Here is a 115,343-nt window from a genome sequence, read left to right on the forward strand (position 1 = left end):
CCTGCTTAAAGTTAATCTGAGCAGGGTTAGCCGGCCCCTAAGACGAGGCGGACACGCGTAGTCGATGGGAACCACGTTAATATTCGTGGGCCTGGTGGTAGTGACGGATTGCTCAACTTGTAAGGTCTTATTGGATTGATCTTGCAGGGACGCGGTTCCAGGAAACAGCTCCACCGTATAGACCGTACCCGAAACCGACACAGGTGGTCAGGTAGAGTATACCAAGGCGCTTGAGAGAACTATGTTGAAGGAACTCGGCAAATTGCACGCGTAACTTCGGAAGAAGCGTGACCCCATTTTGGGCAACCAGGATGGGGTGGCACAGACCAGGGGTAGCGACTGTTTATCAAAAACACAGGGCTCTGCGAAGTAGCAATACGACGTATAGGGTCTGACGCCTGCCCGGTGCTGGAAGGTTAAAGGGAGAGGTGCAAGCTTTGAACTGAAGCCCCAGTAAACGGCGGCCGTAACTATAACGGTCCTAAGGTAGCGAAATTCCTTGTCGGGTAAGTTCCGACCTGCACGAATGGCGTAACGACTTCCCCGCTGTCTCCAACATAGACTCAGTGAAATTGAATTCCCCGTGAAGATGCGGGGTTCCTGCGGTCAGACGGAAAGACCCCGTGCACCTTTACTATAGCTTTACACTGGCATTCGTGTCGGCATGTGTAGGATAGGTGGTAGGCTTTGAAGCGGGGACGCCAGTTTCCGTGGAGCCATCCTTGAAATACCACCCTTATCGTCATGGATGTCTAACCGCGGTCCGTTATCCGGATCCGGGACAGTGTATGGTGGGTAGTTTGACTGGGGCGGTCGCCTCCGAAAGAGTAACGGAGGCGCGCGATGGTGGGCTCAGACCGGTCGGAAATCGGTCGTCGAGTGCAATGGCATAAGCCCGCCTGACTGCGAGACTGACAAGTCGAGCAGAGACGAAAGTCGGTCATAGTGATCCGGTGGTCCCGCGTGGAAGGGCCATCGCTCAACGGATAAAAGGTACGCCGGGGATAACAGGCTGATGACCCCCAAGAGTCCATATCGACGGGGTTGTTTGGCACCTCGATGTCGGCTCATCGCATCCTGGGGCTGGAGCAGGTCCCAAGGGTTTGGCTGTTCGCCAATTAAAGCGGTACGTGAGCTGGGTTCAGAACGTCGTGAGACAGTTCGGTCCCTATCTGCCGTGGGTGTAGGAATATTGACAGGATCTGTCCCTAGTACGAGAGGACCGGGATGGACATATCTCTGGTGGACCTGTTGTCCTGCCAAGGGCATAGCAGGGTAGCTACATATGGAAGGGATAACCGCTGAAGGCATCTAAGCGGGAAACCCACCTGAAAACGAGTGTTCCCTATCAGAGCCGTGGAAGACGACCACGTTGATAGGCCGGGTGTGGAAGTGCAGCAATGCATGAAGCTTACCGGTACTAATAGCTCGATCGGCTTGATCGTTCTCATTGACAATGCTCATCAAAATGAGCCAGGCGATAAGAAGCAGCATACAAGCGCTTCCCCGCCAATGACGTGTTCAACAAAACGAAGTGAAAACTTCACCAGCTTCTCAAATCGTTGCGCTTCGCTGACCTGGTGGTTATGGCGGGGTGGCTGCACCCGTTCCCTTTCCGAACACGGCCGTGAAACGCCCCAGCGCCCATGGTACTTCGTCTCAAGACGCGGGAGAGTCGGTCGCCGCCAGGTCTGCAAAACGCAACAACAAAATCACAATCTTCTCAAAACAAAACAACGGCAATAAGCCGATATAAACCGGCCGCAACAACAGCGGTCCGTTCCGCTCAAAAAAACAATAACGCGGGGTGGAGCAGCCCGGTAGCTCGTCAGGCTCATAACCTGAAGGCCGCAGGTTCAAATCCTGCCCCCGCAACCAAATTCCAAACCAATTCAATGGGCTCCGAGCTAACTCGGAGCCCTTCTTGCGTTCAAATGCCCGAAAATCGGGTTGGCCAACCCTCGAAAGACCAGAACCACCTCAGCCGCCAAGACGGACATTTTGCCGGTAGTGTGCTGAAGGTTCTGCAAATTCTCTGAAGGAGGCGGTCATGGCAGGCTGGTGATGTTCAACGTCACCTGATTCCCTGGAAGGAACGCCACCATGACCAAGATTGAAGGTAAGACAGCCAGCGCCGCCGTCAAAGAGATTTTGCTTTCGAACCCTGATGGGCATCCGCACGGTGATGCAGGAGGTGCTGGAAGCGGAGATGGACGAGACACTGGGGGCTGCAAAAGGCGAGCGCACGCCGGAGCGGCTCGGCTACCGCTCGGGCCACTATGGCCGCACGCTGATCACGCGGGTGGGCAAGCTTGAACTGCGGGTTCCGCAGGATCGCTCGGGGCACTTCTCCACCGAACTATTCGAGCGCTATCAGCGCTCCGAGCGGGCCCTGGTGGCGACCTTGGCGGAGATGTATGTGCAAGGGGGTATCGACCCGGAAGGTCAAGGCGATTACCGAGGAGCTCTGTGGCCATGCCTTCTCGGCATCATCGATCTCGGCGATCAACAAGCGGCTGGACGAGAGCCTGAAGGCCTTTGCCGAGCGGCCGCTTCAAGAGCCCTTTCCCTACCTGATCCTCGATGCGCGTTACGAGAAGGTGCGCGAGGCCGGCGTCGTGATGAGCCAGGCGGTGCTGATCGCCGTTGGCATCGACTGGGATGGACGGCGGCAGATTCTGTCTGTCGAGATGGCCGGCCGCGAGAGCCGCTCTGCCTGGAAGGACTTCCTCGTGAACGGCGCGGCTTTTGACGGATGCCCAGCGCATCGAAGTCCTCGATGTCGGCCGTCGGCGAACCAGCGCTGTCCAGATATCGCTTGCTGGCGTAGGTCATCCTGCGCGAAGGAGAGAAACTCAGGGTGTTGATGGGCAGGGCGTCGATCATTTGCTCCAGTTGCTGCTTGCTGCGTTGCAGGGCCTAAGCGTCCTCACCGGAGGGCTTTCCTGCGTCGTCGCAACTAGGCCTGTCTCTCTCTTCTCAAGTAAAGCCGCGTGCGGGAGAGACACGTCATGCGTGAACGCTGGACGTGGGTAATACCTCGGCAAGCTGGATAAGCCTCTTCTGTAACTCGGAGTAAGCGATTAAGAAATATATCGTTCAAGCGCGGGTATACATTCGGAGTTGAATTTAAGCCTGTTTTTGCGCATACTTCGATCATGGATATTATATTTCAAATATTGAAGTATATTTGTTCCGTAATTGCTGATGGATCGCCGCATGCTCGTATTTTCAGATGAAAATTTGGAGGTGATACATCGTTCAGGATCATCTCCCTATCTTCTCGTCACCTTTAACGAGATGGAAATGAAGGCGAACGGCAGCCGCTTCTGGGGGCAGCGGTTCTGCGAGAAAGCTGACGTTTCGGCACTTGGCTTCATCAGTCGACGGCCGAACTGGTTTCCGGCGGCGAGCGTCGTCAAGGCGGTCGAGGCGACCGCGCCCATCCTCCGCGCAGCACCGGAGCGGATCCTTTACGGGCACTCGCAGGGCGGCTACGCGGCGTTGCGGTACCGAAGGCGCTTCAACGCTGCCGTTGCCATCGCTTTTTGCCCTCAGATCTCGATCGATCCGAAGGCCGTTCCTTTCGATGGCAGGTTTGCAAGCCATTTCTCGCCCGACCTCCACGCCAATATGGGGATCGCGCCTGATCACGCAACTGGCCGGGCCTATCTCTTCTTCGATCCGTTCCACGCCGTCGATCACCAGCACGCGGTTCGAATCGCGACGCTGCAGGCGAGGACGCACCTCGTGCCGGTCCACATGACAGGCCATGGCACCGTTCGGGCGTTCACCGGAACGGCACGCGCCCTGTCGCTGATCGAAGCCTGCCGCGAAGACGATCTTCCGGGTCTACGCGCTCTGGCTCGCGCAGCCCGAGTCATGGCGCCGATGCGGCCCTATCAGATCGCTGTGACGGCGATCGCCCGGCATCGGGCCTGGGCCGACCGGTTTCATGCACGCTTCGGCTCGGCTTTCTCTCCGGTCGAGCGAGCAAACTTCCTCTATCATCGGGCCAACCGCCACATTCGCGACGGTGAGCTTGCGACGGCGCGGACCATGCTTGTGGACGCCATGACATATCAGCCGGAAAATCCTGGTTTCGCCCGCCGGATAGCGGAACTGGACGGCCGTATCGCGCGCCGCCTTGGGGCGGATGACGCCGCGCATTCGTGATCCGAATGTTGCCGAGCCTACTCGACAAGATGGCCTTGCTGAAGAGTGACAGCCTATCTCAGGTCCAACGCTTTTGGTTGCCGGAGCATCCTTGTTCCAAACCGGCGGCGCGGATGATGGTCTTGCGGACTTTCGTGTGCATGTAGGGAGCCCTCCATGCGACCTTGCGAACGGTTTCTCAAGGGTTTGGTTGATCGATCCTCTCTTGGTCGAAGCCCTTTCAGCGCTTCACAACGCGAGCGTCGCTAAAGCGAGTGGGCGAGAAGCGCGGGGCTCTCGGTCATCGCGGCATCTAGCTTCCGCCGCAGCAGCGCGCGATAGAGTTTGACGTGTTCTTGCGCGCAGGCGAGGCGGTCGGCGGGCTGTCGCATGGAAACGCGCAGCCGCTCCCAGATTTGGCTATCACCCAAGACTTCGACGATGCGGTCCGCGAGATCCTGGCTGCTGCCAGCGCGAAAGTGCAGGCCATCTTTTCCGTCACGCACCTTCTCGGCCATCCCGCCGATGTCGGAGCACATCATCGGCCTACGATGGAGCAGGGCCTCCTGGATCACGATGGGCGAGTTTTCCCACCAGACGGACGGCAGAACCACCCAGTCGACCGAACGCATGAGACGCGGCACGTCCGCGTTCTGGTAAGCGCCGTAGAAACGGACGCGGTGGCCGGCGTCTGCGATGAGCTTCTTCATCCGCTCCTGGAATTCGATCGGCTGTCGCTCGAGGTTGCCGCCGAAGATCATCAGGCAGGAGTCTTCGCCCCATATCTCCTTCGGGATGCGCAAAACAGCGTCGATCAGGAGGTCGGCCCCCTTGAACGGCGTCATTTGTCCGAAATAGGCAAAGCGGTTGCGGCGCGGGTTGGGACCTTGCGCTTCTCGCGCGGGCGCAGCTGTTTCCACGGCGATGCCGTTCTCGATCACGCTGAGCTTGTCCTTTTCGATGCCCCATGCGACGTAGCGCTCCGCCAGAAACCGGCTGGGGGAGACGAAAGCGTCGGCAAGGCCAAGCATCCCGCGCGCAAACAACTCCCGCTTCAGGAAGCGTGAGACGGGGATGTCGGGAAAGCAGCCGTGGCAAGCGACGGGGGATGCTGTTTCGCAGAGCTGACCGGAAGGCCGTTTCACCATCTGCCCATGATTGTGGCAGATCGACAGATACTCGTGGAACGTGACGAGTATGGCCGCGTGCGGAAATGCTTCTCTAAGGGCGTAGAGGGCTTCAAGGCCAATGCCTAGAACATGATGGAAATGCACGACATGGGGCCTGAGATCGCGCGCGAAACGCAACAGGTCTCGGCTGATTGCCTGGGTATCGCCATTGGACAAAAAGAAATGGTCGTAGTCGTCCGCGTGGAACAGCAACTCATCATCGGCAAGGCGAAGGCTCATCAGCGCGGACGAGGCATGCCGCGGGACCGGATGGCCGACCCGGGCCAGGTAAACCGATTGCACGTTCGGCAATGCGTTCAGGCCGCGATGCAGGTTGTGAGAGGCGATTTCCGCCCCGCCGAGCGAAACCGTTGGGTGCGCATGCGAGACGACAAGGACGCGAAGCTGCTCGTTCATGCGGGCCTCTTTTCCGGGTGCTTTTCAACGGTGAGGATAGGCAACCATTGGCTCTTGAAGATCTTTCGATCGATCTCCTCCATCAGAGCCGCCATCGCCGGACTATCACCGTTGCCTGCGTCGTCGCAGCCCCACATCTGCACCGATGGCAGCAAATAGGAGTCAAACCCGGAGCGGCTGAGACGGAGGCCGAGATCCAGACCCTTTTCCTGCGCGCCCAGATAGCCGCCGGAAAAGCCGCCGGCGCGCAACAGGGCATCGCGGGGCATGACGCAGCACTCGAGCGAGGCCGCCGCGATACGGGTCAGCTTCATGTCGGCAACCGCTTTGAGAGGATATCCCGTATAGCGGCCCACGACCGGTTCGTCGCAGTTGCCGTCATCGATCCAGCTTCCCGCCCAGCGAATGGAATGGTCCTCGTAAACCAGGACGGGCGAGACGACGCTTCCTTTGAGCATCGCGGCCGTGGCCAAGAGCTTGCCATACCAGCCTGTCCCGCGCGGGATCAGTGAAGCGGAGAGCGACACGACCGTTTCACAGGAGAGTGCTTGCGTGCCGGCTTCCAGCATGTCGTGGACGTCGCCTGTTCCCTTCACCGATACCAGCCTGGCCGAAAGGCTATAGAACCGTGCGAGTTCCCTGAGGCGAGCAGCCTGCCTGCGAAAGCGCTCCGCGGGCATGGCGATCATGATCGGCGTGTGCCGCGTCTCCGGATCGAGCGCAAGCAAGGCCAGCAGCGGGGAAATGTCCTCCTCGCCCTCCCCGGCGCCAATGACGATTGGCGGGCTGTTTTCCTCATCGAAGGAGCCGGCATCGAGGATTGTCTCGATAACCGGCGTTAACCTTTCGGATTGTCCGAGGAACGGGACAATTTGTGAATCGACTATCGCCGGCAGCGCACAGTTTGCGGGATCGATGGAGCCGATCTGGCGCAATGCCGCCAAGCGCGCAGAAACCCGCGTTGGTTTCACTGGCAGAAACGCACGGCGCGAATCGTGCAGCGTTAGTTCGAAGTAGAGGGGCGCACCAGGATCTTCGTTCGGCAATTGGGCGTGGGCGATGAAGCCATGCGCGCGCTGTTCGCTCCAAAGGCTCGGTGTGAAGTGCTGCTGGTCGTCGAAACTGTCCGTGACATCGGGGCGATCAAAACGCGTCCAGCGTTCGTCGAGGCGAGCCGCGGCATCGCATCGACGCAGTCTTACCGTTGCGACGTGGCCGTCGGGGTCATAAAGCCAGCCGGAGACGAGGAGGTTTCCTCCATCGGCCTCAAATGTGCTGTCTATTCCCATCCGGACGGGATACGGCAGGCTGGAGACGGTTTCTTTGCCCTCAAAGCTGTTGGCGGCTGCTCGCAGGGACAGGAGCACGTCCGGCGCGCCATGGGTCCGCAGCAGAATCGACCGGATATGTTCGGGCGTTTCCAGCGGGCCGGCGATGCGCTTTCGGGGGTGGACCGCAACATACCTCCAACCGGCGCGCCCCCGAAAAACCAGACCTTCGATGTCGAGAGCGAGGGCAGCCTGGCTGGCCTCGAGAAGGCCGACAAAACCAGAGGCGCCATCGGGAGCGTCCGGGCGAGGAAAGATGGCGATACCGCACTCCGCGACCACCGGTGTCACATTGCCCACCACGGACACCCGGCAAGGCCCCGGCGCCATGCCGCGGCTCCAGCCCTGCAGGAACGTCGCGCCATCATGGCTCTCACCAATCAACTCGATAAACCCATCGCTGGCGTGGGCTGACTGCAAAAGCGCGGTTATGGTCAGAAGTCTGCGGCGGCTGACATTGCCGACCATCAGAGCGTCCACGAGCCGGTCGAGGACCGCGGCTGACTGAGATCCCGCAGACTCAACCACAAGCGCGGCTGCTTCCTCCGCGGAGGCAAGCCGGGGCGCAAAGATGTAGCGTGCGCCCGTCTCCTCCTCTCCGAACCGGATCGTGGTCATGGTCAGGTCCGTGCCCACAGCCGGAAGGAGCGCCGCGAAGCCGTGCTTGGCCCGCGGTGAGGATGCGGCCAATCGCCATTCCGAGACAAACAAGCTTGGCGTGACTGCTTGATCCTCACCGAGGCCGACCACCACGTCGCCGGCCGTGACACGGCCGAGGCCGATGATCAGCAAGGTTGTCTCGTCGACGCGGCAGCCGATAACCCTTCCAGAGCGCATCGCCCTGCTCGCCCCATGCCCGCCTGCCGAGGGACTAATGACAGCGGGGGATTGTTCTCTAACCAGCACGCTTTACCCTCCCTGGATCAGATTCTGGCTACCAGCGTAAGGCTGGCGCCCGCGGCAAATCCCACGAGAATGAACAGCAGCAGCAGCAGGGGCTTGACTTCGCCGTTCGCACGCTTCCGCAACGTATTCAGGTTCTTCTCCATTCCTGCCACAACCCCATCCAGCCGCATCAGATGGACATCGAGATCATTCAGCCGTTGGCTGATATCCACCTTGAGGCTTTCGACGGCGTTACTGACATCGGTGAGGCCGGCGGTCTCGGTCTTGTCGGCATCGATTTCCGGTGTGCGCTGCAGCGAGCGCTGTGAGACCTGCAACTGCCGCTGCGCCGCCATCAGCAAATCGAGCTTATCGAGCACTTTCGCCAGGGGTGCGGCGATAAGAGCCTCGGCCGCCTGCTCGTTTGGCTGGGGAACGCGCAGGGCCTGCTCGGAACCGCTTCCATTTCGCGCCATGACGACAATATCGTTCACCCGAGACTGGACGGGATCGGGCAGCGCGATTTCAAATGCGTGTTTGCCGTCGCCGATACCGTTGCGCCGCAGGTCGGGACGATTGCGGTCGGCAACAGCCTCGGCAATCACCTTGCCATCGAGGAGGACACGAATGGTCAGCCGTTGATCCGGCGCCATCGGGTCGAATGCCCAGCCGAAGATCCGGCCCATGTCAACGGCATCCACCCGGCCGTTCATCGGCTTAGCGTTGTCCTGTTCGGATGCGGCATCCGGTCGTTCAGCGGGACTAATCATAAGCTCTCCTGTGCCTGAACCTGTGCCGTGTCCATCCACTTGAGGTAGCGGCGGGCGGTCGTGTCGATGTCGTCGGGCTTGCGGGCGTTTTCGGAGAGCTGGCGCAGCAGGTTCGGCTCTTCCGCTATGTTCCGCATCGCCACGGCGAGCGCTCGGGCATCGTTGGGTGGAACAGTCAGGCCGTTGACGCCATGCTCGATCATTTCAGCCATTCCCCCGATGTTGCTGGCGATGACCGGACGGCCTTGAGCCTGGGCTTCCTGAATGACAAGCGGCGCGTTCTCCCACCAGACGGAAGGAACTATGGTGCAATCGACCGCGGCCACCAGATCGCCAATATCTTCGCGTCGATAGGGGCCTCGGGACTGCACCGATTCTGACGTTTCGGTAAAGCGCCGATTGATCTCATCGACGAAGGCCTCGCTCTGGAAGGGCGCTCCGCCATGGACGCGGAGTTCGAAATCAAGGCCATCGGCCAGAAGCTGGCGCGCAGCGTCGAGCAATACGGTCACCCCCTTCCAGGGGTTGAGATTTCCGAAATATCCGAAGACCGGCTTCCCGCCCTGGAGCAGCTCCCTTCGCGCGCCGGCATTTCGGGTGGGGATACCATTGGGAATGACGCTAATCGCATCTTCGTCCAGTCCCCACCGCACGAAGCGCTCCCGTAAAAAAGCGCTTGGCGAGAAGAAGTGGTCAACCGTGCTCAGCAGGGCCTTCAGGTGGCGTTCGCGCAAGGCAAAGCGATCGAGCGGAATGTCCTTGAAACAGCCATGGCAGCGGTCCGGGCTGGATTGGTGACAAAGCTCCTTGCTGCCGGTGCGTACCATCAGGCCTTCATGGTGGCAAATGGGGTAGTAGTCATGGAGCGTCATGACGATCTGGCAGTGGGGTAAGGTGCGGCGGACGATGTGAGGGAACTCGGCGCCAAGCAGCAGCAGGTGATGGAGGTGAACCACATCTGGCCGGAAATCGCGCAGCAACTCCGCTATGTCCGGCACAACACCATAAAGGTCGATCTGACTCATGAAGAAGCGATCGAAGTGTCCGGACCAAAGCAGGACCTCATCTCCCGCCGAGCCGATGCTCTGAAAGCTCGTGCCCGGTCTGGCTTCGCGGTGGATTTGGTTCGTGGCACCGAGAAACAGGGCTTCGTGCCCCTCGCGCTGGTAGGCGCGAAACAAGTCGTGAGCAAATATCTCCGTTCCACCCGGGTGAAGGGACGGATGGTTGTGGGCTGCCACCAGAATGCGCTTGCTCATCGACCATTTCCCCGGCGCTTCGCCACGATGAAGTCCTGATGGTGGCCTGCGTTGGTGCCGCGCCAATGGCCAAGCGATTTCAGGGCGACGGAAAGGCCGGCCCGTTCGAGCGCCTTGTCCAGAAAGCCGTCTTCGAAACCGACTGCGGCAAGCGGTGGCTGGTTGGGTACGAACCAGCATGGGCTTTCGCCATAGCGGCGGAAGGGGAGACGCGGATCGCGTCGCCCGTGTTCGTTTGCCGCCGCGATCCGGTCGACCACGAAGGCGGTCATGAACAGGCGCCCGCCGGGTGACAGGATCCTGCGGACCTCGGCGAGGTAGACAAGGACCTCCGCGGGCGGCAGATGAGTGACCACGGACGTCATGATGACGAAGTCGAAATGCCGATCCGGAAACGGAAGCGTCAAGGCCATCCCGCTGATCTTGCCGTTCGGATTGTACAGCTCGTGAGCGATGTCCAGTTGCCGGAAGGCGAAATTGGGGTAGGCAGGCGCAATCGTTCGCTGGCACCAGCCAATACCGCTCTCGACTGGATCGACACCATCGTAGCGGCTCGTTTGCGGATCGAGATATTGGGTAAGCGGCACGGCCATCCGGCCGATGCCGCACCCGATGTCGAGAACGCGGCTGTCTTCGCGCAGGCCGCCGATGCGAATGAAGTAACCGAGAAACTCCGCTCCTATCGCGCGAAAATCCCCGTCTCCCACGAAGACGTTGGTGGATTCCGGTTGCGGCAGAAAACGATTGCCCCGAACAGATTCGATTAGCCAGCGAACACGGTCTTCATCTATTAGCCGGGCCGGCTTGGTGGGGTGCAGGAGTGCCGCATGAGTCACGCTGCGTTCCTCTTCCGGATTCTCACACCCGCCGCGGTGGGTCGCTCGTCCCTATCGAACAGGTTCGCCATCAGTTCGGCGATATCCTCCTCCCAGCGCTGCGTATGCAGCCATGAATTGTATTGGCTTGCAACGCCGCGCATGTAGTCCTGGCTGCGGCGAATCGAGCGACGCTCGAAATGATACAGGCACGCTGCCGGCTCATAGGCAATCTGGAGCCCGAGGCGACGGATCTTGAGGCACAGGTCGCTGTCCTCGTAGTCGCCGATCACGTAGTCCTCGGTGTACCCGCCAACGCGCTCGTAAGTGTCTCTGCGGGTCACGAGGCAAGCGCCGGTAACGCCGGGAACGTCGCGGGCATGTTGCGCAGGCATGTAGTCGCCAGGCATGCCCTTGTGGAAATGGTGGTTCAGCCAGATCCCGCGCTGGTCGCGGCCGAAGTACAGTCCAGCGTGCTGCAGCGATCCGTCTTCGTAGATCAGTTTCGGGCCGACGGCACCCAGCTCGTTGCTTTTCAATAGCGCTCGCGACAACACCTGAAGCCAGCCTGGCGCGAAAGGCACGACATCTGAATTGAGCATGACCAGTATGGCGCCGCGTGCAAAACGTGCGCCGGCATTGCAAGCACGCGCATAGCCGGCGTTGCGATTCATAACGACCAACTTCATCGGCAGCCCGTGCAGAAGGTGCAGGCCGCCGAGCAGGTGCTCCGTCTGATCCCGGATTTCCGGTGAATCGAGGACATAGATGACCTCCGTGTTGGCTGCTAGCCATGGATCCGTGGCCATCCCCGACAGTTGGAAGCGCAGGAAATCGAGAACCCGGTAGAGGGGCACGACAATGGAAACGAGGGGTGCGCTTTTGGGCAAGCTGTAGTCCTTTGTGCTGTCGACCTCTATGGTCTTGCCCAATCGTCGTTCTATGTCCTGCAGGGCAGGGGCAAGAATCGTGCGGAAGGCACCGTCGACCGCATGCTGAGGCGGCACGGCGCGCAGGACATGGTTTCGTTGTGTCGCGGGCTCGAAAGGCTGTGGCGTCGGTATCAGCGGCCTGACCGTTCCCGAGGCAAGGCGCATCTGAAATCGCGGTTGCAGGAGCGGCCCGGGGGATTCCGACAGAGGGACCCAGGCAACGAAACCGGTCACATCGGTCTTACTCTTCTCATCCTTCCCTTGCGCCCATGCCGGAAATTCGTAGCTGTTGCCGTCGAGCGGCACGGCCGTGCCGTCCTCTTTGACGTAGTCGATGCCGGCGGACGCGGATGACGGCGCGTGGAACCAGCCGCCGGCCAGCAGACCGTCGTCAAGCGCCAGAGCGAGATCGACCTCACCGGACGGATGCATCGATGACTTGGCAATCCGACTTGTTGCCAGTGGTGCGCGAACCTGAAGGTCGATCGCCGTGGCGGCGCCGCTTTCCGGCAACGTGGCGAGTCGACGAACAATCATTTCGCGCAGTTCCACCGCCTCGGGGTTTTTGCCCCACCAACTCTGAAGGTTGGGATGGCGAGGCTTGCCGTCAGCAAGCTGGCGAATGGCGACGCCGTTCTTGCTCAGGAGGACGATGAGAAACGGAGGGGAAGGCGCCTCTGCGATGAAATGGCACGATTGCAGGCCGTTTGTCGCGTTGCGTCCGCGAACAAGTCTTACGGCCATGCGTGTAATCGAAGCTGCGCCGATCGCATAGATCGCTGTGATGTCGCCAAGATCCGGATTGATAGCCGTCTCAATCAGATGGCGTCCCTGCGCAATTTGGCAGACGATGCTGGCGGCCTGCGGTTCGGGCACGAGCGCGTGAAGGGCGTCTTCGACCACCATGTTGAAAAGATGGTCGCTGGCGATGCGGAAGGCGCTTCGCCACACGGTCAGCAGGTTGTTGACGAACTTGATGCGGGCATCCGGCGCGAGATCCGCGAACAGTGCCTCCACATCGAGGGGCACGAGCGTGCGCGCCGGATGCATCACGATGGTTTCGGCGGTGCTGCCGTGTTCCGTGCAAATGCCGACACTCACCGGCTGCTTTTCCGGTCTCATCGCCCAGAACATTCGTTGTCTTCCGTTGCCAAGAGGCAGCATCATGCTGACGAGCGGTATCGGCGACTGGTCCATGGACAACAGGCACTTTGTGGTGGCGGGAAGGGACGGGGGGAGATCCCAGATAAGGACGGCCAGCTCCGCGCCGAGCCGAAAGATCTTTGCGTTTCTGAAAACGCCAGTGGCGTCTATCGATTCGTCGAACGTCACACGCTATCCTCTGGATCGGAGTTGCGCGCCCCACGGGAGGAGGCAGGGCGCACAGAAGTCATATTCAGTGAACGGTGAAGTAGTTCTCGGGATTGGCATGGACGTCGTCGGCATCGACATTTACCAATGTGAGCGTATCGCCATGGCCGAGATCCACGACGACATTGCCCCCTACCTGCGTGACACGCGAGGCCAGGTCTTCGGGCGAAGACACGTCGAGGCCATTGATGCCCTTCGAGATCTGCAGCAGATCCTCGCCAGCGTTAAAGTCGAGGATGACGTCATTCCCGCCGCCGCCGTCGAAGACGAAGATGTCGTGGCCAGCAGCGCCTGCCAGGACGTCGTTGCCAGCACCGCCATCAATGATGTCGGCACCATCGCCGCCATAAAGTATATCGGCGCCCTTGCCGCCGGACAGGAGGTCGCTTCCCTGGCCGCCGAGCAGGGTGTCGTTGCCCTTGTCACCGTACAGAAGATCATCACCCCAGCCGCCGACGAGGTTGTCATTCCCGTTTTCACCGTTCAACAAGTCGCTGTCCTCGCCGCCGAACAGGGAATCGTTTCCCTTTCCGCCGAACAGCAGGTCGTCACCGTCATCACCGAACACGAGGTCGTGCCCGTTGCCGCCGCTCACGAAATCAGCGCCCCCATGGGCGCGAATGAAGTCGTTAAAGCGGGAGCCGAACAGCGCATCGTCGTATGCTCCGCCTTCCAATGTGGCCATCTGCCTCTCCTCTTCGGATTGATATTCATGCGTCTCGGCGCAGGGTGCGACGATTTCGCGCTTGAAATGTGCACTGCAAAAAACCGAAGTGCAACATATCTTGAATCTAAAATGTCTTGTCTTGAGAAATATATTTCCCAAATTGAATATTATTGGCACATTGTTTCGATAATATCCGGGATCATAAAGTAGTATGAAAATATTTTACTTTGAAATAACTTCAAAATTTGAAACAATTTCTGCTGTGCAGCATTTCAATTTCCTGGAAATCTAGTCTTCCCTGAACGCGCGATTGAAGCTCTCGAGGACGGGAGAAGTGAGGTAGTCGATCGCACGGCGTGACTCGTGGATGATCAGAACCTCCGCGGGCATGCCGGGATAAAGGTGGACATCCGGGTTTGCTTTGAGCGATGCCGGATCGAGTTTGGCGCGCGCGACGAAAAACGCACTGTTTGACTTTTCATCTACCGACTGGTCCGCGGCGACATATGTAATGGTGCCTTCCATCGGCAGGCGGGAGCGTTGATTATAGGCTGTCAGCCGGACTTGCGTATGCGAGCCCACGGAAATGCTGTCGATGTCGCGAGGATTGACGCGCATTTCGACCAGCAGTGGCTCATTTTCCGGAACGATCTCGAGCAACGGCTGGCCGGGCGTGACCGCGCTGCCAGGGGTGCGCAGCAAGATGTTGCTGATGATGCCATCCTGCGGAGAGCGAATCTCAAGGCGCCGCAGCACGTCCTTCGAAGCGATGATCTGCTCTTCGACGTCCGCCAGATCGATGCGTGCCGTGGTGATTTCGCCGGCAATCGTCGACTGAAAGTCACTTTCGATCCCGGTCAGCGCAAGCTGTGCGCCTGCTGCGGCTTTTTCTGCCTGGGCCTTGTTGCCGACGAGTTCGCCCCGTTCCCTCGCAAGCTCACTTAGCTTGGAGTCGATCTCGATGAGTTGCGTGCGCGGTGCCGCGCCTTTTTTCGCCAACGTTTCCGTCGCCGTCCGGTGCTCTTTCATGAGATCGATTTGCTGGTCGGTCGCCTGGATCTGGATGCCGAGCGACGTTGCTTGTTCGATATGCTCCTCGATGGTCTTTTGCTGGACCTCGACGCGTCCGACCTTGGTCTCGCGCCGCTTTTCGAAAAATATCGTCTCCGCCCTGACGGCGTCATCGACCGTATCGTCCCGGCTGTCACCCAAATCGCGTGGAAAGCTGATTTGCGGCATGTCAGTTTGCTCGGCTTTCAATCGCGCCAGTTTCGCGATTAGGCCAATGCGTCGGATTTGGAGCGACTGCAGGCTGGAACGGGCGCGCGTATCCTCCAACGCGATTAGGGGCTGCCCGGCGGAAACTTTGTCGCCCTCCTGAACGAGCAGTAGACTCATCACGCCGCCTTCGAAATGGCTGATAGTCTTTCGCTTCGAATCGACGATGACCGTGCCGTTGGCGACCGTCGCGCTGCTGAGCTCGACCGAAAAGGCCCAGGCAAAAAATCCCCCGAAGGACACAAGGATCGTGGCGAGCCCCGCAACGACAAGACGACGAAGCGGCGAACGGCTATCAAACCGGTCGAATTCCAAGTTCGAGTAGCCAACATCCCGCGATGCCGGCTGATGCCGCTGGAGGCGACGTTCGGAGAGATCGGAGCGGACCGCAAGGGGGCTCTTTTCAGTCATATTGCGGCTACCTCGCGGTGTGGTTCGCCCGGCATCGTGGTTGTAACCACGGCCGTTCGCGGTCCGAACTGTGTGATGCGGCCGTTTTCGAGCACGAGCAGCTTGTCGGCGACCTGCATGATGGCTGGCCTGTGAGCGATTATGATAACGATGGCGCCGTCGTCGCGCGCACGCTGGATCGCGCGGATAAGGGCCCGCTCGCCGATCGAGTCCAGGTTTGCGTTCGGCTCGTCGAGCACGATGAGGCGAGGCTGGTTGTAGAGGCAGCGCGCCAACGCTATGCGCTGCCGCTGCCCTCCCGAAAGGGTCAGATGTCCGTCGCCGACGGGTGTGTCGTAACCGAGTGGCAGGCGTCCGATCATTTCGTGGATGTCGGCCAATCGCGCCGCCTCCAGCACCTTGTAGGGATCGCTGTCGGCCATTCGCCCAATGTTTTCTCGAATGGTGCCTTCCAAAAGCGAGACGGATTGCGGCAGATATCCGACCACCTGACCGAACGAGCCACGCTCCCAGAGATAGGTGTTGTTGCCGTCGAGGAAGACGCCGCCGGACGTGGGGCGCAAGATGCCGACCAGCAGCCGCGCGAGTGTCGATTTGCCGGCAGCGGAGGGACCGATCACGCCAAGAACCTCGCCCGGAGAGAGGGAGAAAGAAATGCCCTTGATGATGGGCACATCCAGCCCCGGAGCTGCGTAGACGAGCTTATCGACCACGATGTCGCCCGACGAATGTGGCGTGGGCATCGTTTGGCGGATTGCAAGATCCGCCTTGAGAAGGGCCTCGAGGCGACGCCAGCCAGCGATCGCCAGCACCCATTGCCGCCAATTCTCGATGATCGAATCGAAGGGGATCAGTAGGCGCCCGACAAGAATGCTCGATGCCATCATGGCGCCGGGCGTGATTTCCTGCTCCAGCACCAGATAGGCTCCGGCTGCCAGCGTCATGATCTGGATGGAATAGCGCAGGCTGCGGGTGATGGACGACATCGCCTTGCTCCTGCACCCACTCGTTTCAAAGGCGCTGAGAGCCTGCAGTTGAAGGGAGCGCCAACGATTCGCCAGAGCTGGCAGCATGCCCATCGCCTCGATGGCCTCGGCATGTCGCAGCGAAGCGCCAATCCTGGACACGGCCTCGATATTTGTTTGATTCGCTTCCTTGGTGAGTTGGTGCGTCAACATGTCCGTGACCAGTCCGCCGCAAATGAGCAGTGCGGCGGAGACTGCTCCGATAAGACCAAAAAGCGGATGCAAAAGGAAAAGGGCGCCGAGGAAAATCGGTGACCAGGCAGCGTCTAGGGGCGCACTGACCGCTGACGAGGTCAGGAAGCTTCGCAATTCTGCGATGTCCCGAAGCGACTGGGTCGCGCGCGTCAGGCCCTGATCGATAGAAGCCTGAACGGCGGCCGCCAGGACGGGCATGTTCAGCCGACGCACGAGCGCGCCTCCGATGGCTTGGAACGAGAGGGCACGGATGAATTCCAGAACACCGAGCACCACAAGGGCGCCGACGGCCAAGATGGTGAGCATTGCAAGTGTGTCCATGCTCTGACTGTTGAGTACCCGGTCATGGACTTGTAGCATGAACAGAGGCATCGTCAGTTGTAATATGTTCAGACACACGCTCAGTGCAGCTGCATAAAGCAACCCAAACAAAAATACACGCTTTGCTTGAATAACCAGCAACCTTGGGCTGTCTTGTTTTTGGCCTTCCCCGGTTTGCCCCTTGCTTCGTGTCTCATTTTGAACTTCATGCATGAAAATTTGCCTCGAGTTAACGTTAGATCCATCTGTTGGAGGACAGATTTGGTTGTAACTGAGCCTAAGGATAGTATTGCGTCGACCAATCTGGCACATAACAGCGAGCTTGTGCAAGCTCATGGTGATCGTCGGTGATGAGCATATTTGAATATTACTTCAAATTTTGAAGTATTATCTTGAAACGGAGAGTCGAATGAAAGAAAATGATGTGTTCAGTTTGCTGGCAGAACTGAATGACGATCCGAGTCTTCGAATAAGCCAGACAGCACAAACAGACCCCCGGCTTCCTCAGGGTGCCGAGCTTGGGGACCTCCAGCAGGTTACGTATTTCGAGCTCGCTCGCCTCATGGAGCGGGCAAGCCGGCGCTTCTCGGGCCTGATCCGTGCGGAGCTGACCAAGCTTCGTGTAGACGATATCGGGCCGGCGCAGGCGATGATTCTGCTGGCAATCGGCGATTCGGAACTGTCGGTCGCCGAGCTTCTGGATCGTGGGCATTATGTCGGCTCCAACGTTTCCTATTATCTGAAGCAGCTTGGCGATGGCGACTACATCGATCGCGTTGCCTCCCAGCGCGACAAGCGGTCGGCGCGCATCAAATTGACAGAGAAGGGACGCCAGCTCAGGGCAAATCTCCGCGACGCGGCGATGGCTTATGAGCGCGCGGTGAATCGTGGCGACCAGGACCAGCGGATGCTTGAGACGGCTTTCCAGACGCTGCACCAGCTCGAACTGGCCTGGGGCAGCGCTTCACGGTACGGCGTCTAAGCGGTGAGTGATGCCGTGCACCTGGCAGGGGCGGGCTAAAGGCGATGCACGTGGCGTTTGTTCATCGTCGGGGTTTCGGTCAGTTCGCTGCCTTGGCCGCTCAGCTCGCGCAGGCGGGAAATGAGGTTAGCCTCATCACCGAGACCATAGACCAGAAGATCCCATCCGTTCGCGTCGTTCGACATCGAGCGGAATCGGGCCCGCGCGCAGATCCGCATATGGCCCGACACATGGGCACTCCCGATCACCATGCGCGAATCGGCCATCGCGTTGCCGAAACGCTCGACGCCATGGCGCGGCAAGGGCTGGTACCCGACGTTGTCGTTGGCCATATCGGTTGGGGAAGCATGATGTTCTTCAAGGACGTGCTGCCGCGGGTGCCCGCATTGGGGTATTGCGAGTTCTTTTACCGATCGGAAGGGGCGGACATCGGGTTTTCCCCCGACGATCAGCCCGATCTGGAGACGCGCAAGAGGCTGCGGCTGCGCAACATCGCGCAGCTCCTATCCCTTGAGGCCATCGAGGCCGGCATAAGCCCCACCCATTGGCAGAGAAGTCTGTACCCCGCCGACGCCCGCGGGCGCATTTCGGTATGCCACGAGGGGATCGATACGGCGCGGTTTCGACCGGACCCATCAACTTCGGTCACGCTTTCGGACGGGCGTGTGCTCAGCGCCGGTCGTTCTCCCATTGTCACCTTTGTCGCGCGCGACCTTGAGCCGTATCGCGGATTTCCACAGGTCTTGGAGGCTGCCGCCAAGGTTGTGCGCCAACGCCCCGATGCTTTGTTCGTTTTCGTCGGAGGGGATGGCGTAAGCTATGGTGTGCCGCCGCCCGGCGGCGGGGCGTGGAAGGATCATCTCCTCAAATCCCTTGATATACCGCGGGAGAATATCCTCTTTCCCGGCGCGGTGCCGCATTCGGTTTTGCGGCAGCTTTTCCAGATCTCGGCCGCGCACCTCTACCTGACCTATCCGTTCGTTTTGTCGTGGTCGATGTTGGAGGCGATGGCGTGCGGCGCCCTGGTCATCGGATCGGACACCGCGCCCGTCCAGGAGGTTATACGCTCCGGCCGGAACGGCCTGTTGGTGCCGTTCTTTGATACGGACGCACTCGCTGAGGCCATTCTCGGCGCCCTGAAGAGTCCCGAACGGCATTTTGGGATGCGTGCCGCGGCGCGCCGGACGGTGGAGAGGCGTTTTCGACTCACGGACTGCCTCGATCGCCAACAGTATCTTCTTGAGAAACTGACTGGAAAGTTACTTCGCCGCAATGCAGAGATGAATTCATGATTATTACTTTGATTTTTAAAGTATATATGAAATATTTTTCTTTACGATGGCTAATTTTTATTATTGTGCACTGCAATCTTAGTTGTTAGGCTCCCTATATATGGCGCGGGATGATTTGATTAAATATCTGATTATTCGGCGTCTTTGCTTTTTGTTCCGAGATAATTCTTCAGAGGCCGCGCGTGCAAGAATTGACGTCTTCCGGCATTGGGAAACGACTGGTGACGAGAAAGCTAATAGCGGCATCGGACCGGGATCGATCATGCTTCGAAGGGAGCGATATCGAGCATCTGGTTGTTTACCTCGATGTTGATGGCCATCCTCCAGCGACATTGGAGAATGCTTTTCCATTGATCGCCGTCGCCTTTTCCGAAGAGGGCGAGGCGGATTTGCGGGAGCGTCTGGCGCTGCTTGGACCACTGGGAACTGTCCCCGCGGTTCCCATGCAGCGGCTTGATCCCGTAAATAAGTCGGACAGTTTTCCGCTTCTGCGGGCGCTGACCGAGGGCGGCGTCGGCCGGCTTGCCCGGTATAGCGCCTCAATCACCTCGGAACTTGCGATCCTGCGCCGGGAACGCGAGACGTTGCTGGAAAACTACCGGGCGCTCGAAGATGCGTTTCAGGCGCGAAACTGGGAGCCGGTTTCTGAAGTTTTCTCCCATGATCCCTACGCCGATCCAAAGGACGAGGGGATCGGGCAATTGCTTGCCGCCGCCTTCGTCGAGCAACTGCTGCCAATATCCAGCCTTGGCGTGGCAGGGTTTGCCCTTCACCTGCACTCGGTGCCCAGGATCACCGGAGAGCTTGTCGTCGTATTGAGCTACCTCGAGAGCGGCGAAGGAGTCGCCGAGTGGACCGTACCCTATGCGCAACTCGTGCCGAACTGGAATTTCTTCTCGCTGCCCCGGGCCTGCGGAGGGGCTGCGCGCACGCTTCGGCTACGGATCTCCGCGACTGGACCGGAGACCGTCGGCCTTTCTCTCGGCTATCCGATCGCCGGCGAGCGCTATTCGGCGCGGTCGGAACTCCCGCATCCGGATCTCGACCTGCGCCCGCTGGCGTTCAAAGTGTTTACGGGACTGCCGGGAGTAAAGCCCGCCAGAACACCCAACATGATTGCGCCCAGCAGCCTGCTCGAAGGCCAGTACACTGTCGATTATCGCCTGGCGGTCGGTACGTTGAGCCAGATCGCGGACGTTTCGGTCACGCCGATCGTCCCGGAATTCCAGACGGTGCGCTTCCTCGAGCATGAGCATGCTGTTGTCTGCCACCCGTTGCCGAGTGGCATATCGGCAGGCGCGGTCAGTCGCGCCGTCGAGCCCGGAACGATATCCTTCTCGGCGAGCGCCTTTATCGATCATCCGGAAGGTCAGCCCGCGGCGGTCAGCTTCCTGATCGCACCGGCGAATTCAAATGCGCGTTCCGAAGTGGCCGAGCTTGCGCGAAAGGGCGCGGCCAAGCCGTCGGCATTCTTCAGCGGATGGCGTGAAGTCAGCTCCAGTGAGGTCGTCAACATCAACATCCAGCTGGACGAGCCGGCACGCGGCCCGATGGACCTGATGATTCTCAGCCGCGCAGTCACGGATTCGGTCGATTTCTCCTGGCTCAAGGTGTCCGGCTTCAGGTTGGTCAAACAATTTAAGGAGGCCGCCGATGTCCAGTAACAGGGAGCCAACGGACCTGATCGCCGTGGCCATGCCCCTTTACGGTCACGCGGCACTTGCTCTGGAGGCGATCGAGTCGGTATTTGCCTCGAATGTTAGCAGCTGCCGGATCGTCATTGTCGTCTCGGTCGACGGCGATCCACGGCACGAGACGTTCGATCAACTGTTGCTCTACGCCGCGGCCCATCCTTCCGTCCATGTCGTGTTCGGCCAAAACGCCGGTCCGGGTGGCGCGCGCAATCGCGCCATCAACTTCGTCCTCGAGCGCTTTCCAGAGACGAAGGCTGTCTATTTCCTCGACGCCGACAATCGCGTCCTTCCCGGCACCATCGAGACGCTTTACCGGCACCTCCTCTCCAGTGGCTGCGGGTGGGTCTACACGAATATCGACACATTTTCGGTAAGCTGGCGCGCTCACTACGGCAACCGCTATTCACGACTGGTCCACTGCATCACCGACAACATCTGCGATACGGGATCGATGATCTCGATCGATGTTTTTCAGCAAGGCGTCCGCTTCAACGACGACAGGCAGAACGGCTTCGAGGATTGGGAGTTCTGGCTGTCCTGCATCGAGCATGGTTTCGTCGGCACGCCCTGCCATGACACGGTCTTCGAATACAGGCTGAGGGCGGAGAGCCGCTTCAAGGAGGCCAATCGAGACCGCGCCACGTCGGTAAGCTTCCTGCGCAAGCGCCACAGGCCGCTGTTCCAGCGGCCGATGCTGGTGGATTTCGAGCATGAGGAGTGCCCGCGCTACCTGTTTGCGCGAACGGAAGATACGGCGATCTCCTTCTTCACTGATCCTACCAAGCCACCGATGATGCTTCGCCTCGACGACATCATACCGGCGTTCTGGGGCAATATCGGCGAGCCCGACAATGAACATTTCCCGCCTTTCCTGGTCGCCGGAAGCGGCGCGGCGCTCGACCTTCTGCGGCGTTCGCGCATGCTGCCGAACGTGCTTGCCCATCTTGAGCGCCTGAGCGAGAACAGCAACGTCGTCTTCGTCCAACTCGCCAACGATGCCGCCCAGCGCAAGATCGAGCCGATCGTTCATGGGGCGGGCGGGCAAAAAATCGGCCCCGCCGATCTCGTTTTCCTTTCGATCCGGCTCGTCCAGGAGGTGGTCCAGAACAATGCTGTGGACTGGTTCGCCTCGATCGGAGGCCAGCAGGTATGGCCGACATCGACCGTTCTGAAAGTGCACTTCCCGTTTCCAAGAAGCCTCCCGCGCCGCTCTCTCATCACGCCTCAGCAGGTGATGATCAATTGCGTCAACGCAATTGCCATGAGCCCCCTGCGCGAGACGGCGGGCAGGCGGTGGACCTGGCGTCCCGCCCGGCTCGTGCCTTACACTGATCTCTACAAGGCGCTGCGCAAGGAAGTCGGAGGATCACCAGTCCTGCCGCTCGGCCATAGCGAGGGCAAGCGGACCGTGGCGCTGCTCGTGCCGAATGCCTCGTTCGGCGGAGCCGAAAAGGTCGTCTATGCAGCCGCCCGGGAATTGAAGGCGGCGGATTACGAAACTCATCTATTCGTGCTCGGCACGTCCCGGATGGATGTGATCGATGAATTCGATTCCAGCTTCGACTACATTCACTTCTGGGACGCGGGAATTCCGGCCTGGGGAGGGTCGGGCTCCTTCCTGGGACAGGATTTCATCGATGAGGGGCATTCGGTCGACTGGGAGGCGCTGAAGGGACAGCTTTCCGGCTTCGACCTGGTCATCAACAACCACGTGATGGCCGTCCATCCCCTCATCGCGCGACTGCGCTCCGAAGGCACGCGCACGGCCTGCTATCTTCACGTCGTGGACAACACGGCCTTCAAGAGGCCTGCCGGTCAGCCCTTCGCAGCGATTGCCCATGAGCATTGCTACGACGCCTTCCTAACCTGCTCCGAACAGCTCAAGATCTATCTGCACAGCTACGGCGTCCCCCACGAGAAAGTCTTCGCCGTCGCGAACGGAGCGAGCTTCTCGGTACCGCCCAAGGCCCTGGCGGAGGTTCTGGCCGTCAGGCGGATCGAGCGCAGGGATGACCGCTTGCGGCTTCTTTACATGGGCCGGTTCGATCAGCAGAAGGGTATCGACCGGCTGGCGGCAGCGCTCGCGGAACTGCGGGCCTCCAACGTCAATTTCGAAGCCCGGGCCATCGGAGGGGAAATCCTCGCCGATTCCAGGGTCTCCTGGAGCGAACGGCTGAAGGACCTGGGCGTCGACGTGCGCTCGCCCGTCTTTGCGAGCAAGGATCTGATCAAGGCGCTGGGCTGGGCCGACGTTCTCGTCATGCCCTCACGATGGGAGGGCGCGCCGCTGATGATCGCCGAGGCGCAGCAACTCGGCTGCGTGCCCGTCGCGACCGCGGTCGGCGCGGTGGACGAACTCATTTCCGACGGCGAGGACGGCATACTCATCAACGCGCCTTCCGATCCTCAGGTGGTGAGGGAGATGGCGCGGATCATCGAAGAGGTCGCGCGCAATCGCGAGAGGCTCGCGCCGCTCATGGAGGGCTGCATCAGGACCGCCGCACGCCGGTCGTGGGCTTCGTCTTTCTCGGATTTTATCTCTTGGAGCGATCGGTCCGTGAAGAATTCGTCACTGTCCCGCGCTGCGGTCTTTCGCGAGCAGGCGGCGGCAAATCCCGTGGTCGCGGCAATTGGCTGATTGCCGCGCCGCTTCTTTGAAACAGAAAGGTCTAGTCGAATGCGTCCGCGAATTCTAGTGACGGGTATTCCCGGTCACTACACGCGCCTTGCCAACGGCGCCCACGGCCTGTCCGTCTCCTATGCGGAGCGGCAGAAGCAGCCGGAAACGAAGGAGGAGTTTCTGCAGGAGCTGCGCAACATCAGCAATACAGGGAACTACCTCATCGGTGAGGGCGCCCTGCATGCGCTCGCGCCACATGCGAAGCAAGTTCCGTTCTGGCATCTCTACAATTTGAGCAAGAACGGCAATGGATTCGACGAGTTTAACGCCAACTTCGACATCTGCGTCTTCACCTGCGCAAACCTCTTGCGCAAGGGACTATCCGCGGACGCAGAGGCGGATGTCCTAAGCCGACTCAATATGCCGATCGTCATGCTGGGCATCGGCCTGCAGAACCGCAAGGACCTTGAGAACAATCTTCCGGAGGGAACGAAGCGGCTTCTGGCCGTCCTAAAGGAGCGTGAGCACTACTTCCTGACACGCGGCTACGAGTCCGCCGGCTTCCTGAAGGACCAGGGCTTCTCCTTCGTGCGCCCGACCGGTTGCCCTTCCGTCTATTTCATGCCGGACAACATGCGCCGGTCCATGAGGAAGCTGTCGAGCGTAAACGTCGGCAAGGCGCGGACAATCTTTTCAGGCTATCTCGGTGGCGATCAGGATGCGATCCTTGATGCGAACGCGCTGGCCCCGCGGGACGCCGTGCCTCAATACGTGGTGCAGGACGAGTTTCTCCACTTCGATATGAACGTGGAGCCTAATGACGAGGGACGCGTCTATGATTCCGCATCGGGCCGGATGATCGGCGATCTAGCCTATCCCGGCAAAGAGCGGGAGAATCAGCGGTTCGAGGTTCGCACCTTTTTCGACACCAACCAGTGGCGCGCCTGGGCCTCGTCGATGGACTTCAATTTCGGTCGTCGTTTCCACGGCTCGATCATCGCCATGCAGGCGGCCGTGCCGAGCCTGATGGTGGCGGTGGACGACCGCATGCGCGAGATGCTGGGCTTCACCGGCCTGCCGGCCGTTGACGTCACGGAGATCGACAAGGCGGAGAACCGCGCCGAGTTCGTGGCCAATCATCTGGCAAAGCTCAACACGAACGAACTTGTCGACCGGTATTCCGACCGCGAGCGCGCCTTCCGCACCACGCTTCGTGAAATCGGCATCGGTCTATAGCGGCCTGAGGGCCATCACCTTTCGGTTCAGAGGACAGTTATGCGTATCTTGCTTACGGGCATTCCATCCTATTTGCAGCGGACGATTGCGGACGTTTCAGGCACGACCGTCATCCATCGGCCCTATTTCGACGAAACCAGGACCAGGAAGGACCTGATCTCGCAGGTCAGGAGGATCGCCAACACCGGCAACTATCTGATCGGCGAAGGAGCGGCTGAGAGCCTGCGCGGTCATGACGTCACCTATCTGCCGTTCTGGCATCTCGCCAACAATCGGGACTCGAACGAGCTCTACGAGCGTGTGAACCGCGAATTCGATTTGTGCGTCTTCGCCTCCGCTAATCTGCTGCGTCCTGGCTATTCCGCCGATCTCGAAGCGGAAATCTTCGCGAAGCTGAAGATGCCGATTGTGGTGATGGGCATCGGCATCCAGCGCAAGGAAGGCCTCAAGGATCAGCTGCCGGCCGGCACGATCAAGTTCCTGGAGGTGCTGAGGAACAAGGAAAGTTTCTTCCTCACGCGTGGCTACTTCACCGCCGAATTCCTCAGGGAGCAGGGGATGAAGTTCGTCAAGCCGACGGGCTGCCCGTCGCTCTACTTCTCGCCGAACGACATGAAGCGTTCGCTTTCGGCACTTGCCAATCCGGGACTGGCGGAGGCCCAGAGGATCGTCTTCGGCGGCTATCTCGGTAGCGTTGCCGATACGATCGTCGATGCTCATGCGCTGCTCAAGCCCGACAGCGTGGCAAGCTATGTCGTCCAGGACGAAGTGGTTGCCTACAGCCTCTCCCTGACAGGTGACGATAATGACATCGTCTATGATCGCGCGAGCGGGCGCATCACGGGAGGGACGGAGTACAAGCATTCAGAGAAATGGCAGCGGAAATACGAGCTGCTGGTCTATTTCGATACCAACCAGTGGCGCGGGGCGATGTCCGCGCGCGATCTCTGCTTCGGCCGCCGCTTCCACGGCTGCATCATCGGCATGCAGGCCGGCACGCCTGCCCTCATGATCGCGGTCGATGACCGCATGCGGGAGATGCTGGAATTCATCGGCTTCCCCTATATCGAGGCAGCCACCTGGAACAGGGAGGCGGACAAGCGCGCCTATCTCGCCAACTTCCTCGGCAAGATCGACACGCAGGCCGTGATCGACCGGTATTCCGCTTGCGAGGCGAATTTCCGCAATGCTCTGGGGCAGATCGGACTTTGAGCGGATGAGGGTGGTGGCGCAAACGCGAGCGCGCCTTGCTTGCGCGCTGGCAGTGCTCTGGGCCTTTGCCCCGGCGCTGCCGGCGGGCGCTGACGAAGTGCTCTCCGATCGTATCGGAATCAACCGCGTAAACCTAGCCTGGCTTTCCCGCGGCGATCAGGAGCGCGTACTGAATGAAATCGCGGCAAGCGGTATCACCCATGTCCGGCTTTCGCTGTCGAGACCGGTGGACAAGAGCATCGAAGCGCTCGAAATGGCGGATCGGCGGGGGTTGAAAATCCTCCTCGAGATCCAACTCGGCAACAAGGATTATTATCCCGCGGAGGCGCGTTCTCGCACCGGTTTCGGCCGCATCTGGGATGTTCAGCGGCTTTCGGATCTCGATCTCGATCTCTACCGAGCGCAGTTGCGCTCGGCGCTTCGCCGCATTGACGAAATGGGCATTCGCATCGACGCCGTCGAGCCCGGAAATGAAATAAACTACAGCGCTTACAACGGCGACCTCGTCGTCTATGAAAAACCAGGGCGGCAGACGCCGCGCAACGTTTCGGAAGTCGCAAATCGCTCGGCCTTCGAACGCGGGCTCGACGCATATGTCGGCGCCCTCCGCATCACCCGGGAAGAATTGGGGGCGACGGTCTATGGCCGCGACGCGCTTCTGATTTCGGCTGGACTTTCCGACGTCGGCACTGGCGAGGCCGACCGCCGCGGCATGGAACGGCTCGAACCCGGCGAGTTCATTTCACTCCTGCGGAAGCGGGGGATCGATGCGCTGGTCGATGGCTACGGCATTCATGTCTACCCGGGACGCAAACATGACGCGGCGCTTGCACGCTATGTGACGACGCTTCTCGACTTTTGCCGGCCTGAAGGGGAAGGCAAGCCGTGCTGGGTGAGTGAATGGGGCATTGCCAACACCGCGCTTTCCTGCCCGGTCGATGATCGCGAGCGGGAAGTGGCGGTCCGTGCCGTGCGCCGCAGCTTCGCGGAGCTGATGGAGAAGGGAAGGCTGAAAGCGGCCTTCTACTATGACTGGGACACCCAACCGGTCTACAGCGTCTGGCGTTGCGGCGCCTTGAGCCCGGCCGGCGTTGCGGCCACCGAAGCGAATAGCGGCGGGGTAGCGAGATGACGGGTCAAATCTGTCGGTTCCCGTAGCCGAGGTCCGCGCGGCCGCGATGGGAAACGGTGACGGACGGTCGGCGGATTCACAACTTGTTGCATTCCCCGTCCCTGTTAAGGACAAGACGACGTCCGCCGGAGGCAGCTCTGGTCTAAAGACCGTAAAGCCCGATTATTCGCGGCAGACCCTAAAGCCTCTCGTTCACGAGAACAGCTCCCGGAATAGGGGTGGGCCAGCTTCTTCCTCCGTGAGGGCGGCGCGGTTAGCAGCCTCGCGGAGTGCCTGAAAGTCGGCCTGGTCCTCGACCCTGGTACCGCCAAGCCGCACCGTCACCGATATCTGGCGCTCTTGTCCGGCTGTGAACGTGGTTTCCTGCACCCGCGCGCGGATGCGCTCGCAGATGTCGCTGGCATTTTCCGTTGTTGTGCCGGGCAAATAGATGCCGAGTTCGTCGGAGGCAAGGCGGGCGACGAGATCACCATAGCGCAGGGAAGAATGTACGATCCGAACAATCGATTGAAGCAGCGTATCGGCCCATTGCGGACCATAGCGACGACCGATCTCATCGAAATTACCGACATTGAGAACGAGCATAACGCCATCCGGGTTTTCCGCGCTGCTCACGCGCCTGCGGTCTATCGCTTGCTCGACTGAGTTCGCAAATTCGCTGGCGCGCAATGTACCCGTGACGGGATCATGACGGAGCGCGTACTGAAGTCCTTTTTGGGTATCACGAAGCGCTTCGTTGCGCAGACAGATTGCCAATTGAAACCGAAATGTGACAGCAGCCGATATTAACGCCACGGCTGTCAATTCCACCCAAAATGGAGGTTCGGGAACAAGCAGGCTCAGTGCCCAAACGACCACGGTCGCTCCAGTCGCAGAGGCGAGGGCGCGGAGCGTTGCCTTCTTGATATGCGGGGCGATTACGGCCTGGCGACAACGAAATTGCAGAGTCATCGGTTAACGGAGCTATTGCAGTGGTCGCTATCTTTAAGGGCTTCGGTAAAATACCAGGTGAATAAATCTGATGGCATTTTAGCAATGGGCCACGAAGAATTTGATCGTCACGCCAACCAGATCACGGCCTGCGAGGCCCAGGCCAATGAGCTTGTTTAAAAAACATTCGCACCGTCTGCGTTAACGCCGGGAGTATTTGCTTCAAACACAGAAAACCGTGGAGGCCTGCGGCTAGATTGCCATAGGGTGAAAATTTACAAGTCTCCGGGCCATCAGGCCCCCGCAACCAAACAAACTTGCAAACTTTGCCAGGCAAGTTGTTTCTGATCGAACTCCTCCAGATAGCTTTGGAGGAGTTCTTCTTGTTTGGCCTCCGTGTCGAGCTTACCGGCAGCCAGCTTCTCCAGATAGTCGTTGTGCTTTTCGGCTTGAAAGCGCTTCTCCATCGCGGTTGCCGCGTCCATGGCGGCTATGACACTGGCGATATGTCCGTGCATTTCCAGCGTTGCCGGCTGGTGATCCGGCGTCTTGGCGACCACCTTCTGAAACAGGTCGCCACGAACACCCATCATTGAGTACTGCAGTCTCTACAAGTTTGACGACGTGTGAGTTTCTCAAAATCATGTCGACGGTGCTGCCTGCCATCCGTGTCGTTAGCAACGTGGCGATAGCGCTCGCCTTTCAGGGCAGGACGGCTCTCGGCGCGGGGACGCAAGGATTTCGAGCGGCCTCGAAGTTCGGAAGCGGTCTAAAGTCGGAAAACCTCCTGAACTTCCATGATTGCCAGGACGAATTCCATAAAATGCTAATATAACCTCTCTAACCGATGTGGTAATATTGGCCTTGGCTTGAGGAGGAGATGCCTGACGGCGTTTCGGCTTGTTGCAGAGTGGTTCGCATGGCTGTCGAGGCAGCGTCGCCGCTATGCCGGAAAGGGGTGGGGCCTCTACGATGGAAGCCTCTGGATAACAGCTCGGAATGGGAGGTGTACAATGCTTCGCAAATTGTTTTTCACCTTGGCTATTGCGACGTCCGTACTCGCGATCAACGGAGCCGCATGGGCTGACATCACGATCCTCGTGCCATCGGGCAGTGAGGGCGACGGTCTAAGGGCCGCTGCCCAGGACTACGCGAAGATGAAGGGCACGAAGGTTGAGGCTGTCCAGGCGCCCTATGCCAACGAGTTCGAGCAAGGCGCCAATGCCGGTGCCACGAAGTCGGGCGTCTTCGATATTATCCTCATGGACGACCCGTGGATTCCCTTTTTCGCCGAGAACGGGCATCTTGAGGATCTGACGGCATTTTTCAAGACGGCCGGAATGGAGGGGCCGGACAGCGATTTTCTTTCGAAGTCGCTAGCCGTCTGCCGCAATCCCTACAACACGGGACCCTATGTGTGCCTGCCTTATGTTGGAAATGCGCAGATGTTTTTCTATGACGCTGCCAAGTACAAGGAAGCCGGCGTCGATGCCCCGAAGACCTGGGATGACGTGCTGAAGGCGAGCAAGAAGCTGACTGAAAGCGGAGGTGGCCGTTATTTCGGCTATGTTTTCCGAGGCGGTCAGGGAAATGCGGTGGTTGCCGATTTCATGCCGATCTTCTGGTCTTATGGCGCAGATATGTTCAATGCCGACCGGACTAAGGTAACGATCGATACCCCGGAAGGGGCCGCCGCCATGAAGACATTCATGGCGTTGCGCGATGTCTCGCCGAAAGGGGTAGAGAGCTACAACGCCAACGAGGTCGGCACGGCGCTCGCTGCCGGCGCTGCCGCTTCATCGATCAACTGGCCGAACTGGGTTGCGACCTTTGAAGATCCAACCCAATCAAAGATGGTCGGCAAGATCTCTTACAGCCCCATTCCTGCCGGAACGAAACCGGGCAGTTCGGAAATTGGCCACTGGACTATGGGCATCATGTCGGCTTCCAAAAACAAGCAGGAAGCTTTCGATTTCATGATCTGGGCGACTTCGTCCGAACAGATGAAGGTTTCTGCCCAACGCGGCAATCCGCCTGTCCGGACCTCGGTCTTCACCGACCCGGAACTGACCTCGCAAGAGAAGTTCCGGCACTATCCCGTGTTGATGGAGGCGATCCAGGCTTCGACTCCCCGCCCGCGTCACCCGAAGTGGCCAGAGATCGAGAATGCCTTCGGCATCGAGCTTTCCAAGGCGGTGGCGGGCACGATCACGCCGGAAGAGGCTTTGAAGAACGCCCAGGAGGCGGTCTCACGGATTACGAACATTTACTAGGCAACGGCCATTCGGAGCGGGGTTCTCGGACGCCGCTCCCTTGCAGCGCCGGCAATCGCGCCCAGTGAGCTTGAAATCCGACAATTCAGGCGCCCCGAGGCAGGGTTTTGCGGGAGAGGTCAATGTTCAAGTCGGAAAGCGGGGCATTGGCCGAGCCGCTTCGATCTGGTGGCGGACTGGAGCGGTGGGCAGAGCGGCATTTGCGCATCCTCATGCTCGCACCGACGGTGCTTATACTGCTGGGGCTGACGATCTTTCCCAGCGTCTACATGTTCTACGCGGCGGTTCACAAAATAAGCCCGAATCCCGATATACCCTGGAAGTTTGTCGCTGCCGGCAATTTCGTGCGGCTGTTTTCCGACACGCAATTTCACGTCGCGCTCCGGAACACCGCCGTATTTACAGTCGCGGCGGTGACGGCCGAGTTCCTCCTTGGTCTCGGCCTGGCGCTTCTCCTCGATAAATTTATCCGCAAGCTGACCTTTCTGAAGACCGTCCTGATGATCCCCATGATGCTGCCGCCAATCGCGGTCGCGATCACGTGGAAGCTCATCTACGAGCCTCAGTTCGGCGTCCTGAACGAAATCATGTTCCGCCTTGGTCTCCCCTTGCAGGCATGGGCGGGCGACGCGAACCTCGCGATGTTCTCGATCATTGTCGCCGATGTCTGGCAATGGACACCGTTCATATTTCTTCTGATGTTGGCGGGGTTGGCCAGCTTGCCAGTCGAGCCTTACGAGGCCGCCGCACTCGACGGCGCCTCGTCTTGGCAGCAATTCCGGGACCTGACCCTGCCATTTCTCAAGCCGGTTATCGCCATTGCCTTACTCCTGCGCGTCATGGATGCACTGCGTCTTTTCGATCTGGTCTTCATTCTGACGGGAGGAGGCCCGGCTGACCGGACCAAGGTCTTGAGCCTTTATATCTATCAGGTCGCCTACCGCTTCGCCGATCCCGGCTACGCGGCGGCGATCTCACTTTTCGTGCTGTTTATGACGATCGTTCTGAGCACTTGGTTTATGAAACGCATGCGATTGGCGGACTGACCATGACGAGGGCAAAGACCATACACGCACGCAGCCGCACCAGAGAGGTGCTCATCCGCCTGTGCGCCTATCTGACGATTCTTGTCGCACTGATCGTCACACTTTTTCCCATCTATTGGATCGCGACGAACTCTTTCAAGTTTGATATCGACATTTTCGCAGTGCCGCCGGAGTGGCTGCCTCGAAACCCGACGCTGAAACACTACGACGAAGCGTTTATCCAGCGTCCGTTCCTGCGCTATGCCCTGAACAGCTTTCTCGTCGCCGTAGGAACGACCGTCATTTCAGTGACCTTCGGGACGATGTCAGGCTATGCCTTGGCACGGTTCAGCTATCCCTGGCAGTGGCGGAAGCAGATTTCGTTCTGGATCCTGTCGACGCGCATGATGCCGCCCATTGTGAGCATCATTCCCCTTTACCTGTTCTTCAACTATTTCGACATGCTCAACACGAAGTCGGCTCTTATTATCGCCTACACCGCCTTCAATCTGCCCTTCGCGACATGGATGATGAAGAGCTATTTCCAGGATCTTCCGGTTGAGCTGGAGGAGGCGGCAATCGTTGACGGCGACACGCGGTGGGGCGCATTCCTGCACGTGGCGTTACCTCTTGCCCGGCCCGGGCTTGCGGCCACCGCGATCTTCTGCCTGATCATCTCGTGGAACGAGTTTCTGCTTTCCCTCATTATTACGCTCACCGAGCAGTCGCAGACACTGCCGATCGGCATTGCCGGGCGCGTAACGCAGTACAACACCTATTGGGGCGAAATCAGCGCGGCTGGTTTCATGGCATGCGTGCCAATCGTTATCTTCGCCTTCATCGTCCAGAAGCATCTTGTCCGGGGGTTGTCCCTGGGCGCCGTCAAAGGTTGAGGCCTATGGCGTCCGTCACATTCAAAAATGTCTGCAAGAAGTTCGGCGAATTCGTCGCCGTGACGAATTTCAACCTCGAAATCAAGGACAAAGAGTTTCTCGTTCTGCTCGGACCTTCGGGTTGCGGCAAGACAACGACCATGCGAATGGTCGCAGGTCTCGAGGAAGCGACGTTCGGCGACATCTACATCGATGCGGACCGCATCAACGGCGTCCTGCCCAAGTATCGCGATGTCGCAATGGTCTTTCAGTCATATGCTTTGTATCCGCACCTCACCGTCGAGGACAATATCGGCTACCCCCTGAAGATCCGTAAAGTGCCACCCGCTGAATGCAAGCGACGGATAGCCGAGGTCGCACGGCGTGTGGAACTCGACACGATGTTGTCGCGCCTGCCCAGGGAACTTTCCGGCGGCCAGCGCCAGCGCGTAGCTCTCGCCCGCGCCATCGTTCGCACGCCGCGCGTCTTTCTCATGGACGAGCCACTGTCCAATCTTGATGCCAAGCTTCGCACGCAGATGCGCGCCGAGTTGAAGCATCTTCAACATGAGCTGCAGGTCACGACGATCTACGTCACTCACGACCAGATAGAAGCGATGACCCTTGCCCACCGCGTGGCCGTGATGAACAAGGGCGTGATCGAGCAGCTTGGGACGCCGCGGGAGATCTACAATGATCCGCGCACCCTCTTCGTTGCCGGATTTATAGGCTCGCCGCCGATGAACCTCATTCGGGGAGAAGTGAGGAATGGTGTGTTCGTTAGTGCCGGTCTCAGGGTGTCGGGTATCGGCCGGGCAGATGTCCCCCGCGCCGTCCTCGGTGTCCGCCCGGAGGACATCCACGCGACCGAAGTCGGGGATACGGACGTCAATCTGGTTGCGCCGATCTATTCGGTGGAACTCACCGGTGAAAACACGCTTGTCAGTTTGCGCTTGGGTGGCCAGCCCATGACCTTGCGTGCCGACAAGAATTTTAGTGGTCAGATCGACCAGCAGATCGGCGTCAAGGTTGCGACGGATCGCGTGTTTCTGTTCAATGGCGAGACTGAAGATCGTGTTGACTTCTAGCGTTTGGACGGCAGCTATGGTCATTGCCCTTGCATTCCGTGCGGAGGCCACCGATGTCGCCCCTATCGCAGGAAATCCGCTGATCGAAATTCCTGCCGGCGCGTTTGTCTTTGGCCGTGACGACGGCCCCGAGAACGAACGCCCGCGCCGCGTGCTGCACGGGCGGGCGTTTGCAATCAATCGTACCGAGATCACGAATCGGCAATATGAACGCTTCGTCAATGCTACCGATCACCGCCCGGCCTTCTACGCAGGTCACCCGGTCCTGGGGCTAGACGACAGGCCGGTTGTCGGGGTGAGTTGGGGAGACGCCGATGCCTTTTGCCGTCATTACGGGTTGGCTCTGCCGTCGGAGCAGCAATACGAGAGGGGCGCGCGAGGCGCGAAGGGCGACGCGTTTCCTTGGGGCGGGGCCCTGCCGGACGATGCACGCGCAAATTCCGGAGCGGATGCCTGCTGCTCTGGCGACGCGCGCGACGGGTATCCGATGACCGCGCCGGCGGACGCCTTCGCTGACGGCGCAAGCAGCGAAGGCGTCCTCAATCTTATCGGCAATGTCTGGGAGTGGACCCGCGATCTTTACGCGCCGTATGAAGGTGGGACCGCGGAAAGGAGCGCCGGGCTGTACCGAGTGCTTCGCGGCGGCTCCTGGAATAGCGATCCAAACCACCTTACGACGACCTATCGCCTCGCCTATGATCCGGAATTCCGGTTCTCAGCCAATGGTGGCTTCCGATGCGTTCGTTCCACGCCTTGATTATCGTCTCTAGTCTTCTGTTCCTGGTAGCCGGTGCCGGCGCCGAGCCGACAGTTGCGCCTGGCTACACGCTCGAGACCTTTAACACGCCGGGCGCCGCCTTCGCAGGTGTGTCCCGCGATGGCGGTGGCTTGCTTGTCAGCGATCTCGCGAGCGGCCGGCTCTACCGGCGCGGGACGGACGGCAAGCTTGTCGCATTCGGTCCCGTATTTCCTCATGGGCTCGACGTGATCGGCGACCCGACCGGTCCCTATCGTGTGGTCCGCGTCGGCGATGTTCTTGTCGTTGCCCAGGGATGGACGCCGGTCAATTCTGACGAGGGTCCGCTCGACCACGCTCTCGTGGCGATCGACGCCGCCGGTCAGGCCCGCGTCATCAGCAGCGATTTCTGGAATCCGTTCGATTTCATCGTGGCGGGCGGAATCTACTACGTGATCGACTCTGCTCGAAATAGTGTCGAACGCGTGCAGGCGGACGGCCGGAAAAGCACGCTGATGGCATTCCGCCGCATGGGGGAGGCGGCCGCGGCGCTGCGCAGCCTTTCGCCAACGGAATTCGCGGAAGGCAACAGCTACGAAGTCGACGCGGTGCCGACTGGCATCGCCCTTCGCAACGGTCGCCTCTATATCGCGCTGTTCGGCGGCTTTCCCTTCCTTGCCGGTGCTGGAAAGATCGTTTCGATTCCCGCGGCCGGCGATGCCCCAAAGCCGCAGCTTGACGTGAAAGGACTCAATGCACCCGTGGGTATAGCCTTCGACAATTATGGCGAGATGCTTGTCCTCGAACACGGTACTTACAACCAGAAAGAAGGTTTCCGGAAGGGTAGCGGGCGATTGCTCAAACTCAATAAACTCACACCCGACCGCAAGATCATTCTCGACGGCCTGACCCGACCCGTGTCCGTGCTCGTCTGGGACGAGCGGCGGCTTGTCGTTTCCGACCTAGGTGGCAACCTCCATTTGCTGACACGCGAATCTGCTCGCTGACATACCGGTCTACGTGGCTTCGGGCCCCGCAACCAAAGCTTACGACTAATATCAAAGGGCTCCGAGGAAACTCGGAGCCCTTTTTGCGTTCAAATCCACTGACACACGGCTAGCACAAATCCCCACCACCCTCGTCTGGTTGATGTTTGGATTGGGTTTCGTCTTGTCGCAACTGTCTGATGGTTAGCCTTTTCTTTGCCGGCATCAAAATCTCCACATTTGTCGTGGTGCATTTGATGACAAAGTTGCTGACCCAGGGGGAATGTTCAGTGCCGAAAACCGGCCGGTCTTTGATTGGAACGATGGCCGGCCTCAAATCGGAATTGTGGCCGGCTTCACGTCGGAATCCGTAACGCGGCGCATATCAAGACCACATTGGACGCTTCCGTCATCAACGCGCGCAAGCCCCGCCGGACAAACCGCGAGTGGATGGGGGATAGGGCGGCGGCACCGCCCCGTAGAGACACCCAAAGGGGTGTCCAGACGAACCGCTTGCCGGTTCGAAGCGCCCGATTGGCGGCCGCTCATGAGGGTTTAACCCTCCTATCGGGCCACGAGAGTCCAGGCTCAGGCCGGTTTTTCGTTAGAGACGCCGGAGTGAGCGCCAATTGGCCCAGACGTCACTTCACCGCGACGACGACCTTCCCTTTCGCACGACCCGTTTCGACATAGTTGAGCGCCTCATTGGCCCTCTCGAACGGGAAGACCCGGTCCATCACGGGGCGTATGTCACCCGCCTCGATCAGGGATGTGATCTTTCCGAGCTGCCCACCGTTCGCTGTCATAAAGAGAAACGAATAAGTGATGCCTTGGCGTTTCGATTTTTTCCTGATGCTGAAACTCAGCAGGCGCATGACCTGTTGAAGCAGCCAACCAGAGCCGTTCTGCCTCGCGAAGTCCGGATCGGGAGGACCGGAAATCGAGATCAGCTTTCCACCCGGCTTCAGGACAGCAAGGGATTTCTCCAGCGTGCCCTTCTCGAGACTGTTCAGCACGACGTCATAGCCCTGCACCACTTTCTCGAAGTTATCCTTCTTATAGTCGATGACGACATCCGCTCCGAGGCTTCTAACGAGATCGACATTAGCTGTGCTCGTCGTCGTTGCCACGGTCGCACCGAGATACTTGGCAAGCTGGATGGCAATCGTTCCCACGCCACCCGAGCCGGCATGGATCAGAACCTTCTGTCCCTTCTTGAGGTTCGCCCGTTCGACAAGCCACCTGCCAGGCGGTCAGGGCGACGAGCGGCAGCGATGCTGCCTCTTCCATCGTGAGGTTCTTCGGCTTCAGTGCTAGATCGGCCTCGTCGATGGCGACATATTCTGCAAATGTCCCGATGCGATCTTGGGCCGGACGTGCATAGACCTCGTCACCGGGCTTAAACTGCCGGACTTTGGCCCCGACCCGGACCACGACGCCCGCTAACTCGTTGCCGAGCACCAGTGGAAGGCGGTAGGGCAGGATGAGCTTAAACTCGCCGTCCCTGATCTTGTTATCCAAGGGGTTCACCCCGGCGGCATGAATTTCCACCATGACATCGTTGTCGCGCAGTTCCGGCTCCGGACTATCACCGAGCCGTAGAGCCCCACCTTTTGTATAGCGGTCAACTAAGAATGCCTTCATGAGTACTAACTTTCTTTCTTTTCCTAAGGTGGCGGCAATTGGGGGTTAGGCGGGGAGCCTGTTGAATTTCCGAAGATTTTTGTCGACGAAAGACTCGGGCATGAAGCGGCGTAGGAAACGGACCAGCCCCGCAGCCTTTCCTGCGGTGTAACGCCTCTTCGGCGACGCTGCGTTGGCCGACTTGACCACCATGTCGGCGACGATCTCGGGTGCGTCTCCCGTCTCGACAATCTCTCGCATCAGCTTCTCAGCGTCAGCACGAACGCTATCGTACACGGCAAGCGGTTGATCCGCGCGCGTGAGATTTTCCTCGAACGATGTGCGGGTGACGCCAGGTTCCACCAGTACGACGCGAATGCCTTGCGATCGCACTTCGTGGTCGAGCGATTCCGAATAACCCTCAATCGCGTGCTTGGTCGATGCATAGAGGGCGTTGAAGGGGGCAGGAATGAGCCCGAGAATGGAGCTCATGTTGATGATCCTGCCTTTCCGTTGGCGTCTCATGATCGGTAGTATTGCATTTGTTAAACGCATGACGCCGAAGACATTCACGTCGAACAGAGTTTTTGCTTGCGCGGCAGAGGACTCCTCAGCACCTCCGAGCAGTCCAATTCCGGCATTGTTGACGAGAAGATCAATCCGTCCCGCACGGCTCACGACATCATCGACGACCTTCTGCACAGACCCGTCGTCGGTGACGTCGCAAACCAGCATTGTCACACCATCGTCGGTGTTGGCCATCGGCTTCCGGCTGGTTCCGAACACCCGGTAGCCATTGCGCCGCAACGCTCGTGCGGCCGCCATTCCAATGCCCGATGATGCGCCCGTGAGGCGACGCCGCGTTCTGTCTTACTCATCTGTCTCAGCTTTCATTTTTGTCGTGGAACATCGATGCAAACGATGTTACTATCAATTTGATAGTAAATCACTATCAAATTGATATTAACATGCAGAATCTTTCGGACCAGCCATGCCTGATCGCCCGTAGCCTCGCGTTAGTAGGGGACGCATGGAGTATGCTGATACTGCGGGACGCCCATGCTAGGCTCACCCGCTGTGATGAGTTTCGGAAAAGCCTTGGCATCGCTCCGACAATTTTAACCCGTCGGCTTTCCGCGCTTACCGACGAGGGGCTGCTGGAGAAACGGCGCTACTCGGAGCGGCCGCCACGGGACGAATATGTGCTGACGGAAGCCGGTCGGGACTTCCTGCCGGTTCTGTTTTCGATCGGCGCGTGGGGGCGAAAGCACTGCAACAAAAACGGTGTAACCCGGTTCTTTGACGTCGAGACTGGAACGGAGATTGATCCTGTCACGATCGACCGCACGACCGGTGCTCCGATCGGAACACGTCCGATACGCATCGCCGCACCCGAATAACCCGCCGTACCGGCAGGGCCACGCGTCCGGAACGGTCGGGGGGACTGCCAGCTTGCGGGTTCATGCTGCGCGCTCCCGGGGTGATGAATATTGACAATATATGCTACGCTCCCCACAATAGAAGAAGAACGAAAGGATATGCCGATGGCATCGGGAAGCATTCATGTGAAGGTGGGCGGGCAATTGCAGGCCCATATTCAGCAGCAGATTGGCGAGGATGGTCTCTATGAAAATGCCAGCGAGTATATTCGCGCCTTGATCCGGCAGGATTTGAGGAACCGCGATGAGGCATGGGAAGCCTTGCAAAAGGAACTAGCCCCCGCCATGCGCGCGGACGATAGCCAATTCGTCACCGTTAAGGCCGAGGATGTAATCCGCCGAAACCAGCGCCGCTAGTATGGTCGCGTATCGCTTTTTCCTCCGAGCGGATGCCGCTCAGGACAAGATTTGGCGGGATACCGTTGAGAACTGGGGCGAGAAGCAGGCGGTGACTTATATCACCGGCTTACATACTCACTTGCAGCGGTTGTGTGACAACAGGGCGATATGGCGAAAGCTCCCGCAGAAGCTTGCGGTTCCCGCTGACATCAACCGCGAAGCCTATTTTAGCCGCTACGAGCGCCATCTTGTATTCTTCCGGGAGTTGAACAATGGCGACCTTGGTGTGATGAGCATTCTGCATGAGCGAATGGACCTGCCGGTACGCCTCATGGAGGACTTGGCTGCACTGGATGAAAAAGCGGCCAGCGCAGAGAAATAGAATTTCGGCTCATAGGGCCGCAGGTTTAAATCCTGCCCAGGATCAGCACCTGGGAGGATAGAAAGACGGCGTTGAATCGGAAATAATTTCCGCTTTTGGCGCAAACCTTCCTCTAACGACCCACCTAACCTTTCGATCCCTCATTCGGTTCGTGCACGGCATTCGGCCTTCCGCTTCTCGCTCCGAGCTCGTAAGCAGATATTTGCTCGTCGAAACCTTTGAGCTGCCGCGCACCGAGAGCGACCATTGAAATTTTGCCACGCACGGATTGCGCCACGGCGTTGTCGACGAGGATTTGCCGATCGTCGGCGGATGAACACAATCGCGACGCTAGGTTCACGACATGGCCGATCGCAGTGTAGTCAGCGCTCTTCATAACCAATTCGGCCGACCGTCGCCCATCCCATCGCCAGTCCTATGCCGAAGCCGATCGCATGGCCGCGCAGTCGCCACCGGAGTTGGCCCCGTCCGGTCACTTCAATTTGTAGTTGGAACGGCCGCTTCGGGTGGTAAGCGGTCAGACGCCAAGAAGCCTCAAGGGGCTTTATGAGCGGCGGCCAAGCCGACCTCGGCCTTAGTTCGAAACGTGGCGACCATCCTCACTTCGCTAAATCTACGTCAGTCTCTTTAGATCGAAGGGAAGTAGTCATGGCTGGAAAGGACTTTCCATTCGCTGGGAGCAATCAGATTGTTCCGGGCGACCCATTCGATCGGTACGCGGGAAGGGGCCGCCGATGGCTTTTCACGTTGTTTAGTCCCTATGAATATTTTCCCTTTCTGAAGCGATCGATGGTGTCTGAGTCGCTTCAGAAGCCCTAATCGAGCGGCATTTGAACAGAGTTGTCGAAGGGGGCAGGATGGTCGAGACCGGGATATCCGTCCGACTTTGGCGAAGGATTTACTGCTGAGCGTCGTCACAGCGACCCTGCGGGTGCAAATCAGGAAGACAGCGGTCTTCGGACCTGACTTTTCATTACCGCGACCTGCGCTCATTTTTGATCTTTTCACTTCGCAGCCCTTCGCGTTATAATTAGAGTTTGCTAATATAGAAAATGGAATGGCCGTCAAAACAGAAAACCTTCGGTCTTTGGGCCGGGGATCAACTATGGGGGTCGAACATGCTTAGCGGCTTTAGCAGGGCCTGCGCGCTAATCCTTTTGTCAGGGAACTTCGCTTTCGCCCAATCGGATCAGATAGAGCCAAACGCTGGAACGTGGAAGACGTGGGTAATCACGTCGGGCAAAGACTTCCGAGTCCCGCCCCCACCGGATACTTCCGCAACCGAGTTGGAGCAGGTCCGCGAACTTGTCGTAAAGAACGATGCGCAGGTCGCCGCCAAGATCACGTTCTGGGACGCCGGCTCGCCGGGCTATCGATGGATCGAACTGGTCAACCACCGTCTTCTCGCAAACCAGACGATCCCCAATGCGCATCGCGTCTACACCTATTTGACGATGGCGGTCTACGACGCCACCGTCGCGGCTTGGGAGTCGAAATACTTCTACAATCGCCCCCGCCCGAGCGAGGTGGATACGACACTGCCGACTGCGCTGCCTACGCCTCGGAGTCCCGCTTATCCATCTGAACACGCGGCCGCCGCCGCCGCCGCCGCGACCGTTCTTGCCTATTTCTTTCCGGACGAGGCGTCGTCGTTCCAGGCGATGGCCGAAGAAGCCGCACAGTCGCGTGTCCTTGCCGGTGTCCAGTTCCCAAGCGACTCTTCCGCCGGCCTGGCACTGGGGCGACGCGTGGCAGAGCAAGTGATTGCGCTGGCAAAGGCCGACGGCTCCGATGCCGTCTGGACCGGCACGGTGCCGACCGGGCCGTGCATGTGGGTCGGAGCCAAACCCGCCAATGCAAACATGCCAAACTGGAAGCCGATTCTGCTCGAGGCAGCCGATGAATTCAGGCCACCGACTCCGCCCGACTGCAAGTCTGCGGCCGTGAAGGCCGAGACGGAGGCAGTCCGGCGGTTTGAGCGAAAATTCCCCAACAACTACAAGGCGTTCTACTGGCAAAGCCCATCCGGCCTGTTCGTCGACTGGTATGACTATGCCAGCAAGTGGATGTTCGAGGACAAGACGGATTCGAACCCGCCGCGCGCCGCACGGGCTTACGCGATGCTCGCAACGGTCTACTACGACGCCTACATTGCAAGCAACGACGGGAAATACGCTTATTGGTACCTGCGACCCAACATGCTTGATCCGAGCATCACTCCCCTGTTCGCAGTGCCCGCCCATCCCAGTTATCCGTCGAACCACTCCGCGTTGTCGACTGCCCGATGCGAGGTGCTGGCCTACCTGTTCCCCGACCGGGCGGAGTTCATCCGCACGGTCGGCAAGGAGGCGGGCGATTCCCGCATCTGGGCCGGCATCCACTATGAAATGGACAACCGGGCCGGTGCCGCACTTGGCAAAGCGGTCGCCGGGAAATTCATCGAGCGGGCAAAAAAAGACGGCGCAGACTAGCGGAAGGGAGGAGGCCTGTTTGATCCGCCGCCAGCGGATGACCGCCGGCGCCTTCTCCTGAAATGTCGCAATCGCAAGTGAGGGGTTCTCGATGGAACGCTGCGTTCACTCAGCAGCCGACGTGCAGCAACGTTTCTCAAACGATGCGGATGCGGGGCGCGTCACATGACCATTGCTTTCCCCGTGAGCGACCTCTTTGCAAAGCCAGAAGACGCAACGCCGCTTGAGCCTGGGGAACGCGAAAGACTTCTGCAAAGCTGGATCCCGTATCGCGGTTCTCAATGAGGCCGAGCAGGAGAATATCGTGGGGCAGGAGCGGCGTGGGCGGCGCGGGCGAAGCCACAGGACGTCCTCAGCATCGACTTCGCCCTGACGCTGCACAAGCGCATGTTCGGCGATGTGTGGAAATGGGCGGGGACTTGCCGCACGATGGCGCGGAATATCGGGGTCGACGCTTATCGCATCCAGCCCGACATCGCGACGCTTTTCGACGATGTGCGCTATTGGGTCGAGCACGAAACCTATCCGCCGGATGAAATTGCCGTGAGGCTGCATCACCGGTTGGTCGCCATTCATCCCTTTCCGAACGGCAATGGGCGTCACGCGCCCGATGGCCGACCTACTGATCGAGCGGCTCGGCGGCGCGCCGTTCGGTTGGGGCGGCGGCGTACTCGCGGATACCGGCGAACTGCGCGCCCGTTAAGTCGAGGCCCTGCGGTGGACCGTTGCTGGCGTTCTGTCGGATCGGGCAAACATCCACCGATCTGAGACGCCTCGGACGCGCCTTACACATTTCGAAACCCCGACGAACCCCTCGGTGATATTCTCGACATCGCTGCAATCGCAATGCGCTCGCCTGTACCGGAGTCGCGTCAGCGCATCTTTGAAATCGAAGTGCGCGGCAAGCGCGGCATCGGCTGGTGCAAGTCCATGCCGGATTTGAGCAGAACCTTGACGAACCACGTTGGTTCACCAATAATCAAAGTGAACCAAGGAAAGTTGGGTGCCATGACTGCGGCGTTTACCGTGCGTGTGAAAGATGAAACCGCAAGCAAGCTGGATCAGCTTGCCGAAAAGCTGGATCGCTCCCGCTCCTACATGGCTGCTGAAGCCATTGAGGCTTTCGTTGAACAGCAGGAGTGGCAGCTTGCCGAGATCGAAGCCGGGTTGGCTGAGGCCGATCGGGTTGAATTCGCCAGCGATGAAGATGTAGCGAGAGTCATCGGAAAGTACGTCAAGTCCGCCCGTCAATCATGAGTGGCAAGCGCATTCGTTGGACGCTGAGGGCGTTGCGTCGGCTTGATAAAATCGGCGCTCATATCGAGCAGGACAATCCCGATGCGGCGGCGCGCGTCGTCGCGAGGATTGTGACGGCCGTGGATATGCTCGCGGAATTACCGGCAAGTGGGCGACCGGGTCGCATCAAGGGGACCCGTGAAGTGGTGTTGGCCGATATTCCTTATATTATTCCCTACCGCGTGGGCCGGGATATTGAGATTATTACCGTCATGCACGCGCAGCAGCGATGGCCGCAGGCATTCTGATAAAACCGCCGTACATCCTGAAGCCGGTTCAGATCATCAGCATGTCGGGCGAACTAATCTTTATCGATGTGGACGCTACTGCGCCAACGCGTTCTGCTTCCGCAGGCTTTTGTCGAATGCGGATTCGGGGACGAACCGCAGGAAACTGGCGCGCCATCTTCCCCGCCGCATAACGCCTCTTCGGAGCCTGGTCAGTCGAGGACTCCTCCGCGCCGCCGAGCGGGCAAATGCCGGCATTGTTGACAAGCAGGTCGATTCGCCCGGTCTCGGCCAAAACTTCTTCGACCAGTTTCGCCACGGACACGTCATCAGTCACGTCACAAGTCAGCATGGTAACGCCGTCGGTCCTTTCGGCGACAGCGCGACGGCTGGTTCCGAACACACGAAAGCCCGCGTTGCCGACCCTTATTGCCGCGACGTCGCAGCACGGCTCTGGAAGGTGTCCGAGAAGCTTACCGGCGCGAGATTCCCTCCGCATAATGAACTTCAACCAACGAAAGAAAACGTACGGACTTCACGCTGCAATCGTCTTCGAGACGTGGACCTCAGCGGCGACAACCGCCAAGAGCTGGATATTCAACGACCGTGCATTTATGGGATAAGACGCAGCAGCAGCCCTGAGTTGGCGCTTAGTTCTGGGCGAATGAAGCGGTCAAGCCATTAGACCATGCAAAATGAGATCGACATGCGCTTCCAGGTACGTCGTCTTATCCAGCGCTCTTCGATCATTGAAGATGAGCTTGAAAATCAGCATGGCGATGGCAGGAGCCACTACCGCGTCGGCGAATGCCGCTGGCGCCGGCCGGAACTCCCCGTGTTTTACACCCTCATCGATGAGGGATTGCAAATAAGCGTTGAGTGGGTCGATGAACTCTTCGTGGTGCCGATCGACGACTTGGGGAAACCGTGATCCTTCCGCGATGACGAACCTCATCAGTTCCCTCAATCTGCGGTTCTCGACAATGCGATCGTAGAGCATCGCTATAACGCCCTCGAGCCGCTCCGAACATGTTCCGCTTAGCTCATGGGCACTAGCCAGCAGATCTTCAAACGGCACGGAGATGTGCCTGATCATTGCTTCAAAAAGCTGCTCCTTGGAGTCGAAGTAAACGTAAATCGTCCCCTTCGTTACTCCGACCCTGTCAGCGATGTCTTCAACGCGTGTCGCCACGTAGCCGCGTTCCACGAACTCCTCAAAGGCCGCATCGAGAATCTGTGCAGGACGGCGCGCTTTCTGCTCCGCACGCGTCAGTTTCTTCGTATCAGGCATGTCTCACCTTTGAGCGGTCCTTGTCATTCCGTGGCTCGGCATCAGGCAATTTTCCCGCAACTTCTATTGACTAATGAGTCAGTCAATTATATCGATCGCGCGAACGGATGCAAGAGGTCAATTCATGAGAACTATCCTTGTCGCCGCCTTGCTGGCCATAGGCGCAGTCGCGCTTTCGTCATGCGAAAAGCAGGCCACGAATGAGGTGAAGCCCAAGAGGGTGGAGACTGTCGTCGTGAAGACTGCACCTGTCGGCGAAATCAACTTCATCACCGGCGAGGTAAGCGCCCGTGTGCAGAGCGACCTGTCCTTCAGGGTCAGCGGACGGATCGTCGAGCGCCTTGTCGATGTCGGCGCGTTCGTAGAGGCAGGGCAGGTGCTTGCGCGCATCGACGCTGAGGAACAGAAGGCCGATCTGGATGTCGCCACAGCGAACCTGCAGTCAGCTCAAGCCCAGCAGACGCAAGCCCAGCTGGCCTTCGGTCGGCAGCAGAATCTCTTTAAGGCTCAGGTCACGACCCGTGCCGCGCTTGACCAAGCCCAGGAGGCGCTGCTGACGGCCCAAGGAAGCCTGAAATCGGCGCAAGCCCAGCTCGACACGGCGCGAGACGCTTTCTCTTATACGGAGCTGCGCGCCGATGCCGACGGCGTGATCACGGCGCGAAACGCCGAGATCGGCCAGGTCGCGCAGGCTGCGCAACGGATATTCACGCTTGCCCATGAAGGACCGCGTGACGCGGTCTTCAACGTCTTTGAATCCCTCTATCTCGGACGAAAGCTTGAGGACAAAGTTACGGTTGGCCTGCTTTCGACTCCATCCCGGAAAGTAGATGCGGCTGTACGCGAGATCTCGCCAACCATCGACCCATCGACCGGAACGATCAGGGTGAAAGTGGGTCTCGAAGGGGCGCCGGACATGTCGCTTGGCGCTCCAGTCGTCGGCTCCTTCCGTTCCATCACACAGGACACAATCGAACTGCCATGGTCGGCAATGGCCTCGAAGGGTGGCCAGCCTGCCGTTTGGGTCGTGGACCCGTCGTCCTCCAGCGTGTCCATCCGGCCGGTTGATGTTTCCAGCTATGGGACCGGCCGGTTCGCCGTGCGCACGGGCGTGTCTCCAGGTGAAATCGTCGTATCCGATGGTACCAAATTCCTACGGCCCAACGAGGTCGTCTCATATGACAAGGAAGCCGCGAAATGAGTATCCGTGTAACACCCGGGCTGCTGCTCCTTGGGCCATTGCTGCTGTCGTCTTGCCAGAGGCAGGATGAAGCGCGTGAGGAACCGCCCCGCCCCGTTCTTTCCGTTGTCGCCAGATCAACAGCGGCGTCGTCCCTGAGCCTGCCAGGCACAGTCGAGGCCAAGATCGAGACCGAACTTGGATTTCGCGTCCTCGGACGGGTGATAGCCCGCAAGGTCAGCGTCGGCGACATCGTCAAGAAGGGTGACGTCGTTGCCGCCATTGATCCGCTGGCGCTAGAGCTTGCGCTCAGAAGCGCGCAGTCCGAGCTCTCAAATGCGCAGGCACAGCTGACAAATGCTGTCTCCACGGAAGAGCGGCAACGGAGTCTGACCGAAACAAGGTCTGGAAGCGAGGCCGCTTTCGAGGAGGCTCAACTGGGGCGGCGGAGTGCCGTTGCTGCCGTTGCAAAAGGGCAGGCCAATCTGGACAAGGCCGAAGAACAATTGAGCTATGCGCAGCTTCGCGCAGAGTTCGATGGCGTTGTGACGGCCACCTCTGCGGAAGTGGGCCAGGTTGTCGCCGCAGGCCAGAGCATGGCCACCATTGCCCGTCCCGATCAGCGGGATGCGGTCATTGATATACCGGATGCGAGCTTCGACGGCCTCAAGGTGGGATCACCCTTCGAGGTCTCCCTCCAGCTAGATCCAACCATTCGCGCGAGCGGTGTCGTTAGAGAAATTGCACCCGAAGCCGAGACGACGACCCGTACACGCCGCACGAAGATAACGCTCGTCAACCCGCCGGCGGCGTTTCGCCTGGGCGCGGTCGTGACGGCAACTGCGACCATTGCCGCCCAGCCACTGATCCTGCTCCCATCGTCCTCGGTGCTGATGAAGGATGGGAAACCGAACGTCTGGGTCGTCGATACGACGGCCGGCAAGGTCTCCATTCGGGCGATCAAGATGGACGGAGACGTTGCGGAAGGAGGCAACATTCGCATCGCTGAAGGCGTCAATCCGGGCGAACGCGTCGTCGTTGCTGGTGTTCACAAGCTTACTGACGGCCAGGCTGTCAGGGTGGATCAAGGGGAAAACCCGTGAAAAAATTCAATCTTTCCGACTGGGCGCTCGAGCACCGTTCGCTCGTCTGGTATTTCATGATCGTCTTCATTCTTGCCGGCGCGTTTTCCTACATCGGTCTGGGCCGTGAAGAAGACCCGGACTTCACCATCAAGACCATGATCATCCAGGCGCAATGGCCTGGTGCATCCGCCGAGGAAGTAACCAAGCAGGTTACCGACCGTATCGAGAAGAAGCTCGAAGAGCTGGAGTCGCTTGACTACACGCGCAGCGAGACGGTTGCCGGACGGACAACGATTTTCGTGGAGCTATTGCCGACCACCAAGGCCCGGGATGTCAACCCAACCTGGGTGCGCGTCCGCAACATGATCGACGATATCAAGGGAGATTTTCCGAGCGGCGTCGTGGGGCCGTTTTTCAACGACCGCTTCGGCGACGTCTTCGGCAATATCTACGCCTTCACCAGCGACGGGCTCACGCAGCGCCAGCTTCGCGACCTTGTCGAGGACGCCCGCGCAAAAGTCTTGACCGTTCCCAATGTCGGCAAGGTGGACATTATCGGTGCGCAAGACGAAGCGATCTACCTTGAATTTTCGACCCGAAAGATTGCGGCCCTTGGTATCGACCAGCAATCGGTTATCGAGACGCTGCAGGCGCAGAACGCCGTCACTCAGTCGGGTTTCGTTGACGCCGGCCCCGAGCGTATCGCCTTGCGCGTCGGCGGTCAGTTTACATCGGAGGAAAGCCTCAAGTCGATCAATCTGCGTGTCAATGACCGGTTCTTTCCGCTGACCGATGTTGCCACGATCAAACGCGGCTATGTCGATCCTCCGTCGTCGCTGTTCAGATATAACGGTCAGCCCGCGATCGGTCTCGCCATCGGCATGAAGACCGGGGCAAATCTGCTGGAATTCGGCAAGGCGCTCGACCAGCAGATGGATCGCATCGTGACCGATCTGCCGATCGGCGTGGATGTCCAGCGCGTTTCCGATCAGCCTCACGTCGTCGACGAAGCTGTCTCGGGCTTCACGCGCGCTCTGTTCGAAGCGGTCGTCATCGTCCTTGCGATCAGTTTCATCAGCTTAGGCGTTCGCGCGGGCCTGGTTGTCGCAATCTCGATCCCGCTCGTTCTGGCGATCACGTTCCTCGTCATGGCCTATTCGGGCATTTCGCTGCAGCGTATTTCGCTCGGCGCGCTGATCATTGCGCTTGGCCTTCTCGTCGACGATGCGATGATTGCCGTCGAGATGATGGTCGCCCGGCTCGAGGCAGGAGACGATCTGAAAAAAGCAGCAACACATGTCTACACGTCTACGGCCTTCCCGATGCTCACGGGCACGCTTGTAACGGTCGCCGGCTTCATTCCCATCGGCTTGAATAACAGTGCCGCGGGCGAATTCACCTTCACGCTTTTCGTGGTGATTGCTGTCTCGCTCCTGGTCTCATGGATCGTCGCAGTGTTGTTCACGCCACTTTTGGGCGTGAGCATCCTTCCGAAGACGATGAAGTCGCATCATGATCAGAAAGGCCGGCTGGCGAGAGCTTTTTCGTGGCTTTTGAACCTTTCCATGCGGTGGCGCTGGATCACCATCGGCGCGACAGTCGTTGCCTTCGCGCTCTCCGTCGGTGGAATGAGCCTTGTGCAACAGCAGTTCTTCCCTTCCTCGGACAGGGCCGAACTGATCGTCGATTGGAACTTGCCGCACAACAGTTCGATCTTCGAGACGAACAGGCAGATGGCCAAGTTCGAGCAGGAGATGCTCGCGAACAATAAGGATATAGAGCACTGGACGAGTTATGTCGGACAAGGTGCTCCCCGCTTCATCCTGTCCTTCGATGTTCAGACGCCCGACGTGTCGTTCGGGCAGACCGTCATCGTGACCAAGGGGCTTGATGTTCGCGACAAGGTCAAGAGCGAACTGCAGGACTATCTGACGAAAACCTTCCCGGGGACCGATGCGTTCGTAAAGCTTCTGGACATCGGGCCTCCGGTCGGCAAGCCTGTCCAATATCGCATCAGCGGGCCGGATATCCAGAAGGTTCGCGATATCGCCCAGCAATTTGCGGGCATCGTCGGCCAGCATCCGCTGCTCTCCAACATGACCTTTGACTGGAATGAACCGTCGCGCGTCGTGAAGGTCGATGTTCTGCAGGACAAGGCGCGGCAACTGGGCGTCTCGTCGCAAGACATTGCAACAACCCTTAACGGGATCGTGGAGGGATCGTCGGCCACGCAGATCAGGGACAACATCTATCTCATAGATGTGATCGGCAGGGCCCAAACCTCGGAGCGCGGCTCCATCGAGACGCTGCAGAACCTTCAGCTGCCTGGCTCAAACGGCAAATCGGTACCGCTCTCTGCAGTTGCCAATTTCCGCTACGAGCTGGAGCAGCCGACGATCTGGCGTCGCACCCGCACGCCGACAATCACCATCAAGGCTGCCGTCGTCGGGCCGACACAGCCGGCGACTATCGTCACCGAACTGCAGCCCAAAGTCGATGCGTTCCGCAAAGGTCTTCCAGCCGGCTACAGCATCGCCAACGGCGGTTCCGTCGAGGAAAGCGCGAAGGCGCAAGGACCGATCGCTGCGGTCGCGCCGCTGATGTTGTTTGCCATGGCGACGATCCTCATGATCCAGTTGCAAAGCTTCAGCAGGTTGTTCCTGGTGTTCGCAGTGGCTCCGACGGCACTCATCGGTGTGGTTATAGCACTGCTCTTCAGTAACGCGCCCATGGGATTCGTCGCAATTCTTGGCGTGCTTGCGCTGATAGGGATCCTGATCCGGAACTCTGTCATCCTGGTCGTGCAGATCGAACAGCTTCGGAGCGAAGGCGTGCCCCCATGGCGCGCCGTCGTCGAGGCGACGGAGCACCGGATGCGTCCGATCATGCTGACTGCGGCGGCCGCGACCCTGGCGCTCATTCCAATCTCCCGGGAAGTCTTCTGGGGTCCCATGGCCTACGCCATGATGGGGGGCATTGTCGTCGGTACCGCACTGACGCTTCTTTTCCTTCCGGCGCTCTATGTGGCGTGGTTCCGGGTAGGGAGAGAGAATCTGGGGGAGCGGAAACCCGCACATTCCTAGCGTTCGGGGAACCCGTTTGCGGTCGCCCTCCGCCTCGGCGCGCGCCGCCTATCGGCGGGGCCGGAGGTTATAAGTCTCTTGGCTTCACGCCCCGCAACCAACGCTCATTCAAGAGGCCCGCCACGCTGAACTGACCCCTGAAAGTTGGACATCAACGGTCAGGGGTCAGTTCACGACGGCGGGCCTTGCGGGAGGAGAAACCTGGATTCAGCTTCTGATCGTTGCCTTGCCTTGTTCCACCAGGCGAGCGGCGGCATCGGCGGGCGTCGTGCGTTCGAACGCGAGCTCGTCAGCGAGGGGCCGAAGGACGCGCTGGTCGAATTCCGTCGCGCCAAGCGGGGCAGGTGCCGGGTAATCGCCGACCTGATCCTTAAGAAGGTTGACGTACTTGACGGTATCCTGCTCCGTCGGGTTAAGGTTCGGCAGGATCGCCTCGCGGACGGTCGCCGACATTGGTACGCCCCGTTCCACTCCGAGGATCTTGCCGGCGTCGATGTCGTTGACGAAGAAGTCGATGAACTTGGCCGCCGCTTCGCCGTTCTTCGTCGTCGCTCCGATGCTCCAGATAAGCGCGGGACGGTAGTAATGGCCGGAGGGACCACCCTTCCTTTCGCGCGGCAGCATGGTGATCGCCAGTTTATTCTTCGAGATCAGCTGATAGCCGACGAGCTGGTTTGAATAAGCCATGCCGATCGCCGATTTGCCAAGCGCCAGGCAGTTGGTGTCGATGGTGTTCTGGTCGAGCGTCTGTACATCCGCCGCGACCGTGCCACCCTTTTTGCGCAGGTCCTCCCAGAAGCTGTACCACTCCTTGGCATCCTCGACGTCGAAGCCCAGGCTGCCATTGGCGTAAAGGCTCTTGCCGCGCTGGCGCAGCCAGGCATCGAAGACATAGGCATAGCGCGCGCCGTAAGGGCCGCCCCAGTAATTGTCCTTGCCGCCAGCTTTTGTAAGCTCGACGGCCAGTTTGGCATATTCGTCCCAAGTGAGGTCCGGCGTCGGCAAGGGAAGTCCAGCTTTTTCAAAGATGGTCTGATCGAAAAAGAGCGCAAAGGAGTTAAGGCCGAGGCCGATGCCATAGAGCTTGCTGTCGACGGTCGTCAGCTTCAGCATATCCTTGCCGAAGGTGTCGACCTTGAGAGCCGAGGGAACGAACTCGTCGAGCGGCATGCAGGCGCCGCGCTTTGAGTAATCGGAGATCGTGCTGGGCTCGAGCTGGAACACATCGGCGATCGCGCGGCCAGCCATCTGCGTCGCGAGCTTCGTCCAATAGCCGTCGCCGCTGAGCGACTCGCCGACGATCGTGACGCCCGGCGTCTTGGTCTGATAGAGCTTTGCAACCTCCAGCGTACGCTTGGCGCGGTCGTTAGAACCCCACCACATCGCACGCAGTTGCGCGTCTTCGGCAAATGCCGGGATGGCACTACCCGCGCCGAATGCGAGGCCCGTAGCCACACCGGCCGAGCCCATCAGAAATGAACGTCGATTGATCTGCATGATGATCCTCCTTTGTCGCCTGCCCGTGCCGTCCTCCAACGGTTCTCGAGCATGTCACGGGTAGAGTACGCAAATAATTTCGGTTTGCAACAGATTATATTCTCGTTGCAAATTTGCATGATTTGCATATGTTTGAGTTATGAACGAAATCAAACCCAGACGGCCGCGTCAGGCCGACATCGCAGCCTTGGCAGGCGTCTCCGTTTCGACGGTTTCACGCGTGCTTGCCAATGAGCCAGGCATAAGCGAGAGCGTGCGCGAGCATATTCTGAGGGTGGCGGCAGAGCATGGATACCAGGTGAGGTCTGCTCCGGAAGCGGTTCCGGGCGGACTTGCGCTGATTGCCAGCGATGGGGTCACGGGCGGACTGAGCGTTTTCTACGAGTCAATCGTCGAGGGTCTGCGTACGGCGGCAGCCGAGCACGGCATGTCGTTTGAGGTTCGCCTCATCCGGGAAGACCGCGCGACGCCCGAGGTCATTCGAGACTATTTGAAGTCGGCGCGTGCCGAGGGTCTCTTTCTCGTCGGCATCGATCCGAGTGGGGCTTTGCGCGGCTGGATCGACGACGAGAAGGTTCCGGTTGTCCTCGTCAACGGGACGGATCCTCAGCTCCGCCTCGACGGTGTTTCGCCTTCCAATTTTTTCGGCGCCTTTCAGGCTGCCCAGCGGCTGCTGAAGGCCGGTCACCGCCGCATCCTCCATCTGACCGGTTCCCACCGCAATACGATCCGCGAGCGTGTTCGCGGTTTCGAGGCGGCGATAACCTCGATCCCGGATGCCGAAGGCCGGCTTGTGCCGATGACGTTTCATGGCAGTGCCAGCCGCGAGGCGCATGAGCTGACGGCGGCGATTCTTGCGGAGAACGCCGGGTTCACTGCCGCCTTCTGCATGAACGATTTTATCGCAGTCGGTGTCTTGGAAGCCGTCACGGAAGCTGGCCTTCGGGTGCCGGAAGACTTCGCGATCGTCGGTTTCGACGATCTGCCCTGCGCATTGATGACCAATCCGCCGCTTTCCACCATGCGCGTCGATCGTGCGGCGCTTGGGCGGGAGGCGATCGGTCTGATGATGTCGCGTTTCCGCGACCGGGCGGCCCCCGCCCGTCATGTATGCCACGGGGTCATCCCCGTTGCCGGGGGCACCGTATCTGATGTTGCAACCTCATGAGTGATTCCGATGACCTATGATCCGGCCAGCGCCAATCCGCTTGCAGGCAACCCGCTCGAAACCCGCGAGGACATGGGCCGCGCGCTTCTCGATCTCTTCGATCCACTGCTGCCCTATTTTTCGAAGGGCAATGCCCGCGTGCGGCTGGATGGCGCCGGCGCGCATTTCGATCGTGCCGCGGCCGATCTGGAAGGCTTCGCCCGGCCTCTGTGGGGTCTTGCTCCTTTGGGTGCGGGAAACGGCCGGTTCGAGCATTGGGAACGTTTCGCCGAAGGTCTCGCTAATGGCGCCGATCCGCAGCATCCGGAATATTGGGGCACGGTCAACGGCCGCGACCAGCGCATGGTGGAGCTTGCCGCGCTCGGTTTTGCGCTGGCGCTTGTCCCGGAAAAGATCTGGGAGCCACTCGATGGGCATTCCCGGAACAACGTCATCGCTTATCTCAAACACGCACGCCAGTTTGACTACGCCGACAACAACTGGAAGTTCTTCCGCATTTTCGTCGATATCGCGCTTGACCGATTGGGCGCGGATTTCGATCGCAGCCTCACTAGGCAATATCTGGAAGAGCTGGAGGGCTTCTATATCGGCGATGGCTGGTATCGCGACGGCAATGTCCGCCGTATCGATCACTACATTCCCTTCGCGATGCACTTTTACGGCCTGATTTATTCGAAGCTTGTCGATGATGACTATGCCAAGCGATACCGCGAACGGGCAGTGCTCTTTGCGAAGGATTTCAAGAACTGGTTTGCAGCCGATGGTGCGACGATCCCCTTCGGCCGCAGCCTGACATACCGTTTCGCCTGCGCAGGTTTCTGGTCGGCGCTTGCCTTCGCCGACCTCGAAGCTTTGCCCTGGGGTGAAGTCAAGCATCTTTGCCTCCAGCATCTGCGCTGGTGGAGGGACAAGCCGATGACGAACCGAGACGGCATCCTTACAATCGGTTTCGGCTATCCCAATCTGCTGATGTCGGAGAGTTATAATTCTGCAGGCTCGCCCTATTGGGCTTTCAAGGCCTTCTTGCCGCTCGCAATTCCAGCAGATCATCCGTTCTGGACGTCAAAGGAGACGGCGCCGGAAGCGGTCGCCGTCTCCCCGCAGCGCCATCCGGGCATGGTCATGATACGGGCGGGCGGCGATGTCGTGGCGCTTTCTTCCGGCCAGGAAAATTTGCAGATGCGGTTTGGAACGGAAAAATACGCAAAATTCGCATATTCAGCGCGCTACGGATTCAGTGTTGAGGCCGACGAGCGAAATTTCGCCGGCGGCGCTTTTGATTCGGCGCTGGCTTTCAGCGACGATGGATTGCATTACCGAGTTCGCGAGACGAATGCGGAAGCCAAGATTGCCGGCAACGTGCTTTATTCGAAGTGGTCGCCGTTCAAGGATGTCTCGGTCGAAACATGGCTCGTACCGGCAGCGCCCTGGCATATTCGCGTTCACAGGATCAATACGCCACGTGCGCTGCAGACGTCCGAAGGCGGCTTCGCGATCGCCAAACGGGATTTCGATCTTGATACGCTTTCGGCAGAAGCAGGTACCGCGCATGTCATCGGCGAGAGTGACTTTTCCGGCATCGCCGATCTTGGCTCGACCGTGACGCGCACCGGCCTTGCGCAGAAGGCCTTGCCGAATACGAACCTCATTGTTGCAAAGACATTGGTGCCGCAGTTGCGCGGCGAGATCCCCGCAGGTGAGACCGTGCTGATCACGGCAGTGCTCGCAGTCAATGATCCGCAAGCTGTTTCCGGGGTTTGGGTGAAGCGCCCTGTTGTTCCGGACATCGGAGCTTTGGAACAGCAGGTGAAGGAACGCGGCGTGACGGTCAGCGCCATTGTCGCGCCGGGACAGATGCCATGAGCCGTCCCGGCATCGCGCTTGCCATGCATCCGGAGCGCACGGAACATGTCGTGTCGGATGAGTTGCTTCAACGCCTTGAAGTCATCGGCCGCTTGCTCGACCGCGAGCCGCTGCAGAATTTCTCTGATGAGCGCGCCCGGCGCGTGCTCCCGGAGACGGAAATCCTCATTACAGGCTGGGGGGCGCCGCAGGTGGGCGGTGAGGTGCTTGCCGCAGCGAGGCGTTTGAAGATTGTCGCTCATGCGGCGGGCACCGTCAAAGGCATTATCGGTGAAGAGATTTTCAGGGCCGGGATTGCGGTCAGCCATGCCGCGGAAGCCAATGCCACACCGGTCGCGGAGTTTACGCTCGCAGCCATTCTCTTTGCCGGCAAACAGGTTTTCCGCTTCCGCGACCGTTACGTGGCAGACCGCAACCGTGACCGCACCCATCCGATGCAGCGTTTGGCGATCGGCAACTACCGGCGCACAGTCGGCATCATTGGTGCATCGCGGATCGGCCGTCGCGTCATCGAGTTGCTGGAGCCGTTTGACTACCAGCTTGTCCTTTTCGATCCGACGATTAGCATGGCTGAAGCCCAGGGGGTTGGAGCAGAGAAGGTCGATCTGGATACGCTCATGAGGGTTTCCGACATCATTTCGCTTCACGCGCCGTCCCTGCCTTCCACGCAACATATGATCGATGCGGACAGGCTGGCTTTGATGAAGGACGGCGCAACGCTCATCAACACGGCTAGGGGCGCAATCATCGATGAAGCTGCGCTGCTGGCGACGCTTGCAACCGGCCGCATCGATGCCATCATCGATGTCACCGACCCGGAAATCCCCGAGCCTTCATCGGCCTTTTACGATCTGCCGAATCTGTTCCTGACGCCCCATATTGCAGGCGCCGTCGGACTGGAGCGCATGCGCCTCGGCGAAATGGCGGTGGACGAGATCGAACGTTTCTTAAAGGGCGAGCCGCTTCGTTACGGCGTCACCCTCGCGGATCTCGAAAAGATGGCCTGAGCCTATTCAACCCTGCGGGAATTCGGTGAGTCGTCATTGGCAAGCTCGGGCATCAGATCGGCGAGATTGACGACCTTGCCGGTGCGGGAGCTCTGAAGCGCTGCAATGCCGCAAAGCACCGACATGGCCCCGGCACGCGTTCCCGCACGCTGATGAAGCCTGTCCTGCATGTCCGGCTTGAAGATCATATTGCGCATCCGGTCGTCCCCGCCGTAGTGGCCGCCGGAGGAATGCGGCACGATGATACGCTCGACCGCCTCCTTCCCATTGGGGAAATTCCGGATCAGCAGGATCTCATCCTCTTTCTTCACCTCCCAGGGTTGGGCTTCATGCTGGCGGATTTCGATTCGGCCTTTGGTGCCGTTGAATGCCAGATGGTGGCCTTCGATCGGCTGGAAGGTGTTCAGCGAATAGGAGACATGCACGTTGTTTCGATAGCGGATGCTGACGACCATCGTGTCCGGAATGTCGATATCCTCGCGGAAGACGCAGCCGTCGCGAAAATATCCGTCGATCTTCGACGGTTCCTCGTAGAGTGTATCCAGGAAGGGATCTGCCTCCAGATCGAGATAGTAGTCGCATTCATGCGTGTGCGGACAGAGCTTGCAGCGTGGGCCGCGGAAGGGACCCTTGCGGCCGTAATTCTGTAGGTCGGCGAAGGACGTCACGGCTTCGGGATCGCTGTCGAGATACCAGTTCAGCAGATCGAAATGGTGCGTTGCCTTGTGGACGAAGAGGCTGCCGGAATTTTCGGTATAGGCGTGCCAGCGGCGGAAATAGTCGGCGCCGTGTTTCGTGTTCAGATACCAGTGGAAATCGACCGAACTGACGCGGCCGATCTCGCCGGAATTGAGCAGTTCCTTGATTTTGGCTGCGGTCGGCGCATAGCGGTAGTTGAAGGACACGTCGACGCGCCTGCCGGTACGCTTCTCGGCGTCGATGATCCGGCGAATCTTGTCGACTGCGGTCGTCATCGGTTTCTCGGTGATGACGTCGATCCCGGCCTCCAGCGCCCGCACGACGATCGCATCATGCGTGTGATCCGGCGTGCAGACGATGACAAGGTCCGGTTTGACCTCGGCCAGCATCGCATCGATATCCTCGTAGATCGGCGCATTGCTGCCGATCATCGTGCGGGCGCGCTCGCCGCGAAGAGAGTTCTTTTCGACGATCGCGACGAGATCGACATGTTCGCGCCAACCGGCGAGCAGTTCTTTGCCCCACATGGTGGTTCCGCGATTTCCTGTCCCGATCAGTGCAAAACGGCGTTTCTCCATCGAATGATCCTCCTCATGCGTGCTGAAATGTATCGAACTATGCTTGGCAGCAGCTATGGTATCGCTCGACGCAGGTCGCGATGACCTCGTCCGCTGGCCGTTTCCACCAATTCTCTGCCGAAAAGATTTCGACCTCCTGCGCGCCGAAGAAGCCTGCCTTCTCGATCATGCGCCGGATGCCTTTGAGATCGATCACGCCATCGCCCATCATGCCGCGGTCGGTTAGCATGTCTTTTGTCGGTACCAGCCAGTCGCAGATATGATGTGCGAAGATACGCTTCATCTGGCCGGCGCGCGCGATCTGGTTGGCGAGATCCGGATCCCACCAGACATGGTAGGCGTCGATTGCGACGCCGACGTTTTCGCCCAGCTGCTCACACATATCGAGCGCGTGGGCGAGCGTGTTCACGCAGGCTCGGTCCGCCGCATACATCGGATGCAGGGGTTCGATTGCCAACGGCATGCCGGCGGCTTCTGCATGCGGCGATACCGCAGCGATACCGTCGAACACCATCTGGCGCGCTGCGTCGATGTCCTTGGAACTGCCCGGCAGCCCGCCGACGACGAGCACGAGGCAATCGGCGCCGAGCGCGGCAGCCTCATCGATTGCGCGCCTGTTGTCGTCGAGGTTCCTCTGCCATTCCGCCTCGTTTTCCGCCGGAAAGAAACCGCCGCGACAAAGGCCGGTCAGCTTCAATCCGTTCGATTTGACGATGCGAACGGCCTCGGCGAGCCCAACTTTCGCGACCTGCTCCCGCCAGGGTGCGATCCTGGTGATGCCGTGCTTCAGGCAGATATCGACGGCTTCGCCAAATCCGCATTGTTCACGGATCGTCGCAAGATTGATCGAAAGTCCTTCGATCTGCATATGAATTCCTCCCGCTCCCGATCGGCGTCAGTAAACGCCATGAACGGCGAGCACCCGCTTCATGTGGTTGACCGCCATATCGGGATCGGCAAGAACGCGCGCCTTGTCCGCCAGCCGGAAAAGCTCCGCGAGATGCGTCAGTGAACGCGTGCTCTGCTGCCCGCCGATCATCGTGAAGTGGTCCTGCAGGCCGTTGAGATAGGCAAGGAAGACGACGCCGGTCTTGTAGAAGCGCGTCGGTGCCTTGAAGATGTGACGTGAAAGCGGAACGGTCGGATCGAGCAAGTCGAAGAACTCGCGGTTGCTCTTGCGGCCCAGTGCTTCCATAGCGGCGGAGGCGGCCGGAGCAATCGCATCGAATATGCCGAGCAAGGCGTCGGAGTGCCCCTCTTCGTCGCCGGCTATCAGTTCCGCATAGTTGAAGTCGTCGCCGGTATACATGCGCACGCCCTTCGGCAGTTGCCGACGCATTGCGATTTCCTTCTCCTTGGAAAGCAGGGAAACCTTAATGCCGTCGATCTTTGCGGCATTGGCTTCGATCACTTGCAGGCAGGTGGACATGGCCTTGATGTGATCCGGATTACCCCAATAGCCTTCCAGCGCCGGGTCGAACATCTCGCCCAGCCAGTGGATGACGACCGGTTCTTTCACCTGACGCAGGATGCGGTCATAGACGCGGATGTAATCGTCCGGCCCTCTCGCAGCGGCCGCAAGCGCGCGGCTTGCCATTAGGATGATGCGCCCGCCCTCTGCCTCGACGGCTTCGATCTGTTCTTCGTAGGCCCTGATGATCGTGTCGATCGTCACGTCGGGACCGGGAGCCAGATGATCGGTACCGGCGCCGCAGGCGATCAGCGCATCCTTGCGAGTGCGTGCTTCGGCAAGCGCTCGGCGAATGAGATCGCGCGCTTCCGGCCAGCCAAGTCCCATACCGCGCTGCGCCGTGTCCATCGCTTCGGCAACGCCGAGGCCGAGGTCCCAAAGGCGGTGGCGGAAGGCGAGGGTCCGTTCCCAATCGATGGCAGGCGTCAGCCATGGATTGTTGTCCGCCAGCGGGTCGGCGACGACATGGGCAGCGGCAAAGACCACGCGCGGAAAGTCTTTCGCGTCACGCTTCTTGAGCTCGATTGGCGTTCCGGTCAGCGTATAGGGGGCGATCCTGCCGTCGAGGGGAAGATTGATCGTCTGCATATCAGAACTCCAATGCCGGAACGTCGAGCCAGCGGCGCTCGGCCCAAGATTTGAGGCCCAACTCCGCAAGCTGGACGCCCTTGGCGCCCGCCTCTAGGCCGTAGGGCCATGGGGCGTCTTCGGCGACATGGCGCAGGAACATTTCCCACTGCACCTTAAAACCGTTGTCAAATGCCTGCGTATCCGGCACCTCGTCCCAGGTCTGGTAGAAGTCGATCGTTTGCGGCTGGTCCGGATTCCACACCGGCTTCGGCGTATTGACGCGATGCTGCGTCCAGCATTTCGTAAGACCGGCGACGGCAGAACCGTGCGTGCCGTCCACCTGGAAGGTCACGAGATCGTCGCGGCGCACGCGCACGGCCCAGGACGAATTGATCTGCGCAATCACGCCGCCTTCAAGCTCGAAGGTAGCATAAGCGGCATCATCCGTATCGCAGTCGTAGGCCTTGCCCTGCTCGTCGACGCGGCTGCCGATATGCGTTGCGCCGAGGCAGGAAACCGCTTTCACCTCGCCGAAAAGATTGTCGAGCACGTAGCGCCAGTGGCAGAGCATGTCGAGGATAATGCCGCCGCCATCGCCCTTGCGGTAGTTCCAGGACGGCCGCTGCGCCGGAACGCCCCAATCGCCCTCGAAAACCCAATAGCCGAACTCGCCGCGCACCGAGAGAATCTTGCCGAAGAAACCGGAATCGCGCAGCAGCGCCAACTTGCGAAGACCCGGCAGGAAGAGCTTGTCCTGCACGACGCCGTGCTTGAGGCCGGAGGCTCGCGCTTTCCTTGCAAGGTCGACGGCCACTTGCAGGTCGTCGGAGATCGGCTTTTCGCAATAGACGTGCTTGCCGGCATCGAGTGCCTTGGAAAGCAGCTCGGCGCGCATCAAGGTCGTTCCGGCATCGAAGAAAATCTGATCGTCCGGGTTGGCGAGCGCTCCGTCCAGATCTGTCGACCAGCGCTTGATGCTGTGCTTCTTCGCCAGCTCTTCCATCTTGTCGCGGTTGCGGCCGACGATGATGGGGTCGATCTCCAGCCGCTCGCCGGATTTCAAAAACAAACCGCCCTGGTCGCGGATGGCCAGGATCGATCGCACTAGGTGCTGATTGTAGCCCATGCGGCCTGTAACGCCGTGCAAAATGATCCCCAGACGAGCCATCTCATTTCTCCCTGCCAAATTATCGAACGGCGGGAGCGGGCGTTGCCCGGCCCTCCCAAGCCAGTAACTAAACGGTTACTTGATGGCAGATCGGAAGCGGGGCTGTCAATAGTCAATTCAAATTTTGAATTTTCAGCGCTTGATCGAGGCGAGGGTCACGTGGACGATATGCTGTTCCCAACTGTCGAGATTTGAGGGCTCAATCAGTTCGCGCCCGAAGATCGTCGAAAGCGTATGTTGGTTCGAAAGGTAGAAGTATCCGAGCGACGCGATCGTCAGATAGACGTGAAGGGGATCGGCGTTCTCGATGAAGACGCCTTCCTTCTTGCCACGCTCGAGCACCCGCGCAAGCTCACCGATCAGGTGAGAATGCAATTCCTTGAGCCGGACGGATTGGCGAAGCCAGCGGGCGCGGTGCAGGTTTTCCGTACCGAGAAGGCTTAAAAACTCCGGATGCTTGAGGAAATAGCGCCAGGTGAAGAGAGCAAGTTCGCCAATTCCTTCTTCCGGGCTGCGGTCGCCGATATGCAGGGCACGCTCCGCTGTACGGATGCCGACATAAGCCTCCTCCAGCACACGTAGGTAGAGCTGCTCCTTGTCGCCAAAATAGTGATAGAGCATGCGCTTATTGGTGCCGGCCCGCTCGGCAATTGCGTCGACGCGCGCCCCGCCCATGCCGTTTTCGGCAAATTCGCGGGTAGCTGCTTCCAGGATCGCGGCCTTGGTTCTTTCGGGGTCGCGTTGCAATACGCGTTCGCCGGCCACCCGCTTGGCTTTTTTCTTTTCCCCGGTCTCGCCGCTATTATCCATCCGCTCATCTCCCCAGACGCTCTGTTGCGCTCATAAGGCTTCGGTGCGAGATTGTAAAAGCGACAATCCGGGAGGAGAACCTCGCGAAATTATCACCGCTTGACAGGCCCGATGCTTGCCCATAGCTTGTAACCAATTAGTTATTTGTTGCAAGAGAAACCAGCAAGGAGCGTGTGGAGGCGCTCCCCAAGGGAGGAGGAAAAACAGATGACACTACGCGTAAGCAGACGTAACTTCATGGCGGGCGGGGCAACGCTTCTCTCGCTTTCGGCACTGGGTTCCAGTGCCTTTGCGCAGGATACACGCCTGCGCCTGCTGTGGTGGGGATCCCAGCCACGTGCAGACCGCACCAACAAGGTATCGGAACTCTACAAAGCGAAGAATCCGGGTACGTCGATAACCGGCGAGTATCTCGGTTGGGGTGATTACTGGCCTCGCCTCGCGACGCAGGTCGCTGGCAAGAATGCCCCCGATGTTATCCAGATGGATTACCGTTATATCGTCGAGTATGCACGCCGCGGCGCACTTGCGCCTCTCGATTCCTACATGCCGTCGAAGCTCAATCTAGGTGACTTTGACAAGGCGCAGATCGAGGGCGGCAGCGTCGATGGACATCTTTATGGCGTGAGTCTGGGTGCGAATTCGGCGGCAACCATGCTGAGCAAGACCGCGTTCGAGGAAGCGGGCATCGATCTTCCGACAAAGGCAACGACCTGGGAAGAGTTTGGCAAGATGGCAGCCGAACTGACCAAGGCCGGCAAGCGTAAAGGCATGTTCGGAATGGCCGATGGCAGTGGTGGGGAGCCGCTTTTCGAAAACTACCTCCGCCAACGCGGAAAGGCGCTTTATACTGCTGATGCGAAGATTGGCTTTGGCGTCGAAGAGGCATCCGAATGGTTTGATATGTGGAACAAGTTCCGTGAAAGCGGTGCATGCGTTCCGCCTGACATTCAGGCTTTGGACAAGAACGACATCGAGACCAATACGCTGACCCTTGGCAAGTCTGCCGCTGGTTTCGCGCACTCGAACCAATTCGTGGCATATCAGCAGATGAACAAGGACAAGCTCACTCTGGCAAACCACATGCGAGTGACAAAGGACTCGAAGGGCGGCCACTACCGCAAGCCTTCGATGTTCTTCTCGGTTTCAGCTCAGTCGAAAGTGGTCGATCAGGCAGTCGATTACGTGAACTTCTTCGTCACGAACCCGGATGCCGCGCTGGCGCTGGGTGTTGAACGCGGCATTCCGGAATCGGCAGCGATGCGTGAGGTCGTGGCAGCCAAGCTCGACGCTGTCGGCAAAGTGCCGCTGGAATACGTCTCCGGCCTCGGCGATCTCGCCGGCAAGTTGCCGCCACCGCCGCCTGCGGGTGCCGGTGAGGGCGAGCTCACGCTTCGAAACATCTCTGAGCAGGTCGGCTTCGGGCAGTTGACAGCGGCAGACGGCGCCAAGCAGCTCGTGGACGAACTTACGCGCATTCTCGCGCGGGGCTGATCCATATGAATAATGCGATGCGCACGATGCCTGCAGAGGCGGCGACGGTAGAACGGTATCGGGGGGCGGTGGCCGACAGCCGGTTCAGGCGGCTGTGGAATGCCAATGCTCCAGGCTATCTCTTCCTGCTGCCCTGGCTTCTGGGTTTCTTCGGGCTGACGTTCGGACCTGCCCTGATGTCGCTCTACCTATCCTTCACCGACTTCGACATGTTGAGGTCGCCGGGCTGGGTGGGCGCGGCAAACTACGTGCGCATCGCCACTGCCGATCCGAAATTCGCCTCGGCGATGTCGGTCACACTGACCTACGTGATGTTGGCCGTGCCCTTCAAGCTTGCTTTTGCGCTGATGGTTGCGCTGGCGTTGAACCGGGGCATCAAAGGCTTACCAATCTATCGTGCTATCTTCTATCTGCCCTCGCTGCTCGGCGCGAGCGTGGCGATCGCCGTCCTCTGGCGCCAGCTTTTTGCCGGTGACGGCTTGGTCAATGCGGCACTTGCACAATTTGGTATTCAGGGACCGAGCTGGATTTCGCATCCGAACTATTCAATCTATACGCTGGTTGCGCTCAGCGTCTGGCAGTTCGGCTCGCCGATGATCATCTTCCTTGCCGGTCTGCGTCAGATCCCGCAGGACATGTACGAAGCCGCCAGTCTCGACGGCGCCTCGAAGTTCCGGCAGTTCTACAAGATCACGCTGCCGCTTCTGACGCCGGTCATCTTCTTCAACGCCGTCGTGCAGACGATCGACGCCTTCAAGGCCTTCACGCCCGCCTTCATCATCTCCGGCGGCACCGGCGGCCCGATCAATTCGACGCTGTTCTATACGCTTTATCTCTACCAGGAAGCCTTCGGGAACTTCCGCATGGGCTATGCCTCGGCGCTTGCCTGGATCCTAGTGATCATTATCGCGATCTTCACCGCCTTCTCGTTCCTGTCCTCGCGTTACTGGGTGCACTACGATGACTGAGATGACTGCCATTGTCACCGCCCCTCAGCCGCCCTCGGACGTCAACAAGCGTAGCCTGCCGGGCTCGATCCTGGTCCATGCCCTGCTGATCGGCGGCTCGCTCCTGATGCTCTATCCGTTGCTGTGGATGGTTTCGGCTTCGGTGCGGCCGGAAAACGAAATCTTCACGTCAACGTCGATTTTTCCATCGTCCATTGATTTCTCATCCTATCTTCGTGGATGGGTCGGCCTCGATGTCAGCTTCGGTCGGTTCTTCTGGAACTCGCTGGTGATCTCGGTGCTGACGGTGGTCGGCAATGTCATTGCCTGTTCCCTCGCTGCCTTCGCCTTTGCGCGCCTGCGCTTTGCTGGCCGGAACTTCTGGTTCGCGATCATGCTCGGCACGCTGATGATCCCCTATCACGTGACGCTGATCCCGCAATATGTGCTCTTCCTGAACCTCGGCTGGGTGAATACCATCCTGCCGCTGGTGGTGCCGAAGTTCCTGGCAAGCGACGCCTTCTTCATCTTCCTCATGGTGCAGTTTTTCCGCGGCATTCCGCGCGAACTGGATGAGGCCGCGATGATGGACGGCTGCAGCGCTTGGCGCATCTATTGGAAGATCATGCTGCCGCTATCGCTGCCGGTGTTGGCGACAGCCGCAATCTTCTCCTTCATCTGGACCTGGGACGATTTCTTCGGTCCGCTGATCTACCTGAATGACATGAACACGTACACGATCCAGCTCGGTCTGCGAACCTTCGTCGACTCGACCAGTGCATCGGATTGGGGCGGCCTATTCGCCATGTCGACGCTCTCGCTCGTGCCCGTCTTCTTCTTCTTCCTCTTCTTCCAGCGCCTGCTGATCGAAGGCATCGCCACGACCGGCATGAAGCGCTGATGCGGATGGGAAAGTGACATGAGCATCAAGACTGTTGCCATCGTCGGCTGCGGTATCGGGCGTTCTCACATCGTCGAGGGCTACCTGCCGCATCCGGATAAGTTCAGGGTCGCAGCCATCTGCGATCTCAATGAGGAGCGCCTGAAAGCCGTCGGCGACGAGTTTGGAATTGAGAAGCGTACGACCTCCTTTACGGAGCTTCTGGGCGACGACGGCATCGACATCATCGACATCTGCACGCCACCCGGCATTCATCGTGAACAGGTCGTGGCAGCTCTTGCGGCGGGCAAGCATGTCGTCTGCGAAAAACCGCTCACCGGCTCCCTCGCCGCTGTTGATGAGATCGTGGAGGCTGAAAAAAGTGCCAAGGGCGCTTTGATGCCGATCTTTCAGTATCGCTATGGCGATGGCATCCAGAAGGCGAAATACATCATCGACGCAGGCATAGCCGGCAAGTTCTACATGGGCGCTGTCGAGACCTTTTGGCTGCGCAAGCCCGAATATTACGCGGTTCCCTGGCGCGGCAAATGGGCGACTGAACTCGGCGGCGTACTCGTAACGCATGCGCTGCACCTGCACGATATGCTCTTCCACCTCGCAGGTCCGGCCGCCCGCGTTTTTGGCAGGGTTGCCACTCGCGTCAATAACATCGAGGTGGAAGATTGCGCCTCCGTCAGCCTTCAGATGCAGAACGGCGCCTTCGTTTCGCTTTCCTGCACGCTGGGTTCGCAGCAGCAGATCAGCCGGCTGCGGCTGCATTTCGAGAACGTTACTTTCGAAAGCAACCACGATCCCTACGCGCCGGGCAAGGGGCCGTGGCAGATCATCGCCGCAAATGACGAAGTGCAGGCAAGGATCGACGCTGCGGTTGGTGACTGGCGACCGGTTGCGCCGCGGTTCAACACGCAAATGGCCCGCTTTCATGATTACCTCAGCGGTCATGGTCCGCTGCCGGTCACCAGCGCCGATGCGCGGCGTGCGCTGGAACTGGTAACAGCAATCTATCAATCGTCCGATAGCGGCGCAGACATAGAGCTGCCCATCGGTCGCGACAGCCCTAAATACGCCGACTGGCGTGCAAAAACGAGATAACGGACCAGGAGAGGGTTTAGAAGATGGCAACAAGTGTCGTTCTTCAGAAGGTCGAGAAGCGCTACGGGTCGCTGGATGTCATCCATGGCATCGACCTCACGATCGATCCCGGCGAGTTCGTGGTCTTCGTCGGTCCGTCCGGCTGCGGCAAGTCCACGCTGTTGCGCATGATCGCCGGCCTCGAGGAGATTTCAGGCGGCGGCCTGCTGCTCGACAACGAGCGCATGAACGAAGTGGCGCCTGCCAAGCGCGGCATCGCCATGGTCTTCCAGTCCTATGCGCTCTATCCGCATATGTCGGTCTACAAGAACCTCGCCTTTGGTCTTGAGACGGCTGGATACAAGAAGGCCCAGATCGAACCGAAGGTGCGCCGCGCCGCTGAAATCCTGCAGATCGAGAAGCTTCTGGAGCGCAAGCCGAAGGCCCTGTCCGGCGGTCAGCGCCAGCGTGTCGCGATCGGCCGCGCCATCGTGCGCGAGCCACGCATCTTTCTCTTCGACGAGCCGTTGTCGAACCTTGATGCGGAACTGCGTGTTCAGATGCGCGTCGAAATTTCCCGCCTGCACCGTAATCTCGGCAACACGATGATCTATGTCACCCACGATCAGGTCGAAGCCATGACCATGGCGGACAAGATCGTGGTGCTGAATTCGGGCCGCATCGAGCAGGTCGGCGCTCCGCTCGACCTTTACAACCATCCGGCAAATCGCTTCGTCGCAGGCTTCATCGGCAGTCCGAAGATGAACTTCCTGAAGGCGAAGATCGAGCGCGTCAATGACGGCGACACGACGATCAATGTCTGCGGCAATTCAATCCGCCTGCCGCGCCGCTTGAAAGGTTCGGCCGATCAGGAGGTTACCTTCGGCATCCGTCCGGAACACTTGTCCGTGGCCGATGGCGGCATTGCACTTGCGACCGTCGACATCGACCTGGTCGAAAACCTTGGCGGCGCCACCATGCTCTATACGAAGACGCCGGACGGCCAGCACCTGACGGTGGCTCTGGACGGTCAGCAGAAGGTTGAGCGCGGCACGAATGTGACGGCGTCCTTCGACCCCGCCCGCTGTCATGTTTTCGATGCTTCGGGCGCCACGATATAAAGCCTGCTCTGCTTGACAGCCAAGCCTGCTCTGGCCCATCCTTTGCAGGTGGGTTGCGAGGGGGAAAGCGTGACGCCTGAAGATAGGATTCATGCACTCGGCATCTGGCAAGGCCCGATCGAAATCGCACCGATTGCCGGCGGCATTACCAACCGGAACTATCTCGTAACCGATCGCATATCGCGCCGCGTCGTGCGCCTCGGCGCCGATATCCCGGTTCATCATATCAGTCGCCAGAACGAGCTTGCAGCGAGCCAGGCAGCCCACGCTGCCGGGCTTTCGCCTGCTGTCATCCATCATGAGCCCGGCGTGCTCGTCCTCGATTTCATCGAGGCGCGGGCTCTGACGGCGGAAGACATCCAGGATGCGCAAATGCTCGCACGCATCGTGCCACTGGTTCGCGCCTGCCATCATGACATCGCCCTTCATTTCCGTGGCCAGGCGATGATCTTCTGGGTCTTCCATGTCATCCGCGACTATGCGGCCACTCTGATTGCCGCGGAAAGCGACTATGCGCCGATGCTTCCCGCGCTGCTCGAAAAGGCCGAACGCCTCGAGCAGACCGCCGGGCCTTTCGATATCGCCTTCGGCCATAACGACCTTCTCGCCGCGAACTTCCTTGATGACGGCAAGCGTCTCTGGTTGATCGATTGGGACTACGCAGGTTTCAACACGCCGCTCTTTGATCTCGGCGGCCTCGCCTCGAACAACGAGTTTTCGGAAGGTGCCGAGCGGCAAATGCTGGAAACCTATTTCGGCCGGCCGCTGACGCGGGATCTCTGGCAGCGCTATAGCGCCATGAAATGTTCATCTCTGCTCCGCGAAACGCTTTGGAGCATGGTCTCCGAGATCCATTCGACCATCGATTTTAATTATGCGGCCTACACAGTCGAAAACCTCGCGCGCTTCGAGCGTGCCTACAAGGCATTTGAACAGGACCAGTAATATGGCGAAGGAATTACCGAAGACGGCGAAAGCTGTGGTCATCGGCGGCGGCATCATCGGTTGCTCGACGGCCTATCATTTGGGCAAGCTCGGCTGGACGGATACGGTGCTGCTCGAGCGCAAGAAGCTCACCTCCGGCACCACCTTCCATGCGGCGGGCCTCGTCGGTCAGCTGCGTACCAGCGCCAACATCACCCAGCTGCTTGGCTATTCCGTTGATCTTTACAAAAAACTTGAAGCCGAAACCGGTCTCGGCACCGGCTGGAAAATGAACGGTGGATTGCGGCTTGCCTGCAATGAAGAGCGCTGGACGGAGGTGAAGCGCCAGGCAACGACAGCGCAATCTTTCGGCCTCGACATGCGATTGCTCACTCCCCAGGAAGCCTTCGAACTCTGGCCGCTGATGACGATCGACGACCTTGTGGGCGCAGCCTATCTGCCGACCGACGGCCAGGCGAATCCTTCCGACATCACGCAGGCGCTGGCGAAAGGCGCCCGGATGTCCGGCATCTCGATCTTCGAGGATACGGAAGTTCTCGACCTGGAAATCGACAAAGGAAAGATCCGCGCCGTCATCACCGAAAAAGGCCGCATCGAATGCGAACGCGTCATCGTCTGCGCCGGTCAGTGGACCCGGGCTTTCGCTGCTCGTTTCGGCGTCAACGTGCCGCTCGTCTCCGTCGAGCATCAGTACATCATCACCGAATCCTTCGGCGTGCCTTCCAATCTGCCGACGCTGCGCGATCCGGATCGCCTCACCTACTACAAGGAAGAAGTTGGCGGGCTCGTCATGGGCGGCTATGAGCCAAATCCAATCCCCTGGGCGGTGAACGGCATTCCGGAAGGTTTCCATTACACGCTGCTCGACAGCAATTTCGATCACTTCGAGCAGATCATGGAGCAGGCGCTGGAGCGGGTTTCAGGCTTGCAGAAGGCGGGGGTCAAACAGCTCCTGAATGGACCGGAGAGTTTCACGCCGGATGGCAATTTCATTCTCGGCGAAGCGCCGGAGCTGAGGAATTTCTTCGTCGGCGCCGGGTTCAACGCTTTCGGCATAGCCTCGGGCGGCGGTGCCGGCATGGCGCTCGCCGAGTGGGTCGCCAAAGGTGAGCCGCCTTATGATCTCTGGCCGGTCGACATCCGCCGCTTCGGCCGCCCCCACTTCGATACCGACTGGGTGCGTACTCGCACGCTGGAGGCCTATGGCAAGCATTATACGATGGCTTGGCCTTTTGAAGAGCATTCGAGTGGTCGCCCCTGCCGCAAGTCGCCGCTTTACGATCGCCTCAAGGCTCAGGGCGCCTGCTTCGGCGAAAAGCTCGGCTGGGAGCGGCCGAACTGGTTCGCCGATCTCTTTGCCGACGAGGAGCCGAAGGACGTCTATACCTACGGCCGTCAGAACTGGTTCGATGCCGTCGGCCGCGAGCACAAGGCCGTGCGCGAAGCGGCTGTCATCTTCGATCAAACATCTTTTGCAAAGTTTGTTCTGAAGGGGAGGGATGCAGAGGCCGCGCTTTCGTGGATCGCCTCGAATGATGTCGCCAAGCCCGCCGGATCGCTCACCTACACGCAGATGCTGAACGACAAGGGCGGCATCGAATGCGACGTCACCGTCGCCCGCATCGCCGAGAACGAATTCTACATCGTTACCGGCACCGGCTTTGCCACTCACGATTTCGATTGGATCGCCCGCAATATTCCGGCAGATATGCGGGCCGAGCTTGTCGATGTGACATCGGCCCATTCGGTTCTTTCCCTGATGGGGCCGAATTCCCGCGCTGTCCTTGAGAAAGTCACTACCAGTGACGTGTCCAACGCCGCCTTTCCGTTCAGCCGGGTAAAGACCATCGGCATCGTCGGCTGCCCCGTCAGAGCTTTGCGGATCACCTATGTCGGCGAATTGGGCTATGAACTCCATGTCCCTGTCGAATATGCAACGACGGTCTATGATGCCTTGATGGCTGCCGGTAGTGGTTTCGGTCTCGTCAATGCCGGCTACCGTGCCATCGAAAGCTGCCGTCTGGAGAAGGGCTATCGCGCCTGGGGTTCGGATATTGGCCCAGATCATACACCGATCGAGGCGGGGCTCGCCTGGGCAGTCAAAACGAAGAAGAACATCGACTTCCGTGGTCGCAAGGCGATCGAGCGCCAGCTTTCAGGCGGTGTGAAAAAGATGCTCGCTTGCGTCGTGCCGGACGATCCGGAGACCGTCCTTCTCGGCCGCGAAACCATTTATCGGAATGGCAAACGTGTCGGCTGGCTTTCCAGCGGCGGCTTCGGCTACACGATCGGCAAACCGATCGGCTACGGCTATATCCGCAATCCCGACGGCGTGACCGAGGATTTCATGTTGTCGGGAACTTATGAACTGGACGTTGCGAGGGAGCGTATTCCCTGCACGGTGTCGCTGAAGCCGCTCTATGACCCGGAGATGAAGCGCATCAAGGCTTAATAGGTGTTTGCAATGCGGCTGTACTGCCAGATTTTGGCAAGCGCCCAACTTTCCGCTCATTCCTGTCCTTGTGACAGGAGCCCAGCCAGGGCGCGTCTCGCCGTGAATCACCCGCTTAAGGAGCCTTCAGCGCCCAATGACCTGGGCGCAGTGGCGGCGGAGTAACGCGGCGCGCCCCCACTCAAATCAACGGCAGCCTGCTATCCTGGATCAGAATCTCCAGCTTGTTCGCCACGTCCTCGGTCCAGGCGGCGTTTTTCGCCAGTGCCGCTGGGAATAGCCCAGGCAGGCCGAAAAGCGCCGCTGCTACCGCAGCGCCGTTTCGCGGAACATCTGTAAGGAGATCTGCGATTTCACCAGCTCTCGGATCACGCAATTCGTAACTTTTGCCGTTCCGGTCGGCGCCCAGCGCATAGCGCATCCAGGCGGCGACTGCGATTGCATAAGTCTCCGCCTTGCTGCCATGAGCAAGCGCTTCCGTTGCCGGCTCCAGGAGACGTTGCGGCAGTTTCTGCGTCCCGTCCATGGCGATCTGATAGGTCCGGTGCGCGATCGCCTTATTTGCAAAGCGCGCTATGAGTTCTTCCGCATAATGCTCGAGATTGATCCCTGGAACGGGATCGAGGGTCGCAGCTGCCGCGCTCATATGCCGCCGCGCAAGCGCTGCCAACCCGGCATCTTCCATGACATCGCGGATGTATTCATAACCACCTATATATCCAAGATAGGCGAGCAGGGAATGCGCCCCGTTCAGCATGCGAAGCTTCATCTTCTCGTAGGCCGAGACCTCCTCGACCATCAGCACGCCAGCCTTGTCCCAGCCCGGGCGGCCATTGGCGAAATGGTCTTCGATCACCCATTGCGTGAAGGGTTCGGTCTCGATCGCCGCGAGATCCTGCCGCCCCGTCAGGCGCTCGGCATCGGCATAGGTAACGTCGGTACTGGCCGGGGTGATGCGATCCACCATCGTGGAGGGAAAGGGGACGGTCCGTTCGATCCAGTCGTGCAACGAAGGATCGACGCGGCTCGCGAATTCGAGAACCAGGCGCTTGAGGACTGCGCCGTTGCTCGGCAGGTTATCGCAACTTAGCGGCGTGAAGGGCGCAATACCCTTTTTACGCCGACGCGCTAGCCCTTCGACAAGATAGCCGACAACGCCGCGCGGCGTTTGCGGATGGATAAGATCGGCGGCGATGTCGGGATGGTTGAGATCGAGGCCGCCGGTAAGGGTATCCAGACCATAGGCCTTCTCGGTCACCGTCAGGCTGACGATGCGGATTGCCGGATCTTCCAGGCGGGCAAGCAGCCCTGCCGGGTCTCGCGTTGCGACATGCGCCTTCAGGATCGGGCCGATCACCTGCCCTGTCGTTCCCGACGTATCGCGGATCAGCATCGTATAGAGGCCGTTCTGCTCGTTCAGGTGATCCGCGACATCGGCGGTGCGCAGGCTTGCGACTTCAATGCCCCACTCGCCGCCGGCGGCCGCAAGTGCCGCATCGGTAAAGGGTGCAAAATGCGCGCGGAAAAAGGCGCCCGGGCCGAGATGCAGGATGCCGCTTTTCAGCTTGCTTCGGTCATAGGCCGGAAGTTTTGCCGTCGGCGCGAGGCCCGTCAGGTTTTGCAGTCGATCCGTCACAACTTGTATGCCTTCTTCGCATTGTCATAGGAAAGTTCGCGCGCGACGATCTCGGCATCCTTCTTTGAAATCCGGTGCTCGGCTGCGAGCTGCGCCAGGAAGCGGCAGACCTCGCGGCGCCAGACGTCGTGGCGGGCGGGGATTGAAAGCAGTGCCCGCGTATCGTCGTTGAAGCCGGCGAGATTGGCAAAGCCGGCCGTTTCAACGACCTGGTCTAGATAGCGGCGAATGCCGTTCGGGCTGTCATGGAACCACCAGGGCGGGCCGATCATCAGGCACTCCCAGTGCCCGGCCATCGGTGCCAGTTCGCGGGCATAGGTCGTCTCGTCGAGTGTGAAGAGCAGAACCCTGAGACCGGACGCATGGCCGTATTTCGATAGCAGAGCGTTCAAGCCGCCGACCCAGTCCGTGCGTGTCGGAATGTCGGCGCCCATGTTCGGACCGCGCGTCTGGAAAAGGCCGCTGTCGGTGTTTCGGCGGGAGCCGGCATGAATTTGCATCACCATGCCGTCTTCGGCCGAGAGGCCGGCCATCTCCGTCATCATCTGGCCACGGAAAAGCTCGGCATTTGCCCCAGAAAGAGGACCTCTCAGGGCTTTGTCGAGCAGCGCCTGCTTGTCGGCGAGCGGTAGATCGGCGGTAAAGGCCGTCGGCACGCCGTGGTCCGTGGCCGTTGCGCCGAACTGGCGGAAATAGGCGCGGCGCTTGCGGTGCGCATCGACCATGCCATCCCACCGGGTAATGTCGGTGCCGGTGATTTCGCCGAATTGCAGGAGATTGGCACGGAAACCGACGGCATCCGGATCGGTGACGCTGTCCGGCCGGTATGTGGTGCGCACGCGGCCGATCCAGCCCTCAGCCGCCATCTTCTGGTGATGGGTCAGCGGGTCGAGCGCGCCTTCCGTCGTCGCAATCGTCTCGATACCGAAACGCTTGTGCAGCGCGCGCGGGCGGAACTCGGGCAGCGCCAATTGTGCGTTGATGTGGTCGTAAAGCTTATCGGCATTATCCGGGGTCAGCGGTTCGTCGCAGCCAAGCACGGCCGACATCGCATGATCGACCCAAAGACTGGAAGGCGTACCGCGGAAAAGGTGATGCTGTGCAGAAAATGCCCGCCAGATCGCCCGGCCCTCCGCGACCGGCTTGCCGTCGAGCCGCGGCACGCCGAGATCGTCCAGCTTGACGCCGACACTGTGCAGCATGCGGAAAAGATAGTGATCGGGAATGACAAGCAGCGAAGCCGCATCCTCGAAAGGCTTGTCCTCGGCAAACCACGAAGGTTCGGTGTGCCCGTGCGGGCTGACAATCGGCAGATTGCGAACCGCTTCGTAAAGCTCGCGCGCGATGGTTCGCGTTGCCGGATCGGCCGGAAAGAGCCGGTCCGGATGAAGAAAGCCGTTTCCTACATCCATCAGATTTCCTCCCTGATTAGACAGGGCCTATCCCACCTGGGCAAGGACGGCAAGCCCTATTAGTAACTAAACGGTTCACTTTCGGAATCGTTTTTTGCGAGCCTCGAAAGCATTGACGCAAAGACTTATTTCCGCTTTGGAAAGGCAGAAATTGCCGGGAGAAAACCGATGTCCGACGAGACGGGTCGAATCACCAAACTTGAGGAAATGGTCGCCCATCAGGCAAAGACGATCGACGAGCTTTCCGATCAACTCGCGGAGCAATGGAAGGTCGTCGAGCAGATGCGCACCAAGCTCGACCGGCTGACGGAACGCTTTCTGTCCCTTGAGGAGCAAACCCTCGAAGCCCCGGCGATCACCCGTCCGCCGCACTATTGACTGGCAGTAAAAGGGCGCCGCCGCCGGCGCCCTTTTACTTTCGGCTCAGAGATTGCCGATGCAGAGGTATTTCATTTCGAGATAATCGTCGACGCCATGGCGCGAACCTTCGCGGCCGTGTCCGGATTGCTTGACGCCGCCGAAAGGCGCCGTCTCCGTGGACATCAGGCCGGTATTGATACCGACCATGCCATATTCCAGCGCTTCGGCAACCTTCCAGACCTTCTTCAGATCGCCGGCGAAGAAATATGCGGCAAGGCCGAATTCGGTGTCGTTAGCCTGTTCAATCACCTCTTCAACAGTATCGAAGCGGAAGAGTGGAGCAACAGGACCGAAAGTTTCTTCACGTGCTACCTTCATGCCGCGGGCAACGCCGGTCAATACGGTCGGCGTGAAGAAGGTGCCGGCGCCTTCGATGCGCTTGCCGCCGGTCAGCACCCTGGCGCCCTTGGAAAGCGCGTCGCTGACGTGATCTTCGACCTTTGCAAGGCCCTGCGCGTCGATCAGCGGGCCGATCGTGACGCCTGCCTCGAAGCCGTCGCCGACGGACATGGCTTCGACCTTTGATGCCAGCTTGGCCGCAAATGCGTCGTAGACGCCTGACTGGACGTAGAGCCGGTTGGCGCAAACGCAAGTCTGGCCGGCATTGCGGTATTTGGAGGCGATCGCACCTTCGACGGCGGCATCGAGATCGGCATCGTCAAAGACGATGAAGGGTGCGTTGCCGCCGAGCTCGAGGCTCACCTTCTTGATCTGGTCGGCGCACTGGCGCATCAGGATGCGGCCGACTTCCGTCGAACCGGTAAAGCTGATCTTGCGCACTTTGTCGTTGCTGCAAAGTTCCTTGCCGATCGCCGGACCGTCTTCGCCGACAATGACGTTGAAAACGCCAGCCGGAATGCCGGCCTGTTCGGCAAGAACCGCAAGCGCGATCGCCGAGAGCGGGGTCTGCTCGGCGGGTTTCGAAACAACCGTGCAGCCGACAGCCAGCGCCGGAGCGATCTTGCGGGTGATCATCGCTGCCGGGAAGTTCCAAGGCGTGATGGTGCCGACGACTCCGACCGGCTGTTTGATAACGATCATGCGCTTGTCGTTGGAAGGAGCAGGGATCGTTTCGCCGTAGATGCGCTTGGCTTCCTCCGCATACCATTCGATATAAGCGGCGGCATAAAGGATCTCGCCGCGCGCCTCAGGAAAAGGCTTACCCATTTCCGCCGTCAGGATCGCCGCCAGCTCATCGGCGTTGGCAACCATCAGGTCGAACCACTTGCGCAGGATAGCGCTACGCTCCCTTGCAGGACGTGCTGCCCATGCAGGTTGCGCCGCATAGGCCGCGTCGATGGCTTTGCGGGTGTCGGCAGTACCCATGTCCGGCAGCGAGGCGAGCACTTCGCCTGTGGCCGGGTTCAAAACGTCGAAGGTTTTCGTTGCTTCGCCCCTCGTCCATTCGCCGTTGATGTATCCTAAGTCGCGGAGGAACGGCGAGGAAAAGGGCACATGCTTGGTCAGTGCAGTCGTGAATGACATGTCATTTACTCCGAAGGGCGGTTACTTGCCCGCACTTGCTTGAAGGATAGAGGCTTCGAGGATATCGAGCGCTTCGACGAAGATATTGTCCTGGATGGTGATCGGGGCAAGGAAGCGAATGACGTTTCCGTGCACGCCGCAGGTCAAAAGAATGAGACCCTTCTCCAGCGCGATCAGGCGGACCTTATTCGCGAAATCCGCGCTCGGCAGCTTTGTCGCCTTGTCGTTGAACTCGACGGCGTTCATGAAACCCGGGCCGCGGATGTCGACGATTTCCGGCACCTTGTCGCGCAGAGATTCCAACCGTTGCTTCAGGCGGCTGCCGAGCTGGTTGGCTCGGTTGCAGAGATCCTCATCTTTGATGACGTCGAGCACGGCATGCGCCGCGGCGATGCCGAGCGGGTTGCCGCCATAGGTGCCGCCGAGACCGCCAGGGGCAGGTGCATCCATGATCTCCGCGCGGCCGGTGACGGCAGCCAGCGGAAAGCCGCCGGCAAGGCTCTTTGCCATGGTCATCAGGTCGGGCGCGACCTCATGGTGGTCCATCGCAAACATCTTACCCGTGCGTGCAAAGCCCGTCTGCACTTCGTCGGCAATCAGCAGAATGCCGTGCTGGTCGCAGAGTTCGCGTAGCGCCTTCATGAATGCGACCGGCGCCGGATAGAAACCGCCTTCGCCCTGAACCGGCTCGATGATGATAGCGGCCACGCGCTGCGGATCGACATCGGCGGCGAAGAGCTTCTTCAGGGCGGCAAGCGACTGTTCAAGGGACACGCCATGCATCTCTACGGGGAAGGGCACGTGGAAAACATCGCCCGGCATCGCGCCGAAGCCAACCTTGTAGGGCACGACCTTGCCGGTCAGCGCCATGCCCATGAAGGTGCGCCCATGGAAGCCGCCGCCAAAGGCGATGACGGCGGAGCGGCCGGTCGCAGCACGCGCTATCTTCACGGCGTTTTCGACGGCCTCGGCGCCCGTCGTCACGAAGATCGTCTTCTTCGCAAAATTTCCGGGCGTCAGCGCGTTCAGGCGTTCGGCGAGATGCACGTAGCTTTCATAAGGCACGACTTGATGGCAGGTATGGGTGAAGTGATCGAGTTGATCTTTTACCGCGGCGATCACCCGCGGATGGCGGTGGCCCGTGTTGAGCACTGCGATACCGGCCGCGAAATCGATGTAGCGGCGTCCCTCCTTGTCCCAGATCTCGGCATTCTCCGCTCGGTCGGCATAGATCTGCGTGGTCATGCCAACGCCGCGCGAAATTGCGGCATTCTTCCGGTCCGTAAGGGTGATCGTGTCCATCGTGCTCGCGCTCCTGCGCTGGAAAGGGTCGAGGAATTATCTTGCATAATTTCTGCAAGGCATTTAGAAAATTCCTACATTTTTCCTGCAGGAAATCAAGCGGCATTTTTTGCTTCAAACATCACGCTTTTTGATGGATGCTCGCGCCAGAAGATTCTGACGCGCACAGCGCCTAAAACAAAACGGAATCAGGGATTTATTGCTTGATGAACAACAACGGTCCGGTGCGCTACAAGGTGGCCGAAGCGGCAAGGCTGGCAGGCATTTCCGCCTCCACGGCGCGCCTCTGGGAAAGCCAGGGCCTGCTCGTTCCCGGCCGCTCGGAAACAGGGCATCGGCAATACAGCGCCGAGGATGTCGCCCGTCTGAAGCGGATTTCGTGGTATCGCGTCGAGCGCGGCCTCAATCCGGCGGCGATCCGCGAGGCACTGGAAAGCGAGGAGCCATCGGCCGAATCCGCCGAGAGCAGCAGCACTTCCGACATCGGCCGCAGGCTCCGCAGTCTTCGCCATGCGGCGGGCAAGACGCTGGAGCAGGTGGCGAGCGATATGGGCATCACCTCCTCGACCCTGTCGACGCTAGAGCGCACGTCGCAGGGCGTCAGCTTCAAGACGCTGCACGATCTCGCGGAATATTACGGCACCACAGTCTCGCGCCTTTCCGGCGAGGAGAGCGAAGACGTTACCGCAATCATCCGTTCCGGCGAATGGCGCACCTGGCCGCAGACGACGCCCGGCGTTACGGTGCAACTGCTGGCCGAAGGCCGACGGATGATGGATTGCCATCGTTTCGTGCTGGCACCGGGGGCTGCCAGCGAAGGCGCCTACCGGCATGAAGGCGAGGAATTCATGCATGTGCTTTCCGGCCGCCTCGAACTCGTTCTGGATTCCGACCAGTTCTTCGATCTCGGTCCCGGTGACTCGCTCTACTTCGAAAGCCGCCGCTATCATTCCTGGCGCAATCGTCACGATGGCGAGACCGTGCTCCTGTGGATCAATACGCCACCGACATTCTAACTCTCGAAGAACGTTAAAGCGGTATCGCTACGGCTGCCTTTGCGCTATAGCGCGACGTGAGACATTGAAACGATAAGAGACAGCCATGGCCGCCACCATCCGTTACCACGAAGGCGATATTTCAGAGCCGGACGCCGCCCGTTATACAGGTGCGATCGCGATCGATACGGAAACGCTCGGCCTCGTGCCGCGCCGCGACCGGCTCTGCGTCGTGCAGCTTTCTCCGGGCGACGGCACCGCCGATGTCATCCGCATTGCCGCCGGACAGAAGGAAGCGCCCAACCTCGTCGCCATGTTCGCCGATCCGGCTCGCCAGAAGATATTCCATTATGGACGCTTCGATATCGCTGTGCTGTTCCACACCTTCGGCGTCACTACGGCGCCGGTCTTCTGCACCAAGATCGCATCGCGCCTGTGCCGCACCTATACGGATCGCCACGGCCTGAAGGACAATCTCAAGGAAATGCTCGACGTCGACATCTCCAAGGTGCAGCAGTCGTCGGATTGGGCAGCGGCGACCCTGTCGCCGGCGCAGCTCGAATATGCCGCCTCCGATGTGCTCTATCTGCATGCGTTGCGCGACAAGCTGACCGAGCGGCTGATCCGCGACGGCCGCATCGACCACGCAACCGCCTGCTTCGAATTCCTGCCGACCCGCGCCAAACTCGATCTGCTCGGCTGGGAAGAAGCGGATATCTTCGCCCATAGCTGAAGTCTTTAAGGCCAAAAACACGCCTGCGGCGGCCGGGCGGGATTTCATCCCCGCCCGGCCGTTAGCGTTTCATTAACGAGACTTCGGTAAGATTATCGCTAATTTTTATGCATTCGACGGTGCGATGACGCGCCATGCGGACAGGAGGATCTGCTGGAGAATGCGAGGGGCCGGATGAGCGCGGTCCTCTTGTGATCTGCTTCCATCGTCACTTTGCGACAAAAGGAGCATGCCATGTTGACTCCGGTTCGTGCAGCGTCAAATGCAAGCCTTTCCTCCCACGGCCAAACTGCGGTGATCGTTGCCAACGGGCTCGGTCGTTCAGTCGTTGCGCCGACGCCTGTCCAGGCAGTCGAAGCCACAGACCTCAATTCAGCGATTGCCGGCAAGCTCAATATCCTTCTCGCAGCCGCTCGCGAGCGCATGTTCGACGCGCTGCTCGATGCCATCAATGCCGCCTCCGGCGCGCTGCCGCTGCCGCGCCGGGAATTGGAAAGCAATCTCGCTTTTGCATCGCGTCTCGCAGAAGCCATCCAGAAGCTTCCGGCCGCCCGGATCAACGAGATCGAGACCCAGCTCGCGGGCGCCGGTCATACTCTGCCGCTGCGGTTGATTGCTGAGGCACTGAAGAATCCGGCCGGTCCGGAGGCAGCCCGCGTGATCGCCTATCTGGAAACGATCCGTTATAAGGATCGTGATCTGGCGGCCCGCGCCGTCGTTCGCTCCTATCGCCAGAACGATGCTTCGCCTCTGCGCCCGGAAGCACGGCCAAACATCGCAATCCAGGAAGAGAAACTGCTGCCAATCGCAAAGGCGCAGCAATCGCCCGTACGGGAAACTCAGGCCTCCATGCCAACCAAGAGTGCGTTGCCGCTTGCGCCAGCTGTGCTCATTGCCGAATTGGCGGAGCAACCGGTCAAAATCGTCGAGGCGGCATTTGAAGAGCCTGCGCGCGCAGAGGACAACCCTCTCGAATTCCGTGATGCGGTTGACGTGCAGGCCGAGGATCCGGTTTCGGCGGATACGCTGAAGTTGATCGACGAGCCAATAGACGTTGAAGCTCAGATCCCGGCGGTGCGCTCCGATCCTTCGGAGCCGGTTATTCCCAAAGTCTGGACCGGTGTTCTTGCCTCGATGACCGAAGAAGCTTCGGAGCTCATCGTTGCAATCATCGGCGAGCAGGAAACGGCAACACTCCTGGACGATTTGGCAGCGGTGCCGGGGACAACCGAGAGGCCAGCCGGCGACATGGTAGCCGAGGCAGAGCCGGCGCCGGCAGACATTTCCGAAGCCGCGGTCCCTGCGAAGCTGCAGCAGACAGTGGTGACTGCGCGGTTACCGGTTGCCGATTCCACGCAGATTGTCCACCAGCAGAAAGACATCGTCGCGCAGCCGCAGGTTCTTCCTGCCGATATTGCAGAGGCCGTGCAGAAGTCAGGTTTGCTGAAGCCAATTGATGGGATGCCATACGCCCAGCATCCTTACCAGTTCGCCAAGGACGGTGCCCCACGCCGCGACGGCGAAATGCATCGTCGCGACTACGAAGGCAGTGGCTCCGAGGGCGAGCAGCAGGCCAACACAGGCAGCGAGCATCAGGACGCAGAGGCTGAAGGCGAGCAACGAGCGGAAGGTGTCACGCCGCAGGATCTGCCCGAGGTCGACGCCACAGCATCAGGCAATACCGTCGCCGATCCGGTTTACGCACTCTATCAGCGCATGGCCGGCTGGGAATAAGCAAACAAAAAACCCGCCGGATCGCTCCAGCGGGATCTTGATTTCAAAGGCTTGACGATTACTCGCCGCGGTTCTTCAGAGCCGCGCCAAGGATGTCGCCGAGCGAAGCGCCGCTATCGGATGAACCGAACTGAGCGACAGCTTCCTTCTCTTCTGCGATTTCCAGCGCCTTGATGGACAGCATTATCTTGCGGTCCTTCTTGGAGAAGTTGGTGACGCGGGCGTCAACAACCTGGCCAACCGAGAAGCGTTCCGGACGCTGCTCGTCGCGGTCACGCGAGAGGTCTGCGCGGCGGATGAACGAAGTGATGTCTTCGTGGTCGACGAGCTTCACTTCGATGCCGCCGTCGTTGACTGCGATGACTTCGCAGGAAACGACTGCATTCTTGCGCAGGTCGCCGGAAGCAGCTGCTTCGCCAACCGCATCCTTGCCGAGCTGCTTGATGCCGAGCGAGATGCGTTCCTTCTCGACGTCGACGTCGAGAACAACTGCCTTGACGACGTCACCCTTGTTGAACTCTTCGATGACCTGCTCGCCCGGACGGTTCCAGTCGAGGTCGGAGAGATGCACCATGCCGTCAACGTCGCCGTCGAGACCGATGAACAGGCCGAATTCGGTCTTGTTCTTGACTTCGCCTTCAACTTCAGTGCCGGCCGGATGATTGCGGGCGAATGCTGCCCACGGATTTTCCAGCGTCTGCTTGAGGCCGAGCGAAATACGGCGCTTGGACGGATCGACTTCGAGGACGACGACTTCGACTTCCTGGCTCGTGGACAGGATCTTGCCGGGGTGTACGTTCTTCTTGGTCCAGGACATTTCCGAGATGTGGATCAGGCCTTCGATGCCCGGCTCCAGCTCGACGAACGCACCGTAGTCGGTGATGTTCGTGACTGTACCGGAAATCTTCTTGCCTTCCGGATACTTGGCCTGGATGCCATCCCACGGATCGCTCTCGAGCTGCTTCATGCCAAGCGAGATGCGGTGGGTTTCCTGGTTGATGCGGATGATCTGAACCTTGACCTGCTGGCCGATGTTCAGGATTTCCGACGGATGGTTCACACGGCGCCATGCCATGTCGGTGACGTGCAGCAGGCCGTCGATGCCGCCCAGGTCAACGAATGCACCGTAATCGGTGATGTTCTTGACGACGCCGTCAACAACCTGGCCTTCTTCGAGGTTCTGAACGATTTCAGAACGCTGCTCGGCACGGGACTCTTCCAGAACCGTACGGCGCGAAACCACGATGTTGCCGCGGCGCTTGTCCATCTTGAGGATTTCGAAGGGCTGCGGGTTGTGCATCAGCGGGGAAACGTCGCGGATCGGACGGATATCGACCTGAGAACGCGGCAGGAAGGCGATCGCACCGTCGAGGTCGACCGTGAAGCCGCCCTTGACCTGGTTGAAGATTACGCCTTCGACGCGCTCGCCGGCTTCGAACTTTGCTTCAAGCTTGATCCAGCTTTCTTCGCGGCGAGCCTTCTCGCGCGACAGAACCGCTTCGCCAAGCGCGTTTTCGATACGCTCGACATACACTTCAACTTCGTCGCCGACCTTCAGCGAACCATCCTTGGCTTTCGCGCCGAATTCCTTGAGCGCGATGCGGCCTTCGACCTTCAGGCCGACGTCGACAACGGCGACATCTTTTTCGATGCCGGTGACGATGCCCTTGGTGACATAGCCTTCAGCCAGATCGTTCTTGGCAAAGGACTCTTCGAGAAGGGCCGCGAAATCCTCGCGAGAGGGAGTAGCTACTGACATAAAATCTCCTGCGTGACCTTTGATACTGACAAGGCCCACGTATGCGCCGGTTGGTTCGTGTTAAACGGGCCTGAACCCAGTCCGCCTCCTTGCAAGGAAGCAATCCGGCGCTTGGACGGAATTTCAGGCTTTTAATAAAGCGCTTCCCGGCAAAAGCACGGAACGATCGCTCGAATTCAGTTATTTCGGCTCAATGCTGCGTCGATGATCGATTTCGCAGCTTGAAACGCGGCCTCTATACTCATTTCCGACGTATCAAGCAAGTGTGCTTCTTCCGCTGGTTTCAAGGGGCTGTCGGCCCGTCCCATATCGCGCTCGTCGCGCCGCTTCACGTCCTCGAAGATCGCATCGAAATCCGCCGTTCCTCCCTTGCCGATGATCTCCTCGTAGCGGCGCCTGGCGCGCACCTCCGGGGAAGCCGTCACATAAAGCTTCACCGGCGCATCCGGGCAGACGACGGTGCCGATATCACGTCCGTCGAGCACTGTTCCCGGAGCCTTTTCCGAAAACCGCCGCTGCGCCTCCACCAGCGCCCGGCGTACGGCCGGCATGACGGCAATCTTTGAGGCGGCTTCGCCGATCTCATGCTTTGAAAGTATATCGCGTTCGAGGTCGGCCAGTTCAACCTCGCGAGCGATCTTTTCGGCGACCTGCTCGTTATCGAGCGGCAGGCCGGCGTCGAGCAACGCCTTCGCAGCCGCTCGATAAGTCAGGCCAGTATCGAGATGATGAAAGCCGTACTCATCGGCGATCTGCCGCGAAAGGGTGCCCTTGCCCGCGGCTGCGGGTCCGTCGATGGCAATTGTAAATGTCTTGCTCAATGGTTTCCTTCCAGCCTGCCGGAGCGCTTCACAAGATCCAGCATCTCGGCCTCACCAGTCGTCCCGCCGACGCCTGTCGCCACGCCTTCGCGACCTGCGACCGGCCTGTTTTGGCTGACCTTCCACTTGCCTTCGATCGCCGCAATCTCGAGTTCGACGCCGATGATGCCTTTCAGTTGCGCTCGGATAAAATCCTCAGGTGCGTCGACGACCCATGGATGGGCGCGGATCAGCTGGTGCTCTGTCGCCAGATCATCTTCCCTGAAATGGGGTGATTGATACATCTGTTTCTCGATGATTTATCGTTTCCGGCGCTACCTAACACAATGTTATTTACCGGTCATCTGACGATCATTTCACCATACTGATTGCAGCGCGAAGTTTTAGCTTTGACATCGTTGGCCGCAACGATTATGGGGACCGGCTTATAAATTCCGATGAAACGCCGGTTTGAACGGCATTTGCCGAATTTAGCATTCGGCCATTCTCACGAGGCTTATAGTGGCGAAAGCGGAACTTGGAACCAAGCGTACCGATCCGGAAACCGGCAAGAAATTCTACGATCTGAACCGGGACCCGATCGTTTCTCCTTATACCGGAAAGTCCTACCCATTGTCGTTCTTCCAGGAAACCTCGGCCGCAGCAGCCGAGATCGCCGAAGAAGATGAGGTTCAGGAAGTCGATACCGAAAACACCGAAGTCGAACTCGTATCGCTGGAAGACGCTGATGAAGGCGCATCCGGCGATGATATCCCAGATATCGGCGATGACGACGTCGAAATCGAAGGCGATGACGACGATACCTTCCTCGAAGCCGACGAAGACGATGAAGACGACGACATGAGCGACATCATCGGCGTCACCGGCGACGAAGACGAAGTCTGATCGTAAAGCGCGGCCCGGACGACAAAAAGTCTCCGGGCCGTTTTTTTGGGCTTGCCATCTGCGAAAACCGCAAGTAAGAAGCCGCCACTCCGCCAGGCATATGCCACGGAGTATCCCAGGACCGGCAAAATACCGGACCACCCTGATGGGGCTATAGCTCAGCTGGGAGAGCGCTTGCATGGCATGCAAGAGGTCAGCGGTTCGATCCCGCTTAGCTCCACCAAATTATCCAAGCAAAACCCGACTACGAATTTGTGGGCAAGCAACGGGAAGTACGAGCGACTTCTTGTGTAGTTCTCCGAGCCGCGTTGTTGTTCGCCAGCTATCAGGGGCCTAATCTCGTGAGTGGAACCATTGATCATCACAAAAAGTTTACGGGTTGCGGATATTGCAGTTATTGCGGATATTGCGAATACTGATTCGCACTGCTATATCCTCCTAAAAATTATAAAAAAAAGGATGTCACCAATGTCGCAACTGCTAGAACGCCCAATCCTGCCGTCGGCGGACGATACTGAATTGGCCGCCGAGGCCAGTCGCTACATTTCACGTGCGAAGCATGAAGGTGCTGAACTTCGAGTTCAAGTTGATGGCGGGGAGCTCCTAAAGCTTCCCAAGGCTGTCAGCGAGTTACTGTATCATCTCCTAACTGAAATGGCTCAGGGTAATGCTGTAACTTTGATACCCGTCCATGCTGAGCTGACAACTCAGGAGGCGGCAGATCATCTTAATGTGTCGCGGCCCTACCTGATCAAACTTTTGGAAGAGGGGAAAATCCCATTCCATATGGTTGGAAGCCATCGCCGAATAAAGTTTAGCGACCTGGACGGTTTCCGTCGAAAGGCTGAGGACGAAAGAAAACGGCTCATGGACGAGCTGGCGAGCCAGGCCCAAGATTTGGGGATGGGCTATTAAGAAGTCTAGTTACACAGTCATCCTTGATGCTTGCGTCTTGTATCCCGCGCCGCTGCGAGATTTCCTTATGGAACTCGCTGCGGCGGGACAATTCAGAGCAAAGTGGTCAGATGAGATCCACGATGAATGGACACGAAACGTACTGAAAAACCGTGACGACCTTACAATTGAGCAACTCGGTCGCACCAAGGATTTGATGAACGCAGCGGTGCCAGACAGTGTGGTCGATGGCTATAGTGATCTTGTGCCTGCGCTTGCGCTTCCGGACCCAGACGATCGGCATGTCCTGGCAGCGGCGATAGTCTCAGCGAGCGACGCCATAGTCACGTTTAATCTCTCAGACTTTCCTAGGAAGACCGTTTCACAGTACGATATCGAAGTCCTCCACCCGGACGATTTCATCCATCACCAATTTGGCCTGAACAATGCCGGCGTGATAATCGCCGCGCAACATTGTCGAGCTCGTTTGAAAAACCCGCCTAAGACGGCATCCGAATATTTAGAAACACTAGAGCGTCAGGGGTTAGCAAAGAGCTGCAACGGGAACTCTTAAGTTTGTGGCGCCGCATACCTGATCCGGCCGTTGTCGACAAACAACCCCGTCTCGTGTTCGTTACCGCTTCGCACCCAGTCACGCGCGTCGGTTCGATAGCTCCACCAAGATCTCCAGATTTCACGTTAATATTCGGTGCTGGTCGGCGTGTTGTCGTTTCCCAAGCAAACCATTCTAGCAGCTGCCCCGCAGTTTAAAGCGGCTAGTCTCATACCCGACCCTTGCCATGAACTGCCGTTCGGCATAGCTCTGCCCCAATGCCCCGAATCCGGATATTCGATGCCCCACAAGGTTTCCCTTTCCCGTCTGAAGCTGACCGACTTCCGTAACTACGCGGCGGCTTCGCTCGTGCTCGACGGGCGGCATGTCGTGCTGACGGGGGATAACGGTGCCGGCAAGACCAATCTGATGGAGGCGGTTTCCTTCCTCTCGCCTGGCCGCGGTCTTCGCCGTGCCACCTATGCAGATGTCACGCGGGTCGGGGCCTCCGCGGGGTTTTCGATCTTCGTCGAGCTTGACGGCATGGAAGGTGAGGTCGAAATCGGGACTGGCATTGATGCTAGCGATGAAAATACCAGCCGCAAGCTGCGCATCAACGGCACGCCGGCAAAGACGGCCGACGAGTTGACGGATCATCTGCGCGTGCTCTGGCTGACGCCTGCCATGGATGGCCTTTTTGCCGGCGGATCTTCAGACCGGCGCCGCTTTCTCGACCGCCTCGTGCTGTCGCTCGATCCCGCACACGGTCGCCGCGCCACCGATTTCGAGCGCGCCATGCGCAGCCGCAACAAGCTACTGGACGACGGCCGTTTCGATCCCGCCTGGCTCTCGGGCATCGAAGAGCAGATGGCAAGCCTCGGCATCGCCATGGCGCTTGCACGCGAGGAAATGCTCGGCCTGCTTGCCCGCCTGATAGAGGAAACGCGCGAAACCTCGCCTTTCCCCTCCGCCACACTCGAGCTTTCCGGTTTCATGGATGGCCAGTTCGCGCGCCCTTCCGTAGACCTGGAGGATGAATATGCCGCGATGCTCGCTGAAAACCGCTATCGCGACGCGGCCGCCGGCCGCACGCTTGACGGCCCGCACCGAGCCGATCTGCTGGTCCGGCACCGCGAAAAGCAGATGGAGGCGGAGCGTTGCTCGACGGGCGAACAGAAGGCGCTGCTTGTCGGCCTGATCCTCGCCCATGCCAAGCTCGTCGCCAATCTCACCGGCCATGCGCCGATTCTGCTTCTCGACGAAATCGCCGCCCATCTCGACGAGGCCCGCCGCGGCGCGCTCTTCGATCTCATTGATGCGCTTGGCGGCCAGGCCTTCATGACCGGCACCGATCGCTCGATGTTTTCTCTCCTCGGCGACCGCGCTCAATTCTTCACTGTTGCCGAGGGCCGGGTCTTCGAATGACGGATGCCGCTTTCCCCGCGCCTTCAGGCCATGATAGCATTGCGTCCATGGAACCTTTGAGCCCGGAAGAAATCGCAAGATATCAGCGTCATATTCTGTTGCCTGAGATCGGCGGGGCGGGTCAGCAGAGACTGAAGGCCGCGCGTGTGCTGGTAATCGGCGCGGGCGGGCTTGGCGCACCTGTTCTGCAATATCTGGCAGCTGCCGGGATCGGCACACTCGGCATTGCCGATGACGATCGCGTTTCGCTCTCCAATCTGCAGCGGCAGGTCATCCATGACTCCGGCACAATTGGCGAACTGAAGACGGAAAGCGCCGCCTTTGCAATCGCCCGGCTGAATCCGCATGTGAACATCATCCGCTTCGAAGAGCGCTTTTCGTCGGAGTCCGCCCGCCGGCATCTTTCTGGCTTCGATTTGCTGATCGATGCGTCGGACAATTTCGAGACGCGTTACGCCGCAGCCGATGCCGCTGAGAAAGCGGAAATTCCGCTCGTGAGCGGCGCTGTCGGCCGTTTCGACGGTTCCTTGACTGTGTTGAAACCTTACGAACGAGCCGAAGATGGCGCGCTCAACCCCGCCTATCGCGATCTCTTTCCGGAAATCCCGCCGGAGGGCCTCATTCCCGCCTGCGCCGAAACCGGCATCATCGGAGCACTGACCGGTGTCATCGGCACGCTGATGGCGATGGAGGCGATCAAGCTCATTACCGGCGCCGGCGAACCGCTTATCGGCCGGTTGCTGCTCTACGATGCGCTTTCTGCCCGTTTCGACAGCGTCCGTTACAAGCGCCGCCGCGCGCAAGGGCCGAGCGTTTCATGAACATCGTCCGGATCGATGAGAATTTTCACCGCTGGAACGAGTTGCTGCAACTAATCCTCTCGTCCTTCGCCTATATGAATGGCCGCATCAATCCGCCGTCTTCGGCCTTGAGCCTGACACCGCAATCGCTTGCCGAGAAGACCCTAAACGAGATCGGCTACGTCGTGCTTGAAAACGAGGATTTGCTTGGCTGCATGTTCTTGAGGCCTGAGCCGGGATGTCTTTATCTCGGCAAACTCGCGGTCGCGCCGGAGGCGCAGGGCAGGAGTATCGGCAGGCTGTTGCTGCAGGTAGCCGAGGCGGCTGCGAGAGAGCGCCTGCTATCTGCGCTGCGGCTCGATACGCGCATCGAATTGACCGGCAACCATTCAGTCTTTGCCGCCTGGGGCTTTGCGAAGACGGCCGAAAAATCTCATCCGGGTTTCGATCGGGTCACCTATATCGAAATGCGCAAGGTTCTCGCCGTTTAGCGGCCGGGCAGTACGCGATTCGGCGGTCGGTGGCCGTCGATGAAGGTGCGGATGTTGATAATCACCTTGTCGCCCATATCGATGCGGCCTTCGATCGTTGCCGAACTCATGTGCGGCAGCAGCACCACCTTGCCCTCGTTCGCAAGTTTGACAAGCTTCGGGTTGACGGCAGGTTCGTTTTCGAAAACGTCGAGGCCGGCGCCGGCGATCTTTCCCTCCCTCAGGCATTTGATCAAGGCGCTCTCATCCACGACGTCACCGCGCGCCGTGTTGACGATATAGGCTGTCGGCTGCAGCAGCGCGAGGCGGCGAGCGGAAATCAAGTGAAAGGTTGCGGGCGTCGAAGGGCAATTGATGGAAACGATGTCGACCCGTGCCAGCATCTGGTCGAGGCTTTCCCAATAAGTCGCCTCTAGTTCGTCCTCGGTCGCCGGGCTCACCCGTTTGCGGTTGTGATAGTGGATCGACAGGCCGAATGCCTTGGCGCGGCGCGCGACGGCCGTGCCTATCCGGCCCATGCCGACGATGCCGATGCGCTTGCCGTGAATGCGCCGGCCGAGCATCCAGGTCGGCGACCATCCGGCCCATTCGCCGGGCTTGTCGGTAAGCACCCGTGCACCTTCGCCGAGGCGCCGGGGCACGGCGAGGATCAGCGCCATGGTCATGTCGGCCGTGTCCTCGGTCAGAACATTCGGCGTGTTGGTGACGGTAATGCCCCTGCGGGCTGCCGCCTCGACGTCGATGTGGTCGGTGCCGTTCGAAAAGCTCGCTATCAGCTTCATTTGCGGCCCGGACTGCTCGATAAGAGCGGCATCGATGCGGTCCGTCACCGTCGGCACCAGGACGTCGGCTGTCTTTACGGCCTCGATGAGTTCAGCGGCGGAGCGTGGCGAATCATCGATATTGAGCTCGGCGTCGAAAAGTTCCCGCATGCGGGTTTCCACCGCATCCGGCAGTTTCCGGGTGATGTAAACCTTCGGTTTTTTCTTTGATGTCATCGCGGCCGGCCATGCCTTGTTCAGAGGTCTTTAACCAAGACGGGGGATAATTTTCCCGTCTCGGGCATTTTCTACCAGACCCACACGCGAAGACAAACAAAACTCGCGGGTAGCGTTAGGTGAATTTCAAAGCCCGGCGGCAAGCAGGCTGGATCTGCTGGCGTACTTGAGCGAACGGAAATCTCCATGCGTGGAAAATATTTGAAGGTCTGCCTCGTCTTTGCGGTTGGTCTGATGTTTGCGGGGGAAGCCGTCGAACCCGCGTATGCGCAGGTGGCAAAGGGCCCGAGCGGCCTGCCGCTTCCGCGGTTCGTCTCGCTGAAGTCCAAGCGCGTCAATCTGCGCATCGGCCCGGGAACGGATTATGCCGCGTCGTGGATGTATCTGAAAGCCGGCCTGCCGGTCGAAATCATCCAGGAATACGACAACTGGCGCCGTATCCGCGATGCGGATGGCACGGAAGGTTGGGTCAACCAATCGCTGCTGTCAAGTCAGCGCGCGGCGATTGCCGCACCGTGGATGAAGGGCAAGGGCAAGTTCGTCTATGTCAACATGCGCCGTGAGCCGCAGTCGTCAGCGACCGTGGTTGCCAAGCTGGAGCCGGGTGTGATGATCCATATCGCTGAATGCAACGGCGATTGGTGTCATGCCGAAGCCGACAGCGCCGAAGGCTGGGTGGCGCAGTCGGAAATCTGGGGCGCTTACCCGGGCGAAGCTTTCAAATAAGCTGCGCGTCGCGGGCGGCTTCGGAAAGCGATTTCATCGGCCGCGGTCCGATCTGCTGAATGACGATCCCAGCTGCAAGGCAGCCAAGCTTGCCGCAATCTTCCAGCGTCCGTCCCTGCGTGTAACCATAGAGGAAGCCTGAAGCGAAGAGGTCGCCGGCACCGGTCGTATCGACCACTTCCTTGATGCGGATCGCATCGACATACCAGCGCTCGTTGCCCTTCAGCATAACGGCGCCGTTTTCGCTCATCGTCACGGCCGCGATCTTGCAATCCTTGGCGATCTTGTTGAGCGCCACCTCGAAATCGTCCGTCTCATAGAGCGCGAGTACTTCCTGCCGGTTGGCAAACACGATGTCGACAGTGCCGGAGCGCATGAGGTCGAGGAACTCCGCGCGGTAGCGATCGACGCAGAAGCTGTCCGAAAGCGTCATGGAGACTTCGCGGCCGTTCTCATGGGCGATGCGGGCGCATTCGCGAATCGCTTCCTTGGCGCGCGGCGGATCCCAGAGATAGCCTTCGAAGTACGTCACCTTGGCTTGTGCCACGACCTCGGGCTCGACATCCTCCGGGCCGAGTTCGACGCAGGCGCCGAGATAGGTATTCATCGAGCGTTCGCCGTCATCCGTGACGAAGATCATCGAGCGCGCGGTCGGTGGGAACGTGCCCTTTGGTTTCGTCTGGTAATGTACGCCCTGTGCCCGGATGTCGTGCGCGAAAATCTCGCCGAGCTGATCCTCCGCTACCTTACCGAAATAGGCGGCCCTGCCGCCGAGGCTTGCAACGCCCGCTGCCGTATTGCCGGCGCTGCCGCCTGAAGCTTCGAGCGCCGGCCCCATGCGCGAATAGAGAAGTTCGGCGCGGGCGGCGTCGATAAGGTTCATCGCCGCCTTGGTGATATTGTTGTCAATGAGGAACTGGTCGTCGCAGCGCGCGATGATATCGACGATGGCGTTGCCGACAGTCAGAACATCGAATTTTGTCATGAAAGGGAAGGTTCCGGATTAGATGATAGCCGGGATCCGGTCTTACCGGAATTTCCGGGCTTTGGAAGAAAAAACGCCGCCAGTTGCCCATTTCTTCGCAAATGCCGTCGATCCGTCATGTCGTTGTCACCTTGAGCTTTTAGACACGATCACAAGCAGACCGGCATGAGCAGCCTTTGGGTTGCGGCCGGATGAGAAGGGATGATGCCCTTCGACTGTGTACCGGAGCAGGCGCTGACCACGGATGAACTGGCAGCACCGGAACCGGGTGTCCGGCCAGTCCGGATGCGGAAAAGCGGGCAGTGCCCGCTTTTTTTGTTCCTGCCGTCCGGTTCGTTGCGCGCCTCTTTTGCCAATCCATTTGTCAACGAAGAAGTTTTGCTGCTAGAGCAGGATATCCCCGCGCAAGGCATCCCTCCGCATGATAGCCATCATTTTTGACGTCCTTCCCATCTTCATCATGATCCTGATCGGCTGGCTGATCGTCAAAACTGGACTGATGAAGGCAGATGTCGGCGACGCCTTGAGCGATTTCGTTTTCAAGATTGCCGTCCCACTGCTCCTTTTCCGCACGATTGCCGAAGCGGATTTTCATGGCGCTTCGCCATTTCGTCTCTGGATCGCTTATTTCTCCGGCGTTGCGGTGACCTGGACGGCGGGCCACATCGCAGCGACCCGTTTTTTTGGCCGTGATGATCGCATCGGCGTGCTTGCCGGCGTTTCGTCGGCATTTGCCAATACGATCTTCGTCGGTCTGCCGCTTGTTCAACGCACGGTCGGCAATGAGGGCCTTGTACCGCTTTCCATCCTCATCGCCGTGCATCTGCCGGTCATGATGGTCATCGGCACGATCATGATGGAGCGGGCGGAGCGGAAGATTGCGGGCAAAGGCGAACGCAGCATGCTGAAACTCTTTCGCCAGATCGGTCTCAATCTTGTCCGCAATCCGCTCGTTATCGGTCTTGTCGCAGGTGCCGCGGTTCACCTTGCAGGTCTTCCAATGCCGCTGCCGGTGGCGTCCATTGTCGACCAACTGGCGGGCGTTGCTGGGCCTGTGGCCCTGGTATCTCTGGGCATGGCGCTCGAGAAGTATGGCGTTTCCGGCAATGTCGGCATTGCCAGCGTCACATCTGCCTTCAAACTGGTGTTGCTTCCATGCTGCGTCTGGGCCGCAAGCCATCTGGTTGGATTGACCGGCAGTTGGACCGCGGCGCTGGTGCTGATCGCCGCTGTTCCCACCGGCGTCAACGCCTGGCTGATCGCCAACCGTTTCGGCGTCGGCCACAGCCTCGCGGCCTCCACCATCACGGTCACGACAGCACTCGGCGCCATTTCGGTTTCGCTCTGGGCCTACCTGCTCGGCGCCTGATCGCAACAAAAAAGCCCGGCGTCGGCCGGGCTCTCGATTCCGTCGGAAAGCTTTGAACGATTACTGCGTAACGGTGTCAGGCGCGTTCGGATCCGGCAACGGAACCGGTGCGTCTGCCAGCGTGTGCAAGTAAAGGATCACGTTCGCGCGGTCCTGTTCCTTCGGCAGACCGGCAAAGCCCATGGCCGTGCCCGGAATCTGCTTTTTCGGTGCCAGCAGGAAGTGGTTCAGGTGATCGAAGGTCCACTTTTCGCTGCCGCCCTTGGAGAAATCCTTCATGGGGGAGGAATAGGCGAAGCCCTCATGCGAAGCGATCGGACGATCGACGAGACCATAGAGGTTCGGGCCGACTTTGTTTGGCCCTCCCTTGGTCACGTCATGACAGGACTGACACTTCTTGAATACCGTTTCGCCTGCCTTGGCATCGGCGCTGGCAAGAAGCTTGGCGATCGGAACCACAGCTGCTGCAGGTGCAGCCTCGCCACCGCCGGCAGCGGGTGCCTCTTCCGCAACGATGGCGAAACCTTCCTTCTCCGGCGCTTCGGAGTGGAAGATCCCTTCGGACGCGATCGAGACTGACATCAGGACGAAAATCGTTCCGAGCAGCGCCCCAACGCCCATATTGACATAAGAATTCATCTGCAATGCTCCCCGTGCAGTCGGCAGACCCTGAATAGGCACCATCTTGAAATCGCGCGGAACCTATGTCTTTTGGCAGTTCGTTGCAACTGTCTAAATGGTCTTGTACGTGAGACTTTTTGACACTTTCCCGCCTGGAATAGAAGGTCCGAACGATGACTGCTTCAAATTTAGATGACGTGCTGGTTCTGATCCCCGCCCGCATGGCGTCCACCCGCCTTCCCGGCAAGCCGCTGGCCGATATTTGCGGATTGCCGATGATCGTCCAGGTCGCTTTGCGAGCGAAGGAAGCGGAGATCGGCCGTGTCGTCATCGCGGTCGACGACGAGGAGGTTTTCGAGGCGGTTTCGAAGGCCGGCTTCGAAGTCGTTATGACCCGCAAGGATCATCAATCCGGCTCCGATCGCATTTTCGAAGCCTTGCACAAGGTCGACCCGGACGCGAGCGCCAGGATCGTCGTCAACGTCCAGGGCGATCTACCGACCATCGATCCCGAAACGATCCGCGCTGCATTGCGCCCGTTGGAAGAGGAGACCGTCGATATCGCGACGCTCACCGTCGAGATCACTGATGAGGAAGAGAGGACCAATCCGAACGTTGTCAAGGTCGTGGGGTCTCCGCTCTCCGAAACGCGTCTTCATGCGCTCTATTTCACCCGCGCGACAGCACCTTATGGCCAAGGGCCGCTCTATCACCATATCGGCCTATATGCATATCGCCGGGCTGCGCTCGAGAAATTCGTCTCGCTCGGACCGTCGGCCCTTGAGAAGCGCGAATCCCTGGAGCAGCTTCGCGCGCTCGAAGCCGGCATGCGCATCGACGTGGAGATCGTTAAAACCGTTCCGCTTGGGGTCGATACGCCGGCCGATCTCGATAAAGCCCGCCGCATTCTTTCGGCAAGGAAGGCATGAAGGACATCGTCATGAACATCAAGACCAATCGAATCTCGTTTCAAGGCGAATTCGGCGCGAACTCCGACATGGCCTGCCGTGACATGTTCCCGACAATGGAGCCGTTGCCTTGCCAGACATTTGAAGACGCCTTCATGGCGGTCGACAACGGTGATGCCGATATTGCGATGATCCCGATTGAAAACACGATCGCGGGCCGAGTCGCCGATATCCACCACCTCCTGCCGGAGTCGCGGCTGCACATCATCGCCGAATACTTCATGCCGATCCGTTTTCAGCTGATGGTGCTGCCCGGAGTCGCGAAGGACGAAATACGCACCGTGCACAGCCACATCCACGCGCTGGGTCAATGCCGCAAGATCGTGCGGGCAAATGGCTGGAAGCCGGTGATTGCGGGAGATACGGCAGGTGCCGCGAAGCTCGTCAAGGAAACCGGCGACCGAACCATGGCGGCGCTTGCGCCGCGTCTTGCCGCCGAACTCTATAGCCTCGACATCGTTGCCGAAAATGTCGAGGACACCGAGAGCAATGTTACGCGCTTCGTCGTGCTCTCGCGCGACGAGGAATGGGCAAACCGCAGCTCCAAGGAAGAAAAGATCGTCACGACCTTCGTCTTCAACGTCCGCAACATCCCGGCCGCGCTCTATAAGGCTCTGGGTGGTTTCGCGACGAACAACATCAACATGACGAAGCTAGAAAGCTATCAGCTGGGTGGCAAATTCGTGGCGACGCAGTTTTACGCCGATATCGAAGGCGATCCGAACGATGCCCATGTGCGCCGGGCTTTGGAAGAGTTGCGGTTCTTTTCAGAGAATGTCCGCATTCTCGGGGTCTACAGAGGCCACCCGATGCGCGGCCAACTGCACAAGTGAGGAAGGGCGCCGGCGGCGCCCTTCCTGCTCTTTCACTTGTCGGGTTCGCAGACGCGCAACCGGTGGCCGTCCGGATCGAGCGCGACAAAGGTCGGGCCGAAATCGAGATCGGTCAGCTCCTGAGCAATTGGCAGACCGCGCTTTCGCCAATCCTCGTATTGTTTGGCAACGGCATTTTCGCCAGCCACCATGAAGGCGACCTCGCCGCGATTGCCGATCGCGGAAGGTTGCGGCTCGACCGTGCTGCGCCGCCACAGCCCGAGCGTGAAGCCGCCGTCGAGCGGGAACGCGACGAAATTCGGCGCGGCTACCCCGGGTTCGCGGCCGAGCAGATCCTTGTAAAAGATCGCACTTTCGGCAGGATCCTTGACGTAAAGAATGATGAGGTTCGGGCTGGTCATATCGGTGTCCCTCGTATTTGGAAAAGGTTTCGCAGATTCAGCGCTTGCCGGCGTCTAACGACGGCAAGCGCTAAAGCCGCCGCTGATGCGGCGGCGCTACGTCGGTTAGACGGTTTAGTGAATTCAGTTGCTCTCGTGGTGTGGGTGGTTCCAGTCCATGAACCCGATATCGCGCTTCATGTAATCGGACATCGCATCGAGATCGAGCTGAGGATAGCGGCTCCGCACCATCTTGCGCGATGCGTTCAGCATCATTCGCAGCATCAGAGATTGGGGGTATCTCGCTTGCGTAGTCGTGTCCTCGACCGCGCGATTTCTGCATGTCGATCGGGTGAGGTTCAAGCTCGTCATCATCGGTCCTCCAGTTTGGGATTGTCCCGATAATAGCGCTGACCACTGTCAGTTTATGGCAGTAGCGTCGAGGCTAAGACGAAATTTCCTGCTGATCCCGCCACTCCTTGAGAAGCACTGCGCGGCGGCGCGGATAGCGTACGTCTTGGGGTCTCATTTCGACGATCCGGTCGGTGCGGAAATGACGGTAATCCTGCCGCAGTTCGCACCACGCCACCACGACGCGGACCTGCTCGAAGTAGCTGAGCGCAAAGGGCCAGATATTGCGGACGGAGACGGTTCCGCTCTCGTCGGAATAGGTCAGCTTGAGAATCCGTTCGCTGCGGATCGCCTTGCGAATGGCGTCAAGATCCGCCTTGTCGGCAACGGGCGGACGCAGGTGAACGAGAAGCGTCGAGGTCTCGATTTCATCGCGCATTTCGTGTGGCAGGACATCGGCAATCTTCGCCAGTGCATCGGCGCCGGCAGCAGCAAGACGCGGATCGGCGGCGCGGGCGACCCAGCGCGAACCGAGGACCAATGCCTCGATCTCGTCCTGCGAAAACATCATCGGCGGCAGCATGAAGCCGGGCTTCAAGACGTAGCCGATGCCGGGTTCGCCTTCGATCAGAGCCCCCTGCCCCTGGAGGCTGGCGATATCGCGATAGAGCGTGCGGATGCTGACGCCTGTTTCCGTAGCAAGGACGGCACCGCTCACCGGCCGTCGGTAGCGCCGCAACGTCTGAAGCAGGGTCAGAAGGCGTTCCGAGCGCGCCATCACATCAGCCTATTGCTTTTTCCACTCCACCCAATCGCGCATCAGGCGGTGCGCGATAGCGCCTTTGGGCGGCGAAGCCTGACCGTTGGCGCCGGGGCGTTCGAGCATTTCAAGTGTTTCCTCGCGGGTGAACCAGCGGCAATCTTCCAGTTCCGATTCGTCGCGGTGGACCTCTGTTGATTTCGCCTCGGCATAGCAGCCGATCATCAGCGTATGCGGCATCGGCCAGGGCTGCGACGCGTGGTAGCGAATCCGGCCGGTTTTGATACCGGATTCTTCCAGCGTCTCGCGGCGCACGGCATTTTCGATCGTTTCGCCGGGCTCGACGAAGCCGGCGAGGCAGGAATACATGCCCGGCGTAAAATGGTGGCTGCGGCCGAGCAGGCAAAGGTCGCGCTGTTCATCGATCGTCAGCATGATGACCACCGGGTCGGTGCGCGGGAAGATCATGTGTTCGCAGGCCGTGCAAACCCGCTTGTAGCCGCCGATGCGCATCTCCATCGTGCTACCGCAACGGCCGCAGAAGCGGTTGTCGCCGTTCCAGCGGATGAGGCTTGCGGCCTGGGCGAATTCGCCAAGCAGAACGTCATCGACGAGCTGGTCGCGGTAGAGCGTCCGGCCGTCGGCGGGCTTGTAGTGGCTTTCAAGTTCCTCGGCGGGAATGCCGACGGGAACGGCAAGCCGCGGTTCGCCCGTCTTGCGGTAGCCGAGCAGGATCGTCTCGTCCCAATGTGGCTGCAGTTCCTGCAGTTCGTAGCGGGCAAACAGCGGATCGAGCACTTGTCCATCATGCTTCAGGACAAGCTTGTCCTTGGCGAAGGCGAAGATATGCGTGCCGTCCTTCGCCAGTGCATTTTCGACGGACTGCTCGTCGCGATGTTCGGAATCGCGGTTGAGGTCGTTTGCGGCAAAGGCGGTGAGATTGCTGGGCTCCGGATGTGGGACATCCGAATCGAAAAGCGAACGGTTCATGATGAAAGGGCTTCCCGCAACTTCGCTATGAATTCATCTCTCTTGCCCGCTTCGTAGGGCTCGGCCTTACCGAAGCTCCAAACGGGGCCTGGCCAGTTGGCATCGCCTTCGAAGCGGGCAATGACATGAACATGAAGCTGACGGACGATATTGCCAAGGGCCCCGATGTTGATTTTTGTGGCACCGGTGATCTTCTTCAGCGCAGCCGCGGTCATTTCGGTTTCGAAGGTGAGAAGCACCTGATCGAGCGGCGTGAGTTCGAAGATCTCCGTCATGTTGGCCCTGCGTGGCACCAGGATCAGCCACGGCCAGCGGGCGTCCTTCGATAATCGGAGATCACACAGACCCGTCTGCATGACGCTGTCGCTATCGCTCTCCAGCCGACGGTCGAGAATGAAATCGTCCAACAGGCATTCCTCCATATTTTTCCTATGATTAGCAGTTTTTTTTGAGCTTGGCTTGCTTTTGATGGCGATATTGCCGATATGTGCATCCGGGAGGTTGGTGGTGGACGAGCCACTCGCCAACCGGGTCAGGTCCGGAAGGAAGCAGCCCTAACGAGCCCGGCACGGGTCATCGTGCCAGCCTCCCACCCTTCTCTCTTCCAAATGCCCGGCGTTCCGGGCGATAAGCAGGGCGATGAGCGACACCGAGCGACAGTCACAAGATGCCGCCTCGACGGGCACCGGGTACCGGGTGCTGGCACGCAAATACCGCCCCAAGGATTTCACGGACCTCATGGTCGGCCAGGAGCCGATGGTCCGCACGCTGACCAACGCCTTCGAGACCGGCCGCATTGCGCAGGCCTACATGCTGACCGGCGTCCGTGGCGTCGGCAAGACGACGACAGCCCGTATTCTGGCGCGCGCGCTGAATTACAAGACGCCCGAGATCGACAAGCCGACGATCGACCTGCGCGTGCCGGGCGAGCATTGCCAGGCGATCATGGAAGGCCGCCATGTCGACGTGATCGAGATGGACGCCGCCTCCCATACCGGTATCGACGATATCCGTGAAATCATCGAGCAGGTACGCTATCGGCCGGTGTCTGCGCGCTACAAGGTTTATATCATCGACGAAGTACACATGCTTTCGACACAGGCCTTCAACGGCTTGCTGAAGACGCTCGAAGAGCCGCCGGAGCACGTGAAGTTCATTTTTGCGACCACCGAAATCCGCAAGGTTCCGATTACCGTTCTCTCGCGCTGCCAGCGCTTCGATCTCCGCCGCATCAGCGCGGCGGATCTGGTCGGCTTGTTTACAACCATCGCAGCGAAGGAAGGCATCGATGCGGAGCCGGATGCGCTGGCGATGATCGCGCGCGCCGCTGAAGGCTCGGCACGTGACGGCCTTTCGCTGCTTGACCAGGCAATCGCCCATGGTAGCGGCGCAGTCCAGGCGGAAGCGGTGCGCGGCATGCTGGGCCTTGCCGATCGTGCTCGCATCGTCGATCTCTTCGAGCATGTTGCCAGAGGCGATGTCGCTGCAGCGCTTGCCGAATTTCAGGCGCAGTACGAGGCGGGCGCAAATCCCGTCGTCGTGTTGACCGACCTTGCCGATTTCACCCATCTCGTTACCCGGCTGAAATATGTGCCGGACGCGGCTAATGACCCGTCGCTCAGCGAAGTCGAGCGAACCAGGGCTTCCGAGTTCGCGCAAGGGATTGCGGTAACGACGCTGTCGCGGATCTGGCAGATGTTGTTGAAGGGCATTCCGGAAACCGAAAGCTCTTCGCGCACGGCCGGTGCGGCGGAAATGGTGCTGATACGGTTGGCGCATGCGGCGCATCTGCCGTCGCCCGAAGATGCCGCGCGTCGCCTTGCCGAGCTCTCCGAAAACGGCAGCGGTTCGCGTCCTTCGCCTACGCCGTCGGGTACCGGTAGCGGCAATGGTGTCCGTGTACCATATCAGTCGGCGGTAGCCGTACGCGCGACGGAGAGCACGCCGAGGCCGCAGCCTTCAGGGGGACCGGCCATGTTGCGTGCCGTACCCGATCCCGATCCGCAGCTGACGCAGACGGCAGGCCGCATCGAGACGAAGCCAGCGGAAGCGCCCAAGCCGCTCGTTCATGTCAATTCGATCGCCGATATCGTCAATCTCGCTGCGGAAAAGCGCGACCCGAAGCTGAAAGCACTCGTGCGCAATTTCGTGCGGCCCGTGAAGATCGAGACCGGCCGTCTCGACGTTAACCTTACCGACGGGGCGCCGGCGACACTGCTCAACGAGCTTGCCGTGAAGTTGAAGGAATGGACCGGCATACACTGGATCGTCAGCCTCAGCCGCGAGGCCGGCGACCCGACGATGGTCGAGGCAGAAGCCAAGGCCAAGGAGCAGCAGGTGAGCGACGCCCGGCAGGATCCGGATGTGGCGGCAATCCTGGCGCAGTTTCCGGGCGCAAAGATCATCGACGTCCGGGTAAGGGCACCCGAACCGGAGGAGGAAGGCGAGGCGAAGCCGCCTGCAGTCGCTGAATCCGAAGAGGGTGACATTCTGCCCGGCGACGACATAGAATTCTGAAGTTGAAGAAGGAACCAGACGATGCGCGACCTCATGGGCATGATGGGCAAAGTCAAGGAAATGCAGGCCAAGATGGAGCAGATGCAGGCGGAAATAGCCGAGCTCCAGGCTGAAGGAAAGGCGGGCGGCGGTCTCGTGACCGTTGTCATGAGCGGCAAGGGCGAACTGAAGAGCCTGAAGATCGACCCGTCGCTCTTCAAGGAAGACGATGTCGAGATCCTCGAGGATCTGATCATTGCCGCCCACAAGGATGCCAAGGACAAGGCGGAAGCCGCTGCAGCCGAAAAGACGAAGGCGCTGACCGCCGGCCTGCCAATCCCGCCCGGCTTCAAGATGCCGTTCTGAGCTTTGCAGCGATCTACGCGGGAAGAGAGCGCCGATGACGCTGACCAGTCTCCTTGTTTTTGCCGGCGCTCTCTTCATGGCCGCCGGTTCGCCGGGGCCGAGCGTTGCGGCGCTTGTCGCCCGCGTATTGTCGAAGGGCGCCCGTGATGTTCTGCCATTCCTCGCCGCCATGTGGATTGGCGAAGCGATCTGGCTGACCTGTGCGGTGGCTGGCCTTGCCGCCGTTGCCGAAACCTTCCATTTGGCCTTTGTCGCCATCAAGTGGCTCGGTGTCTGCTATCTGCTCTATCTCGCCTGGAAGATGTGGTTCGCCTCGTATGATGCGAGCGAGGAAAAGCTGCCTGAAGGGCAATCCGCCGCAAAGCTCTTCTTTGCGGGCATGACGGTGACGCTCGGCAATCCGAAGATCATGATGTTCTACGTCGCCCTGCTGCCTTCGATCATCGATATCCATTCGGTGACGATTGTTGGCTGGACAGAACTCGTCGCGACCATGTTCGTTGTGCTGATTCTGATCGACGTCAGCTGGGCACTGCTTGCCGCAAAAGCCCGCGGCTTCCTGAAAAGCCGCCGTGCGATCAGGATCGCAAACCGTGCCAGCGCCGGAACCATGGCCGGTGCCGCCGTCGCAATCGCGATGCGCTGAGTCACCTCAGGGCGAAAATCCAGAACATCGCTTTCGGCAACAAGCAGCGGACTGTCGAATCCGGTCAGGAGCGGCTTTAGGTCAGTCGCAACAGGTCGCGACCAACGGCTATGGCGGTTCGCCGCGCAGCACGAGCGAAGTCGTGACCGCGCCCTGGCGCGCAATGCTGTCGACAATGGGTTCAAGTTCCAACGGGCGAGAGATTGGAGCAGTCTTCTGCCGTCAGCCGCAGCATCTCAATCACCTGCGGCATCTCGGAAAATTGCTTCAAGTAGGGGCGTACGTGCTCGCGCTTGGTTGGCAGCCTGATGACCGCCATCATTGCAAGTCCGAGAGCTGCGCTTCCAGAAGGCGGCGCAGTTTGTAATGGATGGGCGCGGCGAGATACCGCGCACGGTCCTCGGCGGAGAGCAACTTGCCGAATGTTGCGAGCATCTCGGGCATCGTCACCTTCTGACCTCCGTAAGGCACGTATTCGACGGGCATTCCGGCCTCCGCCACCCCACCAGTGATAACCCGGCAATAAATGCCGGGGCGGCTGGCCTTGGTGTAGCGCTTCACGAATTTCGGATCGGCCATCTTGGCGGCGAAGGTCGCGCACGGAATGCGCGCCGACGTCGCCTCGAGAACGAGCTCGCCCGTTATCAAGCGATCGCCAACTGAAACTGCGCGGTTGTCGAGGCCATCGATCACAAGATTTTCGCCGAACGTGCCGGGCTCGATCGCGCGCCCAAGCTCTCCCGCCCACCAGTCGAGTGTCAGCGATCCTTCGAGATAGACGGCCTGATCGACACCGCCGTGATGCTCGCGGTTGCAAATGGCGTCGCCGACGAGACCTTCGGAGTCGATGATCACGGCGCCGTTGACGGCTTGCTTGTAGATACCCGTCTTGTATTTCTTGCCGGGCAGCCGCTCGGGATTGGCGGTGCAGACGGCACGTATTTTCATCATATGGTCGACTCTTTCCGCGATTCCGTTTTGGCAACATATGGGCTAAGAACGGCACATGACAAAGCGAGTCACCGGCCCCGAAATCGAAAAACTCATCCAGCTTCTGGCGAAGGTGCCGGGCCTCGGGCCTCGCTCGGCCCGGCGCGCGGCGCTGCACTTGATCAAGAAGAAGGACCAACTGCTCGGACCGTTGTCGACCGCGATGGGTGAGGCCTATGACAAGGTGAAGGTCTGCTCGCGCTGCGGCAATGTCGATACCGTCGATCCCTGCACCGTTTGCACCGACGAGCGCCGCGACCACTCCGTCATCATCGTCGTTGAGGACGTTTCCGACCTCTGGGCATTGGAACGCGCCGCAGCGATGAACGCAGCATATCATGTACTCGGCGGCACGCTTTCGCCGCTCGATGGCATCGGGCCGGATGACCTGAACATTCGCGGGCTGATCGATCGCATCGGGGAAGGCGGTATTCGCGAACTCATCATCGCCGTTAACGCGACTGTCGAGGGCCAAACCACAGCGCACTATATAACGGACCAGCTGACGGGATTGGACGTGAAGATCACGCGGTTGGCGCATGGCGTGCCGGTCGGCGGTGAACTCGACTACCTCGACGAAGGGACACTGGCTGCCGCCTTGAGGGCAAGGACTGCGATCTGAGGAGGAAAAATGCGAGACGACACCCCCCTCTACCACGTTGTGACATCCCCCCTACGAGGGGGGAGATCAGATGGAGCTCGGCGAGGGCGTTTCCTGCCGACATCCCCCATTGTCGGAGAGATGCCCAGCAGGGCGGAGTGGGGCAGCATTTGCCGTTGGGCCATTGCTTTGGCATGTTTTTTCGCTCTCCTCCCTCTTCCTGCGCTTGCCCAGAACAGGCCGGCGGTGGAAAGACAATTCCAGCAATGGATCATCAGCGATCTTGGCCCTGATGCGAAGAAGGCCGGCATTTCAGAAAAGACGCTGCAGGCCGCATTCAAGGGCATCGCGCTCAACTGGAGTCTTCCCGATCTTGCGCCTCCCGGATTCCCACCGGCGAAAGAGCGCAAGCAGACGCAGGCGGAGTTTTCTTCGCCCGGTCCGTATTTTAACGAGGACCGGCTGAAGAAGCTGGCGGCAACCGGACGCGGTTTTGCCTCGCAATATGCCTCGACGCTGAAGCGCATCGAAAAGACCTATGGCGTGCCGGGCTCGATCGTACTGGCGATCTGGGGCCGTGAGACGGGCTTCGGCGCGGCGAAGATCCCGAATTCGGCGATCGAGGTGCTGGCGACCAAGGCCTTCATGTCGACTCGCAAGGAAATGTTCCGGGTCGAGCTGATCGCGGCGCTTCACATTCTCGATGGCGGTGACGTGACGCCGGCCGGCTTCAGGAGCTCGTGGGCGGGAGCGCTCGGCCAGCCGCAATTCATGCCGACCAGCTATCTGAAATATGCGGTCGACTTCGATGGTGACGGGCACCGCAATATCTGGACGTCCGTACCGGATACACTGGCATCCATAGCCAACTATCTTGTTAAGAAAGGCTGGCAGCGAAATCGTGACTGGGGCTTCGAGGTGACGATCCCGGCGGCGGTTTCCTGCGCACAGGAGGGACCGGATATCGCACAGCCGCTTTCGCACTGGGCTTCGCTCGGCATCAATCGCAAGTCCGGCAAGGGCTTTCCATCCGGCGAAATGAAGGCTTCGGGTATGATGCTTGTGCCGGCGGGGCGGGATGGGCCGGAATTCATCGTCACGCCGAACTTCTACATCATCAAGGAATACAACAACTCCGATCTCTATGCGCTCTATATCGGCAACCTCGCCGACCGGATCGCTTATGGCTCCGGCGCCTTTCAGGGTGCTTGGGGCGATGTCGGCAAAATGCTGCGATCCGATGTGGCGGCAATGCAAAAAGCACTGGAGCGCCAAGGCTACGACGTCGGCGGATCGGACGGCTTGCCGGGCTACAAGACCCGCCGTTCGATCGGACAGTGGCAGGAAAAGAACGGTATGCAACCGACCTGTTTTCCCGATGCTTCGATGAAGGGCAAGCTGAAGTAACCGTCCTATAGGTTACGCTTCAGACCTTCATGGCTCGCAGTAAAGCCGAGCTTTTCATAGAAGCGGATGGAATCCGCCCGGGATTTGTCCGAGGTGAGCTGCACGAGCTTGCAGCCGCGCGCACGGCATGTCTCTACCGCCCATTCGATGAATTCGGTCCCCAGCCCGCTGCCGCGCGCTTCCCTTGCAATCCTTACGCTCTCGATCTGCCCGCGCCACGTGCCGGTGCGCGACAGTCCGGGAATGAACGAGAGCTGCAAACAGCCGACGACGTGATGCTTTTGATCCACGGCAACCGCCAGCAGTTGGTTTTTATCTGCGTCGATTGCGGCAAAGGCTGTCTGGTAGCGCCCATCGACGGGATTGGCGACGACCTCTCTGCCTTGGCCGATATCGCCGTCGGCAAGCAGCCGGATGATGTCGACAAGGTCGGTTTCGCGGGCTTTTCGGAATGCGTGGATCATCGCATTGCCTCAGTGGTGAAGATCGATCGGCGCCTTGTGGAACACATCGTCGGATGGCGGGATGGTCTGCCGCTCAATCATGCGGTGAACATGCGGCGCTGCCATGCCGCGGTGGAGGGCGCGAAGGCGATCGGCGTTTTCCGCATCGGCCTGCGTGCGGCGCTGGTTGTGGCGGATGTACTCGACCCAGGTCGGCGTGTGATAGGTTTCGGTCCAGGTGCCGGGATTTTCGAGGTCGCGCATCAGTGCCCAGTTGCGTGCGCCGTCGCGGATGCGGATGCGCCGCCGTTCACCCATCAGCTTCAGGAATTCGGGCAGGTCGCTATCGCCGATCTGATAATCGACCTGAATGACGATCGGCCCGCTGCGGGGCGTGATGTCGAGCCCAAGCGCGGGCTCTATGAAACGGTTGAGCGGGTCGAGATTGAGCGAGGCAAAGGCCGGCATCGAGAAGCGAAAGCCGATAACGATGCCGATCAGCATCACTGCGGCTGAGCCATAAAGCGCATTCGAAACGCCGAAGCGATCGGCGGCCACACCCCAAAGCCAGCTGCCGCCGGCAATGCCGCCGAAGGTGACCGTCTGATAAAGCGACAGGGCCCGGCCGACGACCCAGCGCGGCGTCGAAAGCTGTACGATCGTGTTGAACAGCGAAAGCGCGAGTACCCAGCACGCGCCGGAAACGAGCAGCCCCGCCGAGGTGAGCACGGCAAACGGGCTCGACGCGGCAATCACCATGCTGATGGCAAAACCGGCAAAGGCGTAGCGGATGATGGTCTCGCTGCTGAACATCTCGCGCAGCCGCGCATTGAGCGCCCCGCCGCCGATTGCGCCGATGCCGAAGGAGCCGAGCATGAAGCCGTAGGTCAGTGGCCCGCCGGCGACGAGATCGATTGCGACGATCGGCAGGAGCGCGAGCACCGAGCTCGCGCCCACGCCGAAGATCAAGCCGCGGATAAGTACCTTTTCAAGGTTGGGCGACATCGAGACATATCGAAGACCGGCGGAGATCGCACTCCCGAGGCTTTCGCGCGGAAGGCTGGAAGCGGGCAGCGATGGCTTCCAGCGCGTGAGTGCGTAGATAAGCGCAAAATAACTGAGCGTATTCACCATAAAGGCAGCGGCGGCACCCGCCGTCGCGACAATGACGCCGCCGATGGCGGGGCCGACGCTGCGGGTCATGTTGAAGCCCATACTGTTCAGCGTCACCGCGTTCGGCAGGTCTGCCCGCGGCACCATATCGCCGACGGAGGCCTGCCAGGAGGGGTTGTTGAGTGCCGTGCCGCAGCCGATCAGGAAGGTGAAGAACAGGAGCAGCCAGGGCGTGATCCAGCCGAGCAGGGCACAGGCGGTGAGGATCGTCGAGACGGCAAGCATGAGGAATTGCGCCGTCAGCATCACCTGCCGCCGGTCGAAATTGTCGGCGAGCGCGCCCGAGATGAGCGAGAACAGCATTATGGGAAGCGCTGTCGAGGTCTGGACCAGCGCCACCATGTCCTCGGAAGCGGTGAGGGTCGTCATCATCCACGCGGCCCCTACCGCCTGGATCAACCCGCCGAAATTCGAGGCGAGGCTTGCGAACCAGATTGTGCGGTAGGTTTCATGCTTCAGCGGCGCCAGCGTTGATGAATTGGATGGCACGATTCCTCCCGCTTGCTAAATTTCCCTCGGCTCCAATATATGATGAAGCTCGACCGTGGCTAGGCGCGATTGCGCCTCCGCGGCGCATTTGAGTCGAGAGCTTGCAATTTCGTAAAAACAGGCCTATATGCCACTCAAATTCTTGATCGTGCGATGAAGAGTGGGCCGCAAGGACCCGCTCTTTTTTATTAGCGCGATCGTCTAAATGCATGAAAATTGCGAGGAGCGCATCGCTTGTCGGATCCGACGAACGCAGACAATGAACTTGAGCCGCGGTTGATTACCGAAACCGGGCTTGACCAGCGCCTTGCCGACATCATCGAACCCGTGCTCGTCGGCATGGGCTTCCGCCTGACCCGCGTGCGCATGCTCAACCAGAACGGCGCTACGCTGCAGATCATGGCAGAGCGCCACAATGGCACGATGAGCGTCGAAGACTGCGAAGAGGTCTCGATGGCCATTTCTCCGGTTCTTGATGTGGAAGATCCGATCGATCGGGAGTATCATCTGGAGGTGTCTTCGCCCGGTATCGACCGTCCTTTGGTGCGGAAATCCGATTTCACCCGTTGGCAGGGGCACCTTGTGAAGTGCGAAACGTCGATCATGATCGGCAACCGCAAGCGCTTTCGCGGAAAGATCATCGAAGCGGACGCGGATGGTTTCACGCTCGAACGTGACCAGGTTGCCGATGGCGAAGAGCAGAAGGTCACCATTCCCTTCACGGCGCTCAGCGATGCGAAGCTCATTCTGACCGACGATCTGATTCGCGATGCGCTGCGCGCCGATAAGGCCGCGAAAGCGCAGGCAGCGAACCAGAACGAGGCGGACGACGAAGAATAACCGATCAACTACGGCTCCAGGGACGGGAACCCGCAAGGCCAAGACGGAGAGATAAGACAATGGCAGTTAGTGCGAACCGGCTCGAACTTCTGCAGATCGCAGATGCAGTGGCGCGCGAAAAGGTCATCGACCGTGAAATCGTGCTTGCCGCGATGGCGGATGCGATCCAGAAGGCGGCGCGCTCCCGTTACGGCACGGAATCGAACATCCGCGCCGATATCAATCCGAAGACCGGCGAAATTCGCCTGCAGCGCCTGCTCGAAGTCGTCGAGAAGGCAGAAGACTACTCCACGCAGATCCCGTTGGAGCTGGCCCGCGACCGCAACCCCGACGCAGCGCTTGGCGACTTCATCGCTGATCCGCTGCCGCCGATGGATTTCGGCCGTATTGCCGCCCAGTCGGCCAAGCAGGTCATCGTCCAGAAGGTTCGCGAAGCCGAGCGCGACCGGCAGTTCGACGAATTCAAGGATCGCGTCGGCGAAATTGTCAACGGTACCGTCAAGCGCGTCGAATATGGCAACGTCATCGTCGATCTCGGCCGTGGCGAAGGTATCATCCGCCGTGACGAAATGATCCCGCGCGAAAACGTCCGCTACGGCGACCGCGTTCGCGCATATGTCTATGACGTCCGCCGCGAACAGCGCGGTCCGCAGATTTTCCTGTCGCGTACGCATCCGCAGTTCATGGTCAAGCTCTTCACCATGGAAGTGCCTGAAATCTACGACGGCATCATCCAGGTCCGCTCGGTCGCCCGCGACCCGGGTTCGCGTGCCAAGATCGCTGTCATCTCGAACGATAGCTCGATCGATCCGGTCGGTGCCTGCGTCGGTATGCGCGGTTCGCGCGTCCAGGCCGTCGTTGGCGAGCTTCAGGGCGAAAAGATCGACATCATTCCCTGGTCGCAGGATCCGGCGACCTTCGTCGTCAACGCGTTGCAGCCGGCTGAAGTCGCCAAGGTCGTTCTCGACGAAGATGCAGAACGCATTGAAGTCGTGGTTCCCGACGAGCAGCTTTCGCTGGCGATCGGCCGTCGCGGTCAGAACGTGCGCCTCGCGTCGCAGCTGACCGGCTGGGATATCGACATCATGACGGAAGCCGAAGAATCCGAGCGCCGTCAGAAGGAATTCAACGAACGCACCAACCTCTTCATGGATGCGCTCGACGTTGACGAAATGGTCGGCCAGGTTCTGGCTTCCGAAGGCTTTGCCGCCGTTGAAGAACTCGCCTACGTCGACCTCGACGAAATTTCGTCGATCGACGGCTTCGATGAAGAGACGGCGCAGGAAATCCAGCAGCGCGCTCGCGAATATCTCGAGAAGCTCGAAGCGGAGATGGACGAGAAGCGCAAGGCGCTCGGCGTTTCCGACGAACTGCGTCAGATCGACGGTATGACCGCCCAGATGATGGTTGCGCTTGGCGAAGACGGCATCAAGACGCTGGAAGATTTCGCGGGCTGCGCGGCGGACGATCTCGTCGGCTGGACAGAGCGCAAGAACGGCGAAACCAAGAAGTTCGAAGGCCTCTTCTCGAAGTTCGACGTTTCACGTGTCGAGGCCGAGCAGATGGTCGTCCAGGCACGCCTTGCTGCCGGCTGGATCACCGAGGAGGATCTTGCGAAGGACGCTGAAGTTGTCGAAGCCGACGCTGCCGAGCAGGAAGCATAATGATCGCGGAGGTGCACGCTTCTCCTGAGGATGATGATCTTGCAGGTTATGACGTGAACAGCCGCATGTGCATCGTGACGCGTGAAAGCGGATCGCCGGATGAGTTGATCCGCTTCGTTGCAGCGCCCGACGGGACGGTGATCGCCGATCTGAAGCGTCAGCTTCCGGGACGCGGCTGCTGGGTCAAGCTTGATCGCGCGTTGGTCGACAAGGCGGTGGCGAAGAAGTCTTTCGCCCGCGCATTGAAGGCGGATGTGAAGGCAGCAGCCGATCTCGGTGAAACCGTCGACCGGCTGCTCGCACAGCAGCTGATGCAGATGATGAACATGGCGCGCAAGGCGGGCCAGTTCGTCAGCGGCTCCTCGAAAGTGGATGCCGCAGTCAGAAGCGGAGCAGCACTCGCCGTGTTCCATTCGACGGATGCCGCGGACGATGGCGTGAGAAAAATCGACCAGGCTCGCAAGGCTTGGCACCTCGGAATGGAAACCGAGGAGAAAATACCTTCTTTCCGGCTCTTCTCGGAGAGCGAAATGGAAGGCGTGATGGGCCAGAATGCTTTTATCCATGCCGCAGTGCTTGCAGGGCAGGCAGGTGAGGGTGTAGTGAAGCGCGCAAAGATGCTCGAAAAGTACCGCAGCGGCGGTCAATCCCGGGCACCAGGCGGCGCTGGCCAGCAAAAACAATGATGCGGCGACCGGCACCGGCCGGCCCATCATTGATCGAAAAGTATTTGAACGATAGGGTTTGATGACGTCATCGCTCCCTGTCCGAAGGAACGGGAACGAATGACAGATAGCAATGACGACAAGACGCTTGGAGCAAAGAAGACGCTTACCCTGAAGCCATCGGGGATAAGCCAGGGCACCGTGCGCCAGGATATGGGCCGTGGCCGCACCAAGGCGGTCGTTGTCGAGACGCGCAAGCGGCGCCCGATGCGCCCCGAAGACGATCGCCCGACCACGCCGGCTCCAGCGCCCCGCGCGGCAGAACCCGCTCCGGCGGCAACGCAGGCGCCTGCACCTCGCATCCAACAGCCGGGCGGCCAGCCTCCGCGCCCGCAGCAACCGGCTTCGCAGGCTCCTCGCCAGCAGGACCGCCCGCGTCCGGTTGTCCTGAACCATCTTTCGCCTGAGGAAATGGACGCCAGACGGCGCGCGCTAGCGCTGGCCCAGGTCCGTGATGCAGAAGATGCAGTCCGCCGGGCTGAAGAAGAAAAGCGCCGTGCAGCCGAAGACGCCGCCCGCCGCGAAGCGGAAGCAGCCGAAGCAGCCCGACGTGCAGCCGAAGAGGCCGCCCGTCCTTCTGCGCCGGTCGAGGAGGCTCCTGCGCCCGAAGCAGTTGAGGTCCAGGCTGAGGCTCCGCGCCCGGCGCCGGCCGTGCGCCGTCCCGAGACTTCGGCGCCTACTTCTGCACGTCCGGCTCCAGCTGGGGTTGCACCCGCAGTCCGTGGCCGCCGTCCGGAAGGTGAGGAGGAAGAGCGCGGATCTCCTCGTGGGGCTCCTGCCCGTGGTAGGGTCGTTCGTCCGGAACCGGCAAAGCCGGTGACGACGCGTCCGAAGACCGAAGAGGAGCGCCGCCGCGGCAAGCTGACGATCACGACGGCAAATGTCGATGACGACGGCAATGCGCGCGGCCGTTCGCTTTCCGCTATGCGTCGTCGCCAGGAGAAGTTCCGCCGCAGCCAGATGCAGGAAACGCGCGAGAAGATTTCCCGCGAAGTCATTCTGCCGGAAACCATCACCATTCAGGAACTGTCGCAGCGCATGTCCGAACGCGCTGTCGACGTCATCAAGTTCCTGATGAAGGAAGGCCAGATGATGAAGCCAGGCGACGTCATCGACGCCGATCTGGCAGAACTCATCGCTGGCGAATTCGGTCATACCGTCAAGCGTGTTTCTGAATCCGACGTCGAACTCGGCATCTTCAATGTGACGGATGAAGGCGGCGAACAGGTCTCGCGTCCGCCGGTCGTCACCATCATGGGCCACGTCGACCACGGCAAAACCTCGCTGCTCGACGCCATCCGCCATGCGAACGTGGTTGCCGGTGAAGCCGGCGGCATTACGCAGCATATCGGCGCTTACCAGGTGGAACAGAACGGTCAGAAGATCACCTTCATCGACACCCCCGGCCACGCCGCCTTCACGGCAATGCGTGCACGCGGTGCGCAGGCGACTGATATTGCCGTTCTCGTCGTCGCTGCCGACGATAGCGTGATGCCGCAGACGATCGAATCGATCAACCATGCCAAGGCGGCAGGCGTTCCGATCATCGTTGCGATCAACAAAGTCGACAAGCCGACGGCCAATGCCCAGAAGGTCCGCACCGAACTTCTGCAGCACGAGGTCTTCGTCGAGTCCATGGGCGGTGAGGTTCTCGACGTCGAGGTTTCGGCGAAGAACGGCACCAACCTCGACAAGCTGCTTGAGGCGATCCTGCTGCAGTCGGAAATCCTAGATCTGAAGGCCAACCCGGACCGCACCGCGGAAGGCACAGTCATCGAAGCTCAGCTTGATCGCGGTCGCGGTTCCGTTGCGACGGTCCTCGTTCAGAAGGGTACGCTGCGCCCCGGCCAGATTATCGTCGCTGGTGATGTCTGGGGCCGCGTGCGTGCCCTCGTCGATGACAAGGGCAACCATGTCAAGGAAGCGGGACCGGCCACTCCGGTTGAGGTTCTGGGTCTCTCAGGCACGCCGCAGGCGGGCGACAAGTTCGCCGTTGTCGAAAACGAAGCTCGCGCCCGCGAGATTTCCGAGTACCGTCAGCGGCTTGCCCGCGACAAGGCTGCTGCCCGCCATTCGGGCCAGCGCGGCTCGCTGGAACAGATGATGAGCCAGCTTCAGACGGCTGGCGTCAAGGAGTTCCCGCTGGTCGTCAAGGGCGACGTGCAGGGCTCGATCGAGGCGATCGCCGGTGCGCTCGACAAGCTGGGAACGGACGAAGTCCGCGCTCGCATCGTGCATTCTGCGGCTGGTGGCATCACCGAGTCGGATATCTCCCTTGCGGAAGCATCCGGTGCTGCAATCATCGGCTTCAACGTTCGTGCGAATGCGCAGGCGCGTACGCTCGCCGAGCGTCAGGGCATAGAAATCCGTTACTACAACATCATCTACGATCTCGTGGATGACGTTAAGGCAGCGATGTCCGGCTTGCTCTCTCCGGAGCGGCGCGAAACCTTCCTCGGCAATGCCGAGATCCTCGAGGTGTTCAACATCACGAAGGTCGGAAAGGTCGCGGGTTGCCGCGTTACCGAAGGCAAGGTCGAGCGTGGCGTCGGCGTCCGCCTCATCCGCGACAACGTCGTCATCCACGAAGGCAAGCTCAAGACACTCAAGCGCTTCAAGGATGAAGTCTCGGAAGTGCATTCCGGCCAGGAATGCGGTATGGCCTTCGAGAATTACGAAGACATCCGCGCGGGCGACACGATCGAATGCTTCCGCGTCGAGCACATCACCCGCACGCTCTGACGGCGCGAGACTGGTATTTTCGACGGGCGCCGGATCATCAGAGGCCGGCGCCCGAACCTTTTTGGGCAGAGAATAATGGCAACAAAACCCACATCCTCGGCACCTTCGCAACGCATGCTGCGCGTCGGCGAACAAGTGCGTGCCGCGATCACGCAGGTTCTCCAGCGTGGCGAAGTGCGCGATGACGTGATCGAAAAGACCGTCATTTCGATCTCTGAAGTCCGCATGTCTCCGGACCTGAAGATCGCGACAGCCTACGTGACGCCGCTTGGCATTTCCGATCACGGCGCAGTCATCGATGCGCTGAACCGCAACGCAAAATACATCCGCGGCCGTCTCGGCCCGCAGCTTCGGCAGATGAAATACATGCCGGAGGTGCGTTTCCGCGACGATACGAGCTTCGACAACTATAAGAAGATCGATGAATTGCTGCGCTCGCCCGAAGTCCAGCGCGACCTCGACGGCGACACTGAAGAACAATAGCAGAAGAAGCGAATGTCCAAACCACGCAAACCCAAAGGCCGCCCGGTTTCCGGCTGGCTGATCCTCGACAAGCCCGTTGATTTCGGTTCGACGGAGGCGGTCTCCAAGATCAAGTGGCTCTTCAAGGCGCAGAAATGCGGTCATGCCGGCACCCTCGACCCGCTGGCGTCTGGAATGCTGCCGATTGCGCTGGGCGATGCGACGAAGACTGTTCCCTATGTCATGGACGGCCGCAAGATTTACGAATTCAAAGTGACCTGGGGGGAGGAGCGCGCAACCGACGACCTCGAAGGCGAGGTGACTCGGAGTTCCAACAAGCGCCCGACAGAGGAGCAGATCCGCAATCTTCTTCCGAAATACACCGGTGTCATCAGCCAGGTGCCGCCGCAGTTTTCCGCGATCAAGATCGCCGGCGAGCGCGCATATGACCTGGCGCGCGACGGCGAGACGGTCGAGATTCCTTCCCGTGAAGTCGAGATTTTCCGCCTGACGCTGCTTGCCTGCCTGGATGAGAATACCGCGCATTTCGAAGTCGAGTGCGGCAAGGGCACGTATGTACGCGCCCTGGCTCGCGATTTCGGCCGCGAGCTCGGCTGCTACGGCCATATTTCCGGGCTACGCCGGACCTTCGTGGCACCTTTTGGCGAAGACAGCATGGTGGCGCTCGCAAGCCTCGTCGCGCTTGAGAAACTTGAAGACATGGACGAGCGTCTTGCCGCGCTCGACGCCCTGCTGATCGATACCAGCGAAGCCTTGTCCTCACTGCCACACCTTGCCGTCAACGACGATCAGGCACATCGCCTGAGGATGGGCAATCCCATCTTGGTGCGTGGCCGTGATGCGCCGGTTGCCGAAAGCGAAGCCTATGCGACGGCACGCGGAAAGCTCATCGCGATCGGCGAGATCGGTCAGGGAGAGTTCCGCCCGAAGCGCGTCTTCGTTTGAGTCGCAATGCGTCTTTGCGGGAACGCGACCGCGCCGGAGTTACGGATGGTAATAGTCAATCATCCCCCTTGAGCTATGTTTCTCCTCCTTGCGGCTATGAAGGCCGCCCAGCTTGAGGAGCAGGTCATGCGCGCAGTTGCGGTCGCAGTCGCGATGTTCTTTTCGGCCGTTCTCGCGGCCGCAAGCGCCCAGTCGGCCGAGCGCTGGGCGGAGTTGCCCGCCTTCCCTCCCATGCCGCCGGCGAAGACGAGCGGCATGGCGCCAGTAAACGACATCAAGATGTATTACGCCGAGTACGGTGCGGGCGACCCGATCTTGTTCATCCATGGGGGCCTCGGCAGTGCCGATGTCTGGGGCCGTCAGGTCGAGGATTTTGCCAAAGACCATCTTGTAATAGTCGCCGACAGCCGCGGGCACGGACGCTCGACACGCAGCGGGCAGCCTTTCGGCTATGATCTCATGACGTCCGATTATGTCGCACTGCTCGATTATCTGAAGCTCGACAAGGTCACGCTTGTCGGCTGGTCGGATGGAGGCATCATCGGCATCGACATGGCGATGAAGCATCCCGAGAAGTTGACGCGTCTCATCGCGCAGGCTGCCAATGTGACGACGGAGGCGTAAAGCCGGACGTGATGACGAACAAAACGTTCAGCGACTACATCAAGTCCGCGGGCGAGGCCTACAAGAAGCTCTCGCCGACACCGAACGAATATGACGCATTCGTCAACCAGATTTCGGCGATGTGGATGAGTGAGCCCGCCTGGACTGCTGCCGACCTCGGCAAGATTACCGTGCCCGTCACCCTGGCAATCGGCGATCACGACGAAGCGATCAAGCTCGATCACACCGAAGGATGGCGAAGGAGATCCCCGGTGCAAAGCTCGTCATTCTGAAGGATGCCAGCCATTTTGCAATGCTGCAGGATCCCGAAGGGTACGATGCGATGATCCGTGACGCGATGGCGGGCAAGTGATAAATCCGCCATCTGGTGCGGGCCCCTTTCCATCGAGGCTCATTTGGGTTATAGGCAGCGCCAGCATCAGGCAGGACCTGAGTGCATTCGCGGCCGAAGCTGGACGACATCCCGGCTTTTGGCGACCTAATCTCCTCTCATAGAAAGGAACATCCGATGTCGATTACAGCTGAGCGCAAGACGGCTCTCATTAAGGAATACGCAACGTTCGAAGGCGACACCGGTTCTCCGGAAGTTCAGGTTGCGATCCTGACCGAGCGTATCAACAACCTGACGGAACACTTCAAGGGTCACAAGAAGGATAACCATTCCCGCCGTGGCCTGCTGACGATGGTTTCGAGCCGCCGCTCGCTTCTTGACTATCTCAAGAAGAAGAACGAAGGCCGCTACACCAAGCTGATCACCAGCCTGGGTATCCGCCGCTAATGATTTCCGGCGGGCGTTCCTTATGGACGCCCGCCGGATGCTTTTGAGGGGCCGATGGCCCCATGAAATTCTGCCGCCGCGCCCTATCTTCGCGTGGAGGAAATACGGTGGACCCGGATGGGCCGGTTCTGCCAAACCAACCGTTGACCTGTCATGGGGCAGGATTGCCGGATGCTTTCGGCCAAAGTCTTTCAAGGAGGGCTTTGGTCCGGTTTCTCAGGAAGCTGGGGATGAAAAGCCTCCCGTTGTCTTGCCCATGATACGTCACACCAATTGCGGTCGACTGTGCGCTGCGCTTTCCGCGACGGCGCGCGCTCCCGCATCGAAGGACAAGACATATGTTCGATACCCATACCGTGGAAATCGAGTGGGCTGGCCGCCCGCTGAAGCTCGAAACTGGCAAGATCGCCCGTCAGGCTGATGGTGCCGTTCTCGCGACTTACGGCGAAACCGTGGTTCTCGCCACCGTCGTTTCCGCCAAGGCGCCGAAGCCAGGCCAGGACTTCTTTCCGCTCACCGTCAACTACCAGGAAAAGACCTACGCGGCCGGCAAGATCCCCGGCGGCTATTTCAAGCGCGAAGGCCGTCCGAGCGAAAACGAAACCCTCGTTTCCCGCCTGATCGACCGCCCAATCCGTCCGCTCTTCCCGGAAGGCTACAAGAACGACACGCAGGTCGTCGTGACTGTCGTCCAGCATGACCTGGAGAACAACCCGGACATCCTATCGATGATCGCAACCTCGGCCGCCCTGACGCTCTCCGGCGTTCCCTTTATGGGTCCGGTCGGCGGCGCGCGCGTCGGATATATCAATGGTGAATACGTCCTGAACCCGCATCTCGACGAGATGGACGAATCGAGCCTCGACCTCGTCGTCGCCGGCACGCATGACGCGGTTCTGATGGTCGAATCTGAAGCCAAAGAGCTTCCGGAAGACGTCATGCTCGGCGCCGTCATGTTCGGCCACAAGGGCTTCCAGCCGGTTCTCGAAGCGATCATCAAGCTCGCTGAAGTTGCCGCCAAGGAGCCTCGCGATTTTGCACCGGAAGACTATTCGACTCTCGAAAACGAAATGCTTGGCCTTGCAGAAGCCGAACTTCGCGAAGCCTACAAGATCACCCAGAAGGCTGATCGCTACGCCGCTGTCGATGCAGTCAAGGCGAAGGTAAAGGAGCACTTCCTGCCGGAAGAAGGCGAAGCCGAATATACGGCCGAAGAAGTCGGCGCGATTTTCAAGCACCTGCAGGCAAAGATCGTTCGCTGGAACATTCTCGACACCAAGAGCCGCATCGACGGCCGCGATCTCGCGACTGTTCGCCCGATCGTCGCTGAAGTCGGCCTGCTGCCGCGCACGCACGGTTCGGCTCTGTTCACCCGCGGTGAAACGCAGGCGATCGTCGTTGCCACGCTCGGCACCGGCGAAGACGAGCAGTACGTCGATTCCTTGACGGGTATGTACAAGGAAAACTTCATGCTGCACTACAACTTCCCGCCCTACTCGGTCGGCGAAACGGGCCGCATGGGTTCCCCGGGCCGCCGCGAGATCGGCCATGGCAAGCTTGCATGGCGCGCCATCCACCCGATGCTGCCGTCGGTTGAGCAGTTCCCCTATACGCTCCGCGTCGTCTCGGAAATCACCGAGTCCAATGGTTCCTCCTCGATGGCAACCGTCTGCGGTACGTCGCTGGCGCTGATGGATGCAGGCGTTCCGCTCGCAAAGCCGGTCGCCGGGATCGCCATGGGCCTGATCAAGGAGGAAGAGCGCTTCGCCGTTCTTTCCGACATCCTCGGCGATGAAGACCATCTCGGCGACATGGACTTCAAGGTTGCCGGCACGGAAGCAGGCATCACCTCGCTGCAGATGGACATCAAGATCCACGGCATCACCGAAGAGATCATGCAGATCGCTTTGGATCAGGCCAAGGGTGGCCGTCTGCACATCCTCGGCGAGATGGCGAAGGCCATTTCCGAAAGCCGCGGCCAGCTCGGCGAATTCGCTCCGCGCATCGAAGTCATGAACATCCCGGTCGACAAGATCCGCGAAGTCATTGGCTCCGGCGGCAAGGTCATTCGCGAAATCGTCGAAAAGACGGGCGCGAAGATCAACATCGAAGACGACGGCACCGTCAAGATCGCATCGTCTTCCGGCAAGGAAATCGAAGCGGCCCGCAAGTGGATCCATTCGATCGTCGCCGAGCCGGAGATTGGCCAGATCTACGAAGGCACGGTCGTCAAGACCGCTGACTTCGGCGCTTTCGTCAATTTCTTCGGCGCCCGTGATGGTCTCGTCCATATTTCGCAACTGGCTTCCGAGCGCGTTGCCAAGACGCAGGACGTCGTCAAGGAAGGCCAA

Annotated in this window: 96 protein-coding genes, 2 tRNA genes, 2 rRNA genes, 1 other RNA gene and 9 pseudogenes (2 of these 110 only partly in view); 69 read left to right on the plus strand and 41 right to left on the minus strand. The window is 59.7% G+C overall.

The genetic code is table 11. The features are described 5' to 3' along the window. The 5 genes and pseudogenes from ISN39_RS19345 to ISN39_RS19365 all read left to right on the plus strand — a co-directional run. Window positions 1–1,445, plus strand: a 23S ribosomal RNA gene (locus ISN39_RS19345); it begins 1,497 nt to the left of the window's first position. Window positions 1,446–1,576: 131 nt separating this feature from the next. Beyond that, window positions 1,577–1,691: ribosomal RNA gene (gene rrf / locus ISN39_RS19350) — 5S ribosomal RNA — on the plus strand. Between the two features lie 110 nt (window positions 1,692–1,801). Further along, window positions 1,802–1,878, plus strand: a tRNA-Met gene (locus ISN39_RS19355). Window positions 1,879–2,103: 225 nt separating this feature from the next. After that, window positions 2,104–2,735: pseudogene (locus ISN39_RS19360) on the plus strand (transposase); the annotation flags it as partial. Between the two features lie 484 nt (window positions 2,736–3,219). Then, window positions 3,220–4,176, plus strand: coding sequence for a hypothetical protein (locus ISN39_RS19365; protein WP_092584322.1), 957 nt, complete (start codon window positions 3,220–3,222; stop codon window positions 4,174–4,176). Window positions 4,177–4,421: 245 nt separating this feature from the next. On the opposite strand, the gene ISN39_RS19370 is transcribed toward ISN39_RS19365, so the two are convergent. The 9 genes from ISN39_RS19370 to ISN39_RS19410 form a co-directional block, all read right to left on the minus strand. Then, window positions 4,422–5,741 carry a glycosyltransferase family 4 protein gene (locus tag ISN39_RS19370; RefSeq protein WP_194728547.1) on the minus strand — a complete coding sequence of 440 codons (1,320 nt, stop codon included), beginning with the start codon at window positions 5,739–5,741 and terminating at the stop codon, window positions 4,422–4,424. Next, entirely contained in the window at window positions 5,738–7,906 is a 2,169-nt protein-coding gene (locus tag ISN39_RS19375; RefSeq protein WP_246763254.1) for a hypothetical protein, read from the minus strand. Before ISN39_RS19375 ends, ISN39_RS19370 begins: the two co-directional genes overlap by 4 nt. 86 nt (window positions 7,907–7,992) lie before the next feature. Then, a complete protein-coding gene (locus ISN39_RS19380) occupies window positions 7,993–8,724 on the minus strand; it encodes a hypothetical protein (protein WP_194728549.1) in 732 nt (243 codons plus the stop codon). Beyond that, window positions 8,721–9,983: a glycosyltransferase family 4 protein gene (locus ISN39_RS19385; RefSeq protein ID WP_194728550.1), complete on the minus strand. Its 1,263-nt coding sequence runs from the start codon at window positions 9,981–9,983 to the stop codon at window positions 8,721–8,723. The genes ISN39_RS19380 and ISN39_RS19385 overlap by 4 nt, the downstream gene beginning before the upstream one ends. Further along, window positions 9,980–10,819 carry a class I SAM-dependent methyltransferase gene (locus ISN39_RS19390; RefSeq protein WP_194728551.1) on the minus strand — a complete coding sequence of 280 codons (840 nt, stop codon included), beginning with the start codon at window positions 10,817–10,819 and terminating at the stop codon, window positions 9,980–9,982. Before ISN39_RS19390 ends, ISN39_RS19385 begins: the two co-directional genes overlap by 4 nt. Continuing rightward, window positions 10,816–13,062 (minus strand): glycosyltransferase, encoded by a 2,247-nt coding sequence (locus ISN39_RS19395; protein ID WP_194728552.1) that lies wholly within the window; start codon window positions 13,060–13,062, stop codon window positions 10,816–10,818. The genes ISN39_RS19390 and ISN39_RS19395 overlap by 4 nt, the downstream gene beginning before the upstream one ends. Window positions 13,063–13,126: 64 nt before the next feature. Beyond that, window positions 13,127–13,786, minus strand: a complete 660-nt coding sequence (locus ISN39_RS19400) for a calcium-binding protein (protein WP_194728553.1) — start codon at window positions 13,784–13,786, stop codon at window positions 13,127–13,129. A gap of 270 nt (window positions 13,787–14,056) precedes the next feature. Continuing rightward, window positions 14,057–15,457 (minus strand): HlyD family type I secretion periplasmic adaptor subunit, encoded by a 1,401-nt coding sequence (locus ISN39_RS19405; RefSeq protein WP_194728554.1) that lies wholly within the window; start codon window positions 15,455–15,457, stop codon window positions 14,057–14,059. Then, complete coding sequence (locus tag ISN39_RS19410) at window positions 15,454–17,211, minus strand: type I secretion system permease/ATPase (protein WP_194730258.1); 1,758 nt, start codon at window positions 17,209–17,211, stop codon at window positions 15,454–15,456. Before ISN39_RS19410 ends, ISN39_RS19405 begins: the two co-directional genes overlap by 4 nt. Before the next feature lie 196 nt (window positions 17,212–17,407). On the opposite strand from ISN39_RS19410, the gene ISN39_RS19415 reads away from it, so the two are divergent. The 7 genes from ISN39_RS19415 (at window position 17,408) to ISN39_RS19445 (ending at window position 27,166) form a co-directional block, all read left to right on the plus strand. Further along, window positions 17,408–17,980 carry a MarR family transcriptional regulator gene (locus ISN39_RS19415; protein ID WP_194730259.1) on the plus strand — a complete coding sequence of 191 codons (573 nt, stop codon included), beginning with the start codon at window positions 17,408–17,410 and terminating at the stop codon, window positions 17,978–17,980. 44 nt (window positions 17,981–18,024) lie between these two features. Next, a complete protein-coding gene (locus ISN39_RS19420; protein WP_194728555.1) occupies window positions 18,025–19,272 on the plus strand; it encodes a glycosyltransferase family 4 protein in 1,248 nt (415 codons plus the stop codon). Between the two features lie 182 nt (window positions 19,273–19,454). Further along, a complete protein-coding gene (locus ISN39_RS19425) occupies window positions 19,455–20,936 on the plus strand; it encodes a DUF6212 domain-containing protein (RefSeq protein WP_194728556.1) in 1,482 nt (493 codons plus the stop codon). Beyond that, on the plus strand, window positions 20,926–23,604 hold the full coding sequence (locus ISN39_RS19430) for a glycosyltransferase (RefSeq protein WP_194728557.1): 2,679 nt from the start codon (window positions 20,926–20,928) through the stop codon (window positions 23,602–23,604). The genes ISN39_RS19425 and ISN39_RS19430 overlap by 11 nt, the downstream gene beginning before the upstream one ends. Before the next feature lie 39 nt (window positions 23,605–23,643). Further along, on the plus strand, window positions 23,644–24,822 hold the full coding sequence (locus tag ISN39_RS19435; RefSeq protein ID WP_194728558.1) for a polysaccharide pyruvyl transferase family protein: 1,179 nt from the start codon (window positions 23,644–23,646) through the stop codon (window positions 24,820–24,822). A 39-nt stretch (window positions 24,823–24,861) separates the two neighbouring features. Next, entirely contained in the window at window positions 24,862–26,034 is a 1,173-nt protein-coding gene (locus tag ISN39_RS19440) for a polysaccharide pyruvyl transferase family protein (RefSeq protein ID WP_194728559.1), read from the plus strand. A gap of 4 nt (window positions 26,035–26,038) precedes the next feature. Then, window positions 26,039–27,166: a glycoside hydrolase gene (locus ISN39_RS19445; protein ID WP_246763350.1), complete on the plus strand. Its 1,128-nt coding sequence runs from the start codon at window positions 26,039–26,041 to the stop codon at window positions 27,164–27,166. Between the two features lie 192 nt (window positions 27,167–27,358). Here the strand turns inward: ISN39_RS19445 and ISN39_RS19450 are convergent, their stop codons facing one another. Both ISN39_RS19450 and ISN39_RS19455 read right to left on the minus strand, forming a co-directional pair. Further along, window positions 27,359–28,117: a GGDEF domain-containing protein gene (locus ISN39_RS19450; protein ID WP_194728560.1), complete on the minus strand. Its 759-nt coding sequence runs from the start codon at window positions 28,115–28,117 to the stop codon at window positions 27,359–27,361. Window positions 28,118–28,389: 272 nt separating this feature from the next. Further along, window positions 28,390–28,689: a hypothetical protein gene (locus ISN39_RS19455; protein WP_194728561.1), complete on the minus strand. Its 300-nt coding sequence runs from the start codon at window positions 28,687–28,689 to the stop codon at window positions 28,390–28,392. Between the two features lie 420 nt (window positions 28,690–29,109). Between ISN39_RS19455 and ISN39_RS19460 the strand changes: the two genes are divergently transcribed. The 6 genes from ISN39_RS19460 (at window position 29,110) to ISN39_RS19485 (ending at window position 35,097) form a co-directional block, all read left to right on the plus strand. Then, window positions 29,110–30,369: an ABC transporter substrate-binding protein gene (locus tag ISN39_RS19460; protein ID WP_194728562.1), complete on the plus strand. Its 1,260-nt coding sequence runs from the start codon at window positions 29,110–29,112 to the stop codon at window positions 30,367–30,369. 122 nt (window positions 30,370–30,491) lie between these two features. Continuing rightward, on the plus strand, window positions 30,492–31,415 hold the full coding sequence (locus ISN39_RS19465; RefSeq protein WP_194728563.1) for a sugar ABC transporter permease: 924 nt from the start codon (window positions 30,492–30,494) through the stop codon (window positions 31,413–31,415). A gap of 2 nt (window positions 31,416–31,417) precedes the next feature. Beyond that, entirely contained in the window at window positions 31,418–32,287 is an 870-nt protein-coding gene (locus ISN39_RS19470; protein WP_194728564.1) for a carbohydrate ABC transporter permease, read from the plus strand. A gap of 5 nt (window positions 32,288–32,292) precedes the next feature. After that, a complete protein-coding gene (gene ugpC, locus ISN39_RS19475; RefSeq protein WP_194728565.1) occupies window positions 32,293–33,354 on the plus strand; it encodes a sn-glycerol-3-phosphate ABC transporter ATP-binding protein UgpC in 1,062 nt (353 codons plus the stop codon). A gap of 16 nt (window positions 33,355–33,370) precedes the next feature. Then, complete coding sequence (locus ISN39_RS19480) at window positions 33,371–34,111, plus strand: SUMF1/EgtB/PvdO family nonheme iron enzyme (RefSeq protein ID WP_194728566.1); 741 nt, start codon at window positions 33,371–33,373, stop codon at window positions 34,109–34,111. Further along, window positions 34,090–35,097 (plus strand): ScyD/ScyE family protein, encoded by a 1,008-nt coding sequence (locus ISN39_RS19485; protein ID WP_194728567.1) that lies wholly within the window; start codon window positions 34,090–34,092, stop codon window positions 35,095–35,097. Before ISN39_RS19480 ends, ISN39_RS19485 begins: the two co-directional genes overlap by 22 nt. Window positions 35,098–35,717: 620 nt before the next feature. Here the strand turns inward: ISN39_RS19485 and ISN39_RS19490 are convergent. Both ISN39_RS19490 and ISN39_RS19495 read right to left on the minus strand, forming a co-directional pair. Further along, window positions 35,718–36,720: pseudogene (locus tag ISN39_RS19490) on the minus strand (NADP-dependent oxidoreductase). A gap of 45 nt (window positions 36,721–36,765) precedes the next feature. Continuing rightward, window positions 36,766–37,577 (minus strand): annotated as a pseudogene (locus ISN39_RS19495) (oxidoreductase). Window positions 37,578–37,667: 90 nt separating this feature from the next. On the opposite strand from ISN39_RS19495, the gene ISN39_RS19500 reads away from it, so the two are divergent. From ISN39_RS19500 to ISN39_RS19510, 3 genes are all read left to right on the plus strand, one after another. Further along, window positions 37,668–38,099, plus strand: coding sequence for a helix-turn-helix domain-containing protein (locus tag ISN39_RS19500; protein WP_194728568.1), 432 nt, complete (start codon window positions 37,668–37,670; stop codon window positions 38,097–38,099). A gap of 144 nt (window positions 38,100–38,243) precedes the next feature. After that, window positions 38,244–38,495, plus strand: coding sequence for a transcriptional regulator (locus ISN39_RS19505; RefSeq protein ID WP_194728569.1), 252 nt, complete (start codon window positions 38,244–38,246; stop codon window positions 38,493–38,495). A 1-nt stretch (window position 38,496) separates the two neighbouring features. Next, a complete protein-coding gene (locus tag ISN39_RS19510; RefSeq protein ID WP_194728570.1) occupies window positions 38,497–38,859 on the plus strand; it encodes a type II toxin-antitoxin system RelE/ParE family toxin in 363 nt (120 codons plus the stop codon). A gap of 124 nt (window positions 38,860–38,983) precedes the next feature. On the opposite strand, the pseudogene ISN39_RS19515 reads toward ISN39_RS19510, so the two are convergent. Then, window positions 38,984–39,311, minus strand: a pseudogene (locus ISN39_RS19515) (adenylate/guanylate cyclase domain-containing protein); the annotation flags it as partial. An 834-nt stretch (window positions 39,312–40,145) separates the two neighbouring features. On the opposite strand from ISN39_RS19515, the gene ISN39_RS19520 reads away from it, so the two are divergent. From ISN39_RS19520 to ISN39_RS19535, 4 genes and pseudogenes are all read left to right on the plus strand, one after another. Beyond that, window positions 40,146–41,330, plus strand: a complete 1,185-nt coding sequence (locus ISN39_RS19520) for a phosphatase PAP2 family protein (RefSeq protein WP_194728571.1) — start codon at window positions 40,146–40,148, stop codon at window positions 41,328–41,330. Between the two features lie 183 nt (window positions 41,331–41,513). Further along, window positions 41,514–42,030, plus strand: a pseudogene (locus ISN39_RS37915) (mobile mystery protein B); the annotation flags it as partial. A gap of 308 nt (window positions 42,031–42,338) precedes the next feature. Then, window positions 42,339–42,587 carry a CopG family ribbon-helix-helix protein gene (locus tag ISN39_RS19530; RefSeq protein WP_194730261.1) on the plus strand — a complete coding sequence of 83 codons (249 nt, stop codon included), beginning with the start codon at window positions 42,339–42,341 and terminating at the stop codon, window positions 42,585–42,587. Further along, window positions 42,584–42,874, plus strand: coding sequence for a type II toxin-antitoxin system RelE/ParE family toxin (locus ISN39_RS19535; RefSeq protein WP_194728572.1), 291 nt, complete (start codon window positions 42,584–42,586; stop codon window positions 42,872–42,874). The genes ISN39_RS19530 and ISN39_RS19535 overlap by 4 nt, the downstream gene beginning before the upstream one ends. Window positions 42,875–43,058: 184 nt before the next feature. Here ISN39_RS19535 and ISN39_RS19540 read toward each other — a convergent pair. Beyond that, window positions 43,059–43,283: pseudogene (locus ISN39_RS19540) on the minus strand (SDR family oxidoreductase); the annotation flags it as partial. 243 nt (window positions 43,284–43,526) lie between these two features. Then, entirely contained in the window at window positions 43,527–44,144 is a 618-nt protein-coding gene (locus ISN39_RS19545; protein ID WP_194728573.1) for a TetR/AcrR family transcriptional regulator, read from the minus strand. A gap of 124 nt (window positions 44,145–44,268) precedes the next feature. On the opposite strand from ISN39_RS19545, the gene ISN39_RS19550 reads away from it, so the two are divergent. Genes ISN39_RS19550 through ISN39_RS19560 form a run of 3 tightly spaced genes read left to right on the plus strand, consistent with a single transcriptional unit; the run spans window position 44,269 to window position 49,492 of the window. Further along, entirely contained in the window at window positions 44,269–45,345 is a 1,077-nt protein-coding gene (locus ISN39_RS19550; protein ID WP_194728574.1) for an efflux RND transporter periplasmic adaptor subunit, read from the plus strand. Beyond that, window positions 45,342–46,427 carry an efflux RND transporter periplasmic adaptor subunit gene (locus ISN39_RS19555; protein WP_194728575.1) on the plus strand — a complete coding sequence of 362 codons (1,086 nt, stop codon included), beginning with the start codon at window positions 45,342–45,344 and terminating at the stop codon, window positions 46,425–46,427. Before ISN39_RS19550 ends, ISN39_RS19555 begins: the two co-directional genes overlap by 4 nt. Beyond that, window positions 46,424–49,492: an efflux RND transporter permease subunit gene (locus ISN39_RS19560; RefSeq protein WP_194728576.1), complete on the plus strand. Its 3,069-nt coding sequence runs from the start codon at window positions 46,424–46,426 to the stop codon at window positions 49,490–49,492. The genes ISN39_RS19555 and ISN39_RS19560 overlap by 4 nt, the downstream gene beginning before the upstream one ends. Window positions 49,493–49,699: 207 nt before the next feature. On the opposite strand, the gene ISN39_RS19565 is transcribed toward ISN39_RS19560, so the two are convergent. Further along, a complete protein-coding gene (locus ISN39_RS19565) occupies window positions 49,700–50,989 on the minus strand; it encodes an ABC transporter substrate-binding protein (RefSeq protein ID WP_194728577.1) in 1,290 nt (429 codons plus the stop codon). Between the two features lie 139 nt (window positions 50,990–51,128). Here ISN39_RS19565 and ISN39_RS19570 point away from each other — a divergent pair, with 139 nt between their 5' ends. Genes ISN39_RS19570 through ISN39_RS19580 form a run of 3 tightly spaced genes read left to right on the plus strand, consistent with a single transcriptional unit; the run spans window position 51,129 to window position 55,027 of the window. Further along, window positions 51,129–52,157: a LacI family DNA-binding transcriptional regulator gene (locus tag ISN39_RS19570; protein ID WP_194728578.1), complete on the plus strand. Its 1,029-nt coding sequence runs from the start codon at window positions 51,129–51,131 to the stop codon at window positions 52,155–52,157. Window positions 52,158–52,166: 9 nt separating this feature from the next. After that, on the plus strand, window positions 52,167–54,020 hold the full coding sequence (locus ISN39_RS19575) for a DUF2264 domain-containing protein (RefSeq protein ID WP_194728579.1): 1,854 nt from the start codon (window positions 52,167–52,169) through the stop codon (window positions 54,018–54,020). After that, window positions 54,017–55,027 carry a hydroxyacid dehydrogenase gene (locus tag ISN39_RS19580; RefSeq protein ID WP_194728580.1) on the plus strand — a complete coding sequence of 337 codons (1,011 nt, stop codon included), beginning with the start codon at window positions 54,017–54,019 and terminating at the stop codon, window positions 55,025–55,027. The genes ISN39_RS19575 and ISN39_RS19580 overlap by 4 nt, the downstream gene beginning before the upstream one ends. 2 nt (window positions 55,028–55,029) lie before the next feature. On the opposite strand, the gene ISN39_RS19585 is transcribed toward ISN39_RS19580, so the two are convergent. The 5 genes from ISN39_RS19585 to ISN39_RS19605 all read right to left on the minus strand — a co-directional run bounded on the left by ISN39_RS19585 (window position 55,030) and on the right by ISN39_RS19605 (window position 60,323). Beyond that, on the minus strand, window positions 55,030–56,304 hold the full coding sequence (locus ISN39_RS19585; RefSeq protein ID WP_194728581.1) for a Gfo/Idh/MocA family oxidoreductase: 1,275 nt from the start codon (window positions 56,302–56,304) through the stop codon (window positions 55,030–55,032). Window positions 56,305–56,341: 37 nt separating this feature from the next. After that, entirely contained in the window at window positions 56,342–57,172 is an 831-nt protein-coding gene (locus ISN39_RS19590; RefSeq protein WP_194728582.1) for a sugar phosphate isomerase/epimerase family protein, read from the minus strand. A 27-nt stretch (window positions 57,173–57,199) separates the two neighbouring features. Next, window positions 57,200–58,363, minus strand: a complete 1,164-nt coding sequence (locus tag ISN39_RS19595) for a dihydrodipicolinate synthase family protein (RefSeq protein ID WP_194728583.1) — start codon at window positions 58,361–58,363, stop codon at window positions 57,200–57,202. 1 nt (window position 58,364) lies between these two features. Continuing rightward, window positions 58,365–59,513 carry a Gfo/Idh/MocA family oxidoreductase gene (locus ISN39_RS19600; protein ID WP_194728584.1) on the minus strand — a complete coding sequence of 383 codons (1,149 nt, stop codon included), beginning with the start codon at window positions 59,511–59,513 and terminating at the stop codon, window positions 58,365–58,367. Between the two features lie 132 nt (window positions 59,514–59,645). Continuing rightward, window positions 59,646–60,323 carry a TetR/AcrR family transcriptional regulator gene (locus tag ISN39_RS19605; RefSeq protein WP_074066179.1) on the minus strand — a complete coding sequence of 226 codons (678 nt, stop codon included), beginning with the start codon at window positions 60,321–60,323 and terminating at the stop codon, window positions 59,646–59,648. Between the two features lie 207 nt (window positions 60,324–60,530). Between ISN39_RS19605 and ISN39_RS19610 the strand changes: the two genes are divergently transcribed. The 7 genes from ISN39_RS19610 (at window position 60,531) to ISN39_RS19640 (ending at window position 69,254) form a co-directional block, all read left to right on the plus strand. After that, window positions 60,531–61,817: an extracellular solute-binding protein gene (locus tag ISN39_RS19610; RefSeq protein ID WP_194728585.1), complete on the plus strand. Its 1,287-nt coding sequence runs from the start codon at window positions 60,531–60,533 to the stop codon at window positions 61,815–61,817. Between the two features lie 5 nt (window positions 61,818–61,822). Then, complete coding sequence (locus ISN39_RS19615) at window positions 61,823–62,785, plus strand: sugar ABC transporter permease (protein WP_039843468.1); 963 nt, start codon at window positions 61,823–61,825, stop codon at window positions 62,783–62,785. Next, on the plus strand, window positions 62,778–63,665 hold the full coding sequence (locus ISN39_RS19620; RefSeq protein ID WP_039843469.1) for a carbohydrate ABC transporter permease: 888 nt from the start codon (window positions 62,778–62,780) through the stop codon (window positions 63,663–63,665). The genes ISN39_RS19615 and ISN39_RS19620 overlap by 8 nt, the downstream gene beginning before the upstream one ends. A gap of 18 nt (window positions 63,666–63,683) precedes the next feature. Further along, a complete protein-coding gene (locus ISN39_RS19625; protein ID WP_194728586.1) occupies window positions 63,684–64,757 on the plus strand; it encodes a Gfo/Idh/MocA family oxidoreductase in 1,074 nt (357 codons plus the stop codon). A 23-nt stretch (window positions 64,758–64,780) separates the two neighbouring features. Beyond that, window positions 64,781–65,857, plus strand: a complete 1,077-nt coding sequence (ugpC, locus tag ISN39_RS19630; RefSeq protein WP_074066184.1) for a sn-glycerol-3-phosphate ABC transporter ATP-binding protein UgpC — start codon at window positions 64,781–64,783, stop codon at window positions 65,855–65,857. Window positions 65,858–65,926: 69 nt separating this feature from the next. Next, window positions 65,927–66,802, plus strand: a complete 876-nt coding sequence (locus ISN39_RS19635; protein ID WP_194728587.1) for a phosphotransferase — start codon at window positions 65,927–65,929, stop codon at window positions 66,800–66,802. A 1-nt stretch (window position 66,803) separates the two neighbouring features. Further along, on the plus strand, window positions 66,804–69,254 hold the full coding sequence (locus ISN39_RS19640; protein ID WP_194728588.1) for an FAD-dependent oxidoreductase: 2,451 nt from the start codon (window positions 66,804–66,806) through the stop codon (window positions 69,252–69,254). A gap of 181 nt (window positions 69,255–69,435) precedes the next feature. Here the strand turns inward: ISN39_RS19640 and ISN39_RS19645 are convergent, their stop codons facing one another. Together ISN39_RS19645 and uxaC are read right to left on the minus strand one after the other, a co-directional pair. Beyond that, window positions 69,436–70,890, minus strand: coding sequence for a mannitol dehydrogenase family protein (locus ISN39_RS19645; RefSeq protein WP_194728589.1), 1,455 nt, complete (start codon window positions 70,888–70,890; stop codon window positions 69,436–69,438). Continuing rightward, window positions 70,887–72,302 carry a glucuronate isomerase gene (uxaC, locus tag ISN39_RS19650; RefSeq protein ID WP_194728590.1) on the minus strand — a complete coding sequence of 472 codons (1,416 nt, stop codon included), beginning with the start codon at window positions 72,300–72,302 and terminating at the stop codon, window positions 70,887–70,889. Before uxaC ends, ISN39_RS19645 begins: the two co-directional genes overlap by 4 nt. Before the next feature lie 168 nt (window positions 72,303–72,470). On the opposite strand from uxaC, the gene ISN39_RS19655 reads away from it, so the two are divergent. Further along, window positions 72,471–72,680 carry a SlyX family protein gene (locus ISN39_RS19655; protein WP_194728591.1) on the plus strand — a complete coding sequence of 70 codons (210 nt, stop codon included), beginning with the start codon at window positions 72,471–72,473 and terminating at the stop codon, window positions 72,678–72,680. A gap of 45 nt (window positions 72,681–72,725) precedes the next feature. On the opposite strand, the gene ISN39_RS19660 is transcribed toward ISN39_RS19655, so the two are convergent. Continuing rightward, window positions 72,726–74,207, minus strand: coding sequence for an NAD-dependent succinate-semialdehyde dehydrogenase (locus ISN39_RS19660; RefSeq protein WP_194728592.1), 1,482 nt, complete (start codon window positions 74,205–74,207; stop codon window positions 72,726–72,728). Window positions 74,208–74,228: 21 nt separating this feature from the next. Then, window positions 74,229–75,509, minus strand: a complete 1,281-nt coding sequence (locus ISN39_RS19665; RefSeq protein ID WP_194728593.1) for a 4-aminobutyrate--2-oxoglutarate transaminase — start codon at window positions 75,507–75,509, stop codon at window positions 74,229–74,231. Between the two features lie 206 nt (window positions 75,510–75,715). Here ISN39_RS19665 and ISN39_RS19670 point away from each other — a divergent pair, with 206 nt between their 5' ends. The 3 genes from ISN39_RS19670 to ISN39_RS19680 all read left to right on the plus strand — a co-directional run bounded on the left by ISN39_RS19670 (window position 75,716) and on the right by ISN39_RS19680 (window position 78,971). Next, window positions 75,716–76,525, plus strand: a complete 810-nt coding sequence (locus tag ISN39_RS19670; protein WP_194728594.1) for a MerR family transcriptional regulator — start codon at window positions 75,716–75,718, stop codon at window positions 76,523–76,525. 85 nt (window positions 76,526–76,610) lie between these two features. Beyond that, complete coding sequence (locus tag ISN39_RS19675) at window positions 76,611–77,237, plus strand: ribonuclease D (protein WP_074066191.1); 627 nt, start codon at window positions 76,611–76,613, stop codon at window positions 77,235–77,237. A gap of 234 nt (window positions 77,238–77,471) precedes the next feature. Beyond that, window positions 77,472–78,971: a hypothetical protein gene (locus ISN39_RS19680; protein ID WP_194728595.1), complete on the plus strand. Its 1,500-nt coding sequence runs from the start codon at window positions 77,472–77,474 to the stop codon at window positions 78,969–78,971. Between the two features lie 58 nt (window positions 78,972–79,029). Here the strand turns inward: ISN39_RS19680 and rpsA are convergent, their stop codons facing one another. The 3 genes and pseudogenes from rpsA to ISN39_RS19695 all read right to left on the minus strand — a co-directional run. Further along, the gene (gene rpsA, locus ISN39_RS19685; RefSeq protein ID WP_022713201.1) at window positions 79,030–80,730 is read right to left on the minus strand and encodes a 30S ribosomal protein S1; all 1,701 of its coding nucleotides are present in this window, start codon (window positions 80,728–80,730) and stop codon (window positions 79,030–79,032) included. Between the two features lie 176 nt (window positions 80,731–80,906). After that, entirely contained in the window at window positions 80,907–81,551 is a 645-nt protein-coding gene (cmk, locus tag ISN39_RS19690; RefSeq protein WP_074066193.1) for a (d)CMP kinase, read from the minus strand. Further along, window positions 81,548–81,769: pseudogene (locus tag ISN39_RS19695) on the minus strand (FMN-binding negative transcriptional regulator); the annotation flags it as partial. The pseudogene ISN39_RS19695 and the gene cmk, both read right to left, overlap by 4 nt. A gap of 283 nt (window positions 81,770–82,052) precedes the next feature. On the opposite strand from ISN39_RS19695, the gene ISN39_RS19700 reads away from it, so the two are divergent. The 7 genes from ISN39_RS19700 (at window position 82,053) to ISN39_RS19730 (ending at window position 86,599) form a co-directional block, all read left to right on the plus strand. Continuing rightward, complete coding sequence (locus tag ISN39_RS19700; protein WP_022713204.1) at window positions 82,053–82,436, plus strand: TIGR02300 family protein; 384 nt, start codon at window positions 82,053–82,055, stop codon at window positions 82,434–82,436. A 147-nt stretch (window positions 82,437–82,583) separates the two neighbouring features. Beyond that, window positions 82,584–82,659: transfer RNA gene (locus tag ISN39_RS19705), tRNA-Ala, on the plus strand. 131 nt (window positions 82,660–82,790) lie between these two features. After that, entirely contained in the window at window positions 82,791–83,351 is a 561-nt protein-coding gene (locus ISN39_RS19710) for a helix-turn-helix domain-containing protein (protein WP_246763255.1), read from the plus strand. Window positions 83,352–83,370: 19 nt separating this feature from the next. After that, window positions 83,371–83,904 (plus strand): PIN domain-containing protein, encoded by a 534-nt coding sequence (locus tag ISN39_RS19715; RefSeq protein ID WP_281438317.1) that lies wholly within the window; start codon window positions 83,371–83,373, stop codon window positions 83,902–83,904. Between the two features lie 231 nt (window positions 83,905–84,135). Next, window positions 84,136–85,308: a DNA replication/repair protein RecF gene (gene recF, locus ISN39_RS19720; protein ID WP_246763351.1), complete on the plus strand. Its 1,173-nt coding sequence runs from the start codon at window positions 84,136–84,138 to the stop codon at window positions 85,306–85,308. Further along, entirely contained in the window at window positions 85,305–86,129 is an 825-nt protein-coding gene (locus tag ISN39_RS19725; protein WP_074066197.1) for a molybdopterin-synthase adenylyltransferase MoeB, read from the plus strand. The genes recF and ISN39_RS19725 overlap by 4 nt, the downstream gene beginning before the upstream one ends. After that, a complete protein-coding gene (locus tag ISN39_RS19730; protein WP_194728597.1) occupies window positions 86,126–86,599 on the plus strand; it encodes a GNAT family N-acetyltransferase in 474 nt (157 codons plus the stop codon). The genes ISN39_RS19725 and ISN39_RS19730 overlap by 4 nt, the downstream gene beginning before the upstream one ends. Here the strand turns inward: ISN39_RS19730 and ISN39_RS19735 are convergent. Beyond that, a complete protein-coding gene (locus ISN39_RS19735; RefSeq protein ID WP_074066199.1) occupies window positions 86,596–87,597 on the minus strand; it encodes a D-glycerate dehydrogenase in 1,002 nt (333 codons plus the stop codon). The genes ISN39_RS19730 and ISN39_RS19735 overlap by 4 nt on opposite strands. Before the next feature lie 186 nt (window positions 87,598–87,783). Between ISN39_RS19735 and ISN39_RS19740 the strand changes: the two genes are divergently transcribed. Further along, a complete protein-coding gene (locus tag ISN39_RS19740) occupies window positions 87,784–88,323 on the plus strand; it encodes an SH3 domain-containing protein (protein WP_194728598.1) in 540 nt (179 codons plus the stop codon). Here ISN39_RS19740 and ISN39_RS19745 read toward each other — a convergent pair. Continuing rightward, window positions 88,316–89,308: an adenosine kinase gene (locus ISN39_RS19745; RefSeq protein ID WP_194728599.1), complete on the minus strand. Its 993-nt coding sequence runs from the start codon at window positions 89,306–89,308 to the stop codon at window positions 88,316–88,318. The two genes, ISN39_RS19740 and ISN39_RS19745, sit on opposite strands and share 8 nt — an antisense overlap. Before the next feature lie 201 nt (window positions 89,309–89,509). Between ISN39_RS19745 and ISN39_RS19750 the strand changes: the two genes are divergently transcribed. Both ISN39_RS19750 and ISN39_RS19755 read left to right on the plus strand, forming a co-directional pair. After that, window positions 89,510–89,749, plus strand: coding sequence for a hypothetical protein (locus tag ISN39_RS19750; RefSeq protein ID WP_194728600.1), 240 nt, complete (start codon window positions 89,510–89,512; stop codon window positions 89,747–89,749). Then, entirely contained in the window at window positions 89,730–90,677 is a 948-nt protein-coding gene (locus ISN39_RS19755; protein ID WP_074066203.1) for an AEC family transporter, read from the plus strand. The genes ISN39_RS19750 and ISN39_RS19755 overlap by 20 nt, the downstream gene beginning before the upstream one ends. Before the next feature lie 60 nt (window positions 90,678–90,737). Here ISN39_RS19755 and ISN39_RS19760 read toward each other — a convergent pair whose 3' ends face one another. Next, entirely contained in the window at window positions 90,738–91,316 is a 579-nt protein-coding gene (locus ISN39_RS19760; protein ID WP_074066204.1) for a cytochrome c family protein, read from the minus strand. 155 nt (window positions 91,317–91,471) lie between these two features. Between ISN39_RS19760 and ISN39_RS19765 the strand changes: the two genes are divergently transcribed. Continuing rightward, on the plus strand, window positions 91,472–92,227 hold the full coding sequence (locus ISN39_RS19765; protein WP_074066205.1) for a 3-deoxy-manno-octulosonate cytidylyltransferase: 756 nt from the start codon (window positions 91,472–91,474) through the stop codon (window positions 92,225–92,227). Window positions 92,228–92,238: 11 nt separating this feature from the next. Beyond that, complete coding sequence (locus tag ISN39_RS19770; RefSeq protein ID WP_194728601.1) at window positions 92,239–93,099, plus strand: prephenate dehydratase; 861 nt, start codon at window positions 92,239–92,241, stop codon at window positions 93,097–93,099. Window positions 93,100–93,131: 32 nt separating this feature from the next. Here ISN39_RS19770 and ISN39_RS19775 read toward each other — a convergent pair whose 3' ends face one another. From ISN39_RS19775 to ISN39_RS19795, 5 genes are all read right to left on the minus strand, one after another. Continuing rightward, the gene (locus ISN39_RS19775) at window positions 93,132–93,500 is read right to left on the minus strand and encodes a VOC family protein (RefSeq protein ID WP_022713217.1); all 369 of its coding nucleotides are present in this window, start codon (window positions 93,498–93,500) and stop codon (window positions 93,132–93,134) included. A gap of 123 nt (window positions 93,501–93,623) precedes the next feature. Next, complete coding sequence (locus tag ISN39_RS37665) at window positions 93,624–93,755, minus strand: hypothetical protein (RefSeq protein ID WP_257788093.1); 132 nt, start codon at window positions 93,753–93,755, stop codon at window positions 93,624–93,626. 169 nt (window positions 93,756–93,924) lie between these two features. Then, window positions 93,925–94,608, minus strand: a complete 684-nt coding sequence (locus ISN39_RS19785) for a YafY family protein (RefSeq protein WP_039843495.1) — start codon at window positions 94,606–94,608, stop codon at window positions 93,925–93,927. Between the two features lie 9 nt (window positions 94,609–94,617). Further along, window positions 94,618–95,580 (minus strand): NAD(+) diphosphatase, encoded by a 963-nt coding sequence (gene nudC, locus ISN39_RS19790; protein WP_194728603.1) that lies wholly within the window; start codon window positions 95,578–95,580, stop codon window positions 94,618–94,620. Beyond that, window positions 95,577–95,987 carry an HIT family protein gene (locus ISN39_RS19795; protein ID WP_028739367.1) on the minus strand — a complete coding sequence of 137 codons (411 nt, stop codon included), beginning with the start codon at window positions 95,985–95,987 and terminating at the stop codon, window positions 95,577–95,579. The genes nudC and ISN39_RS19795 overlap by 4 nt, the downstream gene beginning before the upstream one ends. 89 nt (window positions 95,988–96,076) lie before the next feature. Here ISN39_RS19795 and ffs point away from each other — a divergent pair. From ffs to ISN39_RS19815, 4 genes are all read left to right on the plus strand, one after another. Further along, an RNA gene (gene ffs / locus ISN39_RS19800) (signal recognition particle sRNA small type) lies at window positions 96,077–96,173 on the plus strand. 46 nt (window positions 96,174–96,219) lie between these two features. Then, window positions 96,220–98,097 carry a DNA polymerase III subunit gamma/tau gene (locus tag ISN39_RS19805; RefSeq protein WP_194728604.1) on the plus strand — a complete coding sequence of 626 codons (1,878 nt, stop codon included), beginning with the start codon at window positions 96,220–96,222 and terminating at the stop codon, window positions 98,095–98,097. Between the two features lie 21 nt (window positions 98,098–98,118). Further along, window positions 98,119–98,442: a YbaB/EbfC family nucleoid-associated protein gene (locus ISN39_RS19810; RefSeq protein ID WP_022713223.1), complete on the plus strand. Its 324-nt coding sequence runs from the start codon at window positions 98,119–98,121 to the stop codon at window positions 98,440–98,442. 34 nt (window positions 98,443–98,476) lie between these two features. Further along, complete coding sequence (locus tag ISN39_RS19815) at window positions 98,477–99,088, plus strand: LysE family translocator (RefSeq protein WP_194728605.1); 612 nt, start codon at window positions 98,477–98,479, stop codon at window positions 99,086–99,088. A gap of 76 nt (window positions 99,089–99,164) precedes the next feature. Here ISN39_RS19815 and ISN39_RS19820 read toward each other — a convergent pair. Continuing rightward, window positions 99,165–99,428, minus strand: a pseudogene (locus ISN39_RS19820) (Lrp/AsnC family transcriptional regulator); the annotation flags it as partial. Next, window positions 99,407–100,036 (minus strand): MOSC domain-containing protein, encoded by a 630-nt coding sequence (locus ISN39_RS19825; protein ID WP_194730263.1) that lies wholly within the window; start codon window positions 100,034–100,036, stop codon window positions 99,407–99,409. The gene ISN39_RS19825 and the pseudogene ISN39_RS19820, both read right to left, overlap by 22 nt. Before the next feature lie 58 nt (window positions 100,037–100,094). Here ISN39_RS19825 and recR point away from each other — a divergent pair, with 58 nt between their 5' ends. Then, complete coding sequence (gene recR, locus ISN39_RS19830; protein WP_039843500.1) at window positions 100,095–100,700, plus strand: recombination mediator RecR; 606 nt, start codon at window positions 100,095–100,097, stop codon at window positions 100,698–100,700. A 120-nt stretch (window positions 100,701–100,820) separates the two neighbouring features. Continuing rightward, window positions 100,821–102,086 carry a lytic murein transglycosylase gene (locus ISN39_RS19835; RefSeq protein ID WP_194728606.1) on the plus strand — a complete coding sequence of 422 codons (1,266 nt, stop codon included), beginning with the start codon at window positions 100,821–100,823 and terminating at the stop codon, window positions 102,084–102,086. A gap of 5 nt (window positions 102,087–102,091) precedes the next feature. Here ISN39_RS19835 and ISN39_RS19840 read toward each other — a convergent pair whose 3' ends face one another. After that, window positions 102,092–102,547: a GNAT family N-acetyltransferase gene (locus ISN39_RS19840; RefSeq protein WP_194730264.1), complete on the minus strand. Its 456-nt coding sequence runs from the start codon at window positions 102,545–102,547 to the stop codon at window positions 102,092–102,094. Window positions 102,548–102,559: 12 nt separating this feature from the next. Beyond that, window positions 102,560–104,191 carry an MFS transporter gene (locus ISN39_RS19845; RefSeq protein WP_194728607.1) on the minus strand — a complete coding sequence of 544 codons (1,632 nt, stop codon included), beginning with the start codon at window positions 104,189–104,191 and terminating at the stop codon, window positions 102,560–102,562. Window positions 104,192–104,425: 234 nt separating this feature from the next. On the opposite strand from ISN39_RS19845, the gene rimP reads away from it, so the two are divergent. The 9 genes and pseudogenes from rimP to pnp form a co-directional block, all read left to right on the plus strand. After that, window positions 104,426–105,031 (plus strand): ribosome maturation factor RimP, encoded by a 606-nt coding sequence (gene rimP / locus ISN39_RS19850; protein ID WP_194728608.1) that lies wholly within the window; start codon window positions 104,426–104,428, stop codon window positions 105,029–105,031. 59 nt (window positions 105,032–105,090) lie between these two features. Then, window positions 105,091–106,695: a transcription termination factor NusA gene (gene nusA, locus ISN39_RS19855; protein WP_022713231.1), complete on the plus strand. Its 1,605-nt coding sequence runs from the start codon at window positions 105,091–105,093 to the stop codon at window positions 106,693–106,695. Beyond that, window positions 106,695–107,381 carry an RNA-binding protein gene (locus ISN39_RS19860; protein ID WP_074066213.1) on the plus strand — a complete coding sequence of 229 codons (687 nt, stop codon included), beginning with the start codon at window positions 106,695–106,697 and terminating at the stop codon, window positions 107,379–107,381. Before nusA ends, ISN39_RS19860 begins: the two co-directional genes overlap by 1 nt. A 99-nt stretch (window positions 107,382–107,480) precedes the next feature. After that, entirely contained in the window at window positions 107,481–110,162 is a 2,682-nt protein-coding gene (infB, locus tag ISN39_RS19865) for a translation initiation factor IF-2 (protein WP_194728609.1), read from the plus strand. 75 nt (window positions 110,163–110,237) lie between these two features. Next, window positions 110,238–110,645 carry a 30S ribosome-binding factor RbfA gene (gene rbfA / locus ISN39_RS19870; protein WP_039843506.1) on the plus strand — a complete coding sequence of 136 codons (408 nt, stop codon included), beginning with the start codon at window positions 110,238–110,240 and terminating at the stop codon, window positions 110,643–110,645. Window positions 110,646–110,657: 12 nt separating this feature from the next. Further along, the gene (gene truB / locus ISN39_RS19875) at window positions 110,658–111,590 is read left to right on the plus strand and encodes a tRNA pseudouridine(55) synthase TruB (RefSeq protein WP_194728610.1); all 933 of its coding nucleotides are present in this window, start codon (window positions 110,658–110,660) and stop codon (window positions 111,588–111,590) included. Window positions 111,591–111,716: 126 nt separating this feature from the next. Further along, window positions 111,717–112,566, plus strand: a pseudogene (locus ISN39_RS19880) (alpha/beta hydrolase). Between the two features lie 156 nt (window positions 112,567–112,722). Continuing rightward, entirely contained in the window at window positions 112,723–112,992 is a 270-nt protein-coding gene (gene rpsO / locus ISN39_RS19885) for a 30S ribosomal protein S15 (RefSeq protein ID WP_026283114.1), read from the plus strand. Window positions 112,993–113,330: 338 nt separating this feature from the next. Next, window positions 113,331–115,343, plus strand: partial view of a polyribonucleotide nucleotidyltransferase gene (gene pnp, locus ISN39_RS19890; RefSeq protein ID WP_074066216.1) — the 5' portion only. 129 nt of this gene lie beyond the right edge of the window; 2,013 of the gene's 2,142 nt are visible here — the first part of the coding sequence; the start codon lies at window positions 113,331–113,333; the stop codon falls past the right edge of the window.

Origin of the sequence: Rhizobium sp. 007 (genome assembly GCF_015353075.1) — a bacterium.
In the GTDB taxonomy this organism is placed as follows: Bacteria; Pseudomonadota; Alphaproteobacteria; order Rhizobiales; family Rhizobiaceae; genus Rhizobium.

Bases quoted from the DNA above. Each gene is read 5' to 3' on its own strand.
- ISN39_RS19810 (WP_022713223.1), top strand. From the start codon at position 98,119: ATGCGCGACCTCATGGGCATGATGGGCAAAGTCAAGGAAATGCAGGCC.
- ISN39_RS19410 (WP_194730258.1), bottom strand. From the start codon at position 17,211: ATGCATGAAGTTCAAAATGAGACACGAAGCAAGGGGCAAACCGGGGAA.
- ISN39_RS19765 (WP_074066205.1), top strand. From the start codon at position 91,472: ATGACTGCTTCAAATTTAGATGACGTGCTGGTTCTGATCCCCGCCCGC.
- ISN39_RS19530 (WP_194730261.1), top strand. From the start codon at position 42,339: ATGACTGCGGCGTTTACCGTGCGTGTGAAAGATGAAACCGCAAGCAAG.
- ISN39_RS19625 (WP_194728586.1), top strand. From the start codon at position 63,684: ATGAGCATCAAGACTGTTGCCATCGTCGGCTGCGGTATCGGGCGTTCT.
- ISN39_RS19590 (WP_194728582.1), bottom strand. From the start codon at position 57,172: ATGCAGATCGAAGGACTTTCGATCAATCTTGCGACGATCCGTGAACAA.
- ISN39_RS19575 (WP_194728579.1), top strand. From the start codon at position 52,167: ATGACCTATGATCCGGCCAGCGCCAATCCGCTTGCAGGCAACCCGCTC.
- rpsO (WP_026283114.1), top strand. From the start codon at position 112,723: ATGTCGATTACAGCTGAGCGCAAGACGGCTCTCATTAAGGAATACGCA.
- ISN39_RS19835 (WP_194728606.1), top strand. From the start codon at position 100,821: ATGCCCAGCAGGGCGGAGTGGGGCAGCATTTGCCGTTGGGCCATTGCT.
- ISN39_RS19605 (WP_074066179.1), bottom strand. From the start codon at position 60,323: ATGGATAATAGCGGCGAGACCGGGGAAAAGAAAAAAGCCAAGCGGGTG.
- ISN39_RS19860 (WP_074066213.1), top strand. From the start codon at position 106,695: ATGATCGCGGAGGTGCACGCTTCTCCTGAGGATGATGATCTTGCAGGT.
- ISN39_RS19555 (WP_194728575.1), top strand. From the start codon at position 45,342: ATGAGTATCCGTGTAACACCCGGGCTGCTGCTCCTTGGGCCATTGCTG.
- ISN39_RS37665 (WP_257788093.1), bottom strand. From the start codon at position 93,755: ATGATGCTGAACGCATCGCGCAAGATGGTGCGGAGCCGCTATCCTCAG.
- ISN39_RS19725 (WP_074066197.1), top strand. From the start codon at position 85,305: ATGACGGATGCCGCTTTCCCCGCGCCTTCAGGCCATGATAGCATTGCG.
- ISN39_RS19535 (WP_194728572.1), top strand. From the start codon at position 42,584: ATGAGTGGCAAGCGCATTCGTTGGACGCTGAGGGCGTTGCGTCGGCTT.
- ISN39_RS19430 (WP_194728557.1), top strand. From the start codon at position 20,926: ATGTCCAGTAACAGGGAGCCAACGGACCTGATCGCCGTGGCCATGCCC.
- ISN39_RS19770 (WP_194728601.1), top strand. From the start codon at position 92,239: ATGAACATCAAGACCAATCGAATCTCGTTTCAAGGCGAATTCGGCGCG.
- ISN39_RS19755 (WP_074066203.1), top strand. From the start codon at position 89,730: ATGATAGCCATCATTTTTGACGTCCTTCCCATCTTCATCATGATCCTG.
- ISN39_RS19665 (WP_194728593.1), bottom strand. From the start codon at position 75,509: ATGGACACGATCACCCTTACGGACCGGAAGAATGCCGCAATTTCGCGC.
- ISN39_RS19580 (WP_194728580.1), top strand. From the start codon at position 54,017: ATGAGCCGTCCCGGCATCGCGCTTGCCATGCATCCGGAGCGCACGGAA.
- ISN39_RS19730 (WP_194728597.1), top strand. From the start codon at position 86,126: ATGAACATCGTCCGGATCGATGAGAATTTTCACCGCTGGAACGAGTTG.
- ISN39_RS19610 (WP_194728585.1), top strand. From the start codon at position 60,531: ATGACACTACGCGTAAGCAGACGTAACTTCATGGCGGGCGGGGCAACG.
- ISN39_RS19550 (WP_194728574.1), top strand. From the start codon at position 44,269: ATGAGAACTATCCTTGTCGCCGCCTTGCTGGCCATAGGCGCAGTCGCG.
- rbfA (WP_039843506.1), top strand. From the start codon at position 110,238: ATGGCAACAAAACCCACATCCTCGGCACCTTCGCAACGCATGCTGCGC.
- ISN39_RS19775 (WP_022713217.1), bottom strand. From the start codon at position 93,500: ATGACCAGCCCGAACCTCATCATTCTTTACGTCAAGGATCCTGCCGAA.
- ISN39_RS19675 (WP_074066191.1), top strand. From the start codon at position 76,611: ATGGCCGCCACCATCCGTTACCACGAAGGCGATATTTCAGAGCCGGAC.
- ISN39_RS19600 (WP_194728584.1), bottom strand. From the start codon at position 59,513: ATGGCTCGTCTGGGGATCATTTTGCACGGCGTTACAGGCCGCATGGGC.
- ISN39_RS19815 (WP_194728605.1), top strand. From the start codon at position 98,477: ATGACGCTGACCAGTCTCCTTGTTTTTGCCGGCGCTCTCTTCATGGCC.
- ISN39_RS19570 (WP_194728578.1), top strand. From the start codon at position 51,129: ATGAACGAAATCAAACCCAGACGGCCGCGTCAGGCCGACATCGCAGCC.
- ISN39_RS19565 (WP_194728577.1), bottom strand. From the start codon at position 50,989: ATGCAGATCAATCGACGTTCATTTCTGATGGGCTCGGCCGGTGTGGCT.
- ISN39_RS19455 (WP_194728561.1), bottom strand. From the start codon at position 28,689: ATGATGGGTGTTCGTGGCGACCTGTTTCAGAAGGTGGTCGCCAAGACG.
- nudC (WP_194728603.1), bottom strand. From the start codon at position 95,580: ATGAACCGTTCGCTTTTCGATTCGGATGTCCCACATCCGGAGCCCAGC.
- ISN39_RS19585 (WP_194728581.1), bottom strand. From the start codon at position 56,304: ATGGAGAAACGCCGTTTTGCACTGATCGGGACAGGAAATCGCGGAACC.
- ISN39_RS19595 (WP_194728583.1), bottom strand. From the start codon at position 58,363: ATGCAGACGATCAATCTTCCCCTCGACGGCAGGATCGCCCCCTATACG.
- ISN39_RS19485 (WP_194728567.1), top strand. From the start codon at position 34,090: ATGCGTTCGTTCCACGCCTTGATTATCGTCTCTAGTCTTCTGTTCCTG.
- ISN39_RS19400 (WP_194728553.1), bottom strand. From the start codon at position 13,786: ATGGCCACATTGGAAGGCGGAGCATACGACGATGCGCTGTTCGGCTCC.
- nusA (WP_022713231.1), top strand. From the start codon at position 105,091: ATGGCAGTTAGTGCGAACCGGCTCGAACTTCTGCAGATCGCAGATGCA.
- ugpC (WP_194728565.1), top strand. From the start codon at position 32,293: ATGGCGTCCGTCACATTCAAAAATGTCTGCAAGAAGTTCGGCGAATTC.
- ISN39_RS19785 (WP_039843495.1), bottom strand. From the start codon at position 94,608: ATGGCGCGCTCGGAACGCCTTCTGACCCTGCTTCAGACGTTGCGGCGC.
- ugpC (WP_074066184.1), top strand. From the start codon at position 64,781: ATGGCAACAAGTGTCGTTCTTCAGAAGGTCGAGAAGCGCTACGGGTCG.
- ISN39_RS19825 (WP_194730263.1), bottom strand. From the start codon at position 100,036: ATGAAAATACGTGCCGTCTGCACCGCCAATCCCGAGCGGCTGCCCGGC.
- ISN39_RS19505 (WP_194728569.1), top strand. From the start codon at position 38,244: ATGGCATCGGGAAGCATTCATGTGAAGGTGGGCGGGCAATTGCAGGCC.
- ISN39_RS19510 (WP_194728570.1), top strand. From the start codon at position 38,497: ATGGTCGCGTATCGCTTTTTCCTCCGAGCGGATGCCGCTCAGGACAAG.
- ISN39_RS19450 (WP_194728560.1), bottom strand. From the start codon at position 28,117: ATGACTCTGCAATTTCGTTGTCGCCAGGCCGTAATCGCCCCGCATATC.
- ISN39_RS19470 (WP_194728564.1), top strand. From the start codon at position 31,418: ATGACGAGGGCAAAGACCATACACGCACGCAGCCGCACCAGAGAGGTG.
- ISN39_RS19615 (WP_039843468.1), top strand. From the start codon at position 61,823: ATGAATAATGCGATGCGCACGATGCCTGCAGAGGCGGCGACGGTAGAA.
- ISN39_RS19460 (WP_194728562.1), top strand. From the start codon at position 29,110: ATGCTTCGCAAATTGTTTTTCACCTTGGCTATTGCGACGTCCGTACTC.
- ISN39_RS19760 (WP_074066204.1), bottom strand. From the start codon at position 91,316: ATGAATTCTTATGTCAATATGGGCGTTGGGGCGCTGCTCGGAACGATT.
- ISN39_RS19415 (WP_194730259.1), top strand. From the start codon at position 17,408: ATGAAAGAAAATGATGTGTTCAGTTTGCTGGCAGAACTGAATGACGAT.
- ISN39_RS19655 (WP_194728591.1), top strand. From the start codon at position 72,471: ATGTCCGACGAGACGGGTCGAATCACCAAACTTGAGGAAATGGTCGCC.
- ISN39_RS19750 (WP_194728600.1), top strand. From the start codon at position 89,510: ATGATGCCCTTCGACTGTGTACCGGAGCAGGCGCTGACCACGGATGAA.
- ISN39_RS19385 (WP_194728550.1), bottom strand. From the start codon at position 9,983: ATGAGCAAGCGCATTCTGGTGGCAGCCCACAACCATCCGTCCCTTCAC.
- ISN39_RS19740 (WP_194728598.1), top strand. From the start codon at position 87,784: ATGCGTGGAAAATATTTGAAGGTCTGCCTCGTCTTTGCGGTTGGTCTG.
- ISN39_RS19420 (WP_194728555.1), top strand. From the start codon at position 18,025: ATGCACGTGGCGTTTGTTCATCGTCGGGGTTTCGGTCAGTTCGCTGCC.
- ISN39_RS19445 (WP_246763350.1), top strand. From the start codon at position 26,039: ATGAGGGTGGTGGCGCAAACGCGAGCGCGCCTTGCTTGCGCGCTGGCA.
- ISN39_RS19660 (WP_194728592.1), bottom strand. From the start codon at position 74,207: ATGTCATTCACGACTGCACTGACCAAGCATGTGCCCTTTTCCTCGCCG.
- ISN39_RS19405 (WP_194728554.1), bottom strand. From the start codon at position 15,457: ATGACTGAAAAGAGCCCCCTTGCGGTCCGCTCCGATCTCTCCGAACGT.
- ISN39_RS19620 (WP_039843469.1), top strand. From the start codon at position 62,778: ATGACTGAGATGACTGCCATTGTCACCGCCCCTCAGCCGCCCTCGGAC.
- ISN39_RS19745 (WP_194728599.1), bottom strand. From the start codon at position 89,308: ATGACAAAATTCGATGTTCTGACTGTCGGCAACGCCATCGTCGATATC.
- ISN39_RS19365 (WP_092584322.1), top strand. From the start codon at position 3,220: ATGCTCGTATTTTCAGATGAAAATTTGGAGGTGATACATCGTTCAGGA.
- ISN39_RS19545 (WP_194728573.1), bottom strand. From the start codon at position 44,144: ATGCCTGATACGAAGAAACTGACGCGTGCGGAGCAGAAAGCGCGCCGT.
- ISN39_RS19375 (WP_246763254.1), bottom strand. From the start codon at position 7,906: ATGCGCTCTGGAAGGGTTATCGGCTGCCGCGTCGACGAGACAACCTTG.
- ISN39_RS19380 (WP_194728549.1), bottom strand. From the start codon at position 8,724: ATGATTAGTCCCGCTGAACGACCGGATGCCGCATCCGAACAGGACAAC.
- ISN39_RS19735 (WP_074066199.1), bottom strand. From the start codon at position 87,597: ATGACATCAAAGAAAAAACCGAAGGTTTACATCACCCGGAAACTGCCG.
- ISN39_RS19465 (WP_194728563.1), top strand. From the start codon at position 30,492: ATGTTCAAGTCGGAAAGCGGGGCATTGGCCGAGCCGCTTCGATCTGGT.
- ISN39_RS19805 (WP_194728604.1), top strand. From the start codon at position 96,220: ATGAGCGACACCGAGCGACAGTCACAAGATGCCGCCTCGACGGGCACC.
- ISN39_RS19480 (WP_194728566.1), top strand. From the start codon at position 33,371: ATGGTCATTGCCCTTGCATTCCGTGCGGAGGCCACCGATGTCGCCCCT.
- ISN39_RS19640 (WP_194728588.1), top strand. From the start codon at position 66,804: ATGGCGAAGGAATTACCGAAGACGGCGAAAGCTGTGGTCATCGGCGGC.
- infB (WP_194728609.1), top strand. From the start codon at position 107,481: ATGACAGATAGCAATGACGACAAGACGCTTGGAGCAAAGAAGACGCTT.
- ISN39_RS19680 (WP_194728595.1), top strand. From the start codon at position 77,472: ATGTTGACTCCGGTTCGTGCAGCGTCAAATGCAAGCCTTTCCTCCCAC.
- truB (WP_194728610.1), top strand. From the start codon at position 110,658: ATGTCCAAACCACGCAAACCCAAAGGCCGCCCGGTTTCCGGCTGGCTG.
- ISN39_RS19440 (WP_194728559.1), top strand. From the start codon at position 24,862: ATGCGTATCTTGCTTACGGGCATTCCATCCTATTTGCAGCGGACGATT.
- recR (WP_039843500.1), top strand. From the start codon at position 100,095: ATGACAAAGCGAGTCACCGGCCCCGAAATCGAAAAACTCATCCAGCTT.
- ISN39_RS19370 (WP_194728547.1), bottom strand. From the start codon at position 5,741: ATGAACGAGCAGCTTCGCGTCCTTGTCGTCTCGCATGCGCACCCAACG.
- ISN39_RS19500 (WP_194728568.1), top strand. From the start codon at position 37,668: ATGCAGAATCTTTCGGACCAGCCATGCCTGATCGCCCGTAGCCTCGCG.
- rpsA (WP_022713201.1), bottom strand. From the start codon at position 80,730: ATGTCAGTAGCTACTCCCTCTCGCGAGGATTTCGCGGCCCTTCTCGAA.
- uxaC (WP_194728590.1), bottom strand. From the start codon at position 72,302: ATGGATGTAGGAAACGGCTTTCTTCATCCGGACCGGCTCTTTCCGGCC.
- ISN39_RS19435 (WP_194728558.1), top strand. From the start codon at position 23,644: ATGCGTCCGCGAATTCTAGTGACGGGTATTCCCGGTCACTACACGCGC.
- ISN39_RS19670 (WP_194728594.1), top strand. From the start codon at position 75,716: ATGAACAACAACGGTCCGGTGCGCTACAAGGTGGCCGAAGCGGCAAGG.